General features: G+C 55.4%; 112 protein-coding genes, 2 tRNA genes and 4 pseudogenes (2 of these 118 only partly in view). 38 read left to right on the top strand and 80 right to left on the bottom strand.

Annotated elements, in window-relative coordinates; translation table 11 throughout:
- The 9 genes from CKV99_RS03015 to CKV99_RS02975 all read right to left on the bottom strand — a co-directional run.
- Nucleotides 1-831: the 5' portion of an ABC transporter substrate-binding protein gene (locus tag CKV99_RS03015; RefSeq protein WP_092260317.1), read on the bottom strand. It extends 228 nt beyond the left edge of the window; the window shows 831 of its 1059 coding nt (coding positions 1-831); the start codon lies at nt 829-831; its stop codon lies beyond the left edge, outside the window.
- A gap of 153 nt (nt 832-984) precedes the next feature.
- Nucleotides 985-1599: an ATP-binding cassette domain-containing protein gene (locus CKV99_RS03010; protein ID WP_092260315.1), complete on the bottom strand. Its 615-nt coding sequence runs from the start codon at nt 1597-1599 to the stop codon at nt 985-987.
- Nucleotides 1596-2318, bottom strand: coding sequence for an ATP-binding cassette domain-containing protein (locus CKV99_RS03005; RefSeq protein ID WP_092260313.1), 723 nt, complete (start codon nt 2316-2318; stop codon nt 1596-1598). Before CKV99_RS03005 ends, CKV99_RS03010 begins: the two co-directional genes overlap by 4 nt.
- A 7-nt stretch (nt 2319-2325) precedes the next feature.
- Nucleotides 2326-3174 (bottom strand): ABC transporter permease, encoded by an 849-nt coding sequence (locus CKV99_RS03000; protein WP_092260311.1) that lies wholly within the window; start codon nt 3172-3174, stop codon nt 2326-2328.
- Nucleotides 3134-4168 carry an ABC transporter permease gene (locus tag CKV99_RS02995; protein ID WP_092260309.1) on the bottom strand — a complete coding sequence of 345 codons (1035 nt, stop codon included), beginning with the start codon at nt 4166-4168 and terminating at the stop codon, nt 3134-3136. Before CKV99_RS02995 ends, CKV99_RS03000 begins: the two co-directional genes overlap by 41 nt.
- Nucleotides 4159-5805 (bottom strand): ABC transporter substrate-binding protein, encoded by a 1647-nt coding sequence (locus CKV99_RS02990; RefSeq protein ID WP_092260307.1) that lies wholly within the window; start codon nt 5803-5805, stop codon nt 4159-4161. Before CKV99_RS02990 ends, CKV99_RS02995 begins: the two co-directional genes overlap by 10 nt.
- A gap of 118 nt (nt 5806-5923) precedes the next feature.
- On the bottom strand, nt 5924-6475 hold the full coding sequence (locus tag CKV99_RS02985; RefSeq protein WP_157728370.1) for a DUF4230 domain-containing protein: 552 nt from the start codon (nt 6473-6475) through the stop codon (nt 5924-5926).
- A gap of 274 nt (nt 6476-6749) precedes the next feature.
- Entirely contained in the window at nt 6750-7160 is a 411-nt protein-coding gene (locus CKV99_RS02980; RefSeq protein ID WP_092260303.1) for a hypothetical protein, read from the bottom strand.
- 245 nt (nt 7161-7405) lie between these two features.
- Nucleotides 7406-7606, bottom strand: coding sequence for a hypothetical protein (locus tag CKV99_RS02975; protein WP_092260301.1), 201 nt, complete (start codon nt 7604-7606; stop codon nt 7406-7408).
- A 529-nt stretch (nt 7607-8135) separates the two neighbouring features.
- Here CKV99_RS02975 and CKV99_RS14690 point away from each other — a divergent pair.
- The 4 genes from CKV99_RS14690 (at nt 8136) to CKV99_RS02950 (ending at nt 10766) form a co-directional block, all read left to right on the top strand.
- Nucleotides 8136-8612, top strand: a complete 477-nt coding sequence (locus tag CKV99_RS14690; protein ID WP_231910152.1) for an excalibur calcium-binding domain-containing protein — start codon at nt 8136-8138, stop codon at nt 8610-8612.
- A gap of 275 nt (nt 8613-8887) precedes the next feature.
- The gene (locus CKV99_RS02960) at nt 8888-9103 is read left to right on the top strand and encodes a helix-turn-helix domain-containing protein (protein ID WP_092260390.1); all 216 of its coding nucleotides are present in this window, start codon (nt 8888-8890) and stop codon (nt 9101-9103) included.
- Complete coding sequence (locus CKV99_RS02955; RefSeq protein ID WP_092260298.1) at nt 9100-10266, top strand: type II toxin-antitoxin system HipA family toxin; 1167 nt, start codon at nt 9100-9102, stop codon at nt 10264-10266. The genes CKV99_RS02960 and CKV99_RS02955 overlap by 4 nt, the downstream gene beginning before the upstream one ends.
- 116 nt (nt 10267-10382) lie before the next feature.
- Entirely contained in the window at nt 10383-10766 is a 384-nt protein-coding gene (locus tag CKV99_RS02950; protein ID WP_092260296.1) for a hypothetical protein, read from the top strand.
- 458 nt (nt 10767-11224) lie between these two features.
- Here CKV99_RS02950 and CKV99_RS02945 read toward each other — a convergent pair whose 3' ends face one another.
- The 7 genes from CKV99_RS02945 to CKV99_RS02910 all read right to left on the bottom strand — a co-directional run bounded on the left by CKV99_RS02945 (nt 11225) and on the right by CKV99_RS02910 (nt 17440).
- Complete coding sequence (locus tag CKV99_RS02945) at nt 11225-11557, bottom strand: hypothetical protein (RefSeq protein WP_092260294.1); 333 nt, start codon at nt 11555-11557, stop codon at nt 11225-11227.
- On the bottom strand, nt 11526-11984 hold the full coding sequence (locus CKV99_RS15060) for a sigma factor (protein ID WP_197697206.1): 459 nt from the start codon (nt 11982-11984) through the stop codon (nt 11526-11528). The genes CKV99_RS02945 and CKV99_RS15060 overlap by 32 nt, the downstream gene beginning before the upstream one ends.
- Nucleotides 11985-14195, bottom strand: coding sequence for a TOTE conflict system archaeo-eukaryotic primase domain-containing protein (locus CKV99_RS02935; protein ID WP_092260292.1), 2211 nt, complete (start codon nt 14193-14195; stop codon nt 11985-11987). It lies immediately after the preceding gene.
- A gap of 698 nt (nt 14196-14893) precedes the next feature.
- Nucleotides 14894-15340 carry a hypothetical protein gene (locus tag CKV99_RS02925; protein ID WP_092260288.1) on the bottom strand — a complete coding sequence of 149 codons (447 nt, stop codon included), beginning with the start codon at nt 15338-15340 and terminating at the stop codon, nt 14894-14896.
- Entirely contained in the window at nt 15340-15864 is a 525-nt protein-coding gene (locus CKV99_RS02920) for a helix-turn-helix domain-containing protein (protein ID WP_092260286.1), read from the bottom strand. Before CKV99_RS02920 ends, CKV99_RS02925 begins: the two co-directional genes overlap by 1 nt.
- Before the next feature lie 64 nt (nt 15865-15928).
- A complete protein-coding gene (locus tag CKV99_RS02915; protein WP_092260284.1) occupies nt 15929-16519 on the bottom strand; it encodes a hypothetical protein in 591 nt (196 codons plus the stop codon).
- A 213-nt stretch (nt 16520-16732) separates the two neighbouring features.
- Nucleotides 16733-17440: an LppP/LprE family lipoprotein gene (locus CKV99_RS02910; RefSeq protein WP_157728368.1), complete on the bottom strand. Its 708-nt coding sequence runs from the start codon at nt 17438-17440 to the stop codon at nt 16733-16735.
- A 235-nt stretch (nt 17441-17675) separates the two neighbouring features.
- On the opposite strand from CKV99_RS02910, the gene CKV99_RS02905 reads away from it, so the two are divergent.
- Nucleotides 17676-20099 carry a choice-of-anchor M domain-containing protein gene (locus CKV99_RS02905; protein WP_169872596.1) on the top strand — a complete coding sequence of 808 codons (2424 nt, stop codon included), beginning with the start codon at nt 17676-17678 and terminating at the stop codon, nt 20097-20099.
- Between the two features lie 489 nt (nt 20100-20588).
- On the opposite strand, the gene CKV99_RS14685 is transcribed toward CKV99_RS02905, so the two are convergent.
- Together CKV99_RS14685 and CKV99_RS14680 are read right to left on the bottom strand one after the other, a co-directional pair.
- Nucleotides 20589-20882 (bottom strand): hypothetical protein, encoded by a 294-nt coding sequence (locus CKV99_RS14685; RefSeq protein ID WP_092260278.1) that lies wholly within the window; start codon nt 20880-20882, stop codon nt 20589-20591.
- 421 nt (nt 20883-21303) lie between these two features.
- Entirely contained in the window at nt 21304-21726 is a 423-nt protein-coding gene (locus CKV99_RS14680) for a hypothetical protein (RefSeq protein WP_231910151.1), read from the bottom strand.
- 584 nt (nt 21727-22310) lie between these two features.
- On the opposite strand from CKV99_RS14680, the gene CKV99_RS02885 reads away from it, so the two are divergent.
- Together CKV99_RS02885 and CKV99_RS02875 are read left to right on the top strand one after the other, a co-directional pair.
- Entirely contained in the window at nt 22311-23201 is an 891-nt protein-coding gene (locus CKV99_RS02885) for a hypothetical protein (protein WP_092260274.1), read from the top strand.
- Nucleotides 23202-23822: 621 nt separating this feature from the next.
- Entirely contained in the window at nt 23823-25286 is a 1464-nt protein-coding gene (locus CKV99_RS02875) for an MFS transporter (RefSeq protein ID WP_092260270.1), read from the top strand.
- Nucleotides 25287-26207: 921 nt separating this feature from the next.
- Here the strand turns inward: CKV99_RS02875 and CKV99_RS02865 are convergent.
- A complete protein-coding gene (locus CKV99_RS02865; protein ID WP_092260386.1) occupies nt 26208-27365 on the bottom strand; it encodes an AAA family ATPase in 1158 nt (385 codons plus the stop codon).
- A 287-nt stretch (nt 27366-27652) separates the two neighbouring features.
- Between CKV99_RS02865 and CKV99_RS02860 the strand changes: the two genes are divergently transcribed.
- Both CKV99_RS02860 and CKV99_RS02855 read left to right on the top strand, forming a co-directional pair.
- Nucleotides 27653-27850: a helix-turn-helix domain-containing protein gene (locus tag CKV99_RS02860; protein ID WP_092260384.1), complete on the top strand. Its 198-nt coding sequence runs from the start codon at nt 27653-27655 to the stop codon at nt 27848-27850.
- Nucleotides 27851-28096: 246 nt separating this feature from the next.
- Nucleotides 28097-28375 (top strand): hypothetical protein, encoded by a 279-nt coding sequence (locus CKV99_RS02855; protein ID WP_197697205.1) that lies wholly within the window; start codon nt 28097-28099, stop codon nt 28373-28375.
- A gap of 183 nt (nt 28376-28558) precedes the next feature.
- Here CKV99_RS02855 and CKV99_RS02850 read toward each other — a convergent pair whose 3' ends face one another.
- The 9 genes and pseudogenes from CKV99_RS02850 to CKV99_RS02810 all read right to left on the bottom strand — a co-directional run bounded on the left by CKV99_RS02850 (nt 28559) and on the right by CKV99_RS02810 (nt 36527).
- A complete protein-coding gene (locus tag CKV99_RS02850) occupies nt 28559-29176 on the bottom strand; it encodes an ImmA/IrrE family metallo-endopeptidase (protein WP_092260266.1) in 618 nt (205 codons plus the stop codon).
- Nucleotides 29177-29208: 32 nt separating this feature from the next.
- Nucleotides 29209-30090, bottom strand: a pseudogene (locus CKV99_RS02845) (IS1634 family transposase); the annotation flags it as partial.
- Between the two features lie 36 nt (nt 30091-30126).
- On the bottom strand, nt 30127-31461 hold the full coding sequence (locus CKV99_RS02840; protein ID WP_197697175.1) for an IS256 family transposase: 1335 nt from the start codon (nt 31459-31461) through the stop codon (nt 30127-30129).
- 73 nt (nt 31462-31534) lie between these two features.
- Nucleotides 31535-32314, bottom strand: a pseudogene (locus CKV99_RS15150) (IS1634 family transposase); the annotation flags it as partial.
- 236 nt (nt 32315-32550) lie between these two features.
- Nucleotides 32551-32940, bottom strand: a complete 390-nt coding sequence (locus CKV99_RS02830; RefSeq protein ID WP_092261122.1) for a helix-turn-helix domain-containing protein — start codon at nt 32938-32940, stop codon at nt 32551-32553.
- Nucleotides 32941-33136: 196 nt separating this feature from the next.
- Nucleotides 33137-34939 carry a DUF726 domain-containing protein gene (locus CKV99_RS02825; protein ID WP_092261124.1) on the bottom strand — a complete coding sequence of 601 codons (1803 nt, stop codon included), beginning with the start codon at nt 34937-34939 and terminating at the stop codon, nt 33137-33139.
- A 140-nt stretch (nt 34940-35079) separates the two neighbouring features.
- Nucleotides 35080-35706 (bottom strand): DUF4230 domain-containing protein, encoded by a 627-nt coding sequence (locus CKV99_RS02820; protein ID WP_092261125.1) that lies wholly within the window; start codon nt 35704-35706, stop codon nt 35080-35082.
- Between the two features lie 71 nt (nt 35707-35777).
- The gene (locus tag CKV99_RS02815; RefSeq protein WP_092261127.1) at nt 35778-35969 is read right to left on the bottom strand and encodes a hypothetical protein; all 192 of its coding nucleotides are present in this window, start codon (nt 35967-35969) and stop codon (nt 35778-35780) included.
- Nucleotides 35970-36074: 105 nt separating this feature from the next.
- Entirely contained in the window at nt 36075-36527 is a 453-nt protein-coding gene (locus CKV99_RS02810; RefSeq protein ID WP_092261128.1) for a hypothetical protein, read from the bottom strand.
- 936 nt (nt 36528-37463) lie between these two features.
- On the opposite strand from CKV99_RS02810, the gene CKV99_RS02805 reads away from it, so the two are divergent.
- Nucleotides 37464-38000: an excalibur calcium-binding domain-containing protein gene (locus CKV99_RS02805; protein ID WP_092261130.1), complete on the top strand. Its 537-nt coding sequence runs from the start codon at nt 37464-37466 to the stop codon at nt 37998-38000.
- 219 nt (nt 38001-38219) lie between these two features.
- On the opposite strand, the gene CKV99_RS02800 is transcribed toward CKV99_RS02805, so the two are convergent.
- Nucleotides 38220-38747 (bottom strand): DUF3800 domain-containing protein, encoded by a 528-nt coding sequence (locus CKV99_RS02800; RefSeq protein ID WP_092261139.1) that lies wholly within the window; start codon nt 38745-38747, stop codon nt 38220-38222.
- A gap of 81 nt (nt 38748-38828) precedes the next feature.
- Here CKV99_RS02800 and CKV99_RS02795 point away from each other — a divergent pair, with 81 nt between their 5' ends.
- The 3 genes from CKV99_RS02795 to CKV99_RS02785 all read left to right on the top strand — a co-directional run bounded on the left by CKV99_RS02795 (nt 38829) and on the right by CKV99_RS02785 (nt 40497).
- The gene (locus CKV99_RS02795; protein ID WP_092261131.1) at nt 38829-39146 is read left to right on the top strand and encodes an excalibur calcium-binding domain-containing protein; all 318 of its coding nucleotides are present in this window, start codon (nt 38829-38831) and stop codon (nt 39144-39146) included.
- Between the two features lie 292 nt (nt 39147-39438).
- Nucleotides 39439-39924, top strand: a complete 486-nt coding sequence (locus CKV99_RS02790; RefSeq protein WP_197697204.1) for a helix-turn-helix domain-containing protein — start codon at nt 39439-39441, stop codon at nt 39922-39924.
- Nucleotides 39925-39927: 3 nt separating this feature from the next.
- Nucleotides 39928-40497 carry a PIN domain-containing protein gene (locus tag CKV99_RS02785; RefSeq protein ID WP_092261134.1) on the top strand — a complete coding sequence of 190 codons (570 nt, stop codon included), beginning with the start codon at nt 39928-39930 and terminating at the stop codon, nt 40495-40497.
- Nucleotides 40498-40984: 487 nt separating this feature from the next.
- On the opposite strand, the gene CKV99_RS14460 is transcribed toward CKV99_RS02785, so the two are convergent.
- Nucleotides 40985-41191 (bottom strand): hypothetical protein, encoded by a 207-nt coding sequence (locus CKV99_RS14460; protein WP_092261136.1) that lies wholly within the window; start codon nt 41189-41191, stop codon nt 40985-40987.
- Nucleotides 41192-41489: 298 nt separating this feature from the next.
- Here CKV99_RS14460 and CKV99_RS02775 point away from each other — a divergent pair, with 298 nt between their 5' ends.
- Together CKV99_RS02775 and CKV99_RS02770 are read left to right on the top strand one after the other, a co-directional pair.
- Complete coding sequence (locus CKV99_RS02775) at nt 41490-42659, top strand: nucleotide sugar dehydrogenase (protein ID WP_092261138.1); 1170 nt, start codon at nt 41490-41492, stop codon at nt 42657-42659.
- Between the two features lie 280 nt (nt 42660-42939).
- Nucleotides 42940-43653, top strand: coding sequence for a transposase (locus CKV99_RS02770; protein ID WP_157728361.1), 714 nt, complete (start codon nt 42940-42942; stop codon nt 43651-43653).
- A 3-nt stretch (nt 43654-43656) separates the two neighbouring features.
- Here the strand turns inward: CKV99_RS02770 and CKV99_RS14675 are convergent, their stop codons facing one another.
- Nucleotides 43657-44004 (bottom strand): hypothetical protein, encoded by a 348-nt coding sequence (locus CKV99_RS14675; protein WP_231910150.1) that lies wholly within the window; start codon nt 44002-44004, stop codon nt 43657-43659.
- Here CKV99_RS14675 and CKV99_RS15050 point away from each other — a divergent pair.
- Nucleotides 43942-44448, top strand: a complete 507-nt coding sequence (locus tag CKV99_RS15050) for a transposase (RefSeq protein ID WP_408607557.1) — start codon at nt 43942-43944, stop codon at nt 44446-44448. The two genes, CKV99_RS14675 and CKV99_RS15050, sit on opposite strands and share 63 nt — an antisense overlap.
- 220 nt (nt 44449-44668) lie before the next feature.
- On the opposite strand, the gene CKV99_RS02755 is transcribed toward CKV99_RS15050, so the two are convergent.
- Entirely contained in the window at nt 44669-45499 is an 831-nt protein-coding gene (locus CKV99_RS02755; RefSeq protein WP_157728359.1) for a glycosyltransferase, read from the bottom strand.
- Nucleotides 45500-45690: 191 nt separating this feature from the next.
- On the opposite strand from CKV99_RS02755, the gene CKV99_RS02750 reads away from it, so the two are divergent.
- Complete coding sequence (locus CKV99_RS02750; RefSeq protein ID WP_095114657.1) at nt 45691-46032, top strand: transposase; 342 nt, start codon at nt 45691-45693, stop codon at nt 46030-46032.
- A gap of 114 nt (nt 46033-46146) precedes the next feature.
- Here CKV99_RS02750 and CKV99_RS02745 read toward each other — a convergent pair whose 3' ends face one another.
- From CKV99_RS02745 to CKV99_RS02735, 3 genes and pseudogenes are all read right to left on the bottom strand, one after another.
- A complete protein-coding gene (locus CKV99_RS02745) occupies nt 46147-46842 on the bottom strand; it encodes an IS3 family transposase (protein WP_157728357.1) in 696 nt (231 codons plus the stop codon).
- A 538-nt stretch (nt 46843-47380) separates the two neighbouring features.
- Nucleotides 47381-47503: pseudogene (locus CKV99_RS14670) on the bottom strand (IS3 family transposase); the annotation flags it as partial.
- A 187-nt stretch (nt 47504-47690) separates the two neighbouring features.
- Nucleotides 47691-48014, bottom strand: a complete 324-nt coding sequence (locus CKV99_RS02735) for a hypothetical protein (RefSeq protein ID WP_157728355.1) — start codon at nt 48012-48014, stop codon at nt 47691-47693.
- Between the two features lie 109 nt (nt 48015-48123).
- Here CKV99_RS02735 and CKV99_RS14215 point away from each other — a divergent pair, with 109 nt between their 5' ends.
- The 4 genes from CKV99_RS14215 to CKV99_RS02715 are packed head-to-tail and all read left to right on the top strand — an operon-like array spanning nt 48124 to nt 52518.
- The gene (locus CKV99_RS14215; protein ID WP_143063483.1) at nt 48124-48717 is read left to right on the top strand and encodes a hypothetical protein; all 594 of its coding nucleotides are present in this window, start codon (nt 48124-48126) and stop codon (nt 48715-48717) included.
- Complete coding sequence (locus CKV99_RS02725; protein WP_092260846.1) at nt 48717-50765, top strand: glycosyltransferase family 2 protein; 2049 nt, start codon at nt 48717-48719, stop codon at nt 50763-50765. Before CKV99_RS14215 ends, CKV99_RS02725 begins: the two co-directional genes overlap by 1 nt.
- Before the next feature lie 11 nt (nt 50766-50776).
- Entirely contained in the window at nt 50777-51406 is a 630-nt protein-coding gene (locus tag CKV99_RS02720; protein WP_092260848.1) for a hypothetical protein, read from the top strand.
- Nucleotides 51403-52518, top strand: coding sequence for a glycosyltransferase (locus tag CKV99_RS02715; protein ID WP_092260850.1), 1116 nt, complete (start codon nt 51403-51405; stop codon nt 52516-52518). The genes CKV99_RS02720 and CKV99_RS02715 overlap by 4 nt, the downstream gene beginning before the upstream one ends.
- Nucleotides 52519-52603: 85 nt before the next feature.
- On the opposite strand, the gene CKV99_RS02710 is transcribed toward CKV99_RS02715, so the two are convergent.
- The 7 genes from CKV99_RS02710 to wecC are packed head-to-tail and all read right to left on the bottom strand — an operon-like array spanning nt 52604 to nt 61148.
- Nucleotides 52604-53479 (bottom strand): ABC transporter ATP-binding protein, encoded by an 876-nt coding sequence (locus tag CKV99_RS02710; protein ID WP_157728353.1) that lies wholly within the window; start codon nt 53477-53479, stop codon nt 52604-52606.
- Entirely contained in the window at nt 53463-54407 is a 945-nt protein-coding gene (locus CKV99_RS02705; RefSeq protein ID WP_231910149.1) for an ABC transporter permease, read from the bottom strand. The genes CKV99_RS02710 and CKV99_RS02705 overlap by 17 nt, the downstream gene beginning before the upstream one ends.
- A gap of 15 nt (nt 54408-54422) precedes the next feature.
- On the bottom strand, nt 54423-56516 hold the full coding sequence (locus CKV99_RS02700; protein ID WP_092260856.1) for a glycosyltransferase family 2 protein: 2094 nt from the start codon (nt 56514-56516) through the stop codon (nt 54423-54425).
- Nucleotides 56513-57157 carry a hypothetical protein gene (locus CKV99_RS02695; RefSeq protein WP_092260858.1) on the bottom strand — a complete coding sequence of 215 codons (645 nt, stop codon included), beginning with the start codon at nt 57155-57157 and terminating at the stop codon, nt 56513-56515. Before CKV99_RS02695 ends, CKV99_RS02700 begins: the two co-directional genes overlap by 4 nt.
- The gene (locus CKV99_RS02690; protein WP_092260860.1) at nt 57154-58470 is read right to left on the bottom strand and encodes a glycosyltransferase family 4 protein; all 1317 of its coding nucleotides are present in this window, start codon (nt 58468-58470) and stop codon (nt 57154-57156) included. Before CKV99_RS02690 ends, CKV99_RS02695 begins: the two co-directional genes overlap by 4 nt.
- Nucleotides 58467-59894 (bottom strand): glycosyltransferase, encoded by a 1428-nt coding sequence (locus CKV99_RS02685; RefSeq protein ID WP_092260861.1) that lies wholly within the window; start codon nt 59892-59894, stop codon nt 58467-58469. The genes CKV99_RS02690 and CKV99_RS02685 overlap by 4 nt, the downstream gene beginning before the upstream one ends.
- A gap of 21 nt (nt 59895-59915) precedes the next feature.
- Nucleotides 59916-61148, bottom strand: a complete 1233-nt coding sequence (wecC, locus tag CKV99_RS02680; protein ID WP_092260901.1) for a UDP-N-acetyl-D-mannosamine dehydrogenase — start codon at nt 61146-61148, stop codon at nt 59916-59918.
- Nucleotides 61149-61330: 182 nt separating this feature from the next.
- Here wecC and CKV99_RS02675 point away from each other — a divergent pair, with 182 nt between their 5' ends.
- Entirely contained in the window at nt 61331-62170 is an 840-nt protein-coding gene (locus CKV99_RS02675) for a hypothetical protein (protein ID WP_092260863.1), read from the top strand.
- 46 nt (nt 62171-62216) lie between these two features.
- On the opposite strand, the gene CKV99_RS02670 is transcribed toward CKV99_RS02675, so the two are convergent.
- A tRNA-Ile gene (locus tag CKV99_RS02670) sits at nt 62217-62290 on the bottom strand.
- A 233-nt stretch (nt 62291-62523) separates the two neighbouring features.
- Here CKV99_RS02670 and CKV99_RS02665 point away from each other — a divergent pair.
- Together CKV99_RS02665 and CKV99_RS02660 are read left to right on the top strand one after the other, a co-directional pair.
- A tRNA-Asn gene (locus tag CKV99_RS02665) sits at nt 62524-62596 on the top strand.
- A gap of 55 nt (nt 62597-62651) precedes the next feature.
- On the top strand, nt 62652-63854 hold the full coding sequence (locus tag CKV99_RS02660) for a multidrug effflux MFS transporter (RefSeq protein WP_092260865.1): 1203 nt from the start codon (nt 62652-62654) through the stop codon (nt 63852-63854).
- Here CKV99_RS02660 and wecB read toward each other — a convergent pair.
- Together wecB and CKV99_RS02650 are read right to left on the bottom strand one after the other, a co-directional pair.
- Nucleotides 63851-64984, bottom strand: coding sequence for a non-hydrolyzing UDP-N-acetylglucosamine 2-epimerase (gene wecB, locus CKV99_RS02655; RefSeq protein ID WP_092260903.1), 1134 nt, complete (start codon nt 64982-64984; stop codon nt 63851-63853). The genes CKV99_RS02660 and wecB overlap by 4 nt on opposite strands.
- 167 nt (nt 64985-65151) lie before the next feature.
- Nucleotides 65152-66042, bottom strand: a complete 891-nt coding sequence (locus CKV99_RS02650; RefSeq protein ID WP_231910148.1) for a YwiC-like family protein — start codon at nt 66040-66042, stop codon at nt 65152-65154.
- A 100-nt stretch (nt 66043-66142) separates the two neighbouring features.
- Between CKV99_RS02650 and CKV99_RS02645 the strand changes: the two genes are divergently transcribed.
- On the top strand, nt 66143-66388 hold the full coding sequence (locus tag CKV99_RS02645; protein WP_092260867.1) for a hypothetical protein: 246 nt from the start codon (nt 66143-66145) through the stop codon (nt 66386-66388).
- 16 nt (nt 66389-66404) lie between these two features.
- On the opposite strand, the gene CKV99_RS02640 is transcribed toward CKV99_RS02645, so the two are convergent.
- From CKV99_RS02640 to CKV99_RS02630, 3 genes are all read right to left on the bottom strand, one after another.
- Nucleotides 66405-67364, bottom strand: coding sequence for a Ppx/GppA phosphatase family protein (locus CKV99_RS02640; protein WP_092260869.1), 960 nt, complete (start codon nt 67362-67364; stop codon nt 66405-66407).
- Nucleotides 67361-67930 (bottom strand): DUF501 domain-containing protein, encoded by a 570-nt coding sequence (locus CKV99_RS02635; RefSeq protein ID WP_092260871.1) that lies wholly within the window; start codon nt 67928-67930, stop codon nt 67361-67363. Before CKV99_RS02635 ends, CKV99_RS02640 begins: the two co-directional genes overlap by 4 nt.
- Nucleotides 67931-68031: 101 nt before the next feature.
- Nucleotides 68032-68667 carry an FtsB family cell division protein gene (locus CKV99_RS02630; protein WP_092260873.1) on the bottom strand — a complete coding sequence of 212 codons (636 nt, stop codon included), beginning with the start codon at nt 68665-68667 and terminating at the stop codon, nt 68032-68034.
- Nucleotides 68668-69118: 451 nt separating this feature from the next.
- On the opposite strand from CKV99_RS02630, the gene CKV99_RS02625 reads away from it, so the two are divergent.
- Together CKV99_RS02625 and CKV99_RS02620 are read left to right on the top strand one after the other, a co-directional pair.
- Nucleotides 69119-69796, top strand: coding sequence for a CPBP family glutamic-type intramembrane protease (locus CKV99_RS02625; RefSeq protein WP_157728351.1), 678 nt, complete (start codon nt 69119-69121; stop codon nt 69794-69796).
- A 168-nt stretch (nt 69797-69964) separates the two neighbouring features.
- Nucleotides 69965-70582, top strand: coding sequence for a hypothetical protein (locus CKV99_RS02620; RefSeq protein WP_092260877.1), 618 nt, complete (start codon nt 69965-69967; stop codon nt 70580-70582).
- Nucleotides 70583-70671: 89 nt separating this feature from the next.
- Here the strand turns inward: CKV99_RS02620 and CKV99_RS02615 are convergent, their stop codons facing one another.
- The 5 genes and pseudogenes from CKV99_RS02615 to CKV99_RS02590 form a co-directional block, all read right to left on the bottom strand.
- Nucleotides 70672-71151 (bottom strand): hypothetical protein, encoded by a 480-nt coding sequence (locus CKV99_RS02615; RefSeq protein WP_092260879.1) that lies wholly within the window; start codon nt 71149-71151, stop codon nt 70672-70674.
- Complete coding sequence (locus CKV99_RS02610; protein WP_092260881.1) at nt 71151-72515, bottom strand: AAA family ATPase; 1365 nt, start codon at nt 72513-72515, stop codon at nt 71151-71153. Before CKV99_RS02610 ends, CKV99_RS02615 begins: the two co-directional genes overlap by 1 nt.
- A 55-nt stretch (nt 72516-72570) precedes the next feature.
- A pseudogene (locus CKV99_RS15045) lies at nt 72571-72708 on the bottom strand (DUF3800 domain-containing protein); the annotation flags it as partial.
- A gap of 1039 nt (nt 72709-73747) precedes the next feature.
- A complete protein-coding gene (gene eno / locus CKV99_RS02595; protein ID WP_092260885.1) occupies nt 73748-75025 on the bottom strand; it encodes a phosphopyruvate hydratase in 1278 nt (425 codons plus the stop codon).
- Between the two features lie 109 nt (nt 75026-75134).
- Nucleotides 75135-75941 carry a lytic transglycosylase domain-containing protein gene (locus CKV99_RS02590; RefSeq protein ID WP_092260887.1) on the bottom strand — a complete coding sequence of 269 codons (807 nt, stop codon included), beginning with the start codon at nt 75939-75941 and terminating at the stop codon, nt 75135-75137.
- A gap of 213 nt (nt 75942-76154) precedes the next feature.
- Here CKV99_RS02590 and CKV99_RS02585 point away from each other — a divergent pair, with 213 nt between their 5' ends.
- Nucleotides 76155-76574, top strand: coding sequence for a hypothetical protein (locus CKV99_RS02585; RefSeq protein WP_092260889.1), 420 nt, complete (start codon nt 76155-76157; stop codon nt 76572-76574).
- A 47-nt stretch (nt 76575-76621) separates the two neighbouring features.
- Here the strand turns inward: CKV99_RS02585 and CKV99_RS02580 are convergent, their stop codons facing one another.
- The 3 genes from CKV99_RS02580 to dnaG all read right to left on the bottom strand — a co-directional run bounded on the left by CKV99_RS02580 (nt 76622) and on the right by dnaG (nt 80509).
- Nucleotides 76622-77230, bottom strand: a complete 609-nt coding sequence (locus CKV99_RS02580; RefSeq protein ID WP_231910147.1) for a MazG nucleotide pyrophosphohydrolase domain-containing protein — start codon at nt 77228-77230, stop codon at nt 76622-76624.
- Nucleotides 77231-77385: 155 nt separating this feature from the next.
- Nucleotides 77386-78312, bottom strand: coding sequence for a hypothetical protein (locus tag CKV99_RS02575; RefSeq protein ID WP_157728349.1), 927 nt, complete (start codon nt 78310-78312; stop codon nt 77386-77388).
- Between the two features lie 307 nt (nt 78313-78619).
- On the bottom strand, nt 78620-80509 hold the full coding sequence (dnaG, locus tag CKV99_RS02570; protein WP_092260895.1) for a DNA primase: 1890 nt from the start codon (nt 80507-80509) through the stop codon (nt 78620-78622).
- Nucleotides 80510-80573: 64 nt separating this feature from the next.
- Between dnaG and CKV99_RS02565 the strand changes: the two genes are divergently transcribed.
- Both CKV99_RS02565 and CKV99_RS02560 read left to right on the top strand, forming a co-directional pair.
- Entirely contained in the window at nt 80574-81038 is a 465-nt protein-coding gene (locus tag CKV99_RS02565; RefSeq protein ID WP_092260897.1) for a ribonuclease domain-containing protein, read from the top strand.
- Complete coding sequence (locus CKV99_RS02560; protein WP_092260899.1) at nt 81031-81282, top strand: hypothetical protein; 252 nt, start codon at nt 81031-81033, stop codon at nt 81280-81282. Before CKV99_RS02565 ends, CKV99_RS02560 begins: the two co-directional genes overlap by 8 nt.
- 314 nt (nt 81283-81596) lie before the next feature.
- On the opposite strand, the gene CKV99_RS02555 is transcribed toward CKV99_RS02560, so the two are convergent.
- From CKV99_RS02555 to CKV99_RS02545, 3 genes are all read right to left on the bottom strand, one after another.
- Nucleotides 81597-82931 carry an IS256 family transposase gene (locus CKV99_RS02555; RefSeq protein ID WP_197697175.1) on the bottom strand — a complete coding sequence of 445 codons (1335 nt, stop codon included), beginning with the start codon at nt 82929-82931 and terminating at the stop codon, nt 81597-81599.
- 311 nt (nt 82932-83242) lie between these two features.
- The gene (locus tag CKV99_RS02550; RefSeq protein ID WP_092260700.1) at nt 83243-84865 is read right to left on the bottom strand and encodes a hypothetical protein; all 1623 of its coding nucleotides are present in this window, start codon (nt 84863-84865) and stop codon (nt 83243-83245) included.
- A gap of 140 nt (nt 84866-85005) precedes the next feature.
- Entirely contained in the window at nt 85006-85725 is a 720-nt protein-coding gene (locus CKV99_RS02545; protein ID WP_231910146.1) for a DUF3558 family protein, read from the bottom strand.
- A gap of 1237 nt (nt 85726-86962) precedes the next feature.
- Between CKV99_RS02545 and CKV99_RS02540 the strand changes: the two genes are divergently transcribed.
- From CKV99_RS02540 to CKV99_RS02530, 3 genes are read left to right on the top strand one after another with little or no spacing between them, the layout of a single operon-like run.
- Nucleotides 86963-88753: a carbon starvation CstA family protein gene (locus CKV99_RS02540; RefSeq protein ID WP_092260761.1), complete on the top strand. Its 1791-nt coding sequence runs from the start codon at nt 86963-86965 to the stop codon at nt 88751-88753.
- The gene (locus CKV99_RS02535; RefSeq protein WP_408607549.1) at nt 88731-89012 is read left to right on the top strand and encodes a cory-CC-star protein; all 282 of its coding nucleotides are present in this window, start codon (nt 88731-88733) and stop codon (nt 89010-89012) included. Before CKV99_RS02540 ends, CKV99_RS02535 begins: the two co-directional genes overlap by 23 nt.
- Nucleotides 89003-89968, top strand: a complete 966-nt coding sequence (locus CKV99_RS02530) for an ArsA family ATPase (protein WP_092260759.1) — start codon at nt 89003-89005, stop codon at nt 89966-89968. Before CKV99_RS02535 ends, CKV99_RS02530 begins: the two co-directional genes overlap by 10 nt.
- Nucleotides 89969-90013: 45 nt before the next feature.
- Here CKV99_RS02530 and CKV99_RS02525 read toward each other — a convergent pair whose 3' ends face one another.
- Nucleotides 90014-91285 carry a deoxyguanosinetriphosphate triphosphohydrolase gene (locus tag CKV99_RS02525; protein ID WP_092260757.1) on the bottom strand — a complete coding sequence of 424 codons (1272 nt, stop codon included), beginning with the start codon at nt 91283-91285 and terminating at the stop codon, nt 90014-90016.
- A gap of 74 nt (nt 91286-91359) precedes the next feature.
- Between CKV99_RS02525 and CKV99_RS02520 the strand changes: the two genes are divergently transcribed.
- The gene (locus tag CKV99_RS02520) at nt 91360-93372 is read left to right on the top strand and encodes a TPM domain-containing protein (protein WP_092260767.1); all 2013 of its coding nucleotides are present in this window, start codon (nt 91360-91362) and stop codon (nt 93370-93372) included.
- A 46-nt stretch (nt 93373-93418) separates the two neighbouring features.
- Here CKV99_RS02520 and CKV99_RS02515 read toward each other — a convergent pair whose 3' ends face one another.
- Genes CKV99_RS02515 through CKV99_RS02505 form a run of 3 tightly spaced genes read right to left on the bottom strand, consistent with a single transcriptional unit; the run spans nt 93419 to nt 95816 of the window.
- The gene (locus CKV99_RS02515) at nt 93419-93907 is read right to left on the bottom strand and encodes a hypothetical protein (protein ID WP_092260755.1); all 489 of its coding nucleotides are present in this window, start codon (nt 93905-93907) and stop codon (nt 93419-93421) included.
- 23 nt (nt 93908-93930) lie between these two features.
- Nucleotides 93931-94434 (bottom strand): hypothetical protein, encoded by a 504-nt coding sequence (locus tag CKV99_RS02510; protein ID WP_092260753.1) that lies wholly within the window; start codon nt 94432-94434, stop codon nt 93931-93933.
- Nucleotides 94434-95816: a glycine--tRNA ligase gene (locus CKV99_RS02505; RefSeq protein WP_092260751.1), complete on the bottom strand. Its 1383-nt coding sequence runs from the start codon at nt 95814-95816 to the stop codon at nt 94434-94436. The genes CKV99_RS02510 and CKV99_RS02505 overlap by 1 nt, the downstream gene beginning before the upstream one ends.
- A 344-nt stretch (nt 95817-96160) precedes the next feature.
- On the opposite strand from CKV99_RS02505, the gene CKV99_RS02500 reads away from it, so the two are divergent.
- Nucleotides 96161-96619 (top strand): ArsR/SmtB family transcription factor, encoded by a 459-nt coding sequence (locus CKV99_RS02500; protein ID WP_092260749.1) that lies wholly within the window; start codon nt 96161-96163, stop codon nt 96617-96619.
- 95 nt (nt 96620-96714) lie between these two features.
- Complete coding sequence (locus CKV99_RS02495; RefSeq protein ID WP_092260747.1) at nt 96715-97149, top strand: Fur family transcriptional regulator; 435 nt, start codon at nt 96715-96717, stop codon at nt 97147-97149.
- A gap of 33 nt (nt 97150-97182) precedes the next feature.
- Here CKV99_RS02495 and CKV99_RS02490 read toward each other — a convergent pair whose 3' ends face one another.
- From CKV99_RS02490 to era, 4 genes are all read right to left on the bottom strand, one after another.
- Complete coding sequence (locus tag CKV99_RS02490) at nt 97183-98298, bottom strand: VIT1/CCC1 transporter family protein (protein WP_231910145.1); 1116 nt, start codon at nt 98296-98298, stop codon at nt 97183-97185.
- The gene (locus CKV99_RS02485; RefSeq protein ID WP_408607556.1) at nt 98295-98969 is read right to left on the bottom strand and encodes an isoprenyl transferase; all 675 of its coding nucleotides are present in this window, start codon (nt 98967-98969) and stop codon (nt 98295-98297) included. The genes CKV99_RS02490 and CKV99_RS02485 overlap by 4 nt, the downstream gene beginning before the upstream one ends.
- Before the next feature lie 72 nt (nt 98970-99041).
- Entirely contained in the window at nt 99042-99779 is a 738-nt protein-coding gene (recO, locus tag CKV99_RS02480) for a DNA repair protein RecO (RefSeq protein ID WP_092260743.1), read from the bottom strand.
- 13 nt (nt 99780-99792) lie between these two features.
- A complete protein-coding gene (era, locus tag CKV99_RS02475; protein ID WP_092260741.1) occupies nt 99793-100731 on the bottom strand; it encodes a GTPase Era in 939 nt (312 codons plus the stop codon).
- Nucleotides 100732-100873: 142 nt separating this feature from the next.
- Between era and CKV99_RS02470 the strand changes: the two genes are divergently transcribed.
- The gene (locus CKV99_RS02470; protein ID WP_092260739.1) at nt 100874-101239 is read left to right on the top strand and encodes a hypothetical protein; all 366 of its coding nucleotides are present in this window, start codon (nt 100874-100876) and stop codon (nt 101237-101239) included.
- A 140-nt stretch (nt 101240-101379) separates the two neighbouring features.
- Here the strand turns inward: CKV99_RS02470 and pdxY are convergent, their stop codons facing one another.
- From pdxY to CKV99_RS02420, 10 genes are all read right to left on the bottom strand, one after another.
- On the bottom strand, nt 101380-102231 hold the full coding sequence (gene pdxY, locus CKV99_RS02465) for a pyridoxal kinase PdxY (RefSeq protein ID WP_092260738.1): 852 nt from the start codon (nt 102229-102231) through the stop codon (nt 101380-101382).
- Between the two features lie 257 nt (nt 102232-102488).
- Entirely contained in the window at nt 102489-103802 is a 1314-nt protein-coding gene (locus CKV99_RS02460) for a hemolysin family protein (RefSeq protein WP_169872671.1), read from the bottom strand.
- Between the two features lie 41 nt (nt 103803-103843).
- Entirely contained in the window at nt 103844-104416 is a 573-nt protein-coding gene (gene ybeY, locus CKV99_RS02455; protein WP_092260736.1) for an rRNA maturation RNase YbeY, read from the bottom strand.
- Nucleotides 104413-105384 (bottom strand): PhoH family protein, encoded by a 972-nt coding sequence (locus CKV99_RS02450; protein WP_092260734.1) that lies wholly within the window; start codon nt 105382-105384, stop codon nt 104413-104415. Before CKV99_RS02450 ends, ybeY begins: the two co-directional genes overlap by 4 nt.
- 19 nt (nt 105385-105403) lie before the next feature.
- Nucleotides 105404-106123, bottom strand: a complete 720-nt coding sequence (locus CKV99_RS02445; protein ID WP_092260732.1) for a 16S rRNA (uracil(1498)-N(3))-methyltransferase — start codon at nt 106121-106123, stop codon at nt 105404-105406.
- Nucleotides 106124-107263 (bottom strand): molecular chaperone DnaJ, encoded by a 1140-nt coding sequence (gene dnaJ / locus CKV99_RS02440; protein ID WP_092260730.1) that lies wholly within the window; start codon nt 107261-107263, stop codon nt 106124-106126.
- A gap of 20 nt (nt 107264-107283) precedes the next feature.
- A complete protein-coding gene (gene hrcA, locus CKV99_RS02435) occupies nt 107284-108300 on the bottom strand; it encodes a heat-inducible transcriptional repressor HrcA (RefSeq protein WP_092260728.1) in 1017 nt (338 codons plus the stop codon).
- A 37-nt stretch (nt 108301-108337) separates the two neighbouring features.
- Nucleotides 108338-109453 carry a radical SAM family heme chaperone HemW gene (hemW, locus tag CKV99_RS02430; protein WP_092260726.1) on the bottom strand — a complete coding sequence of 372 codons (1116 nt, stop codon included), beginning with the start codon at nt 109451-109453 and terminating at the stop codon, nt 108338-108340.
- Nucleotides 109454-109781: 328 nt separating this feature from the next.
- Entirely contained in the window at nt 109782-110453 is a 672-nt protein-coding gene (locus CKV99_RS02425; protein ID WP_092260724.1) for a hypothetical protein, read from the bottom strand.
- A 147-nt stretch (nt 110454-110600) separates the two neighbouring features.
- Entirely contained in the window at nt 110601-112445 is a 1845-nt protein-coding gene (locus CKV99_RS02420; protein WP_092260722.1) for an AMP-dependent synthetase/ligase, read from the bottom strand.
- 199 nt (nt 112446-112644) lie between these two features.
- Between CKV99_RS02420 and malQ the strand changes: the two genes are divergently transcribed.
- The gene (gene malQ, locus CKV99_RS02415; RefSeq protein WP_092260763.1) at nt 112645-114783 is read left to right on the top strand and encodes a 4-alpha-glucanotransferase; all 2139 of its coding nucleotides are present in this window, start codon (nt 112645-112647) and stop codon (nt 114781-114783) included.
- Between the two features lie 145 nt (nt 114784-114928).
- Here the strand turns inward: malQ and CKV99_RS14455 are convergent, their stop codons facing one another.
- From CKV99_RS14455 to CKV99_RS02405, 3 genes are all read right to left on the bottom strand, one after another.
- Nucleotides 114929-115069 carry a hypothetical protein gene (locus tag CKV99_RS14455; protein ID WP_092260720.1) on the bottom strand — a complete coding sequence of 47 codons (141 nt, stop codon included), beginning with the start codon at nt 115067-115069 and terminating at the stop codon, nt 114929-114931.
- 88 nt (nt 115070-115157) lie between these two features.
- A complete protein-coding gene (locus CKV99_RS14450; protein WP_169872593.1) occupies nt 115158-115313 on the bottom strand; it encodes a hypothetical protein in 156 nt (51 codons plus the stop codon).
- Nucleotides 115313-115343: the end of a M3 family metallopeptidase gene (locus CKV99_RS02405; protein WP_092260718.1), read on the bottom strand. It continues 2033 nt past the right edge of the window; 31 of the gene's 2064 nt are visible here — the last part of the coding sequence; the start codon falls outside the window, past its right edge; the stop codon is at nt 115313-115315. The genes CKV99_RS14450 and CKV99_RS02405 overlap by 1 nt, the downstream gene beginning before the upstream one ends.

Here is a 115343-nt window from a genome sequence, read left to right as displayed (position 1 = left end):
AGGATTTGCCTCAGCGACGGCCTCCCAGGAAACGGTGGGCCATTCCTCATCGACATCGGCAAAAACGTTGGTCATGCCGAACAGCCCGCCCATCTCGGTCAGGATCGATGGGCCACCGGCCACGTAGGGATCTGACTCATAGGCAGAGTACAGCATCATGAACGTGGTGCCTTCTGGCGCTTGAGTGTCGGATGCGTCTTCCAGCGCCTCGTTTTGCTTCTTGATCAGCGCTTGAGCCTCGTCTTGGCGCCCAAAAATCTGGCCGAGCTCGGTGAAGTCGCGCTCCAGCAGCTCAAACTGGGTCTTACCCTTGTTGTCGCCGTATTCCTGGCATTCGGTGTTGTTGTTGAAGGTGGGCACGCCCAACTGCGCCCATTCTTCGCGGGTGCCGGCACCGGACTCGTCCCAGGACAGTTCGAATGGCGAGTAGATGAAATCCGTGTCGGCTGCGCGCAGCTGTTCGGACGTCGCTGGGTCTTCACTGATCAGTGTGAGCTGCTCGGTTTCATCCTCGTAGCCGGCCGGCGGGTGCGATTTGTAGTGACTGTGGCCGGCGATCTGGTCGGCCGCGCCGAGCATGAGCAGCGTGTCGGTCGCGCCCTGCTCTAGGGTGGTCGCGCGCTGCGGGGCCTGCTCGATGGTGAATTCGGTGCCGCAGTTATCAATGGTCACCGGCTCAAAGTCGCTTGCAGCGGCGGTAGTAGTGTCGCTTGCCGACGACTCTCCCGATCCGCTGGCACCATTGTCGGCGGTCTCACCTCCGCAGGCCACAAGTGTGATGGCGGTGGTTAGCGCGATGGCGCCCAAAGTGGACTTTTGTGCAAGCGACATGGAATCTTCTCCAAATGTTCTAAAGTTCAATTGATCTTCGCCTGATCCTAGTTGGTGCCATGCCTCCAAGCAAACTTCTAGCACGTGCCGGCGCGAAACCTGGCGCAGGACCCTGCCCGCAGCCACCCGTCACCACCGGAGCGACTAGAGTCACTAGCCCAGCTCGTCCAAGGCCACAACCTGGTCGCACACGTGGCGCAGCAGGTCATGGTCGTGCGAGATCACTAACAATCCGAGCTGCCTTCGCTGGACTTCGTCGATAAGCCCTGCCCAAATGTCTGCCTGAAGCAGCGCGTCCATCATGGTGGTGATTTCATCAGCCACCACGTATTTGGTGCGCGGATCTAAAGCGCGTGAGATATTGATGCGTTGCAGCTGGCCGCCCGAGACCTCCAAAGGGTAGCGCTCCAGCCAGTCAGGCTCTACACCCATACGCTCCAAAGTCTCTGCCGAGATACCCCGCACAACTTTGTTCAGGCGCCAGCGGGCATCAATGGCACGCTCAGGGTGCTGCTGAATCAATTGGACAGGCAGGTACGTGCCGTGGTGCAGCGGTTGGCCGTCAACGGTGACCTGACCTGCATCCGGTAGCAATTGCCCGGCCAAAATCTTCGCCAGGGTGGATTTACCGGCACCGCTGTAGCCGTGCAGGCCGACAACCACACCGGGCGGCACCTCCAGATTAATCCCGCACAGGATGGGGCCTGCCCCGGTGGCAGCGCCAGCGCCGGGATACGCGAAACTAATGTCGTGTGCATGCAGGCTCATCGGATTGCTCCCCAGAATTTGTTGGCGGGTTGGGCATCCCACAGGGCTTGGGTATAAGGAGCTAGCTCGCCGGACAGATCGCCGGGCACAGTTTCCACGATCTGACCATCGCGTAGCACAGCAATGCGGTGAGCCACACGCGTGGCAGCCACCATGTCATGAGTGATGAACAAGATAGCGCAGCCCTCGACCGACAGCTGGTTAAAAAACTCCAACACCAGGTCAGTTGTGGCGGGATCCAGGCCAGGGGTTGGCTCGTCAGCGATTAGTAGCCGCGTCAGTTTCGGGTTGACAGTGGCCAGGGTGGCACGCCGCAGCATCCCGCCAGATAGTTCGTGGGGGTACATGTGGGCGACCTCCTCCCCCAACCCAAACCGTGCCAACTGGCGCACTGGGTCCAAGCGGTCCATCGAAATGAACTTACCCATGGTCAAGGTTGGGTCGAAGTGGTTGACACCTTGAGGCACGTACCTCATGGTGTCGGGGTCCACATGAATTTTGCCGCGCACATGCGAGTTAACGGGCAGAAGTCCCAGGATGGCGTCGGCAAGCAAAGACTTACCCCCGCCGGACGCGCCGACAACAGCCAGGATCTCCCCCGGCGCGATGTCCAGACTGACCCCGCGCAAGGGTGTGACGTGGCGGCGCCCCACCAACCCAACGTATTGGTGGAAGGAGACCTCAAGGTCGCGCACAAATAATGCAGATGGTGCAGTCATGTTTCTCCTATTGGTGCCTCGTGGCCGGGGCGAGCAGGCCGCGCAGCAGTTGGCTAGATGCCTCGAGAAGCAACACGAGTACAAGCAGCATCACGATGGGACCTGCGACCAGCCACCACTGCCCGGCAGAGAGGAAGCGCATACCTTCGCTCAAAATGATGCCTAACGACGGGCGTGTGGGGTCGAAGCCAAAACCAAGAAATGTCAGCGAAGACTCGTGCAGGATGGAATGCGGGATCATGTAAACGTAGCCCACCAGGATATGAGGGATCAGCGCCGGCAAAAGGTGGTTGCGCACCACCCAACCACGACTATGGCCGCGGGCGCGTGACATGGCCACATATGGTTCTTCCCGCACCTTCAAGATCTCACCGCGGATTAGCCGTGCCAGCGGCGCCCATTGGGTCAGCCCCACGCCAAGCACCACACCGAGAGTTCCTCCACCAACCGCAAACGAGATCAGCAGGGAGGCCACAATGTGGGGCACGCCCAAGTTCATGTCGACAAGCCAGTTGACCAGCCGATCGGCCCACTTCGGCCCACTAGCAGCCAGGATGCCAAGTACCACAGAGACCAGCGCAGACACCGTGGCGGTGACCGCTGCCACGCGCAGACTTAAAGCCAGCCCTTTGACAGTACGCGCCATCATATCGCGGCCCATCCAGTCTGTGCCGAGCAGGAATTCGCTGTCGGGTGGTAGGTTGCGCTGGCCTGCGGTGGGGCGTATCGACGCCTCAGGGTAGGCAGCCGCCAGGAAGAAAATGAGTGCCACCCAGACAATAGCCAGCACAAGGAACACGGCGAATAGCACGCGGTTATTGAGGGTGCGCCGTGGCTGATACAGGGTCGAACGCATCGCGGTCCTCCTTTACCTGTGCTTGTTTGCTGCTGTGAATGCGTGGCTCCAATGCCACCGCGATGGCGTCTGCCAGCAGGTTTCCCACAAACACCACCATCGAGGTGATCACCACAGCACCCAGCAGCAGCGGGATATCACCATTGAGGCCTGCTTGGGTAATGATGGAGCCCAAGCCGTGATAGGAGAAGACGGTCTCTGCCATCACCGAGCCACCCACCAGGGATGACAGCGTGGTGAACTGCAGCATGATCGCCGGAATAATGGTGTTGCGGATACCTTGGCGCCACACAATCTGACCTGTGGACATCCCGCGGGAACGGGCAAAGCGCACAATGTCAGAGTCCATAAACGCCACCATTGCCTGGCGAGTGTGCAGCGTCACCGAAGAAATACCCACCAGCGCCACAGTGATGGCCGGCATCACTGCATGTTGGAGGCGGTCAGTGAAAGTAACTTCGTCGGAAAGCATGCCCAATGGTTGCGACATCCCCACGGGCACCCAGCCCAAGTACACGCCGAAAATCATGATGAGAACGAGGCCTACCACGAATGTTGGCGTTGAGGTGAGCAGGTAGGTCACCGCGACGATGATCCGGTCGAAGATCCCACCGCGGCGCGCGCCGGCCACCACTCCGAGGCTGTAACCGAGGACGGCAGAAAGCGACCACGCAATCGTCATGAGGATCAGCGAGTTACCCACCGCGTAGGCGAGGATGTCGGCGACATCACGACGGTACATGTAGCTGGTGCCCATGTCACCAGTGATTAACCCACCCAGCCAGCCGAAGTAGCGCTGCCACCACGGTTGGTCCTGCCCCCACAGCGCAGCAATCTGGGCGATCTGCTCATCGCTGATCCCTTGCAGGTCATTGATGTACTCCGCGATGGGGTCCAAGGGCGAAAACTCGACAAGCAGGAATGCCACGAGTGTGACACTCAGCAGCAGCCCTGCCAGCCGAATAATCGTTAGTGCTAGCCGCTTCAGCTCCATTCCTCCACATTGCGGAAGATCTGCAGGCCGTGGCCATGTCCATGGATGAGTTCGCTGCCTAAGTCAACGTCCTCGTTGACTATGAAGAGGTGGTCACGGCGCAGGATCCACGCCATGGAAACATCACCATCAGGGTGTGCGTTGGCACCGGCCTTCTGGCCTTCTTTCCAAAGGTTCAGCGACGCCTCGAAGTCTTCTGCGCGGCGTGCCTGCTCAAAATACTTATCTACTTCCGGGTTGGAGTAGTTCGGCATGTTGTTGTAGCCAGTATCAATCGCGTCGGTGGAGTAAACGTCCCACAATTCCTTAGGCGAGAGTGAGCCCAGAGCGAAAATAACCGCCTTGGTCTTGCCCTCTTCGTAGATGTCATCCCAGGTGACATGTTCTTGCTCAAACTTGATGCCAAATCGTTCGGCCTGCACCGCTAGTACCTCGCCGAGGTCGACGCGGGTCGGGTCAGTAGAGGGCACCATCAGCGGGATGACTGCTTCGGTGCCGTCTTTGTCCACGGTGCCGTCGCCGTTGGTGTCTTCCCATCCGGCGTCCTTCAGGATCTGGGTGGCTTGCTCAACCTGGCCGTCGTCGAAGGAGAAGTCAACTTCCCACGGTAGCTCGTCAGCCACCGACCATGCCGGGTGCCCGTATCCGTTGAGCACCAGCTCGGACAGCTCCTCGCGGTCAAGCCCCACGGTGATCGCTTCGCGGATTGCTGGGTCGGCAGTGATGTCGTTGCCAACTTCCACCTTCTCGCCCACAGTGACACCCGTGTTGCCGGACTCAGTAACAGGAAGAACAACTGCGAACGTATCGACGGATTCGCGCACCTCCAGCTCCATGCCATCAATCTGCTGGTCTGCGTTACTGTGCGAGACCTTCAGTACGTCGACCTCGCCGGCGTTAGCCGCGGCGATGGCGGCTTCTTCGTCTGCCAGTAAGAATGTGAGCTTCTTATAGTGCATCTCCTGCGGGTAGTGCTCGTTGGCTTCCATGATAACCTGCTCGCCGATCTGCTTATCAACGATCTTGTACGGGCCGGAGCCAATGGGGTTATCAGAGTAGTCGGGGCCATAAGCATGCTCCGGAACAATGCCGATCAGTGCGGTCAGCGGCCCAAAAAGCGAGTCTGGCCCGTTGAGCTCGAAGACCACCGTGGTGTCACCTTCGGCGCGGACCTCCTTGACCGTAGAGAGGTCAAAGTTGGTTCCATCCTCGACCAGCATCTCGTAGGTGAACACAACGTCTTCTGCGGTGACGGGCTCGCCGTCAGAAAAAGCGAAGTCAGGGTTGAGTTGGAATGTCCAGGTTGCCCCGTCCACGTCGTAGGATTCCGCGAGGTCGCCGACCAATTCCATGTCATTGGTCCACTTCAGCAGGGAAGAGTGCAGCACCTTGTGCTCATTGTGGGTACCCCAGCCCTTGGCGGGATCAAATTCAGACTCGCCGAAATCTCCGAGTGCGAGGACCAGTTCGTCGTCGGCACGCTCGGTAGTGCTGCCTCCACGCTGGCTGGATGAAGAAGTGGTGCCGTTGGTCGCGTCTGATCCCGCGTCAGTTGTGGTGTCGGAGTCGCTGCAAGCGGTCAGTAGCAGCGAGGCCGAGACGACCACCGCACCCCAGGTCAAGAAACTTTTACGCATGTCTACCCCTTTCTCAGTAAACACTTAAGATCTACCCTAACATTCAATAGAATGATTGACAATTGGGTGACATGACAATTATTGTGCGCTTGACAGCGCCTGCCCGCCGCCTACACCACTACTTCCAACCCACCTTCACGGCGTAGCCGTCCTGCTGGGTGCCCCCAGTCAGTGCCTCCACATGCGAGACCATCAGCATTTTCACGCGATCTTCCGCGCGCTCCAGAAGTCCAGCCTCCACAGCCTTTTGCTCGGCCACGCGTTTTTCTTCGGCAATGAAATTGGAGAAGTCTTGCATTTCTATCTGGTTGAACGGGTTCATTGACTGGTCGTACACAGTTATTGAGTCCGGATCGATTTCAGAACTTGTCACCTTTACCCTCGGCACCGTCACATCGATGGTGGCTGCCTCATCGTCGATACGCACCTCCACCGCCTCAAAATCCTCCACGCCCGCCTTGACCACGCCGGAGTAGGTCAGCAAAAATGAGTTGCCTGTCAGCGGCACGTTGCGCCCGAACAGCACTCGGCCTGCGTTCTCGCGCTTGCCCACGTTGGTGAAGATATATTCCTCAACGGACAACTCGGCGATTTGATCGAACGAGCCTTCCACCGTCGTGCGCGTGACCGACACCTCTTCCTCGCCCTGCGTCGGGTTGACCGTCCACAAAGCGGCGATGATAGCTACGACCAGCAGCGCCGACGCAACAAAAATTCACAGGACCTTGAAAGCTTTTCTCATGCTGGCAGCGTACCGCACTTAGTTGATGAGGCGACCATTGCGCTTTGTATTACACATCGCGCTTAACGACGATTCCCCCTGCCCCACTGTTGCTTCCGCTTCGAAAGGGGTCAACGCGCTTTTCCGCCGACAAATCCGCCCGCCACCCACACAGACCCGTTATTTGTCGACCAAAACTGACGCCACCGGCAAACAGATGCCCCTATCGCACAGCAGCACCCAGGTTTGCAACGCTACCCACCGCATCCGTGATCACGTCGAGCATCCCGAGCAGCTTTGCCAGCAGCGGAGAAAGCGCCACAACTAGTGGCGCAAGCGGGCCGAAGAGGTCGGCGACTACCTCGGAGCTCATCGCCGCAACCTCAGAGGCTTCGTCATCCTTGTCACCTTTATCTAGATCACCGGTTTCTCCCTTAGTCCCGCTACTGGACAAGCTTTCCGAGCTCAGCGACGACAATCGCGCCGCAGAGCCGTCTTCATCTTTGGCAGCCTCCTGGCCAGCAACCTGCGCCCCAGCAGCCTGCCCAGCCGGCTGCGCCCCAGCAACCTGCGCCCCGCCCATGACAAGCGCTGCTGCTGTAGCGACAGAAACCAAAACCCGTTTGACCTTCATGAATGACCTTTCCCTGTTCTCCGGCCTTGATGCCGGTTAATACGGTTTAATACGGTGTACTCCCCCTCTATCGGTTCCGAGACCGTTTCGTTACATAACTGACGTGGCGCACCGGCAGCCAACTTACCTTCGCGCAACTAAAGGCCTCGCCGATCCATGCCCTACCCGCACGTACCTCACCCGAGCGCAGCGAAGACCAACCGTTCCAACAACTCGCCGGTGTCCCACGGGTGTGGGACTGCGGCTCAACTGCCGACCCGATACCTGTATACCTCTACCGCCCCGAAATGATTAACAAAGTTTTCTGCCCTCGCTTCGATGCGTTGGCGTGTTGCTTTGTCAATCACGGGATCCACGTTGCGCAATTCGACGACCAATTCTCGGTGCGGTTCCAAGGTGCCAGTGGGGTCATCGTTGACCACGCGCAGGTGCTTATCGACAACCAACCCCGCCCGCCCATGAACGAAATCCTGGCTTGGACCCTAAACACACCACGTTAATCGCTGTCGACACGGCCCTTGACACACTGAGTTATAACTGTGGTGGTGGCGGCAGACCGTGGAACTTTTTCTCTAATGTGGTCGATACAAGGACGGTAGTTACCTGTGTCTGCCCGCTCTAGCGTGTCGAGATATGCTTCGCGCTGATCATTGAGCATTACAATTTGCCATCCAGCCGCAGTTCAGACGCGGTGTTCGCCCTGGCTGGTGGCCATGCGGGCGTACGTGGCTTCCGCGCGATGCCATCTCGTCGTCCCATCCCTGCAGTTCCAGGGCGATTGTTTGGGTGAAACCGTTGCCGGAAAGCGCCCTACCTGCTTGGAGACGCCGCCTGCGCGACCGAGCGCTCGACGGGGCTCGGTCCTCTACCACACGGGGCTCCCCAGCCCCAGGATTGGTTTCCGCGTGAATCTAGCGATAGTATGTGGAGAGTTAGTTTTCCTAATCAAACTTTTGTCGAAGCATAAGGACTGACATGTCTCATAGACTGCATCCCCAATTCCGTCGCTTTACTACCCTTGCTGCTCTTACCACGGTGGCCATATCTGCCACTGCGTGTGCTGGCAGTCCCGACGATACGGCTGAAGCTTCACTGAACCGCTCGACCACCGTTACCGAAGTGACCACGGCTTTCTCCACGATCACGGTCACTGAGACGGTGACCGCCGAGCCTGCCCCGGCCCCCGAACCAGAGCCAGCACCTGAGCCCGCCCCTGCCCCCGAGGAAAACAATCAGCAGCTCGGGTTCCTCGCCCCACCACCAGCGCCCGCACCGGCACCACCACCAGCGCCCGCCCCAGCTCCTGCACCGCCGGCTGCTCCTGCAGCAGCGTCGGTCTATTACGCGAATTGCAGCGAGGCCCGCGCTGCTGGTGCCGCCCCGATTTACGCTGGCGAGCCCGGCTATAGGAGCAAGCTCGACCGCGATGGTGACGGCGTGGCCTGCGAGTAGCCCCACCAAGGCCAACAACTTCGAAACACCAAATGCAGCACCCTTGATTAGCCTTGAGGCCAGCATTCCAGATAAATACGTGAGCGTTTCAGAAATGGCCATCAAGGCTGTTGTTTCCCCAAAATTCCGAAGTATTATTCGGAATACGGCTTCCGGGTCGGCCGCCGCACCCGAAAAGGGCCAAATCCGAAGGATACTTCGGATTCTTGATCTTCACTTCAGTTATACTGCGGGATAATCCATTAATCCGAAGGATTCTTCCGAAAGGTGTGCTCGTGGCTGAGACGCGTAACGACGTAGCTGTGAATGTTGGCAAGATCATCTACAAAACCCGCAAGACATACAATCTTACCCAGGTGCAACTCTCGGAGCTCGCGGGATTATCGGATAAAACAGTACGCGATATCGAGCATGGGACGGGCTCACCGAGCTTGAACTCGGTACTCACGGTCCTCGATGTCCTTGGGCTCTCTTTTGAGGTGACCTCATGACAGACCTGTCACGACTGCGTTTCATTGACAGCGCGAATGTGTTCAAAGCTGGACGGCTCGCTGCTCAGCTGACCCGAAATGACTCGGGAAGCGTTACTTTCCAATACAAAGAATCCTACAGCGGTCCAGGTGTTGCCACGACACTCCCTCTCGGCGTTGACCGCTCCCCCGCCCCCAACGGGGCGCTGCCGCCTTTCTTCGCGGGTCTGTTACCTGAGGGCCACCGACTATCGGTGTTACAGCGTGCGGTCAAGACTTCCTTGGATGATGAATTTACGCTACTGCTTGCTGTAGGAAATGATCTTCCTGGAGATGTCCAAGTCTTACCAGAAGGCCAGCACCCATCTGATTCTGTTCCGTCTATTGATATTGGTGATCCGAATGTTCGGTTCCGCGATATTGTCGACTTGGTGGATACGGTTGGCATTCCCGGTGTTCAATCGAAGGCCTCCGCATCTATGATTAATGCGTTGGTCACGAGTCGAAACCAACACGCAATTCTCAAAATTGATCCTCCTGAGCATCCACACTTAGTGTTCAACGAGGCGCTCCATCTCACCCACGCCCACAACCTGGGAATTCCAGTTAGTGAAGCAACGATAACACATGACCGCGAATCGATTCCCGGCCTAGTGGTGAAACGATTCGACCGTTGCACAGATGGCTCGACACGGGCGCTTGAAGATGCCACCCAAGTGTTGGATCTTCCTCCAGCACGAAAGTACAACGTCGACGCAGCAGAAGTAGTTAAAGCGCTGGCCGCCAAAACTAAAGCACCGCTTATTGCTACCCGCAACCTGTATCTCCAATTTATCTTTGCGTGGCTAACTGGTAACGGCGACTTGCATGCAAAGAACGTCTCGATCGTGCAAGATGCCACTGGCGACTGGCATATTGCACCAGTCTATGACGTGCCGTGCACCGCGCTGTACGGGGATATGACGTTGGCCTTGCCGGTCGCGGGCCGAACGAAAAACGTCCGCCTACGTCATTGGGATGAGTTCGCAGACGCTATCGGCCTGCCCCATGCTGCAGCTCGAAGCGCTAACACGGTAGCCATGCGCGCTGCTCAGGCCGTGAATCTAGAGACCTTGCCCTTAAGTGGCTCTCCCCTCTACGCCGCCGAACGCGAGCTGCGCCAGCGCCGGAGCCAACTGGAGTAGTGGCATATCACCGGCTCACCGTCCGGCACGCAGCCTAGCTATCTATATGATTCGGGGGCTACACTGGTCCCAACACCATTCATTTCAATTGTCCTATCAAAGGAGACTGGCTTATTATGCCTAGAATCACTATTTCTTTCGGCGCTATCCTTATTATCCTGGGCATTATCGCCTACTTTGCCACCGGAATGGCTAGCTGGACCGCCCTCATCCCGTCAATCCTGGGGGCTGTTATCGCTATTTTCGGTGCCATTGGTATCAAACAACCGAAGATTGGTATCCACATCGCCCTTGTTGTCGCGATCCTCGGGATCCTCGGCACTTTCCGTAGCGTCCTCCAGCTAGGTGAAGTTTTTGCCGGAACTGCGCAACGCCCTGCGGCCGTGATCGTCAGCACCATCACTTTCGTTCTGTTGGTGGTTTATCTGGTGCTTGGCATTCGTTCTTTTATGACCGCGCGCCGGTGGAAGGAAGAAACCGCTGTCGCCGAGTCACGCTAAAGGTTGCGCTAAAGGCTACCTGATTCCAGAGCCGACACGGCACTTCCGCAATTTTAGACTGCGATAGCCGTGCTAGCCGTGCTAGCCGTGCTAGCCGAGGGTATCTTCTCCGTGAATCCTTGGGGTGTGCCTTAACCGCAGCCTCGTGGGGACAATCGGAGTGGTTTACCGGGCCTTAAGGTGCTGAATCTCCACACCTTCACGATATTGTCGTGCACCAGAATTTTGATTCGCGTGCCTAGTTGGAGCACGCCCATGAAATTCGGGAGGAATCCCCCAGCTATTTCGCTTATCGACGACCAGCCGGGGACCCTAACTCCATTATTTAAACCGCCGGGCCCACCCCAGAAAGTGTCAGTGGAACCATCCGCGAATTCCAACATCACTGGTGGACAATAGCCACCATTCTCCTCACGCTCAACAAAGTCCCAGCTCAAAGCGATTGGAAACACACTTACCTAAGTAATGCCGGTACTGCCATCAATGTTCAGCGTACGACCATTTTCAGGAAAGTTAATTTCAAAACGCATTTTCCACAGGCCGGGTGCCACCACTTCTTGACCATCCCGCAGATCGCTGAAGAACACGATAGCGTTATCGCCTGAATTTTCATCATGGAATTCACTGTGGGTCAATCCACCTCCCTGCATCGCGCGCACTTCAAGTTCATGGTAGCCAAAGTGCAATTCCTCGATAGTGCGGGGAACTTCTCGGCCTTCCTCAAACTCAATGCGATAGCGCACTGCGAGTTGACTTTCGTCACCTATGATCGCCTCTGCGCTGATCGTCACCCCGCCTACGTATCGCGTGCATTGATTGGTCTGCCAATAGTGTCCAGCATTTCCATGTCCGACACCCCAAAGCCGAAAACGGTGGCAGACACCCAACGGCGCCGTGGTGTTTATTTCCGACAGGTTGACGCACGGCTAGTTCCTGCTCGTCGAGTGGCACTAGTCGAGCATGTTTGCGCAGATGCTCCTTGCACTTATTGATCGCTACTCGCAGCACCCACGCCTTCTCGTGCTCCTCATCATTAAAACATGGGGTTTTAGTCAACAGGGTTAACAGCGTTTCCTGGGTGAGATCCTCCGCATCGGCACGCGATCCAACATAGGATAGGTTTTCACTACATACATGTTTGAGTCGCCCAAATCCTGACAAATCCTGACAGTCACCAGACCTAATCGCTTCCGTACAACCAATGCGACGCCTAAACACTCACCCTTCCACGACATCCCACCCGATTTTCTTCATCTCCCGGTGTCTGCCTCCCGCCATCCGGTTTAGCATCGGCACTGCCGTATCGACGTAGTCGTACACCACTGCATCTACGTCATCGCGCCTGGTGATGCGACCCGTGTACTGTACTACCAGCCCTTTGAATCTAAATGGAGCGGCCAGAAAAAGCGCATCTAACTGTGGCACATCTAGGCCCTCACCGGCAGTTTTGTTCATCGCGATTAAGCACAACTGCGGTGCTTCTAACTGCTTACGTAACTCAGATCGTTCCGCCGTCGTTTGTGCTCCCGTCATAGTAAGTACGGGGATTTCACTATCGGCGCCACCCGCCAGGGCAGATACTACTGCCTTGTACATTGCGTCTACACCCGCCAACCTGTTCACTAGCACCAGGCAGCACCGCCCTTGGCCGAGCGCTTCTGCCACATCCTGGGCGAGCAGTTCTACCCGAGCAGAATCCTCGGCGATCTCGTTACAGAGTTCTACTAAATCTGCACTTTCGCTGCTAAACGGTGTGCGCCGCACGATCACAGTCCGCTTGCCCACCCCGGTCTCGCGCACCATGTGATGCCGCACGGGCCCGAACTGGAAGTTGATCAGCCGGTCTAGCTTGTCGTAGCGGTAGTTCGTCGCGGTCAACCCCAGCCAATAGCGCGCTTTCACAGAACTCAAAGCCGCTTCCGTCGCCGGCCCGACCGCTCCGTGGCATTCGTCCACAATGATCTGGTCATACTCTGCCAGCAAGCCCGGGCCCGAGCGCGCGAGCGCTTGCTGCGACACAACCTCCACGCCGTCAACACAGTCGAGAAAGGTGTCCAGCCGCGACTCCCACTGTTTCTGCAGCTCTTTCCGGTTCACGACGATCGCCGTGCGCACCTTCCGATTGCCGATCACCGCACACGCCATCACCGTCTTGCCCTGCCCCGGGTCCGCCAGCAGGATCCCCACCGGATCAGCGCACACATCCCGCACTGCCTTCTTCTGCTCTGGCCGCAGCGTCCCGGTGAACTCCACAGCAATTTTCTTGGCCGGCCGCGGCCGCGACACGTTCACCTCATACCCTGCCCGTTCCAATACGTGGACGGCATCGTCGACAAGCCCGCGCGGGAGCACCAACTCATCATCGCGCTCCTCCCACCGCGTAATAATGCGTGGTGTCCCATACGTGGACATTCGTGAGTTTTGCTTGCGGTAGAACTCCGGATTGGGCACGCTGGCCAGCCATTTCAGCTCGGCAGCCACGCTTACTTCACGCGGCACATGCATCCCCTCTGCGACACGGAGGTTCACAGGTCCGCGATGCTCACTCGGTTTCGGTTGCGGGGGTTGATCATCGAGCTTATCGACGACCGCATCTACGTCTGCTACTCCCATCGCTTTGACCTCACGGAGCCGTGCGAATTGCTCCGGATATTCCTGCCACGTGGACGGGTCCACGAACACGGTCGTGCGTTTGGTGTGCCAACTTCCTACGTGTAATGGAAGCGCGATAAGGTTACCTAGCTTGCCTGCTCCTTTGGAGCGCACCGGCAGGGTGTCCTGTGCCGGGAAGAACCGGTCCATGGAGTGCAACCGCACGTGGGGATACTCGTGCGCCACCTCACCCAGCAGCCCGTATCCCAGCTGTCTAGCCAGCCGCGCTGGAACCGGCTGGGTAAAGAAGATCCACACGTGGGCACCGTCACCGCTTCGCGATAACTCCACCAACGGGTCACACCCATACTGTGCCGCCACCTCGGCGTAGGCGGTCGCATCCTCTTTCCAGTCGCCATCATCAAAGTCGCACACCAACACTCGGCAGGTATCGTCTGGAAGCATCACGTAGAGCCCCTTATGCGAGGCTTTCGGATTCCAAATGTGGTCCCGGATCACGTCGCGAGTCAGTGGTAGGAATCGCCGCTGCTGCTGTGGCACGTTGTAGTTTTTCTCTCGCGACGGCGCCCATCCCTTGATCCCCTTCTCTTTGTTCTCCCAGGCGTAGGCGTACACGTCACTGCGGCCGACAAACAGGGACATGTACACGTCCAGGAGAGCTTCTTTGTCACCGGAGGGCGCTTTGTTACTTACTAATTCCTGCTTCTGAACAGGATGTTCTTGGCGTACTGCTAACTCACAGCGGAGAGCAGCGATCTCCTCTGCGAGTAGGTGGCTGAGCTTTTCTAAGCGCTCCAAGCGGTCGGCGAGTTCCATATTCTTCAGCCTAAACACCTACTACGCTGGATTCGAGATTTTTGCGCACAGCTTCACCTGAAGCCAACAGACCTGCGATTTCGGAGCACACCTGAAAATCGCCCACGCTTCCCCACCGATCAGTGGCTTAGGTAGGAAGGTAGCGTTTAATCGTCTGGTAGGAAGCAGATTCAACCCCGACTTCAACCATGGCCCACCGACCAATGACCAATCCAAGCCATCGAGCACTTCAGCTGTCCCCTGAATCTTCGAGCCATTCATCAATGTTCCGAACTCGATAAAAATGGAGCCCATCTTCTCTGCGACTAAGTACCTCACTGCCGAGAACGGAAAGTCCCACTCCCACTAGAGGCCCGAGAGTCGATTCATTCACCTAATCGACAAACCAGACGCTTACCAACGGTGCTGAGTTCTGCCGAGAAAAACGCGGGGAAGCTCGCAGACTGCGAGGCCCACAGGCGGTCGCTGCGTTACTGGCCGAAACCCTCACTGTGCAGCTTTCTCCGATTTTCTTTCTAGGCTGATTCTAATTAGCTGGAAAAGACATTCGCTTAACGACGATCTTCTGCTCCCCGTAGCAAAGACTGTTCTATTTCTTAGTCTGGCGGGAGAAGGACTATACGTCCGCTTATGGGGCGAGCGGATCGCCGGGCATTAGTTTCCAGTATTTAACTTTTATAGCGTCCTAGGCCTTCAATCTATGCCTGATCGCGAATTCCTGCGAGGTGCTCCTGCGAAATCGCAACTGGTGGCTGGTTGATATCTTGCGCTAATCCCAGCAACTTTGCGTTGGCTACTGCAGTGATCTCATCGAGGCGATATCCCATTGCTAAATCGTCGATAGTGCGCTCGTCTACCCCCTCGGCGAGGATTTCTTCGGATAGTTGCCACGCCCCCTGCAGTTCTAACTGGTATTTCGCGGCCCCTTCCACCTCGGTGGCTATATCCAGTTGCACGATAAGGTCACGGTCTTCTTGGATGAACCTCCGCAATTCGATCTCTGATTTCACCTGTCGCGTAGTTTCGCTCTCTGCGTCCGGAGTACCCACACTGTCCACGCTAGATTCATTCATCCCCTCCGCGATGTTCTCAGCGTAGATCTTACGCACAGACCACCGAGCGAAACCTGTCCTGCTGTCGACCATTACCGACCCCTTGTCACATCAACGAGGTCTTGTCCAACCACCATCACGCCTTTCGCCTGTGTAGCCTGGGCATAATAGCCTCGCTTGTGGCTTACAGGGCCGAACTGCTCCTCAAAATGCACGGTGCTCTTTTTCACTTTCTGTGAGGCCTTGTCAGATAAACGCTCGTGTCCGTCGCCTTTCATGCGACGCTCTCGAAGACTTTCCCGTGCAATCGCCTTGAACTTTTCGGCTTCCTCACGCTCGGCCTGAATGGAGGTGTCAAAAACAACATGTCCTATAAAGGCGCCAATGGCTTCGGCGTAGCGCCTAATCGATTCCATTGTGTGGTTCTTCGAGTGGTCCCCCGTCGTGGATTCTAAGCGGGCGATGACACTGCGATCCACGCCCATCTTCTGAGCCACACTTTCTTGCGTCATATTCTTACATTTCCGCAGAGCAGTGAGGTGGTTAAGAAGATTGATGTCGGAGCTCGCGAGGTCCACGCCGAGGCGCAGTGTGGGATCAAGTTCCAGCTTGGCCATGGTGTTTTCTTCCTTTTAGTAACTAAATTAATCATAGCGACGCGCCGTGCATTATATTACACATTTAATTGCTTAGCTGCACATTTTGTTGATCTGGGGTGGGAGGGAAAGTCCACGGCCGATAGGCACGACCATTGTCAGCGCACCAGTTTTTCGCGGCCTCCATTGCGTTGATCATCTGCGCGGTCTGGGCCTTGTCAGTCCGCGCGTTGTCGACGCTTCCATCACGCTTGTAGTAAATCCGCTTCTCCGAAAACTGGGTCACAAGCATTCGATGGGCTGGCTCCCCTGAAACATCGGCGATATCGAAGTAGTAGAGGCGGTAATGGCGAGGGTTCCGCTGAGAGCTACTTTGACGTTGGCTAAGCGAGCTTTGAATTTCTCGGATTTCTCCCATCCATGGCGGGTGATCTACCTGCTGTGCAGCATCGAAACCACTGGGAGCTTCCATGGCTTTTTGGTCTTGGCGAGTAATTGGATGATACCCCTCTCGGTTCCACTGCTTCATATTCGCGTAAATCCAGTTAAATGCGACCGCATCCCGGTTCCGCAGTGCGAGAAAGTTCTGAAGGGCATCGTCTGCCCATTCCCACCGTTCGAGATCGTCAAAAGCCGGATCTCCAGGGATGAGAATATGCGGTTTTGCGGAAAACATAAACTCCTCTCCGAGGCCAGAATTCCCCTCCGACGACCTGTCTTCGTTATCTTGCGACCACTTGTTTAGCTCTCATCGTAACCGGGGTATTGATGAGCAGGAATTTGCAACCAGAAAGGATAGGGCACCGAAGATCTAGTCGCTTATCGACGAGCACTCCGCGGGCGCTTGATCGTCCCGGGCATCTGCGCTACCACCAATACGTTGCTAGATTTAGACGCCGCTGACATCTAGTTGGATCCCGGCCTCGTTGGCCACCAAGGGCAGAGTGTTGTCGACGTTTTCCAAAGTGCCCTCGCCTGTAAGAGCGAAGCGGGCTGAGCCTGGCAGCGTATTTCCGGCAGCACGCGGCCCGTCCAAGACTTGGTAGGAGACCTCCACGGAACCATCCTCGTGGGGTGTCACTGCTGTCACTTGCTCCTGCATGAGTGGTGCCGGCTGAGAAATGGGCCGCCCCTGATGAAAGAACACCACACCTTGGCGCAACGAGTTGCCAGGGCCCACGCCACCGGCAATGACAGACCAACTCAACGGTGCACACGGATCGAAAGCATCCTGGGTGATACTGAATGTGAATTGGTGCCCGCCGGAATCAATGATCGGTAGAGAAGAAATACTGGCCAGCGGATTGGCTGCCGAAGGGTCGCAGGCTTCAGTGGGAGTTGTTGCTCCAACCGGTGAATGTGCTTTGTCTGTGGTCTGTGTGGGCGGCAGTGAGACAAAAGAACTAGGGGCTGCAGAACTGGGTTCCTTAGAACTAGATCCCTGCTGGTGGCTAAGGCCTTCCTCCACCGAGTTTTCTTCAGCTGGGTTTTCTTTCGCTGAGTCTTCGAGAACCGGGCTATCAGTGCTTGCGTTGCAGCCCGCCAAAAGCACTGCACCAGAGACAGTCAGTGCGATGAGCACACGGCGTTTTTTCACAACGATGTCCTTCCTTTCGTCGGAGCATGGCACTGTTTTCCGAATTTCAGTCAGCCGCCGGGGAGAGCGGGATGCGTCGTCGGCAAGCGCACTGGCGCTCAGACAATAGTGTAACGGCTCCGTGGGGTGCTTCCGAGCCCGACAAAATATTGAAAAACATTGTCAAAAGTGTGATAGTTGGAGACGGAAGTCTTGCCAAATGTTGGAAAACTGTCAGAAAGGTACCCCGATACACATGAAGAGGACATGGCTTGTTGGGCTGGTCTCAGCGTTAGCATTGATCAGCCCAACGGTAAGCCCCGTAGGAAGCCCGCTAGCACACGCCGGCCCAGACGACGGAAAAATAGTGGGCACCGAACAGCACATTGACGCCCCCAAAGCATTCTGGGAGGACAACAACTTCAACCTAGAAATCCTCGAAGGTGTCGATCTTCAAGAGGGTGTGCTCTGGGTCGGTAAAACCGAGGATCCCCAGTATTATCAGTACACCCTGCCGGATGAAGGCTTTTTCGATGACTTCGGCGCACCTGGCCAGACGTACTACATGGCACCGCAAAGCGCTTTCATGTTTAACTACCCAATCTGGTGGGGCTATGGTGCAGACACAGGCATACCGACTGAGTCTTTCCGCCATGGCATCGGCGCCTTGGACTTGCTTAGTGTTGAAGGCCCCGGCCAGGTGGAGATGTTCTTCGACCAAGGCCGCCAATTCGGCCCCAAGCGCCAGTTGGGCTCAGGAGACAAGTCCCCACATACGGTGCCCATTGTGAAGGGTACCCACGAACACGCTGCCACCATCTTTACCAAACCGGGGCGCTACGTGCTGGAATACCAAGCCAGCGCGCGCACAGTGGATGGTGAACTGATCCAGTCTGAGCCACAAGATCTGGTAGTGCAAGTCGGCGGTCAACGCCCGAAGGATACGGCCACGCCGAGCCTGCAGCAGCGCTATGATGCCGCCGATAGCGGCGATGCCGCAGCGGCTGGTTACACCTTCTCCGTCGGCCCCGCCGAGGCAGGGAAGAACCTCAGCACCATCTCCTTTAAGGCCGGCAATGGCGCAAACGGCACGTTGACAGTGCTTATCGACGGCTACTTCCTCACCGACCTTGACGTTGTTGACGGGCAGACAGAATGGGATGAGCTCCTCGGGCCAGTCGATTCTCGCCTGCAAGCGGTATTCACCCCGGCAGCGGGGGAAGGCCCGCGGTGGATCTCACCAGAGCTCAGCTACACCGAAGGTGGTAGTGCGCAAGTTTCCTCAGCAGAATCAGCCGAATCCTGGAATGACCGCACCGGTTTTTCGTGGCGCAGCAACTGGAACCTGCCAACTGCTATTTCCACGCCGGAATTTACGGTCACCGCACAACACGTGGCTGGTCGACCAGTGGAGGCTGGTGAGTATGCGAATCCAGATATGGTGAAGATCACTCTGCAGGCTGATCCGCGCTTGCGTGGCTTCATACATGGCGGATTTTATACTGACCCGGATGATGAAAACCCGACGTCTACGATCGAAGGAACCATCGAAGGCGGCAAAGTAGAGCTCTACGGCAACACCTACGACTGGTTAAACGGCACCCAGGTGCGCTTCACTATCACCCCGCACCCAACCATTGATGAGCATGCCACCACCGTAGTACTGACCGATAACTACGAATATGGGAAGAATTTTGAAGGAACCGCCACCTTCGAAACACCCGATTCAGCGGTAGTGCCGCCGGAAATTAGCAAGCCGGAGGGGCCGGACGCGGGGCCAGGCGATGACGGTGCCCAGCAAACGATCCTGCTGGATAAAGGGCACGTAGACATCCTCGCTTTGCAAGAAGACGGCCAGCTTGTTGCCCGCCTCAAAGACGATACTGGGCTTCATGCAAACCAAACGGTGCAGCGGCCGCTAGACCAAGTGGTACTAGTGGTGCGCGACAACGCGTTACAGCAGCGCACCGAGCAGCTGTCCGATGCTAGATTCGATTTCATGGGCGAGGTAGGGCAGATGTTCTACTACCTACCTGAGGCGCAGGACCGAGGAATCATCTGGCCCGGCTACAACACCACGGGCATCAACTACGACGATGTGGATGGGCACGTCACCCTCACTCTCACGCCGCGCACCGTTCCCGAAGGGGCCACCTGGGGAATGTTCAAAGGCAGCGGGCACAACCTGGAGATTCTTACGGATTCTACAGTTGATGACCACAGCATTGAGATTGGCTACCCCGCCCATACTCACGTCAGCTGGGCATTTAGCACACCCGGTGAGTATGTTTTCGATCTAACGTACAGCCTGACCACAAAAGATGGCGAAGTGCTTACATCTGAGCCGGAAGCACTGACCTTTGCCATCGGCAACGCTGCCGCTGCTCAAGCAGGGGCTGAGGTGGAAAACCCTCCAGTAGACCATGAGAAAGACACACCTAGTGATCTACCCCTGCCACCAAAAGGGCAAAGTAATGGTGAGGGCGAGGACCCGAATGCTGATCAGAACACTGGAGAACCTGAAGACAAAAAGGAGAGCAGTACTACGGATCTGATTGGCTCCGCGCACAATTTCTGGAACAGGTATCAGCCATTGTTACTGGTGCTGGTTGGTTTCTTCGGAGGAGTCAGTGCGCTGTGGAGTGTCCTTCCGCTGGTAAAAGCTTTCTTCCAGAATTAGCTGACTACCCTCGGTTCGCGCCTGCCGTACCTTCGGACGACTACACGATAGATCTGATGGGGAAGGACTCCGATCTCACCCCTGATAAGTGGTTCGGATATCGTGTAGTCAGTTCGAACTTTTCATGGTGGGTGCCCTCTGATCGGCGCAGTATTTACCCGCGTAATCCGGCATCGCACGCCCGGATGTGACACCCCAGACGCTTTCCGACGAACACCTCTGAGTCAAGTGAAATGTGTAAGGTCTTCTGTAACGAGGAGGCCGTGAAAGCTCGTAACGGGGCGATCGCAACTATCTAACATCTCTAGCCTGTTTTGTGTAAAAAATGGGACTCAAGGTTCCACCTCGTTGAAAGAGCCCCTGGGCTCTTCGCTTGAGAGCGATATGCGGGGTGGTCACTTTTCCCAGTATCGTGCGTGGCCTTGGTTGAACAGATCGAATTCAGTCCAGTGTGTAGTTCCCTTTAGCTGTTTCTAGTGTTCAGAATCGTCAACTTCCAGTCGCCGGAACAACGACCAAGAGTAGTAGTCTGCTATTTGACCGTTGAGATCCTGCGTAACTGGGTGAAAGAGCACCAGGTTCGTCACGCAGCGGGCACATCACAGGTCGTTCATCGGCCTCAAACAACTCTCGCCGTATTAGCCCATCGCTCCGTTGCCGGATATCATTCATTTCATCGACGAGCTCGGCGATCGCTTCTTTAAACTCATCAAGGCTGTAAAACTGTTGCTGGTCGAAATGCCCCAGGATCTGGGAGTACACGGTTTGTACGGCGCGTTCCACCGCCAGTAATCTGTCCCACGCGAGCAGTTCGTCGGCTGCATCGCGCAGGCTTTCTCATTGTTGCTTATCGACGATCGCCTCCGCCCACTCCACGAACCGCCCCACGACCTCGCGAGTGTCCGCCGTGGGCTACTCGGGCAAGTTGTCCGCGTTAGTAATCGGAAGCGGGCATTCAACGGGGGCGAAAGGGACTGCGTTTAAACGATTCGGGCGCGTTTCAGCCATACCCCATTATGCACAACAAGTACGGCGAGAGCACCAAAATCCGTTAAAGTCTGGCAACGCGTGTGCTGTGCGTCGCTTGACGACGATCACCAGGCTCGCCTTATCAAGAAGAAGCCGTTGACCCTGATTCTTGTTGAAGCAGGTTGGTGGTTACGTGCCTCGAATTCAGCTTATCTCACATGTGAATGTTTCAAGGTTAAATACCCTTTTGCCCATTCTTTGGGAATGCGGTCGAATAAATCATTTCTGTCTTCATTGAAGAGGCTTCCGTCTGAAACTCATGGAGCAGTTCTTCTCCCGAGGTGGATCGGTAGAAGGCTGCATAAGGGTCAAGATAGGAGGCTAAGGTTCTAAAGCGCACTCCTTCTTTCCTTAAAGCGTCAGCAGCTAATGTTGCTAGATAGTTGCGTTCGATCTTATTAGCCGCGAGGTCAGCAACTGTCCGTTCCACAGAAGTTACCGGAAGCCCATCAATACTTACTACGTCTTCTGGCGGTAGATTCCGGTTGCTGTAAATCCTGGTGTCCTCCTGGCTGGTTTGTTTTCTTTTTACGGCGGAAAACGAATGCTTTTTGGGGGATGAGATCACCGATATGATGGAGGCTAGCTGCAGACTCATGCGATACGACAATGAGTGCAGTGCCCTCTCGCCGCTCATCGGGGTATAAACCTGGATCAAGTGCCACCCACGCCGAGCAGATGTCTACAAATGGCCCATGTCGCGAGGAGGGCAGGAGGTACACGCCGCGTCGAGCGCGCTGAAGCACTCCCTCTTCGGCTAAGCGCCCCAACTGTAGGCGGGTAATACCTTCACGCCCTGCTTGCGCTGTGGTGATAATTCCCTACTGATCCGAAGCCAGTGATTCAAGCGCTTCGAGAACCTCCGCTTTTTCATCTACATCACCTCACACTTAGTTTGCATCACTGTTCACTTCATTTGTATCACCCGTATTGATACAAACGAAGCGATTATGCGAGCGCTGACGCCCCCTTGCAGGTTTCCCAGTATCGTTTGCTGACAATTCTAGACGCTTGGTGGCGGAGGCAATTTTTGCAATTCCACTAGGAAGTCGTCCTGCGGACAGCTACTGAAAACAAATTAAACCGGGGATGGTGCTTGGCACGACCCCATTAACTTGCAAAATCAACTGATAGTAGGGTTGGGCAAGAAAGTACGTATCCACGCCGACGAAGGGGCGAATCTTGAACGATAAGCAGATTCAAAAACGCCGACCAAAAGTGTTAAGCAATGCGCGTAATCGATTTGAAGAAGTCAAAGATGTCCTCCCTAATTTGTCGGATCTTGAGCCGGAGGAGGCCGCTAAAAGACTTTTCTTCGAACTCGCCTCTCTCCGCGCAGTTCGGATCGACCGCGAACACTTCCTCCGTACGGAACTGCATAAAGCTGGCATCGGGGAACAGCAGATTGCAGAGTCTCTTGCAACTACTCCGGTTCAAGCCGGAATATCAGCGAAGATTTTAGAAAAGATCGCGCAATCGTCGATCCGTTTTGAAACCAACAGGTCCTCAGCGGCGTCGTTTCTTTTTGGTCTTCCTGGTGGAGTAGCCCTCTTAGCTACCGTCCCAGTAGACACTGCCCAATATTTTGTGCATGCTCTGCGAATAATGCAGAAACTCGCCTATGTGAACGGATGGCAGGATTTCTTTGAAGATTCCCGTTCCATCGACGATGAGACTCTAGCTGAGATCGGTTTACTGATCGGAGTCATGATGGGCATAGGGGGTGCCAACGTGGGCCTCAATCGGTTCCTCACGAGTGTTGCCGCCCCAGAAGTTCAAAAGCGGGTTGCACGACAAGCCTTGACAAAAACCGCCTGGTACCCCACTTTGAAAAGGGTCCTTCGCACGATCGGCATTAGGGTAACCAGAGATAGTGTAGGGAAGGCCGTGGGTAAGGCCGTCCCAGTGGTTGGCGGTGTTGTTTCCGCCAGCGTTACATTTATTGCTCTTCGGACCCAGTCCGATCGGCTGCGCAAGACGCTTCGCAAAGTCGCTCCCCCAGGAGTAGACGCACCAGAGTATTTAAAGGCACTTAACCAGTCCGATGAATCCCAGCAAGGCACCACCAGGTGAAAACCAACCATGAGGGCAAACTATCCCCCACACTCAGAGTTGGAAGCCATCCTAAGCACGCGTATCGACGATTCCACTATCGAGTTCTGTGTAACTTCAGGACCCCCTCGCATATCTAGTTAAGGAATCCGGGATGCTCGATTTTTCGTCGACATCCTCAATAGTGGCGTTACCTCGCATTAAGTATCGGGAATGCGAGCGTTTAAGGTTTTCAAGCGAATCCGAGCAGATGTATGCAACTTCCTCGTGGGGGCCGGTGTGCTGCATTTCAAGGGCCATCCGCCACTCTAGTGCCAAGTGCGGGTTAGTGAAGCGTCGAACGTGCGCTTCACCAGATTTGCGGTGATAGGTGATCAAGAAATCTTCCATCGTTTCGCTCTTTTCTGGGCTCTTTTACCCCACTCTATGCTCCACCCCAGCAGGGAAGTAGAAACGTGCTCTCCTAATTAAACCTGGAGTAATTTTCCCGCCTGTTTCCCTACCAAAATAAGTTTTTTATGAGAAAATAAGTCCATAGCTTAACACCGTTCTGTAAGCAGAAGGCATAAGGCTTGACTCTGCCGTCTTGTTGATTAACCCGTCACCGACGTTAACTAGGAGCGATTTCCGATAGGAGATGCCATGTCTAATCAAACTACTCGCTCCTATGTGGGAACGAAGTCTGACCTTTTCGCTCTAGTCCTTGCCGTACTGACCTTTTGGATGTTTGGCCAATCCATGCTGAATGTTGGCCTCACCGTGGGCACTGACCTAGGCATGTCTTCCGAGCTGACCAACCTTGCTGTCTCAATGGGTTCACTCGTGTGCGGCATGCTGATTGTGATGTGGGGGTCACTGGGTGATACACACGGACGCCTGAAAATGGTGCGCATTGGTAGCTTGCTCAATATTGTGGGGAGTTTACTGATCGCCTTTGCGGCGGGTGCGCCGGGCGGCGTGATGGTACTGCTTGGTCGGGTTTTGCACGGACTAGCCGGTGGCGCGATCACTCCTGCCGCACTCGCACTAGTAAATTCTTACTGGCACGGTGATCAGCGTAGTCGAGCCATTTCTATCGTTTCCATGGGCACTTTCGGTGGGATGGCGTTGTCTTCCATCGTGGGTGGTTTAATCGCTGGCAGCCCACTGACGTGGCGTGGCATCTTCGTAATTTCGGCGCTGCTTTCAGTAGTGGTGATTGTCATGCTCCGCAACACGCCCGATGTGGCCCCGCTGGCAGATTCGGGCAAGAAGCTCGACCTCGTAGGCATTATCTGCCTCGCTGTAGCAATGCTCTCTCTGCAATTCTTCATCACCCTGGGCTCGGCGTTGGGCTGGACTTCTCCTATTACACTCGGCCTGCTTGCGCTGTTCATTGTTGTCACCGTTGTATTCATCCGCCACGAGTTAAAGGCCCAAGATCCTCTCATTGACTTTTCGGTGTTTAGCAACCGCACGTTTACTGGTGCCATAACGGCGAACTTCTTGGTCACTACCTCCGCTGGCATGATCACGATTGCTCTGTGGGTCATGCAGGCCTCCGGCAAAGGCTATGACGCCACTAGGGCCTCCCTGCTCACCATCGGGTATGCGATCTGTGTGTTGGCCTTTATGACCACCGGCGAGCGACTCATGAAGTCTCTGGGCTACCGAACTCCCATGTTGATCGGTTCTTCACTAGTGGTGCTCTCAGTGCTCATGCTGATGTTTACCAACCTCCTGGAGAAGCAGTATGTGATCATTGCAGTGGTTGCGTTTTCGATCTACGGCATCGGCTTGGCACTATTCGCCACTCCTGCGACGACGGCAGCTCTCAACTCCCTGCCACAGGATATCGTGGGTGCTGGCTCGGGCATTTTTAAGATGGCTTCCTCCTTGGGATCTGCGCTCGGTCTGGCTATCGCCTCAACGGTGTTTTCCGCCTTTTCTCAACGCGGTTCCGGTTCCGAAATCGTGGGCCGCATCATTGAATACACTGGTGAGCAGTCGAATGTGGCAGTCCGCGAGGCCGGAACAATGTCTCTATCTACCTTATTAATTGGAGCGATCATCGCGGTTATTGCGATTCGGCTCCTCCTCCCCTCGCACAAACAGCAACAGTCCTGATGCTGTCAGGTGATTTCCTGGATGCCCAAGGCGACTTTAAGCCCGTCGTCTGCGAGCACAATGTTCCTTCGGTTGCCGCTACACCAGTGTGAACCAGTCGGTCCCGATGTGTCCGCGTGCAAGAAGCAATGGAATCTTGGCTCGGTCCGTGTCGGCCCACCCGATGGCTTGTCGACGATAACTCGCCCCACTTCTGCCTGAGGCTGTGTGTCGCAGTGCCCCCAGTGCCACGGTGGACCACTACCACCCTCAGGATAGCGAGTGCTTCGACAATTGTGGTTATGACGCAATTGGCCCCAGACTTTCGCGGTACTGGAGGGATTCATAACGCCTCAGTGGCCTAGATCTCTCGGAGTCGTTGGACAGCCCGGTTCAGGCTAGGGCTAACTGATGCAGCGGTCTTGATGTTCCAGCTTTGCTCTGCGAACTCTATAAGTCTGTCCGCAAAAAGTGGACCCATTCTATGGTCATCCGTGACCATATCGTCGCGGATATCCTTTGGGGAATGTTTCCGGCAGAGTTCGAGCAGAAGTCCCTTTGGGTGGGGGATCTTTTCTGGTTGTTTCGGAATTCTATCTTTTGGAATACGAAAATAGTCAGCGCAACTTTGAGCGTCTGATAAGAGCCATCCCTCGGTCATTGAGTGGACCACACGGAATATAAAATTCGCAGATCCATTCGACGGTGGATCAAATCTTTCGCGAAGCGTGACCGGGCACTGATTGTCAGAATCTCTCAAGATCAGCCATCCTACATCGGTGTATTGTTGGGCGGCACTATGGTAGCCGGAAATTTTTTGGTCTAAGTTCGCCACACCCCGTTTGTTTATCGTGGTGACCGAGATCGTGCCCACAATATTCGAGCAACCTTTTGCGACTCCACTATCTGAACGGCCTTCTGTCACATAGTTGAAAATCATTATTACCTGCTGAACTGAATAAGGGGCCGCAGCTCAATAGGATCGATTAGGCGTTCAACTACATCAGAGTTTGTTAGGCCCGGCGCAGCTAGCAAGGCTTGTGCTTCTGGATTGTCAATCTGGCCGAGGAGCGAAGCAGTAGTACTTTCATCGCCAACCTTTAAGACTAGAACCTCGTTCGGGTGGATACCTTCGTCGTCGAGCAAGTCGGGCGAATGCGTTGTCATAACTACTTGCATAGTAGTGCCCCGTTGCGCGGTTGCCAGCATAGAAGGAAGTACGCGGACAATCGCTGCATTAAGCGAGATTTCTGGTTCTTCTAACAGAAGCAGACCAGAAGTAGTGGATTTGGAGATAACCGCCCAGAGCAACCCGATCAATCTCAAAGTACCATCCGAAAAAGCAGCCTCGTTTTGGTGTGTAGGGCTTTTGCGCCAATTTTTAAAACCTGCGATCAAATGAGGTTGACCAGAAGGATCTGTCTCAAGCTTCAAAGTTTCAAAATCCGGTACAGCAGCGGTCAGGGCGGTCTGAATCTTATCTAACCAAGCATTGCGGGTCTTCTCGGGCGTAGCGTTGATTGCGGCCAAGAATCCTGAACCGTACGGATCGTCAGATTTCGGCCCCTTGTTAGCTTGTCTGATCGCCTGTGGCGAAATGTGGAAATAGCTGATGGAGGCGAAAAAGTCTGCAATAGGCCGAAACGCTCTATTAGAGGCGATCTGTTCAAGATGAGTTTGGGTGAGAAGTTCAGGATCGCTTTCGTCCTCTGTTTGAGGACGATTAAGTATGACTTGACCATCCCTTTTGACCTTCTCTTCACTTACAATTGGCCGATGATTTCCCGCCTGTTCCGACCTAAAAGTCAAGAGGTAACTCCATTGGTGGTCATGATCTTCCAGGTCGACCTGAATCGTGACAGCACCATGGTTGGTATTCCTCGCATTCAGGTTTCGCACAGCGCTCCAACCACCTCGCTCCTCCAACGCCGACGCTAGACCACCACCGGGTTTAGCAACATCGGCCAGGAATCTGAAAATGTCGAGGAAATTTGATTTTCCCGAGGCGTTGGGGCCGACGACGAAAAGGCGATTACCCAGCTCCGCTTCAATAGAGCTGAAGTTGCGCCAGTTAGTTGCATTAATGCGTTTAATTCTCATGTCAGCCTTCACTGCACTTCAAGAGCCTAGAGTGGACTCGGGTCATAATTAGGTGAGGTAAGTAGTTAAATTGTTAACGCTTAGCCTGTTAAGGCACTATTTTAGCATCGCTGCAGCTTGCAGCGGATCGGGTGAACCGACACCAGCACCCAGCCGTTGCGCGATTGGTAGTTGACCGGTAGTTGACCACCGGCCCCAGTTTTCCTGACACCTACACCAGCTATGGTTCCGCTCTTGCCCGCCCACTCCACGCCCACGAATCCGAAGTATCGTTCCGAGGTGTGCCCATGACAGAGACGCGTAACGACGTAGCCGTGAACATTGGCAAGGTGATTTACCAAATCCGCAAAGGGTACAACCTCACCCAAGTTCAGCTCTCAGAACTCGCTGGATTATCAGACAAGACAGTCCGCGATATCGAGCACGGGACAGGCACACCAAGTTTGAATTCGGGACTCGCGGTTCTCAATGTTCTTGGGCTCTGATTTGAGGTAACCGCATAATGGACCTGTCACGACTACCTTTCATGTCAACGCGAATGTGTTCAAAGTGTGACAGCTCGCGGTCAACCTGACCCGAGAAGATTCGGGAAGGGTTACTTTCCGCCACAAGGAAGACTGCTTCAACGGCCCACCCCCAGCCACGCACCTTAGGCATCTAAATGATTCAGTGGCTACACTGATCCCCACATTCCCGTTAATGCCGATTGCCCTATCAAAGGAGACCGGCTTATGCCTAGGATCACTATTTCTTTCGGAGTTATCCTCATTACTCTCGGCATTGTCGCATATTTTGCCACCGGAATGGTCAGCTGGACCACCCTCATCCCGTCAACCTTGGGGGCTGTCATCGCTATTTTTGGTGCCATTGGTATCAAGCAACCTAAGGTCGGCATCCACATAGCACTTGTTGTCGCGATTCTCGGGGTCCTCGGCACCCTCCGAAGCGTCCTCCAGCTAGGGGCAGTTTTTTGCAGGGACAGCGGAACGCCCAGCAGCCGTCGTCGTTAGCGCAATCACTTTCGTTCTGTTGCCGATTTATCTTGTGCTGGGCTCGTGTACCCGTAGTTCCTCGTAAACCTGTGGCGGAAAGTAGCACTCCTGGCCATGAAATAACCGTTCCAGCACGTCGAGTACTCCTGCCTGAGCTGCGTGCGACAGTGGCCCAGTGTCGATGACGAAAACACCCATTAATTAAATACCAAGTGCTTCGTTAATTGTTTTAAGTTGCGCCCGGCTACGCTTTCGTGGCGTCCGCTTCGGAAGGTGTGTCTCGTCAACCAAGTTGAGCAACGAATCCAGAGCGGCCCCCGTGGTGATCCTGCGGTCTTGGAAAGCCTTAAGCACTGCCACTTTATAGACTTGGGGTATTTCAGGCACGTCACGGACCAGTGGCAGTTCAATCCCGAGAACTTCAAAATCGCCCTTGGTGGGAGTGTCTTGCGCTAGTGCTTCACGACGATCAGCCGCTAATAAGTCCAAGTGTTGCAGGTGAAGGAGTGTGGACGACCAACTCGTGCCACACTCCGCCGAAATGAAGATCGCTGTGTCTCTTTCTGTGTATTTCCGGCGCGCTTCGCGCCATCGACGTGCTAGAAAACTTCGTGGCATCAGCAAGTACGCGGCGAAGGAATTAACCATCTGTTCTTGGCTTCCACCGTGGTCACAGGTGGAATATGGGTCGCCGAATAACCAATGCCCAAGTTCATGGGCAAGAGTAAACCTCGCCCTGGAGTTCGTCGTATTGCTATTGACAAGGGCCACCGCAGGGCCGCGCTCTTGCTCGTCTTCTCCCGTGTCTATCTCAACCATTGAGCCGTCGAACCTGACTTACACAATTGGGTTTAGTCCCCCGGTTTGTGTTGGGTGAGGGTGTTGATTAGTTGTTGGTCTTTTGGTGTTATTGCGGGTGGGATGGTTATGCGGGTGTTGTTGATTTCGATTGTGCTGTGGCGGTAGGTGCTGAGGCGTTGGACTAGTTTCGGGGCGGTGGTGTTGGTGGTCAGGTAGATGTGTTTTGACAGGGCTAGGGCGGCGAAGACAACGGTGATGTGTGCGGTGATAGCGGTTTCGGTGTGGTGATACATTGGGCGCGCATCAAGGTCTGTTTTCGCCATTCGAAAGGCCTGCTCGATGTGGTAGAGCTGGTGATAAAACCCGATGATCTGACTGCCGTCTACCTGTTGGGCATCGATACTGGTGACATAGCCTTTCCATCCTGCTAAACCCCGGGCTTGAGCAAAGGTTTGTCCGTTGATGACAAACTGCCCGTTTTTCTTGGCCACAAATCTCGGTAGGCGTGCTGAGCGTTTCTTGGTGGCTATCTCGTGTGCTTTCTGGCGTTGTTTATCTAGCGAGCTGATGTCGTAGCGGTAGCGTTTGGCACTAAACCCGATCACCGCACGTCGCTGTATAGCCTGTGTACCTGTTCCCATTGTTTTGGTGGTTTCAACGATGGCACCATCATGAGCATCGATACTGTCCTCGTCATCGGGATCAAGTGTGATGTCGTAGGGCGCTTTTTTCAGTCGGTCAGCAACAATGTAGTCAATACCCTCGGCATCAAGTGCATCTAGGTTTTTTGCTGATAGCATCGCCGCGTCAGCAACAACGACGACACCAACAAGATCATGGGCTTGGATATAGGCGTTGATCATCGGGATCAATGTTGTTGTTTCGGCTGTTTTACCGTGAAAAAATTCCACGTGAAGCGGGAACCCTTCCAGATGAGGGTGTCAAGTTGTTTGTGTGTGGGGTTGATTTTATAGGTAGTTTTGGAAGCGGTCGGGGTAGGCTACGGACATTTGGTTGATGGCTTGTTTCCACCCTGCCACGCGTGCACCTTCTATGAGGCGTCCGGCTGTGGCAGCAACCTTTTTGCCTTCTTTGGCTCGTTTGGCGGCACGGCGATCTTCGATATTGCAGATCATCAACCACAGCGTCTTGACTGCGGATTCATCGTTAGTGAACTGCACCCTATTACGGGTGGCTTTACGTAGTTGATTGTTAAACGATTCAATCGAATTCGTCGTGTAGATCACCTTCCTCGCTGCTGGCGGGAACTGTAGAAACGGTATAAACCGATCCCACGCATCGCGCCACACTTTCACTGATTGCGGATATTTCTGCCCCAGCTCAGTTGCAGCAAAGTGTTCTAACGCTTGCGCTGCCTGGTCCTCATCAGCAGCGGTGTAGATCTGCTTTAAAGCCGCTGATACTGCTTTACGGTCCCCGTACGCAACCCACCGGTTGGCTGCCCTGATCAGGTGGACGATACAGGTTTGAACCATCGAGTTCGGCCAGGTCGCTTCGACTGCTTCTGGCAGGCCTTTCAACCCATCACAGCACACGATGAAAACGTCTTTAACACCCCGGTTAGCCAGGTGGGAACAGACCTGTGCCCAGAACGAGGCTCCTTCTTCTTTGGCAATCCAAATACCCAGGATGTGCTTAATACCGTCCATATCCACCCCGATAGCCAGATAAGCAGACTTGTTGACCACTCGCCCACCATCACGGACTTTGATACGCAGTGCATCGAGGAACACCACGGGGTAGAACTCATCTAGCTGGCGGCTTTGCCACTGCAGTACTTCGTCGAGCACTGCATCAGTAACCGCAGAGATCGTCTCATGCGACACATCGATCTTCAAGGCTGTGGCTAGGTGGTGTTGGATATCACGGATGGTCATCCCACCGGCATACAAACTAACGATCATGTCATCGACATCGGTCAGGCGACGTACTCCTTTAGGCACCATCGTCGGAACAAACGTCCCCTGCCGATCACGGGGCACATCAATGGTGACAGGCCCATAGTTAGAATCCACGGTCTTTGGATAGCTGCCATTGCGGTGGTTATCAGCCCGAGCAGCGTTTTTGGCTGCCCTGTCACCAGACTGATAGCCGAGGTGGACATCCATTTCCGCCTGCAATGCTGCCGATAGCGAGGCTTGCAGCATGCCCCTGACCAGTTCATTGGCATCCGTAGTAGAGGTTGCAAGCTCCTTGATGATTTTAGCTACCTCAGGATTGGCAAGCAGTTTCTCCTCAATAGCATCAATCCGAGCTTTATCCTCTGGATCACGTCGCGTCATAGTCGTCATTGTGGTTCATCTCCTCATGCAGGATCGGTATCCCACACACAAACCATCTGACACCATCTTCCAGATCAGTAATCAGGCCGACCACGATCTGAGGATCAACACGGCGTTCTTTGCTCATCCCAACTTTGCGTAGCTCGTCTTCTTTCGGTGTCTCAAAATACAAGGTGGTCACGTCATATAACACCATTGTCACCTGATGACGTGAACGCACATAACGATGACATGCAGCACCAATACGAGCCCGATAATCATTTTTAACAGCACGTTTTAGTGTGTTGTACCAGGTATTAACATGCCGGGAAGGCTGACCAAGACCTGTCAGTACCCGCCCTACCTGGGCTTTTGAGGTTGGCTCAACAATCCGGGCAATAACCATCGCCTGAAACGAGGGATCATCAATCCCGAAATCCAACACATCCCACACCCGCGCAAGCACCTGCCACAACACTTTATTCGCAGTATCAACCACCCGAGCCTGCCCATCCCGACTACCCGATAACCGATCACCAGCACCCGAATCCTGGGCAGCATGCACCGACTCGGTGTGTGTCTGAACCGCACCAAGATCAAGTTCCTGCTGATCAACACTGTCATCACGGTGACGATAATCAGCAAAATCATCCATCACCGGGATACGCCGATCATCACCTACACCTTCAAGCGGCAACGATAACTGCTGGCCACGGCCTAAAAAAGACTCCGCAGCTAAATACAACACCGCCAACTGCCCATCATCATGAGCAGACCCAAAATGCTTAATCACCTCAGTACGCCCACCAACTTTTCGTACTACTTGCACACTCACCGCCCCCGAAGCAGTACGAGCACACTTAATAGACGCCACCCGCTAACCCTATCACCCCAATTAGTCCCCCAACACCCACCCAACAAAAAACAAACCCCAAGGTCAAACCAAAATCACACCCCTAGAACACATGTTCTTGTGGAAGTCAGGTCGAAGGGCGAGTTTGTGGATGCTAGCGCGAACGGGAGCATTCCAAACGATTCACACAGTGCCCCGAGATCATCTAACGGCCCCTGTCCTAGGCCCGCAGCTTCGCGGACACGTTGGGAAAGTAGTTATGTGTCATCGTGCGTTCTCGGAAAGTCATAGACCGTGCGTCGCCTCGCACGGATTACCCCGATGTCCACGAGCCTGGACACGATGAAGACAATTTTTTCCAAGGCCACGTTGAAGTCTGTGCTTCCTTTTGAGTGCAAGGTGGCTCGCCTGCTTGCCACCACTGGAGGGGTGTTGCGCAAGAACCATCCAATAGGTAAGTCAAGTGCTTCAGTGATAGCTGACAGCTCTACCGCTTTAACGTGGCGTTTGCCATTCTCAATTCGCGAAATATCGGTGCGGTTAAGCGATACCTGATTTGCTAACCATTGTTGCTCTTTACCGCGCAGTTCTCTGGCTTCTCGGATGCGCGCCACGATCACCTCTGTCATATCCGACATTTCTCCCATATGTGCGATATTCGCACATTCGCGAGTTTACGTTTGGCATTAACCCCGAATGTGGCGCCAGGGCACAGCCACAACAGCGCAATCACCCTTCCGATGTACCGTACAGAGCCTGAATGCGGATAGTGCCTCAAACAAATGAGCGTGTGACCTGCCATCGGTCGTAGCGCCCGTACTGCCCACGCCTTGTGTCCCAGTTTTACCGAATATTCTCTAACCTCACCTTGCGGAAGTACCCGTCGTGGGAATCAACTTCTCCAGACACGTCCTTGTTTACTACAGGTCCCGCGTCTACTCCCTCAATCCCAACAAGGCCGGCAGCTTTGATCAAACCAGCATGAGCACCACGGAATGCCATCTTCAACACCTGGTCGTTCCGTGAGTGGTAGTTGATCACCGGAGCCCCCAATTTCCCTAATCCAACAGCGCTCCTGCCCGTTCCGAATGCGGCCCCCAGCAGGTGCACACCGTGAACAAGGTTCGGGCCCACGCCAGCTATTCCCAGTTCTTCAGTAGCCCGGGCCATTAACCGCCCGCCGAGGCTATGCCCCACGAGAACGAACCCCTCCTCTGCGTCGGTGCGAGCTATCAAAGCTGCAATTGTCTTTCCTGCTTGTTCGCTTCTATTGATGGCAGTTGTCCATGGGTTAGTCAAGATTGAGGCTGCAAACTGAATTCCTGCCACAGGATTTAGCTGCTTTGCTGCCAACTTTGTAGCTTGCTTAGCGACAGTGACGAACAGTCGCTTTCCCTGAGCCGTAGCCAGGTTAGATAGTCCAAAGGCGGTCAATGCGCGAAGCTCCTTCGCGCCCCAAGTAACGCGATAGATTGGTGAATCTGGATACGCCGTATCAATCAGAGCGACCCAATCATCGGTTTCTTCTGTCTTCTCGGTGAGCCAGCCGCTCGCATAAACCACCGTCGGCCCCGAGCCTCCTCGGATCTTCCTGATCCCAAATGACTTATCGTCACGCGTATATGCCCCTACTACCCGGTTTCCTGTAGCTCCTCCGACCGCAGTACCCGTCATCGCGATCACAAGTTTTCCGCCCGCCATTCCCAATCCACCAGCGGTTTTCGCTCCTCCGGCAATCAAGGCAAGACCGTAATTCTGCGCCACCACACCCGAATACCCGGCAACGGCACCAATAGCCCCACCAATCGCCGGTGCCGCAGCCGCAAAGAAAGGTGTTAGCAATAACCCCGCACCTACTACCCCCGCGCCGACCTTAGTCACCAGCGACATGTTCTTTGCCCGGGGTTCCCAGATCTTCTTCCAATCGCTAAGTTCAGCAATACGCTCATGCTGTCGGTCGAAGTCGGGCATAGAGTTGTCATGTTCGGCGCACCAAGCGCCTGCATCAGCTGGCCCCAGGCTGCGCAGCGCAAAATGCTCGCAACCAGGTAATCGACAACGTCTGGTTGCTCCACCACAGTTGCTGCAGCTGTATGACGGCACCCAGGTCTTTGGTGTTGCTATCTTCTTGTGCACAGAGAACACGCAGCAAACTGAGCACCACCCCTGCTTATCGCCTTCTTCGTCAAATCCGAAGGCTAATAGTTCGGCATACCCCTGCAGTGTCTTTTTCGCGTTCTTAACGCTCTTGTCGAGTTCTTTTCGCTTCTTCCTTCGCTGCCGTTCCTCTTTCTTGCGTGCCTTTTCCTCTTGCTTTCCTCCGCAGTCCCCCTCATCCACGACATTGTCTGCCTCCCCATCCGCGACATCGTCGGCGTCCTCATCGGCGCGAACCGCTAGGGCGATGTCATCCCACTCGTCTACGTCGAGCTCCTCATCTGGGCGCTGCGCCATAAGGGTCCGGTTTGCGTAGTCGAGCATGCACGCCTGAATCATAGGGTTGGAAGTTATGTTCGCAGCCCCTCGGTATTTCGGTTCACCGAGGCGTGTGTCCCAGTCCAACTCAATTTTCGACAGATCTGGGAACTCCACAGTGACAATAATCCGAGAGAGATCCACTTCTCGGAATGTGACTTCCGCAGCCATTATGCCTCCTAAATCTATATGCCGCGGGCAAACGTCCGCCCCCACAGTGCAAATCCTTTGCTCACCACATTCAAGCTGTTAAATTGGAGTTACGACGAGCCGGTTACCGGAGCGTTTTGTGAGTCGCCGCGCCAGCGCCCCTATTTCCAGTTCACCACCACGGCGTAGTCCTCTTGCTCTGTGCCTTCTGCCAAGGCCTCAACATGGGCGATCATGAGTTGCTCCACGCGCTTCTCTGCCCTATCGAGTAGTCCTGCTTCTATCGCTTGGTCTTGCGCAACGCGTTTTTCCTCGGCGATGAATTGGGTGAAATCTTGGATTTCCACCTGGTTGAAGGGGTTCATGGATTGGTCGTATACCACAATTGAGTCTGGATCGATTTCCGCGGAAGTAACTTGCACCGCAGGGACAGTAAGGGTGACCCGACCCGCCGGGTTGTCAATGTCCACGTCGATGGCTTCAAAGTCCGCAACTCCGGCTTTTACCACACCGGAGTATGTGAGCAGATATGAATTGCCGGTTAGTGGCACGTTTCGCCCGAATAGGGACCGGCCCGGATCTTCGCGTTTGCCCACGTTGGTGTAGTTGTACTCTTCAACCGATAACTCGGCTATTTCCTCGAACTCAACTTCCACCGTGCTCCGCGTAACAACCGGTTCTTGCTCGCCTTCCTCTGCGCGAGTCCCAAGCCAATATGCCACCAAGACCGCCCCTACAATCAACAGAATGACAAAGACCGTACGTACAATCCAGCGAACTTTACCCATGATCGCAGCTTACATTACGGTACTTTTCAGGCTAAGTTGACCCAGCAAATACCCGAAACACACCGCCAGCCCTAATCACCGCGCTGCAGATCAATCGCCCCGAAGTATCCATGATGGTCTGATACAACACCAGAGCAATCCACCTGCTCTACTGCGGCATCAGATTCCTTAAAGCCCGCCAGACCAGCCGGTTGGGCGCCAAAGTTTGCTATTGGATACAGGTGGCGCAGGATGTCGTCGTGAAGCGAGAAGTAGTTGAACACTTTCCCCTTTACCGCGCTGGCCAGGAGTGCGTGCCCGGATTGCGCTGGCAACGCAGCGGCCAGTAGGTGAACAGCCGTCGGTTGCTTTCCGGTATCTGCCGACCCTTAAGCGATAGCAACTTCAGCCATCACGGCGGCACCGAAGCTATGCCCCACCAGAACAACGCCGTGCTCAAAGTGGGTACTCGTGAGAATATTGGCCAGGGTCCAGCCTGCTTGAACAGCCCACGTCTGGGCATCGTGCCACTCAGTGTTCGTCACTCCAGGCACCCATGACACCGGGGCGGCCGGCCCAAACAGGCGCTCCTGGGATTTTTGAACAGCTGCAAGGCCGTTTCTCTTGGCCAATTCTTTGGAGACTCGCTTGAAAGGCTGCGCCGCCCAGCGGAGCCGATAGACCGGCGAGTGCGGATACTGCGTATCGATCAGTTGCTGCCATGCCCGCTTATCATTACCGTCCGCAGTTACCCCGCCGGCATAAATGACGGGTATGCCAGGCCCAGCACGCTTCTTCTCAATGTGAAAGGTCCGGTCCTTCAGCAGGTAGGCGGTGGCCACCCGTTGACCAACAGCCCCGCTAGCTTACGCACCGACGGTGGTGGCTAACCCTTTTCCGCCGGTGATCCCAAGCCCGCAAGCATCCTCAGTTCCACCGTCTAGTAAGGCCACGCCGAGGTGCTGTACCACGTACTGCGGCATGCTCACAACCTGGTGCAGCGCACTGACTAGTGAGCATTCCGCACGCGATGCAGTAAAATGCCGGTTCCCACAACCGTGGTACGTCGAGCTTTAAGTGCATGGAATGCTTCAAACATGCAGAGCACCACGCGTGGCGTTGTTCGCCTCTTTCATTGGTGCCGGATTGCAAAACTCGAGCAAAGTCCACGAGGGCATATTGGGCCGCATCAGCGGTGGCACGCAGGGTTTTCATTGCCTCTGCGCCCCGGCCTGCTTCCGAGAGCGCTGCTTCGATCAGGTTGTTTTTGAGGAAGTGAAGGTTGGCATAAACGGTACGGCTGATCTTGGCGTGGGTAGGCGAAGTCGCGTAGCTCTTCGCCCAGGCTGGGCCATTCCATCTCTACTGTGAAGCCGTCTTTCAAGGCAAGAATTGCGGCCACTCCATGATCGCCTTGGAGGCGCAAGAAGATATCTAACGAGTTTCGGAGTAGAACCACGCGTTTCCCCCCTTTGGTCAATCAGCTGTGCTGAAAGTGCGCCACACTTTCACGCTTACTGTCAGGACAGCGGCTTTTTCTAGCAGGTGCAGGGGGATAGCCACAACCGCCAACACTTTTCCCTCAACCTATTTTGGTTGCGGTGTGCCTCCTCCCGTGTTCAAGGCACGCTTAACGACGACTCCTTGACCAGCGACCACACAGGGGTGCGGCCAAAACTACCCCCACAAGTGTTGATAATCCAGCTTTTCACAATAGTTGTGGAGCTTTTCGGCCAATACCCCACTTTTCCTTGCCGCATAAAGTAAACATAATTGTTATGCGTTCAAAACTAATCGCAGTTGCCACCGCTTTGGCCGTCGCAACTTCTCCCACCTTTGTCGCCCATGCCGAAACTGATCCCGCAACAGAAATCCAGGTTCAGGCAGGGGCAGAAAACCAAACCCGTGAGGATGAGGGTTCTGTTGAGTCCAGCTCGGAAAGTTCTGAAGAATCCCTTTCTTCTGGGTCTTCCCTGTCTTCTACAGACGACAGTGGATCAAGCAGTCCGGGCCTTTGGATCGGGCTGGTTGCGGTTGCAGGGGTTGTCGCAGCAGCTGCCGGCGGGGCGTATTGGGCAATCCAGGAGCACCTCATACCTAACCCTCTGCCCGGTATCATTCCTGGTCCGGCACCAGCACCTGCACCGGCCCCACAGCCAGCACCACAGCCAGCACCCAGCCCATCAACCACATATAAAAACTGCACGGATGTGTGGAACCGCCTTGGCCGCCCAATCTATGCAGGCGAGGCTGGCTACAATCACCGCCTTGACCGCGACAAAGACGGCGTGGGCTGCGAATACGACCCGCGCTAGTCTCCTACTTTTCTAAGTACCAGCACACGTGACCTCGCGGGCATCCTGTTCACAGGGTGCCCGCTTTTCTCTTCTACCTGTTTCCCGCGCGGCGTAGTGCCTCATGTCAAGATGAGCGCGAAATGATCACCCACATTCAATCTGTTAGATTGGAGTTACGACGAGCCGGTTACCGGAGCGTTGTCGCCTGGAGCCGCGTAGGCTCCAGAGCTTTTTATCCTAGGGAAGCCATTTACGTTGGTGCACAACCGCAGACCCAAGAGCTTTGACTAGTCGTTTCGTCACCTTTCTCCCAGCTTTGCTCCCACCTGTTTCCTCACGATAGCGGCGAAGTATGTAAGCCGACATATCAGCGGCCTGGACGCCTCTACTGCTTCGAGAGTCAACGAACTCAATATCCCCGCCAACGCAGAGGAATTTTTGGCTGCGATAGACCGGGGTATTGACGCGCGTGAATGCCTTTACTCCCTCGTCAAAATCGTTCTGCTGTGGAACTATGTCGACGTTGACGTTACCCATCTCGCTGGTACCGGAGCAGTACTCACTGACGCGTTCGAGCATGCACCTCAGCGTAATCTCGTGTGGGCTGTCTGGGTATCTATAGCGCACGTTGAGTCGTTTCACATCAACTCGTACGAGATATACTATAGTGCCCGAATTTTGAGTCACGTGTATCACTTTCTGGTTGATGCTCGCACAGGCACCAAAGTTCCCTCTCAGACTTTCCCAGTCATTCAATCCATTCATGAGAGCGTACTCGTGAAATTCGGACGGTGTCTTCCTAAATTCCATCACCTTGCTACCCTTGCTTCTCTTTCCGCCACAGCTATGACGACCGCAGCCCGCGCGGAAAGCCCAGGCAATACCGCGCAAGCAACACTTGAAGGTACGGCGACCGTCACCCAGGTGACCACAACCACGGTTAGTTCAACCACCACGGTCACAGAATCTCTGCCTGCTGTCATTGTCACAGAGACCGTGACCGTTGAGCCTGCTACCGCCCCGGCAGCCGCGCCTGCGCCTGAAGATGTGTACTTCGCGAATTGTAGCGAGGCAAGAGCAGCTGGCACCGCCCCGATCTATGTCGGCGAACTTGGGTACAGGAGCAAAATGGATCGCGACGGCGATGGCCTCGCCTGCGAATAGCCACGCCAGCTTGCGCCCGCGCCCGGGGCGTTGCATGCTTGCCGACGCGCAACCCACGATCCAGCTACCGAAACCCAATTTCCGTCACAGCACGCCTCCGTTCCGGAGCCAAATCCGCCTCGCCACTAGGACTGCCGAAAGCGCTCTGGCCGGCCCCGGTGCCCTACCACCACCCCATTTCACCCGACTCCAACAATCCTTAAGAACTACCCCGGATCACACTCTGATCCTAGCTAAAATTTCTACCCCGCGGGGTATTGCGATTATTTCGATTAATTGAGAATATTGATCTATGGAAACCACCGAAAGCACTCGACCTAGAACCGATAAAAGTCAAATGGTAATCCCTCCAGGCAGCTCTGACCTTGAAGAATTGATTGACTTCTCAAAATTTCTTTCAAATGCAGGCGCTGAAGCCATGCTTCTCGGCCCAGATGGCCAGCAGGTCTCGCTTCCCCGGGAGGTTTTTGAAACCCTAGTGAAGGTCGCCGACGCAATGGCCAGAAATCAAGCGGTGGCGCTTACTCCTGTAGATCACAAACTTACCACCCAGCAGGCAGCAGATTTCCTGGGTTTTTCTCGTCCAACGCTGATCAAGATGTTGGAGAATGGGTCGATCCCTTATGAGAAAATGCCGAATTCTCGCCATCGGCGAATTCTTCTCACGGATCTGCTCGCATTCCAGGAAGATCACCGCCGAAAACAGCATGAGATCCTCGACTTCCTGACCGCAGATGCAGAAGACGCCGGTCTTTATGCAACTGATTCGGAGGATTAGATCTTGTCAGGGTTTCGTGTTGTTCTTGATGCTTGTGTCTTGTTTCCGATCGTCCAAACGGATCTACTTCTTAGTTTGGCGGTAGAAAGGCTTTTCGTCCCTTTATGGAGCGAGCGGATTGCAGAGGAAGTAATCCGTAATTTAGAAAAGAAAGGTATCCTTCCACGCAGCAGGTCGATCACTCGTTTTTCTGCGATGAATCAGGCATTTCCAGATGCTTTAGTCACTAACTGGGAGGACTTGGAAAAGGGTATCCAAGGGCTTCCTGACGATGATGATCGTCACGTTGTCGCGGCGGCGATTGAGGGAAACGCCTCTGCAATTGTGACAGAGAATACTGCTGACTTCCCTGCGACCGCCCTTGCTCACCATGGATTGCACGCAAAGAACTTTGACGAATTCTTGCTTGATGTTCTTGATATCTCACAAGACACGGTCATCACTGTGATTCACCAGATGAGCGCCCGCAGGAGAAAACCACCGATAACGCCCAAACAACTTGTCAAATCGTTTCAACCTTTTGCGCCCGGTTTTTCCACGGCAGTCATATCAGCGATGGACTCCGCTCCATAGAAAGGAGAATTACGCAACCGCTATAGCCCAAACTATCCAACTCCCAAGCCTCATTCGACCCCGGATCCATAGCATCAGGAACTTCCCATACAGGCATGAGCCTTAAAAGGTTTCTAGGAATCTGACTATTCCATCCAATGTCTGTTCTACCAAGCTGCGCCATTAAGGAATGGGTTATACACGAAGGCGCGACGGGCCGACTAAGCCCACCAGCCACGATTACCATCACACCAAGAGAAAGTTGCAATCTAAAGTTGACAGTAGCGTCGTCCACAAACTAAAAGATCCTTGCCATGCCACCGAATATGAGCACCTGAGAGTGAGACGCTTGGCTTGTCACTCCAGAAAACCGGCGAAGAAAAAAGATGAAAGCAGTCCGAGCAGTGAAGCTCTACCATTTCAAAGATCTGCGATTCTGCCGTATCTAAATTGAGTTCAACAATGCTCCGGAAATCCAGGTGGTGTACCAAGTCACCGTTTTCCATAGTCAGGAGAAGGTTCGCAACAACTCTATCCCCTCGTCAAGGGTCTTGAGGCAAAAGTAGACGTTGTTCACCTTCAGCTCGTAATCTCCGCTGTGCATCGCCTGATTAGCATGCCGACGCGCCTGATTAAATTTCTTCCAAAGGTCAGTAGCGATTTCTCCCTCAAGATCCTTGAGATTCTCATTGAGATTGATATGCGTCGGTGACACACCGAGAACATGCGTATAAATGATAGGAACGGGGGTTTTGAAGTGGTGTGGTGATGGTTGTGAAGCACCGCAGTGATAGTTGTGATGTGGGGGTAGTTGTCACTGCGGTGGCGGGGGTGGGCCTTACTGTGGTAAGCGCATGTTTGGCCCGTCGAGGTTGATGATTTCAGCGTTGCCGATTATTCGGTTCATCAGTGATTCGGCGACGACTTCTCGTTAATGCCGTTCAGCGAACTGAGCTCGGGTATTGTTTTCCTAACGTAGCTAGTTACACATTAAAATTATTAAGGAGGCGATCGTGAAAATCGCTGTATTTGGTTTGGGATATGTCGGCCTCTCAATCGGGGTACTTCTTGCGCAGCACAACACAGTGCATGCCGTAGATATTAATCAGCTACGCGTTGATTCCCTGAACAACGGTATTTCTCCTATCGGGGATGATGACATCTCCGTTTTTCTAACGACCAAATCTTTGGATCTAAGCGCTACTACTGATGCTGTAACAGCGCTCGATGGTGCAAAGTTCGCCGTCATCGCCACACCTACTGACTACGATGACGAAACTGATTTTTTCGATACTGCTTCTGTTGAATCAGTCCTTCACCAAATCCAGGAGATCTCCCCTTCAACCATCGCCGTCATCAAATCGACAGTCCCGGTTGGTTTCACCCAGCGCATGTCAGAGAAGTTTCCTGAACTCACTATTGTTTTCAGTCCGGAGTTCCTCCGTGAAGGTAAAGCTCTTCACGATAATCTCTATCCGACACGCATCATAGCAGCAGCTAACGACTACAAACGAGCTAAAGACTTCGCTGATCTTCTTCTGCAGTCCTGCCTCACTCCGGAGGTCCCGGTCCTCATTACTAACACTACAGAGGCAGAAGCAATCAAACTTTTCAGTAACACTTATCTGGCCATGCGAGTTGCCTATTTCAACGAGTTGGATACCTTCGCATCAGCTCACGGGCTTAACTCAAAGCAGATCATTGACGGGGTTAGTTTGGATCCTCGCATAGGCGACCACTATAACAACCCTAGCTTTGGCTATGGCGGGTACTGTTTGCCGAAAGATACTAAACAGTTGTTGGCTAATTATCGAGGGATTCCGCAAACAATGATCAGCGCCGTGGTGGAATCAAACCAACTCCGCATGACCAGTATTGCAAACGACATCGCGTCGAGCAGCCCTAAAGTTGTAGGTATCTATCGGCTCACTATGAAGTCAGGCTCAGACAACTTCCGCTCTTCTTCAATCCAAGGCGTTATGCAACGATTGCACGATCGTGGCATTGAATTAATCATCTACGAACCTGAGATCAGTCAAACTACCTTTTCTGGGCACAAAGTAGAAAATGATCTCAACCGCTTCTTTGAGCGTTCTTCCATTATCTTGTCCAACCGCTGGTCAGATGATCTTGAACCTGTAAAGGAAAAGGTATACTCCCGGGATCTCTACCGTCGAGATTAAAGATCGAATGGCAAAGAGTAGCCGGGACCACTGGCTTGGTCTGGTTTCTAACCCGGATTTTTCATGGGGGGGTTAGGGTGTTAGAGCCGAAAATGTAGGCGGGTGAGCTTTCTGACCGGGTATGATTTGAAGTTACGACACTAAAATCATCAAGCAGAAAGGTTCACCCTTATGGTGAAAACCACTTATCGCATTGGGTCGGATAGCAACAACGTTATTTCGTCTGCCGGGGGGTTGTTAGTAAGTGAGATGTGTGCTTTGACCAGGATTGATGAGTGTATTGACGCTGAATTTGTTGATCAACCTCCGTGGCGTCACCACTTTTGTTGGTACCTCCTTGGTCACGATGGCTCACGCCTTGTGTTTAGGTGGCGATGACATCAAAGACTGTCAATTGGTTGCCCCGACCACCAGGGCAGACAACACTCGTGGTCTGTCTGTTGCCACGATGTATCGCAAACTCAAAGCTGTCGGGGATGATGAGGCCGCCAGCACGCGGTTAAACACAGCGATTGCTCGGGCTCGTCACCGAGTGTGGGCACAGCTAGAAGACTGTAATCCCGCGTGTGTGGCCAGTATCGATAACCCCATGGTTGTTGATATTGATGCCACGTTAATTGCGGTGCATTCCGATAAAGAGCAGGCCAGAGCCAACCGCGGTAACTATGGATACCATCCCCTGGTAGCAGCAGTTGATTACGGGGATCAACTCGGCGGGGAAATCCTGCGCATTATGTGCCGGGCCGGAAACGCTGGCGCAAACACCGCAACAGATCACATCACCATGCTCAGCTCCATCCTTGACGCGGTAGGACATAGTCATGGCGATGGCACCCCGTGGGGCAAACGCCTGGCTATCCGGGTGGATGGAGCAGGAGGAACGAAACAATTCTTACAGCATCTTCACGACCAAAAACTGGGGTTTATCGTGGGTTTACCCACCACACACGCCATTGTTGCCCTGACCCACGATCTCACGCAATCCGGTGTCTAACCACTACGACCAGTCTCTGAAATCACCGCTGATGCCATCACCACACTCTTCGACACCACCAACCACACCACCAAGGGGTCGGATCCCACCACTACCAGCACCACAAACACCACGCAGGACAGTGCTGATAGCGATGGTCAGGCCAGCGCACCAGCCGGGATCATTGATGCGTTGTGCTTGCTGCTTAATAACGATCATCTTCCCGATGAATACATTGCCGATATCACCCCGCTGCTGAAGCTTGGTGGGTATAACACTCGCCTGGCCACAGACGATTACCCACCAGATATGCGTGTGATCATGCGGGTATCCTACCCACAGTCCGGGGCTCGTCCCACGACCTTGGATCATAAAGGCCGACGCCTTCAAATCTGTGGCACCAACCTGGACTTAACACCAGCAGAACGTGACCGATTGTACTACCAACGCGCCAGATGCGAACAACGCATCAGTGAAGCTAAAGAACTCTCACTGACCTCCATGCCATCAGCATCCTTTGCGATCAACACCATATGGGCACACGTAGTAGGCCTAGCCCATAGTCTTTTGTCCTGGATCAAACTGCTCAGTTTCCACCACGCCACCACCAGCACCAACCCCACCGACCCACACTGGCATAACATCTGGTCATGGCAACCGAAAACACTCCGGGCCAGAGTCCTGAGTACCGCAGCCAGTATCAGCACACACGCTAGGACAATAACCATCAGATTTGATACCTACAACCGCTACACCAACCTACTCAAACGTATCCTTGCAATCATCAGAAACCACGCCCAACCCCCATCACGCTAAACCTCACCACACCGGGCACACACCACCAACACGCACGACACGAAGACCCTAACCGCAACACACCACACGGACAGACCCCAAAACCACCCAAGGTTGTTGGGGACCTAGCCAACCCCACACCACCAACACCACACCCTAACCCCCAATGAAAAATCCGGGCTAGGACCACGCCAGTGACCCCGTAGCGTAACTCATTTAGAGTCTGACGCAGATGTTCTTCTTATGTATTTCCGTTCTCAAGGTACATTTTAGAGTGGGGGAACAGAATGTCGAGACTTATCTCTTTATCTAATTCTGGGTACCGCTTCAAGCTGTCCTTAAGCGCTGTCAGATCGGCACCTGCATCCGTACCTACAGTGGTGTCCTGCTCTAAAGTCATGAGCCTGATATAACTCACGTACCGGCCATCTAAAATGAGAGGAGCATGTGTATCTACCGAAGTGTGACTGTTGTATTTGGGACCTTTAAAAGATATCCCCTTCCTTACTTCACATACTGATGTAAGGCCTATAGCGATCTTTGGCCAGTATGCCTCTCTGACATTCGTGATTCCTCCATCCCAAACGGCCACGACGCCTCGCGGGAAACTTACCACCATACCGACGTTATGGGGATGAATGTACTCTGACATCCGATCGAAAAATGTCTTAGAGACGATATCGTCATCGTCGAGTCGGTATTTTCCATAAACACCATTGCCGTTAAGAACTTCGGCCGCAATACTGTCCGGACTCATGGGAGTCTCGCCTACTTCGAGTGGGTCAAGAATGATGAAATCGTACTTTGTAGCTGACTCTTCCAAGAAAACACGATACTTTCCTGGAAGCTGTGTGGAGTAACTTATTATATGCTTTAACTCAAGCTTTCGCGCAGTATCAGCGAGAGTTGGTAACGTTTGCTCTATAAAAATAGTATTTCGATCCTCGAGACGCTTCTCTGAAAATAAATAATCCTTGTATTGTTGGTATGAGCTAAAAGCGTCTCCACGGCTTACACGCCAAGCTTTAGAATCAGGGGCTAGTATGCTGTAGCGAGTCTGTCCGACGATCATTGTTAAGCCTTCCTTTACATAGGCCATGGAGTGGTCTGGTTTTTAGGGCCACTTAACTTAAGCAGCTTATAACCATTGTTTCCTGTATTCCTCTGACGGGATGAACCCTAATGCCGAATGAGGTTGATATATACTGGCGTGCCATGATTCTGGTGGACAGTGAAACTCACTGATCTGGAAGGTGAGTGATCATGCCTCGTCAATATTCTGAGCAGTTCCGTCAGCAATGTGTTGACGCTGTTGTTGTGTTAGGTAAGACCCGGGCTGAGGTCGCTGTCGAGTATGACATCGCTACCTCGACCTTGGGTCGCTGGGTCGCCCAACAGCAAGGCACCGCTGGTACCGGTTCAGGCAGTCATCGCCGTAAGGCTGACCCGAACTTGGATGACCCTGCCGAAATGGCCAAACGTATCGCTGAGCTGGAACGAGAAAACGAGTTTTTAAAAAAAGCGTACTACCTTGCTTCGCCAAGGAGCACTAGCCCCGGAAATCTATCCGGTGATCTACCACTTTGGGCAAGCAAGGCGCCGTAAACCCACGGTTTCCGGTGACCATGATGCCCAGACTGCTTGAGGTATCGACCTCCGGGTACTACGCATGGCGTGCCAGGCTGGACTGAATCGGCCTGGGTTTTTGAGAGAGGCGTGTTAGGCAGCCTCGAGGGCTGATAGTTGAAAGTGGTTGGTGTATTTCTCGGCTGGTGGGATATTCCCGATCGACGAATGCAACCTGTGCGTATTGTACCAGTGGACCCAGTCGATGGTAGAGGTTTCTACATCCTGAATGTTTCGCCAGGTCGCAGCATCAAAATCAATCAATTCAGACTTGTAAAGCCCGATAGCTGACTCCATTAGCCCATTATCGTATGCATCACCAACGGTACCGATCGAACCGTCCATCCCGTGACGGAGCAGAAGTTCTCGCAGATCACTCGAGGTGTATTGAGAACCTGCGTCAGAATGGTGGATGACCCCAGCGGACTGGAAGGACGGATCCTGGCGTTTTCGTATCGCCAGTGCCTGTTCTAAGGCACGTGTGACCAGGGTATTATTCCGGATGCTATCGACCACAACACCCAAGATTTCGCGGGTGTAGACATCCTCAACGAAGCTGGCATACACCCAGCCCTGGGAGGTGTAGACATAAGTGAAGTCCGCCACCCACCACTGGTTCGGGTGTGTGGCATCCTTCCACGCGCGTTTAATCCGGTCTGCGAAACGTGGATCGCCGTTGTTGCGCACAGTCGTGCACCGGGTCTTTTTACGCAGCACACCCGTGATTCCCACAATGTTCATCAACCGTTGCACCTGGTCACGCCCGATATCCCACCTGAGTTGGGTCATTTTAGTACGACAGTTTAGGTAGTTTTCGAGGAATTCTTGGATATTAGCTGGATTTGATGTTTCAGCTTGCATTGTTTGGCCTGCGACCTTGATGGTGCAGCTGTGATATTTCTTGAGAGTTCGCACGATTCGTTTCAGCAATAGGCCGGAGATGTGTTATCCGCACAGGATTATGCGCGTTACCTGTTGTGCCCACATCAACTCCAAGACCAGCACGATCAAGTGCCAGTTGGGTTTGCTCACCGTCAGTAACACACTGCGCCTTTGTTTTAGCACCGCGACATCATCGTCATTGTGTGCTTATTCATTGTTGTGACCACGCACGGGTTTACGATACCGATATCCCTACACGGTTTTGGACAGCTATAGCACTAGAGGCATTGGTAAACATACGGGTCTTCGGTGACATAGTTAACAGCTTAAACCTACCCCCATGAATACCCTCTTAGTACGACATTTCGCACTAATCCGACGTAAACCTGCCGGTCACAATGTCAATATGATTTACCACACCCCAAAATGAGCCAAGTCAGGTTTTACGCAGCACACCCGTGATTCCCACAATGTTCATCAACCGTTGCACCTGGTCACGCCCGATATCCCAGCCTGAGCGTCTGGCGGCATGCCACAGTTTGCGTCTGCCGTAGACGCGCCTGTTCTTTTTCCACAGGTCATACAACCTGTTGGCGGCATAGGCGTCTTCAAGATCGGCGTGAGTCGGACCGAAGCCACGGTCACGATACCGGTAGTAGGTTGCAGGACAAATGTTGTATTCATGCTCATTAAGCACCTGTCTCATCCGCCCGGGTGGAATACAGGTGCCGAGTGATGGTGGAGAAACTCCACAATCACTTTAGTTTGCGCTCGCACTCCGCCTGGGCGAAAAAAGCTGATGCCAGCTTCAAGATCTCGTTAGCTTCTTTCAGCTGGGCTTTTTCTTTGCGCAGCTTCTTCAACTCGGCATCTTTATCGGCCTCGCTGACCTCTATCGCTTCTTCATTGTCGTGTTCGGCCTTGCGTGTCCAGTTACGCAGAGTGGATGCCTTGATTCCTGTTTTGGCTTCGACATCACGAATCGCGGCCGCCTTCGATGGCGCCCCATCGGAAAGGATATCGAAGTACATCCTCACTGCACGCTCGCGGGTTTCCTGATCATAAGGGCTGATAGCCATGGTGTAACCTCCTTGGGTACATCATGCCCTCTCACAAACCCAGTCCGCTTCCTTAGTTGAGGTAGGAACTAAACCCAGGACGCTTCAACTTGATGTAGCATTCAAATGAATGATAGTTGAAACCACAAAGGACAGAGATCTTATGCCCTCACAGGAAGCCGGGAAAGACATATACGAAAAAGTCCGACGACGAGTCCAAAATTCACTAGAGCCACGCCGCTTGCAGCCTTTGAATAACAAACTTCAGGCTATACCTACCCCACGGGCGACTGTGCCAGCACACAGGGACCAATCAATCAAAGGGTTCGACTTTACCTGGCTTATTCCAACCTCAGAAATAGTATTCACAATGTTCACCGGCCCCTCTCCCACTAAAGATAAAGACTACCTAATAACACTGGAAGAGGTAGCAAACGTAGAACTCGGAAGCAACCCCTTAAGCAAAAGGTGGGTATATTCCGAAAGTCTTCAACGAATATACTGCTACATTCCCGGAACCAGTGCGGATTCCGGCGTCGATTTGCCGGTATTGAAGCTCCCGAAACCAACTGACGCTCTCTCAATCAAAGTTCACTTCTGGAACGCACAGAAAAGCACATTGGATGAAACGGCAGTATTCAAGGGTATAACTGCCGAAGCAACCTCAGCGTTAGACACGGCTGGCACCAGATCTCTCATCCAGATTGAAAAGAAAGTTTGGTAATGGAACTCACTATAATCATCGGCTTTCGGGATTGGGGACTTGAAAGATTAGAGCTTTCTCTAAAGTCACTCAAGAACTGCATTAAAGACCTAGAGGCTGAAATTATCGTTTCAGATTTCGGCTCAGCTGATACGGAATCAGTTCAGTCTGTGTGCGAACGAATGGACGTAGTTCACCATTTCACTCAAGCGGATCACTGGTCAAGGTCAAAAGCGATCAATAGCGCGTTTGAGATCTCTAAAGGAAGAATTATCGCGATGACCGATGCCGATATGCTATTTACTCCCGATACATTTCAGCACATAGTTACCGCAATCGAGAGCAACCCAAACAGCGCTGTCGCAGTTCAATGCCGAGACTTACCACAAGAGCTAGATGCCTCTGGAATTCGAGAAAACTTTGGAAACTGGTCCTTTATCGAAAGTAAAGCCCACTTACGCCCAAGATGGGGGATGGGCGGCCTATTCGCAGTACGGAGAGAGCTGTTTAGCCTTCTCCGCGGCCTGGACGAAAGAATGCACACTTACGGTGGCGAGGATCTAGACTTTGCAAAACGCGCCCAGGACGCTGGCAATCGCATTGTTTGGCTCGAGAACTCCGATGTACGAATGTACCATATTTGGCACCCCTCATCTCGAGCTGTTGCAAGTGTCTCTCCTGCCGGATCTCAGGCAATCGCCGAGAACAAAAAGCTTTTGGAACGCGATCCCACAATAATTAGAAACACCACTGGAAAAGTTTATTTCCGTGATCCCGAGCATCCCATTGTTAGTGTTGTGATAGCTAGTCGCAATCGAGGGGATCTCATAGCAGAATCAATCTACTCCGCCTTAGCTCAAACGGTTCTGGATTTAGAGGTAATTGTTGTAAATGACGGATCCGACGACAATACGCCTGAGGTAGTACTTTCTATCGATGATCCGCGCCTTCGCTTGATCAATATCGAACCATCGGGAATTTCCAAAGCGAGGAATACGGGCACCCAAAACGCCCGTGGTCATTTCATCGCCGTCCTTGATGATGACGACCTTATGCCCATCAATCGCCTGGAACGGAGTCTACGTGCCATCCAAAAGGGCTATCAAGCAAGTTACGGTTCATTCGTTAACTTCACACCAGACACGCGGGAGTTTGGATTAAACGTATCGAAATTGGGTTTTGGGGAATCAACTATCTCCGGAAACGGAGATGCTCCCGGACATTCGACTTGGTTGGTTCCTCGTAAATTGATGGAACTCGTGCCTTACGATGAAACTTTGACCTCTGCAGTTGACAATAACGTGGCGATTCGACTCGCAGCTTTGGGCATAAAATGGAAGCATACCGAGCGTGTACTCCTGATGCGGCGGCTACACGATCGTCAAATCTCCGAGCACGATGGTGACAACCAAAAGAAAGCTGCAAAATCTGCACAATTCTGGTTTGAGTCAATTTCCGATCGAGAGACGCGCAAGGTCTCCAAGGCTAGCTATAAGAATATAAAGTGGCCCAACCTTCCCGAGAAAACTGATATGTTTAGTCACGTTGGCGCCTGGCTGCCAGACGAATTAGTGATCCGTGATGTCTTCTACACTGGGGAGTTGGGCTCAGCGCATTGCTATTTAAATTCAAGTGGGAAGCTTCAAGGCAAGGTGACGTTATACCAAAACGGCGAGGCTAAATTCGAATCAGGATACCTTAGTGCGGTTACCTGGAAAGACATGGCTTTAATGCGCCGAAACGGCTTGCAGTTCCAAGTCGCCCGCCATTACTGGAACGATGGGGTACGTAAAGGCGTTAATCCCGTCGATATACGGTCAAGTTTGCGCCAAGCAGTTTTAGAACACTGCCATGTCAAATGGGAAGGGCACACCTTCCGGGTCAGTGAAGGTGCCGCTGCGAGCTCGACAAATCTTCTCATTCTTGAAATTCTGCTCGAAGTTCGAGGCCTGCAGGATGAAGCAATTTTCTTGACGGAGACTGAAGCGCCTTCCGGTTTGATAGCTCCTCAGGCAGCACCTGATAAAAACGAACTCCCAGCAAATGAAAGTCTAATTCGTTTCAGTTAGGAGGACAAGGTATGCAGTTCGAATTTCAAGAGAACGGTCGTGGTGTCTTAATAATTCAGCCTACAGCTGGAGGTAGATGGGACGCTACACCAATCTTCAACCAGTTCTTGATTGACTATGTTCCGATTCACCGCCATCCAGATAGAGATGCAGTTGTGCTCACACTCCTGTTCGGGGACTACTGCGCTGGGACATTGCAATTTCCTTCTAGAATCAACGCGGTAACTGCTGCTGCGATAACACGCTACTGTTCACCTGCGGCAGTCTTCATTGGCGATGTCGATGACGGCCCCAAACCAATTTTGAATGGAATTACAAGACTACGAGTACGCAAATCCAACCAACCTCTCGTCCGAGAAGATCTTGATCAAAGTGACCGTGAGCTCGTTTTGTTTCCTCGCTCGCAACACCTTGGAAGGATGAATTGGCTCCGAGGGATGAGCGTTAGCGCTAATGCTGAGTTATTGGATATGGAAGGCCCGGAACGAGCAATGCTTGCTGCGGCGGTTCTAGTAGCCCAAGATTTCGAATCAGCCTCTATCGAGTTAACCTCGGCGTACCCGAATCACGTTTTTTGGGGCAAGGCTGCGGATCTACTATCTTCGGTTGGATTGGGTTTGACGATAAGGGGGCTTAAATGACCAAGATTCTCTTGTGTACCGCGACCGATGCGGAATGGGGCGGACTCCACGAAAATGTCGCAGCTTTTTCGAAAGCATTAATACAAAATGGTAACCAAGTAGTTGCCCTGGCTCGGCATGGAAATTTTTCTGAAGTACTCTCATCAATAGGAGTGACCGTCGTCCCAACAGACTGGGCGAATGACCTGGTCGAATCTTCCGACTCCGTCAAAAGAGACCACCCCGACATCGACTTAATTTATGCTACCCCCATCAAGTCGAGACGAGCCGCACTGATGCTCCGCCATGATTTGAACGCACCGTTGGTAATGGCATTTCACGGCCATTACGCCGATGAGGTAGGTCGATGGAAAGGAGAAGTCGATCGTTTCATTGCAGTGGCTCCCGCAATTGAGCAACTTCTCACTGGATATGCTTTGGTTCCTTCCTGGAAAACACACACTATTTACAACGGGGTTTCCGATCATCTATTCGAGTTAGAACCTCTTTCCTTAGAAGACAGGATCAGCGAAGGACGTGCTCGCATAGTCATGGCTAGCCGTCTAGAGCCTGATAAAATCCAACAACAAGACGCGATCTTCAAATTAATCGGGTCTCTACCCAAGACGGCATCTGGTAAGGAGTTAGAATGGGAGGTCGTTGTACTCGGTGATGGCTCCCACAGACATGCTTTTGAAAACACTGCAAGAGAATTTACACGCGATATTCCACACATTTACTTCGATTTCAGGGGCTGGGTTGAGCCGAGCATCGTTGAAGATGAAATGCGAAACGCTGTTTTGACAATCGGCGCGGGACGAACCGCTATCAAATCTATAGCTATAGGTACCCCTGTTTTTGCAGTGGGAAAGTTTGACGCTGTCGGGCTTCAATGGAATGAGAATTTGGATACCGGAGTTTGGTGTAATTTCGGGGATTATCCCCTACCTCAGGACTCTCCCCGCACACAAGCATTTGCAACTCAATCTACAGTTAAGGCCCTGAGTGACCCGCAGCTCTTCTTAAACATTGTGCACCACGCTCGAGCTAGAATCCGAGGAACGCACTCCCAATCGCTGGTTGATAGGCAAACTCTCGGTGCACTCACTCCCTATATTCGAGGGCCCCTCTAGCAGTTGGGCGGTCGCCGAAGTGAAATCTTCAGACCGCCCAAACACCCTCCCAACAATCCATTAGCAGGACCTTTTGAAGACATTATTATTGAGGCTTTGCATTATCAAACACCACGAAAGGTGGTGTGTAGTTGGCGCGGACTTCATCTAGGAATTCGTAGGCGGGGCCTTTATCGTCCTTGCCCATTCTGCGGGCCCACTCATGATAGAGCGGACAAACATCGTCGGTGGTGCCATCGGCAATGATTTTCCCACGATAAATCCAAATCGAGCGAGAACACAGCTTTTCTACGGTACCGATAGAGTGAGAAACCAAAAAGAGGTTACCGGCTTTATCCAGCAGTTTTTGCATCCGCTCTTCTGCTTTTGCCCCAAATGCTGCATCACCAGTGGATAGGGCTTCGTCGATAAGCAAAATCTCCGGCTCAATCGCAGTAGAAATGGCAAACCCAAGACGTGCCGTCATACCGGAAGAATAAGTAGCCATGGGGCGATGGATCGCCTCGCCAAGTTCAGTCCATTCGGAGATGATAGGGATCTGAGCCTTAGCTTCAGTAGGTGACATACCTACAGCGAGGCAGCCAAGATAGATATTCTGCTCACCACTCAAGTCACGCTGCAAAGCCGGTGTAACGCCCAAAAGAGTGGGCTGCGAGCGGACAAAAACCTGACCACTAGTGACGGCTTCGCCACCAGAAATCATACGCAACAGAGTAGATTTTCCAGAACCATTCAACCCAATAATGCCCACTGAATCACCGGCACGGGCCACCAAAGACACATCGTGCAAAGCATTCACCACAGTCTTTTTACCCACATGAGAAATAGCGGCCGCATCAGTGGACTGACTGCCAGAAATCACATACCGCTTAGAAACGTTCTGGACTGCCACGGTGGCATCAGAAATATACTCAAACCGTGGGATTGCCTCCGGATTTGCTGAATTAGGCGAACCTGACATAGCGTTCCTCCGCCCTCCAGAAGTAAATAAAACCAACGGCGAATGTGCCAAAAGACCAGGCACAAAGAACGAGCCACGTAGAAAGAGTGGGCACCGTAGCGTAGATGGTTGCATCACGGATAGCGGTAAGTAGCTGATACGCCGGATTCAGCGACATTGCTGTGTAGATGATCGGATCAGAGGCGAAGCGTTCCACTGAATACATCACCCCAGAAAGGAAAAACCACGCCTGGGTACCCACCCGAATCAGCGCCTGCAAATCTGGAATGACCGCAGTGGCGCGTGCAGCCAGAAACATCAAACCAGCACCAAAAAGGTGTAACAAAAAATAAAGAGGGATTACCAACATCAAAGTCCAACTGGGGGGCATGTGATACTGCGCCAGCAATGCCAACACAATGGCCACTAGTGCTGGCACCAAATTATCAATGCAGGCTCGGATCGATTGTGACAACACCAATGATGCGCGGGGAAACTGAAATGCCGTGATCATGCCCTTGGAGGCTTTAATCAGCCCACTGCCCTGCCCCACTAAACCTGTAAGCATGCGCATGAAGATAATTCCCAAAACGAGAAACCCGACAAAATTATCAACACCGCGCGACGTTTTAAGGAGAAAACCAAAAAGGAAACCGTACAGTGCAACGTCGAGAAGCGGATTGACCACCAGCCAAAACCGCCACAACCGGTAGTTTTTAGTTGATTTGAGCGCCTTAGACCGCGCATCCGCCCAGATGAAGTGTCGCCGATCCCATGACTGTTTGATATAGTCCGGCAACCGTGGCCGCGAAGTCACTGGATCGAGTTCGCTCGCCTCAACAATCAGCACTACTCCCGAATGATTCACAACCGCTTCATTTAGGGCTTTAATGTTTTCTTCACGTAAACGATGCCTGCCTGGCCGACCCATCTCAGCTCCTTTCTCCACTTCTGCTACACAAGCCTAACGCTGTGCTCCGGCAATCTCGTGCAGCGTAGCCCGGATAGACTCCGCTTCACCTACCGTAGAACGATAAGCGGTACTCAGCTGTGATAACGGCGATCCAGGCTCGACAATCGACCAGATATCCGAACCACCCCCCAGATAGTCCGCATACTTTGACGGGAGAAAAGGATTCTTACTGAACGACGAACCACTGGTGGTACTATCTTCCACCACTAAAACATCATAAGTGCCCGCCTTGCGCAAAAACTCCAGATATGGCACGAAAGGTCGCACTTCTACTGTGCCTTCCAGCCCTTGGCGCGCAACCGCCTCCGCGAGACCTTCACCATTATTGCAGTAAATAGTCAGGCTAAGCCTGGACCGTGTAGCAGGTGGAAGTTGAGCAATCTCCTCCACCAAGTGCCCAATACTGCGGTTTTCATAAAAGTTACCAAAGTAGGCCAGGCTGCGAACATTGGTTGTGTGGTTGTAGCCCAAGGGTTGTTGTTTGTCATGCTGACTCTCAGCACGGTAAAACTCACTGGACAACACCGGATGGGCAGATATTTCAGCCTTTGAACGCACCTGCTGAGCAAGTTCCTCCGGGTAACTCTCTAGCATGACCTCCATCTGATTCTCGTTTGTAAACAGCACCTTATCGGCTAACGCAAAGGTGCAGTATTCCACAAGATCAAAGTGGGTCTCTATTGGAAGGCGCGCAAAATTAGTTGTGGAAAGCACATCGTGCAATCGGCGGGTCACTTCGCCATTGCTCAGTGGACCTGCGCGGTGACTACCCACCGAGTCAAACCGAAGCGGATCCGAAAACTCAGCCACCCACTGTAACTCCGGGCACTGTGATTTAATCAAAGCACCTGCGGCTAACGAGCCAGACCACATCGCCCGGGTGTACACGGTGGAATACCTCCGGCCAGACCTCATCCACTTCTTGGCGGTTTTTTCTGCCTGCTCGGCAAATTCAGAGATTAACGGCCAATTGGCAAAACTTGCGGGGCGATTAATCCTTTCATGGCGCAGCACCCACGGATCCACAATGGCCCAAGTGGAACGATCAGTCCCGCGCACTGCATCCATATTCGCAGAAATCACGTCTACATGGCGCTGCGCTGTAGCAATCCTTTTTGCCACCACATTCGCTGCAGTATCAGAATACGGTGGAAAACAATACGAGATAACAAGGGTATCAGTAGTTTTTGGCTGGACCAGCGACCACTCCAAGCCGGTGAGTTCGCGAACTGCTGCCTCGGTAGCCACCTGAGCGTAGACCTCCGAATGTCCATTGAGATATTTCACCACAAAGTTGAATTGTGACCGCACCAGCGGCAAGGCACTACCAGTACCCGGCGCGCTGTCTTCGGTACGGCGCAGTGCGGCGATCACATCCAGACGCTGGCGCACATTAAAGTCAAAACTTTCGGGCTTGCGGGAGACTGAATCGTCGCGCAAGATTCTTCGGTAAGATGCCCGAGTGTTTTTGGGGGCTACCACTGCCTCAATAGTGCCTGGATACAGCAGGTGGGAGAAGAACACCACATCTTCACCACTTGCGAGGTGCTCTGGGTAGCGTACACCTTCCAGCAGTGCGCGGGGCACAATCTTTGCCGCGTTGAAGCCTAGAGCCCATGCAATGGAGGAAATATGCACTGTTTTTCCGCTCAACATGCTAATGCGGGCACCAAGGGATGAAGGCAGTTCCTCTCCTTCGAGGGTTTCATCCCTCATAGGCATCAGCACAATGTAGTCAGGTCCGCTAAGCTCATAGCCCACCTGAAGAAACTCCGGGGAAAGATAATCATCATCATCGACAAATGTGATGTGGCTGTGGCGAGCCAGATTCAGCCCAATATTGCGGGCTTGTCCCGCCCCAGCACCTAGGTACCGTACGATTCGCAAGGGAAGTGCCGGATACTCGTTTTCCAGTGTGTGACGCAGCTGGTCAAAGTTATCAATCTCACCGTTAACCACCACGATCACATCAATAAACGCCCTATCAATCGTCTGGGCTGCTAGCGAGTCGAGGGCCCGACGAATGCGCAGGTCACCGCGGAAGTTAGGCACAATGATGCTGATTCCAGGGGTGGGGGTATTCATCGCAGCTTCTCCAATAATTTGTACACGTAAGCAACCACTGTAGGCGGTAAGTAGGGCCTAATGGGTTTAGCTATAGCCATTAATCGGGATAAAAGCGCAGCTGCAGCAGAGCCACGCAGCGCTCGACGGCTTTGCGAAGTATCCTCGGAGGGTGGCACGGCGGGTGAGCGTTCCAGCGCTGATAAGGCGCTACTGCTCAGCGCGATCCCAGCTGCAAGTCCCTGGCGGAACAAGGTCCACGCCTCGGCGTGCGCTACGGTGGTCGCGCTACTAACCGGAGCACTCATCGTCAGACGCAACCAGCCGGAAGACGTTTCGCATGACACAAGGTGCAAATCACTGAGCTGGGCTACGGCGCCATCAATAATGCTAAGCGCAGTGGTATTCACCCAATATTCGATGGTAGTTGGGAATAGTGAATGCTGCTCACCCAAAATCTCAAGAACCTGTGCAACCTGTAAGGCTGTAAGATTCACTAAGATGACAGTATCCCACTGTCCATGACGCACCTGCTCAGGAGAAGTGGCAAAGGTGGCGCCGCTGCTAATTTCCTCTAGCTCAACCGGCGTGACAGTATCTGCAAGAATAATAAGGCTGCCAACCCCATAACGTGCTGGCCTACTGCGGTCTGCGTTGATCATTGCTGCGCAGCGCTCCTCTCCACAATCTCAAGCAATTGACGCGGCGCTACATACTCCCTCTGCTCAATAACCCACTGTCGCCCAGCATCACTGACAGCAAGTCGCTGGGAATCAGCTGCTAGTTGTTGCCACAGGGCAGCCAAAGCGTGTGGGTCTTCTGGCGCGATCACGCTACCGGCGTCTAGCTGACGGATCAAATCAGCGGCTTCACTCTGCACCACGCCAGAGATATGCAGCCCTACTGTAAACAGCTCATATATTTTTGACGGGATAGCAAAGCGCAGTGCATCCCAATCCGTGAGATGCACCAGCGCTGTATCGGCCCACGAGTAGTATTCCACTAGCTGGTCTGGGGTGGTGCTGTGCTCAACGCGCAGTGGAAAATTAACTGTTGGGGCGATATCGCGAATATCCGTCCAGGAGGCACCATCGCCAACAATGGCAAACTCAATATCTACTCCGGCGTTCTTCGCCAAACGGGCTGCTTCGATAGCGTTGTGAAGTTTCTGGGCCCGTCCCACCGTTCCCGCATACAGTACTCGCAGAGACCGTGGCGCCCGCCCCTTGTCGACTATCTTGGTGGATTCCTTTCGATAGCTAGTGCCTTCCGGGAACACATTGCGCACCGTGGTAACCCGCCGCAGCTGCCCAGCGGTTGTGGTCTTGCGCTCCCCGTGAAGTTGTTCTTCAAGCAACTTGGAAGTAGTGATTATGCCAGAGGCGTGACCTAACACCTTGTTGAGGGATTGCTCAGTCACACAGGTTAATGTTTGAAAGGCACCTTTGGATAAGACTTTTTCCCGCAGGGAAGATTTTCCCGTGCCCGTATTCCAATCATTGCTCTCACGAAAAAGCGCCGGCCAGGCATCACGCAGATCGATAATATACGGCACCTTGTACTTCACTGCTGCGAGCCAGGTCACTGATGCTGTGGGCAGCGCCGGGACTGTACCAATAATCAGATCCGGGTGATAGTCACGCAGTGCAGGAGTTTTGCCAAACACCGCAACAAGCATCGCAGCAGCCACCGAAGCCTGGTTAAAAATTCGTTTGGTCAACGACCTTCCAGAGGGAAAGAAACCACAGCGCACGATCCTCTCACCGAGTGGGCCTACCTCATATTTTTTCGCTGCACGAAAACCCTGCTGATCAAACCACTGCGTAGTAGATAGCTTGCGCTTATAGTGGGGTGGTGGCGTAATCACTGTCACCTCGTGGCCCGCCTGTTGGAGAATATCAGTAAGCCATTGCCAACGGCGCTGTGGCACCCCATTTTCCGGGTACCAATACTGGGAAAGCACTAAGATTTTCATGATTGTGGCCACCACCTTTGCCTAGTCACCCATGGCGTGATCGCTTGGGCGCGGGTTGTTCCCACCAACGGCGTAACCAGTTTCGCTACCCGGGGCAGCACACCTGTCTCAACATGGTAAGCAACTTGAGCAAGAACATCCTTTGCTTGCTTCTGGGAATCCTTCAATCCATTAAAACGGCCAGGTTCAATCAGGTGTACTTCTTCCCCGTCGTGTACCACGCGGAGCTTAGATACCGCCACCTCGCGTGCAGTATCCTGCAGCGCTAGCAGGCGAAGCGCCCGAACCTTTTCACCATCAGCAAGGAAAATACTGGTCAGAGTAGAAAACTCCCCTCCGGGAATAGTGACATACTGGAAGTGCCCGATGCGCGGATTAGGGGAACGCCCCACACCGGCGACATCATCCCCAACGCTTTTGAACCGCCCATCTTCCCCCTCAATAAGGTAAGCCACCGCGCATGTCCTAGGTTGAATACCCTCAGGGGCTGTCCCCTCAATAAAAAGGGTTACCCCCGAAGTATTCCCGGTAAATTCCAGGTGGAGGCCCTCGCCAAGTGTGTCGTCGATAAGCACGTCTGTGGCGCTGGGAGCTTGGCTGATGGCCTGTGAAACCGTAGGAAACTGTCGCCGCAGCCTAGCAAGATGATCAAAAAGCGGGAATTTATCCAGGTTCTTGACCATCTGAAGCTCTTTGGACTGATCCCCGTAGCGCAACACATTATCTTGATCGAGGTGGTTAAGGCGGAAATAGCTCAGCTCACGGGAATCAATAATCACCGGTCCATAGCGATCACTCAGATCATGAGGGCCTTCATTGGGGGAGGTCACCGAGCCGTCGTCGTTAAGCTTGCACACCGATAGTAACCCCATCGAATGCATCGGAACATGCGCTTGGCGCAGGTTAAACAGGTTCTTACCGGAATAGATGGATTCGATACCAGCAGGCAGGCTCACCACCATGCCCACGAATCTGGGATCAACGTAACGCTGCATCATGGTGAAATAGCTTTGGCTCAAAATATCGTCATCATCCAGGCGATACTTGGCAAACACCTCACCGGGGCCGATCTCTTGCGCAGCTACCGTGGCGGGATTCAGCGGCGCTGCCCCGTCAGGAACCTCATCGAGCCGCACAAGAGGATACTTCTCCGCAGTGCTATGCAACGATTGCTTAAACTTCTCTGGCAAGGAGGCAGAGTAAGACACAACGTGGATCACGCGGTGCCCTTGCGCGGCTGCAGCCAGTGCGGGAACCGACAGCTGAGTAAACACCCAATCGCGGAACTCTAATCGGTCGGGGTGGAAAAGATAGTTCCGGTAATCCTCCACCGAACGATTCTCACCTAAACTGGACGCGCGCCACGCTGGGGAATCGGGCGAAAACAAGCTATAACGGGTGTGACCTACAAACAAGCAGCTCATCAACAATGGCTCCTTTCCGGGCTAACCACGCCACAACCCTTTAGTATCAATCACATGCTTCCCTGCTAGCAGCGCGGGATCCACAGCGCGAAATTCCTTATGGTCCACCAGTAGCAACACAATATCGGCTGCGGCAATGCCACTGGCAACATCCTGTTTTCTCACATTGGGGCGAGCAGCCAAGAACGCGGGAAGCTCGGTGACGTTCGGCTCAACCACACGAATATCTAGGCCCGGGTGGCGCAACACCAGCTCACTGACAATATTCAGCGATGGAGATTCGCGTAAATCATCGATATCATTTTTAAAGGCAATACCCAAGGCAGTCACCACAGCATCCGGCTGCTGCTTTAATAGAGCCTCAACTTTCGCCAATACATATTTAGGTTTGTCATCATTAACTTCACGTGCGGTGCGGATCAAGCGCGCATTCTCTGGGTCGGCAGAAACAATGAACCACGGGTCAACAGCAATGCAGTGACCTCCCACACCAGGGCCAGGCTGCAGAATATTGACTCGAGGATGATGATTAGCCAACTCAATGAGCTCCCACACATCAATATCTAAACCATCACAAATCTGCGACAACTCATTTGCGAAAGCAATATTGACATCGCGAAAGGAATTTTCCGTCAGCTTTGCCATTTCTGCTGTTTGCGCATTAGTGTGCAGGAGCTCTGCGGTGCAGAAAGCACCATAAAGCTGTGCGGCAGCCTTGGTCGACGTCGGGTTGAGGCCACCGATAATACGGTTATTGCTTTCCATTTCCTCCATGATTTTCCCAGGCAACACACGCTCTGGGCAGTGCGCCACATAAATCGCGTTGGCGGCATGCTCATCAAGGGAAAGATCTGGGCGCTTGTCGACGAGAAACTGCGCCAACCTTTCAGTGGTTCCCGGCGGAGCTGTGGATTCCAAAACGACAAGGGCACCGGGTCGCAGAAAGGGGGCAACCGCTTCAGCAGCTTCTTTGATGTAACGTATGTCAACCTTATGTTCTTCAGAGAAGGGGGTGGGAACGCAAATAATATAAGCATCTGCTTCCACATGAGTCGTTTGCGCAATGAGTCGCCCCGAAGCCGTGACGTTACCTAAAAGTTGGTCAAAACCAGGCTCATAAAAAGGCACCACTCCACGATTAATGCAGGCCACAGTGCTATCGTTGGTATCTACACCAACCACGCTGATGCCTTTGGAGGCGATGAAGGCTGCGGTAGGAAGACCAATGTACCCCAGGCCGATAACGCTCACCATGCTCTGAACATGAAAAGACTCAGGTGCGCGCTTCAAGGCTCCCTCGGAGGTAATTTCCTGCTGGTTCACCGTATTTTCGCCTTCCTATAAAATGTGCTTGCATTAGTTTACCCGGCAACGTACGGTTTCCCACAGCGCGAAGGGGCATACTAAGGCTGGTGTCGCCGACTAGGATGCTATCTATGCCAATTGTCAGAAACTATTCGCGTTATGGGGATATCACAATTTTCCATCGAGGCCTCGACGAGTTTCTCACCGCCCCCGTGATTGCTGGGTGTCATAGCATCTCCTATGGCGACTATCTCCTGGATCTCCGAGTTGTCGATCGGGGTTCTGCCACCACCATCGTATGTTTTCACGCCGCCATCAACCCTGAACAAACTACCCTTCCCATCTTCGTTGGGGCTCAAATTACCGAATTCTCTGGGGCTAACGTTATATACGTTTCTGAGCCAGCACTGGATTATGGAGTAAATATAGGCTGGTATGCAGGAGACAACCAGCGCAGAGTGCAATCCGACCTTGTGCGCGTATTTTCACACGCAATCGACGCCTTGGACTCAAAGCATCTTATCTTTTACGGATCCTCCGCCGGGGGTTTTGCTGCCCTGTTCTATTCACACCGCTTCTCTGGCTCTTTAGCAATTGTTGCCAACCCGCAGACCAATATCGTTCACTACCACGAAGAACAAGTACGGCACTATGTGGATACCTGCTGGGAAGGCGTCGTACCGCCACAATCGACAGCAGTGTTCAATGTCGCTGAGCTATATTCGGGCGGCTTCCCCAACCACGTGGCCTATCTGCAAAATAAACACGATGACTTTCATCTTGAGCATCATTTCACCCCCTGGCAGAAAGCATGTGCCTCCTGGCACGGAACGCATTGGAAAGCACTGATAGGCGATTGGGGTGATGGCCACTCCGCTCCCCCACAAGTACTCCTGCAGGGGACCCTGGCGTATGCAGCTGAAGCTGCTGGTGATTGGGATAGTTTCCTTACTGACCCTGAATTCAGCTAGCAGCATCGAGGATGGGGCCAGCGGAGTTGTGGGGCCAGCGGAGTTGTGGGGCCAGCGGGGCTCGAACCCGCGACCAATGGATTATGAGTCCACTGCTCTAACCGACTGAGCTATAGCCCCTCCCACGTTTTCACGCTGCCAAGCAGTATAACTGCCTACCACACAAGAGTAAGAATCGGACCACACCTTAACGCATTCACAAGGCTGCGGGACCCCATCTACGCGGATACAGAGACGCCGATCCCACCTATTACGAAGCCATCTTTATCGCTTTGAAGTGGCGATTTGTAATCAATCCTCGCTTCAGGCTAGAGTAACTATTCGTTGCACAGAGCACGATAGCAACAAACTATTCCCCTATAGCTCAGTTGGCAGAGCATTCGACTGTTAATCGAAAGGTCACTGGTTCGAGCCCAGTTGGGGGAGCAAATCACCCGGAGCGGAAACGCTTCGGGTTTTTCATACTGCTAAGGTCCGCCTCATGAACAAGCAAGCGCAAAGCATCCCCACCCCCATCCTGCTCACACTTGCGCTGTGCAGCGGCTTCTCCCCTTTCGCGATTGACACCTACATTGCGGGACTTCCCGAAATTACTGAAGATCTGCAAACTACCGCCTCATTGACGCAGGCCACTCTCACAGGCTTCCTGTTAGCCCTTGGGCTGACGCAACTGGTTGTTGGGCCGTGGTCAGACCAATTTGGCCGACGCAAGCTAATGCTCGTCGGCTTGTTCGGGGCAACAGTGGCATCGGTGGCGTGTGCTCTCGCACCAAATATTTGGGTGCTGATAATCGCCCGGATTCTCCAAGGCGGTTTCGGTGCAGCAGGCGTTGTCCTCGCACGCGCCGCTGTGGGCGATCTCGGCCAAGGAATAGGCGTGGCAAAAGCCTTCGCGATGTTGATGTCCATCCAGTCCTTAGCGCCCCTTGTCGCACCGATCGTAGGTGGTCTCATGATCCCTTCCCTGGGTTGGCGCAGCGTGTTCTGGTTCTTGGCAGCACTAGCCGCCATCATGTTTGTCAGCGTGTTCTTCCTCGTCCCCGAAACACTACCGGAAAGTGAACGCAGTTCCGGGGGCGTGAAAGCGTCGTTACGCGACATCCGAGTGCTGTTGAACAACCCAACATATGTGGCACCGCTTACCGTGTTTGTTGCCACGTTCGCGGTAATGTTCGCCTACATCGCGGCCTCTCCTTTCGTCCTTCAGCGCATCGGATCCTTGGGGCAGGTGGCTTACTCGGTAGTATTCACCGTCAACGCACTAGGACTATTCCTCATGAACCTGGTGAGCCGAGCGCTGGTACCGAAAGTGGGGCCGGTTCGCTTAACACAAGGAGGTGTCGTACTCTCCGTAGTCTCCGTCGTGTGGCTGGGGCTTGGAGTAATCGCGTTCGATACCGCTTCCTGGGCGATGATTCCAGGTTTCTTCGGTGTTGTCACTGCGGCCGGAATCATCTTGCCAAACGCCTCGGCTCTCTGCATTGAAGCCTCTGCTGACCGCCGTGGCGCAGGCTCTGCATTAATGGGAGCCGTCCAATTCAGCTTCGCCGCGATCATCGCTCCACTGACAGGTATCGGCGACGGCACTACGGCCGTGCCCATGCTCATCGTGATGGCGGTAGGTGCAGTGGCCCAGACGGTATTCCTGCGCAGTCTCATAGCACGGCACAGGGTGTTATCCTAGATCTCTGGCGAAAACTCACCGATGCGTTCACCAATGCCAACCAACTGGGCAATTGCAGCAATCGAGCGTGCTGCAGCCTGCCCGTCGCCATACGGGTTCACCGCATTCGCCATGGCTTTATAGGCAGCTTCCTGGTCAAGCAGGTTGGATGCTTCCGCCACAATGAGCTGACGGTTCGTTCCTACCAGCTTCACGGTGCCTGCCACTACTGCCTCAGGGCGCTCAGTATTCTCGCGCATGACCAAGACTGGCTTGCCCAGCGCTGGCGCCTCCTCCTGCACGCCGCCAGAATCAGTCAGCACAAGGTGGGAGTTCTTCATCAGGGACGTGAACTGGTCATACGGCAGAGGATCCGTGATAGTGACGTTAGCCAGTTCTTCCACCTCAGGCAGCACCGCATTACGCACCTTCGGGTTGAGGTGCAATGGGAGCACAAACTGGTGGTCCTGGTACTTCTTCGCCAAATCCTGGACAGCACCACCAATCTCAGCCATCGCATCGAGATTTTCGCGGCGGTGGGTTGTCACAAGCACGATGCGCTGGCCCCCATCGACAACCTCTTGCAAGCTCTGATCATCAAACTTCACGTCCCAGGTGGTAGCCTTGAGCAGCGCATCGATCACGGTGTTACCCGTCACCACGATGTCCTTGGAGCGGAAGTTCTCCTTACGCAGGTTCTCGCGCGCCTCCGGCGTGGGGGCCAAATGCAGGCTTGCCACCTGCCCAATAAGGCGGCGGTTCGCCTCTTCCGGAAACGGCGAATGGATATTGCCCGTACGCAAGCCTGCCTCGAGATGGACAACGCGTACACCACGATTGAATCCGGCAAGCGCGGCAACCATCGCAGTCGAGGTATCGCCTTGAGCGATGATCACATCTGGATCATCTTTCTCAATCACCTTGTCCAGGCCGATCAAGGCACGAGACACCAACTCGTTAAGGCTCTGTCCATCCTTCATCAACGCTAGATCATGGTCCGGTGTAATGCCGAACATCGAGTTCACCTGCTCCAGCATCTCCCGGTGCTGGCCGGTGGAGACGGCGATTGATTCAAAACGATCATCCCTTTGCAAGCGGGCGATAACTGGCGCAACCTTAATGGCCTCGGGGCGAGTGCCATAAACGGCCATAACCTTAGTCTTCACTGAGGACACGGGAGCTCCTATGCGCTAGCAATGCAATTCAGTTGATATTACAACTAACATACACCGCCGACACAACACGCGCCACACCAAGCTACACATCTTCGCTACCTAATAGGAAGAAATTCTTTAAGCGGCGCAACTAAAACAAGCACCTATACAAACGCGGCAAGCACGCCCACACACGCGACGAGAAGCAGCGGAACCTCAGCCATACCCACATCTCTAGCCGTCCAAGAGCGCCCCGAAGCCACAGAGCGCGGCAACCACCACGCACGAAACAGGGCCATCACCATGGTGGCCAATATAAACAACGTGGCCACCACACCCGGCTGGCCCCACACCACCACCAGCACCACTACACCCAACGCCACAGCGTGGTAAATCACCGAAAACCAATACATCTTCGCGTTACCCCGCTCGCGAATCATGGTCTTCACCATAGGGATCGTGCCAGAGAAGTAAAGAGCCAAGAAGATAGCAGCACCCCAGGCCGCCGGTGCAATATTACCGATGGTGGTGCCCTCACCACTCATGCTCAGCACCGGCACAAGAAGGGCAGAAGCGATAGTCGTCGATACGCCCGAGACCATCGAGCGCGCCCTCCCTTGCAGTGTTTCCCACACCGCGATAGCTACCAGTGGCCCAAAGAACACAGCCCACCACACCAACTGCGGCTGGGCCACCAGCGCCACGACGATGCCGACCAGGGAAACAGAACCATAAACAACCACCGGAGGGGCATACTGCTTCTTCCTACCCCGGGTACGCGCCTTCGCCACCAAACCAAAAGCAAAAAATGCACAATAGCCGAAGAACCAGGCCACCAGGACGGCAGGTACAGCAACAAGGCGGTGCCAGGAAAGGTCGTCGGCACGCACCATGGCGCTGATCGCAGCGACCGTACCCAACACGGCCGGGGAAATCAGCATCGCCCACGCGCCATGCTGGTTAGGCACCCATGGGCTAATACCACGCCTCCGCTTCTTGCCCCTGGGGCGGGAATTGCGGGCACTGGGGCTGGTGTTAGCTTCGGTAATACTCACACAGGTCACTCCTTGACGGGCACGGCCACCGTTGAATCAAACTTTCGGATGATTCACCTCACTTTAACAGCAGCAGGGCCAATGTCTGTATCATGGCAGCATGATTCAATTCGTCGTCGGAGCAGCTGCCGGTTACGTGCTCGGCACGAAAGCAGGCCGCAAGCGCTACCACCAAATCAAAGAGGCCACCGCCAAAGCCGTCAACTCGCCGGTGACCAAACAGGTGGTGCGCTCCACCCGCAAAGCCCTCGCAGACCGCCTGGACCCCAACCCGCGCATGAAGGAAGTCAAAAACCTGCGCAAGGGCAAAGGTGGCGACCAAATCCTCGAACCAGACGAGGACTGACGCTCGTAAACTCGCGTCAGGCGGATAGCTGCTCTGAAAGCTGGGCCACGATCCCGTCGAGAATGTCTTTCTCACTGATCACGAACCGGCCCACCCCGGTCAGCTCCTCAATCCGGCTCATAATCTCCTCAACGATCACACTGCCAGACCCAATCACATCCGCCCTGCCCGGATGAATCACCGGGTGCGCCGCACGCGCATCCGAAGGTGTTGCTACCAGCTGGCGAGTAATCAGCCGCAGTGCTTGGAAATTGAGCTGGCTCATATGGATCTCACGCGGATCATACTCCTCAAGCCCCTGGGCCAGCGCAGAAATCGTCGTAAAGGTGCCAGCACACCCCACAAACGTGCGCGCCTTCGCAAAAGGCACCAGTGTGGTGGTTTCGTCGAGACGCTCATGAATATAATCGCGAGCAATGTCCTGCTCACTATCCGTCGGCGGGTCCGTGAGCATCATCCGCTCCGTTAAGCGCACACAGCCCATCTGCGTGGAATGTGCTCCCAAGATTTCGCCGTCGTGCGTGCCGACGATAAACTCCGTGGAACCCCCACCCAAATCGATCACGCAAAACGGGCCCTGCTCAGCCGGGATGTCATAGGTGGCGCCGCGGAATGACAGAGCTGCCTCCTCTTGTCCACTGATCACCTCAGCCTGGGCTCCTGGCTGAATACGTCCGAGCAGGTCTGCAGTCATATCGAAGAACTCGTCGCGGTTCGAGGCATCGCGCGTCGCACTCGTAGCCACCATGCGCACCGTGCGAACATTCTCAAACTCCATCAAGTTGACATAACGCTCCAGCGCCCGGCGGGTGCGTTCAAGGGCTTCGGGGTGGAACTCGCCGGTAGCATCCACACCCTGGCCTAAGCGGACGATCTCCATCTCACGAGCGATCTCCTTATGAGTATCTCCGGAGACGTCGCTGATCAACAAACGCAGCGAGTTAGTCCCGCAATCCACGGCTGCAACGCGGGTCATAGCAGCTCCTCCCCCGTGGTGAGTTTGGTGTGCTCGTTAACGGCCTGGGTAATGCCCAGCTGGTCTGCGGTAGGCCAGTCCTGCGGAATGGCTGTGCCACGCAGCTCTGGGGTGTGGTCAGCGGCCAGCGCTACTGCTTCAGTGCCCAAACGGAAATGGTCCGGGCCTTCTGCCAGGGCGTAGGCGATCAACACGTGCAAGCACTTCACCCGGTCTGGCATCCCACCGCCGGAAAAATCAGTGCCTAAGTCCTCGAGCTTGTTGCGCTCAGCAAGGTAGTGCTGATGGGCAGCCAAGTAATCGCTAGCAAGCGCTGCATCAGTGGAAAGGCGGGCCTCCATCCACTTCATCACTTGTGCTACCTCCAGCCGAGATGCCTCGGCCGTTAGGCGTGGGTCCGTAAGGTAATACAAGGTAGGAAATGGGGTGCCGTCCGGCAGCTGCGGCGCCGTTTTCACCACCGCTGGTTGGCCATCCGGGGTGCGATAAGAAATCTCCACCACCCCGCGAGCCGGGCGGCCCAGCTGCTCTTTAATAATGTCTAGATCTGCTTGCGCGACAGTCATGCCCGTAATCGTACACAGCCAGCACTGCGGCGAATACTGAGGCGAGCACTGGTACTTACCGTGACCAGCTCGTGGAGCTAGAGCTTCTCGGCTGGGGCTTCTTACGGTTGCGCCGACGTCCGCGGGATCTCACTCTGGGGTGCGGCAGGGGCATCGTCGATAAGCGAACTCGGATCCGCCAACGAATCCCACGCCACCTCGGCCCACGGGCGCGCAGGAGGGGCCGCACTTTCACGCTCGGTGGTGACGGCCTGGTCCTTATCCATACGCGGGTCAATGATGCGCCACGCCGTCTCACCAGGCTCCATCATGCCCAGGCGGCGGCGGGCCTCCTGCTTGATGTAGTCCTCATTGCTGTACTTGTTGATGTTATCGACTAGGTCATTGCGCTGCTGCTGCTTCGCAGCGATGGACTCGTTGAGGCGGTTGATCTCGCTGCGACCCTCGTAATAGGTGCGCATGGGTACCGCGATGGCGATCAGCACCACAAGCAGCACAGCGATGATCACGGCGATACCGATATAGTCGCCTTTCATGGACAGGCGGTTGGTGCGCTTGCTCTTGCGCTCGGCTTGCTGGGCCTTGCGGCGGGCATCACGGCTGGCCACCGGCACCTGGGTAGGTGTGTGGCGCGGGCGCTGGATGCGCGGGGTGCGCCCGCTGCCCTGGCTGCGCGGGGTATTCTCGCCGCGCTCTCCGCGCTCTCCGCGCTCTCCGCGTGATACTGATGTGGTCATAGTGAAAGTTTAGTGTACGCGTGCAAGGAGAGTTTCTGGTGTTCGGCGCGCACGGGGCGGGATAGGAGTTGGCGATCAGGCCAGGTACCGATAAAAGCTAGAAACCAAGGGCGTAAGGCCTACGGGATTTAGGTGGATCCCTCTCGATTCGGAGTTCAATCTGCACGCAACCGATCAAGAAACCTGCGACCCCATTGGTAATATGTCGATTTTCAGCGGAAAAATCGACATATTGAGCGGATGTGTCGATTCGGTGTACATATCGTGGCCTAAGCAATCCCTGAGCAATTTGCCTAGGATTTTCACCCGCCGTAAGATCAAGCCGACTATGGTTCTGAGACTACCTGCACTATTAAGAAGAACGCGCCGTTTGCTCTGGCCCCGACAAACAGACCGGCGGCTGCCCCACACCGCAATGACCTGGGGCGATCTCTGCACCCTCACAGGGATCATGTTCGGGCCAGCCATCGCCAGCTCTAGCTACAGCCTTCTTAGCTCACAAGACTCGATCGCGCCCACCGTGCCGGAATTCACAGCCCAGGACAATTGGCGAGCCCTCGGACTCCAGTCCCTCCAACTCGCAGGCGCAACCGCATATATCAGCCTGCGCAAAATCGACCTGCTCCCGTGGAACCTGCGCCCCACCTTGCGCGGCACCGCTATCGGGCTCGGCCTGTTCGCAGCGTGCGGAGTGCTTTTCGACGCCGCCTACACCGCTTATGGGCTGTTCACAAAATGCGAGGAAACCCACATTGAAGGTGCCGCCAAAGACGATGATGCAAGCGAGACGGCGGCGTCGATAAGCGTCTCCCCCTCGCTGATTGCCTATGCAATCCTCAACGGCTTCTATGAAGAGTTCTTCTTCCTTGTTCTCTGCCTGTCTTTGCCCACCAAAAGCACACGACTGCTCTACCTATATTCGGTGGTTGCGAGAACGGCCTTCCACACCTACCAAGGTTTATTTAACGCGGCGTTGATCGGAGCTGGCCTGGGGACTGTTTTTTACCTGGCTGCTGTGAGGTGCCCGGGCCAGCGGATTTATCCTTTTGTGCTTGCCCATGTGCTTGGAGATATCTTTGGTGTGGGAATCTACACGCTCCTGTTTCCGCAGGACAGCGGAAACCCCTAGGGGCGATCGGCAATGCATGATTGCTGACGCTTAGCGACTCGAGAGCCCGCCTTCATGGGTTCTGAAATTGTTTTAATTTTTTCTCAGACCCCTGTAACTTTTATCAGGTTTTTTATCGTCGACGGCACGGGCAATAGGCCCACCAGAAAACCGTACGAAAGGAAAACCATGAAACGCAACCTCCTCACCGGACTCGCAGCAGCAACCCTCACGCTAGGCCTGGTCAGCGCACCGGCTGCATTTGCCTACGAGCCAGGCACAGAACCCATCACCGAAGAAGAAATTGAGCAGGGACACTCTGAGATCTCCTTCGAATCTTCCGACGGCGCATATATTCTCCCAGAACAAACCCTAGAGTTCACAGCAGATTCGGTAGCTGAAGGTATCACAATCCGCAACGCATATGTTGAGCTTGAACCAGGTTTTACAAGCGCACAATGGACTATCAAGCGCTCTGTTAACGAAGAAGACCTGCCAGTACTGACCATCACTGCGCCGAAAGCACCTGAAGACCAGTTTGGCGAAACCCAAGAGTACGGCGAATACACCGTCCAAGTACGCACCTCCAACTGGAACAGTTACTCCTTTACCATCAACTTCGCACCAGAGTTGCCGGAGGTAGAGGAGCCAGAAAAGCCAGGCGAAGAGCCAGACTCCGCGGACGGACTCAGCAGTAATATAAGCGATGCCCTCCAGAGTAGCCAGGGCAGCCAGGGCAGCTCGGGCAGCAGCATCATAGATATCCTGAAGGACTTCTTCCAGAAGCTGCTCAACATCTTCCGCTAGCACGAAAAGCACCATGGCTTAAGAAACAAAACTGCGAAACCGCCTGGTCCGCCAGCAAGTGTGGCCCGGCGGGCCCGACCCCACTCGACCTATGTACGAGCATCAAGGCCATGGTCAAGCGTCCACACTTCCACTTCTCCCGGGATATCTTTCCTGGCAAAAATGTCCTTTTCGGTTAAAATACACAAATCCCCCGCTCCGACCTGCTGAACAGCCAGCTCAACATAACTCGAACCAGAAGATGCACCAGCCAGAAAAAGTTTGAGGAAATCCTTATCCCAATCGAAATCATGCAATAGCCACGGAGTTTTTCCGTCCACGACCTGTTGCAGGATAGCGCGGAATTTTTCCGCTATTTCCCGACGCATCTTTCCGTCAGGAAGGTGCGCTATGTGGTTTCCCGTCTCGATCACTGCAGTAATAGGAAGTATGAACTGTGCACCCTGTTGCCGATACAGCTTAAAGTCCTCGTTGACCTCTGCTCGGTCTTGATTCTTTCCAGGAACATTAAGAAGGTTGGTCAGAATGGAAGTATCGATGAACAAAATTGGAGGCTTGTTAACCGTCATTAGATACCCAGGAGTTCATCTAGTGCCGAATAATCTTGATTAGCAAGTGATTCGTCGATAAGCGTGCCTGCGGTAGCCGCCTCACCTAAGCTGCCCTGAGCGACTGCGGGAACATAGTTATCGAGCTCAACAAGCGGTTTGATCCTACTCCAGCCTGTTTCTGGATCGCGATATACCACGACCACGCTCCGATTTAATTCACCATCAATAGCATCAAGCAGCGCAGGCGAATGAGTGGTCAACAACATCCGCGTGCCTAAAGTCTCGTGGCTATCTCTCACCAGATCTAAAAGCAGACCAGTCTGAGATGGGTGCAAGCCGTTTTCAATTTCTTCAATGACAACGTGAGCAACCGGTTGATGCTTCTGTTCCCGATCGCTAGCCCCCTCAATAGAAAGCTGACTAGGGGGCAACTGTAGAGCGGTAGCAATAGCAATCAGACGCAATAAGCCATCGCTCATCTCTCTGGCAGGTGTACGCTGCGCGGAGCTATCGACGGCATTAACTCGCCTGCATAGCTTTTCCTGAAGGGCAATCATCACGTCCTGCAAATCAGATTCAACAAAATCGATCCCCACGACGGTTTCATCGGCCACTTCCTTCACTAATGACTCAATCTTGTTGAAAGCCTCTGGATCTTCTTCACGCATTTCCTTCAACGCAGCAGAAACGTTCTCGCCCGAACGACGAAGATCAACATCATATTCAGGGACAAATTCACGCATCAAATGTGGAACAGGATCTAGGTGAAATACCGACCGTAAGGCCATCCGCACCAGATTAACAGCGTCAAGCACGGACCTTTCAGCCCGGTTCTTGCCCGGGACATGCAATGGAATCTGGGTTAAAACCAACTTCGAATCCCTCATCATCTCAGAGGGGTTGCGCCCTTCCTTGCCGTTATAGATCTGAACATCGATGCCTACCTTCTGGCCAGAAGCTGGGTTCGTTTTATAAAGCGTAGCCCCAATCTCTCGTTTTCCGCTTTTTACCGCCGTACCCGGGCCTGTCAACTCTTCCGAAATAACCCGAAGATAATCATCAACGGCAATTTCGACATCAAAATTAAAATGGTCATCCCCAACAACAACCGTGCACCCTAACGCAAAAGAAGTCTCACCGTGTGGCGCACACCCGCTGGAGCGTCCCCGCACCGGCTTTCTTTGACTGCTACGCCCATCAAGCGAATCTGTTAGCTCATCGCCCTCCGCAAGTCGAGCCAAAACATCCAAAGCATCGAACGCGTTAGATTTTCCCGAGCTATTACGTCCAATGAGAAATGCCACGGGATCGAGAGGAAGAACCTCGTTGCGAAAAGATTTAAACGATGTCAGACGCAGTTCAGTGATTACGGGAGAAACCACAATCTCCTCCTTAAATTCGTTCCCACTCTATCAAATCTCCACTCTACAAATCGGCGACCCATTTGTACTTGGAGTTTTCGATGAACTGCCGGTCAATTGCCCTGGTTAGAAAAGCAACCACCCAGTCCGCGAACTGAACGTTGGACGACAATTGACTGTCGATGTGCATAGGTGGTTCAACAATCGAACGCATCCTTCAGGGATGACAAAAACCCTCAAGCCCTATCGTCCGCTAGGAATACGAGGAGGCCCCCTCGCGAACGAGGGGGCCTCTTGGAAAATGGGCAACGATGCGCCCTGCACAATGCAGACTACCACGAACCCTACAGTGATGTCGATTCCGCTGGAATATTCTAACAATTTAAAGTCTACTAAGAATATGGAATTTGATTTACGCAGTGCCGTTTTCGATCAAGGATCTCCGGCGAGAAACGGACAATACCTAGCCCATGCCAACGGTAATAAGTTTCTGGCAGCATCCTTATATGAGTGGAACGCAGAATTATCAGCCAGTTTCTCAAAAGACCTCGCGTTTGTGGAAGTCAGCCTCAGGCAGAAGATCGACACAGCACTAAGAGAGTGGAATAGACAGGGTGAACCAGGCGCCACGTGGCGCTGGATCGATCGCCCACGTGGAGACCTAGCTGCTCTGGATCCCCAGCGATAAGCGACGATACTTAGACAGAAGTGCTAGAAGAGCCCGGAGTAAACGAGCCCCCTCCCACCCCCGTAAAAATTCCGCAATCTCTCACGATGACCTTGTAGCCCAGATGACATTTGGTGACTGGAAACAGTTTCTCCCTCACACAAAGCCCGTCTCAAGTTCTGCTCCCGATTATCAAACAGAATTACAGAGGGAACAAAACCTTAGCCGCATCCGACACGAACTCTGGGACGCAAACATTCGAGACTCATTCCCCAACTTACAGGCCGATCCGAACGGACGCGGAGTCTATGACAGAGTAGACCGGATTCATGCTTTAAGAAACCGAGTCGCTCACGCTGAACACTTACTAACCGTCAATATCCCAGCACGATATAACGATATGGTTCAATTGCTCAACGCTATGGCCCCGCAACTTCGAGATCATTTCGAAGCAATCAGTACCACTCCACGGCTAAGCAACCTTCGACCACCAACCCCATAGAGAAACCGCCTGGGCCACACCCACAAGTGGGGCCCAGGCGGTCGTCGAAAAGCGCGCGTACTAAAGGCTGAAGATCCGAGAAGCTTAAGCCTTGAAACGTGGGAACGCCGAAGCACCAGCGTAGACAGCAGCCTCGCCAAGCTCCTGCTCAATGCGCAGCAACTGGTTGTACTTCGCCACACGCTCAGAACGCGCAGGCGCACCAGTCTTAATCTGGCCACAACCCCACGCCACAGCCAGATCCGCAATCGTGGTGTCCTCAGTCTCACCCGAACGGTGCGACATCATGCAGCGGTAACCATTGCGGTGGGCCATATCAACCGCGTCGAAAGTCTCGGTGAGAGTACCGATCTGGTTCACCTTCACCAGCAAAGCGTTCGCAGCCTTCTTCTCAATACCCTTTGCCAGGCGCTCAGGGTTGGTGACGAAGAAGTCGTCGCCGACGAGCTGAACCTTATCGCCCAGCTTCTCAGTGATGGTGACGTAGCCGTCCCAGTCATCCTCGTCCAATGGGTCCTCGATGGAGACGATCGGATAGTCGTCGACAAGCTCCTCGTAGACCTTGATCATCTCATCAGGGCTGAGCTGGCCGCCCTCGAAGTGGTACTTGCCGTCCTTGTAGAACTCAGAAGAAGCAACATCGAGTGCAAGAGCCACGTCCTTGCCTGGCTCAAAACCTGCCTTCTTGATGGCCTCCACGATCAAGTCCAAAGCCTCGCGGGTGGAGTCAACAGAAGGAGCGAAACCGCCCTCGTCGCCCAGACCAGTAGACAGGCCACGATCCGAGATCACCTTCTTCAGGTTGTGGTAGACCTCCGCACCCATGCGCAGCGCCTCAGAGAAAGACTCCGCACCAAGTGGGGCGATCATGAACTCCTGCACATCAACACCAGAGTCAGCATGCTCGCCACCGTTAACAATGTTCATCATCGGAACAGGCAGGATATGGGCAGTAGGGCCACCCAAGTAGCGGTAAAGAGGCAGGCCGGCGGACTCCGCCGCAGCCTTTGCCACTGCCATGGACACACCAAGGATGGCGTTAGCACCCAGGCGGGACTTGTTGTCAGTGCCGTCAAGAGCGATCATTGCCTGGTCGATGGCGCGCTGGTCATCAGCCTCGAAACCGGCAATCTCATCAGCGATTTCCTCGTTGACGTTCTCCACAGCCTTCTGGACACCCTTGCCCAGGTAACGGTCGCCGCCGTCGCGTAGCTCGTGGGCCTCGTGAGCGCCGGTCGATGCGCCGGATGGGACGCCAGCCAGGCCGGATGCGCCGTCGTCAAGCACGACACCAGCTTCAACGGTGGGGTTACCGCGGGAGTCCATGATCTCGCGTGCAAATGCATGAATAATGTCAGCCACTGAATTGTCTCCTCAAAGACTAGAAAAATGTTTTCCGTAAGCAATTGTTCCAGAAAACCGCGCCCGGTGGGTGCCTAGCGCCCATTTTAACCGAATGGTGTGATTATTATTACCGGATCGCGGGCTGCGGGATCGCATACGCGGCCGCAGCGTCACGAACCTTCACCGCATAATCGTTGGAATGGTTATAAGACAAGACGGCCTGCTGCCAGTCCTCCGGCACCGACAAGTCCCGCCCACCGGCACACAACAGGTTCGCAGCAGACAACGCAGCATCATCGATCTGCTGCGGCTCCGGCACACCATTGCCATTAGCATCACGGCCATACTTACTGAAAGACTCCGGAATAAACTGCATTGGGCCCACCGCACGGTCATACACAGTATCCCCATCAAGGAGGCCACCGTCAGTATCACGGATCTCTGCAAAACCAGGAGAACCATCCAACGCCGGCCCAATAATAGGAGGCGTTGCATAACCATTGGCGTCGAGACGCCCGCGCGTAAAAGCATCACCGGTATAAGTACCGTGGCGCGTTTCCACCCAACCAATACCCGCCAGCGTGTTCCACCGCAGATTGCACTGCGGCCACGCATCCTGCGCAATCAGCGCAGCATTGCCATAGGCACGGATCGCCTGCGGATCCACATTAGTAGCATCCGCGATCGGGGCAGCCCAGTCTGCCAGAAAATCTGCAGTACGGCCGGGGCCATGCACGTCGATAGGCGGAGGAGGAGTAGCAGCCTGCGGCGGGACATTGTCAGGCACAGGCTGCCACGAGCGCACCGTCGCCCCCGGCTGCAGCGTGGACAGAGCCCAACCCACCAGCGCTACCACCAGCACAATCGCCAAGACGACAGCGGTAATACCGGCGCAGCCGCAGCCCGCCGACACCCGCTTCGTCCGATCAGTCATGAGGGCTGATCATACCGGTTAGAACGCGCATCTAATAACCCTGAAAGCTTCAGCCACCACATCCCCAGCCACCTACCACCAAGTTGGCAGCGCACCGTACTCCACCGCCACACATTCCTGCTAAGGATTATGTCTGAAAGACCACAATAGTCACTTACCTTACTGTATGCTGGCGGTCAACCAATCCCATAACCCAAACAGGAGGACACCCTGATGGCAATCACAATCCGTATCGCAGCTGTAACCGCAGCAACCGCCCTCACAATCGGCCTGGCCGCACCCGCCAGCGCACAAACCAACGTGCTCAGCCTCATCAACACCATCAACAGTGGCATCGAAACAGTAGACTGTGGCACCCTCGAAGCCGGCCTGCGCGGCGTTGGGCTTATCGACGACAACACCACCCGCAGCGAACTAGTCAAGGACCTCAACAACCTAGTCGGTGACGACGCCTCCATCAAACTCATCTCCGCCCCCACCATCAACACCGTCGGCGACCGCGCACTCGAATGCAAAATCGTCAAAGCTGACCCAGTAACCCCAGTTGACCAGGCCATCGCGTTCTCCTCGCACATGTCCTCCCAGGTGGGCCTGCCAGAAATCCGCAACCTGCTGCCAGTACTCGGTCTCTAAAAATCCTGCACCCACTCAAGCCCCCGAGAACCTTCCCCTCAGGGGCTTTACTCTTTCTGCTTCGCCTCCTGCCACAACCGGTCCTGAGTCTCCTCATCCACAATGCCTGTAGAACCATCAAAGAAATACGGCGAACGCGAACGCATCTTATTAGTGAAGGACTCCGCCACATCACCAAAATCAAAAGCGCCTCGCCGTGAAGCAATCTCCGCGTGAAACAGCACCTGCAAAAGCACATCGCCTAGCTCATTGCACAGTTGATCGTCGTTAAGCCCCTGCTCGACAGCCTCGCAGAATTCCTGCGCCTCCTCGCGCAAATACGGCAGGAGCGACTCATGCGTCTGCGCGATCTCCCACGCACCACGATTGCGGGCGATACGCATCGTCTCCACAGCCTGCTGCACCTTATCCTGCCTACTGGGCACCTCAATGAGCGCCTCGCCACGCTGCCTCCGCTTGAGCACCTCCGGGGCCTGCGCATCCGTAGTCAGCAGCGTGCCCCAACCCGTCACCGAATCGCGCGCAGGTAGATCCGCCAACACCCACCGCACCGACACCGGCACCTCACCCGTGCAAGTTATCGGCGACTCCAGGCTGGAGACCACCCCCATCGGGATCTGGTCGGGCCACCGGGGATCTAACAAAATAACCGTCATGAACAACATCATATGCCTAAGCTGATTGGGAACCCGGCTTAGATGTAGAGCTTAGATTTTTTGAAGCAGTATCTCCTCGTGCGGTCGATGAATCTTCTCAAAACCGGGGTTTTTGACCCACTTTTGCGGGATTCATCGACCGGAATATGAGGTGACTATAATTGCACAGACCGAGCAGGCGGCTGAGAAGGCTCAGGATACATGTGCACCGCTTTCTCAACCATCTTCGTGAAGGTGCAACTCCCACTACCATTGAGCCTCATGTCCTGCCACTTCCCTCTCCTGATCACAAAACCACAATTCTGGATCAAATGCTCACGTATCCGCTCCTGCACCACAGTCTCCACAGGATCCCTGCCATAGACCATGGTGTACTTAGACCTGCCGTCAAGCTCCAACACCAAAAAACCATTAATCAAAATGTCGGCGTAATAGGTAATCGGGTACCCTCCCCCATCCCAGATCACAATCTTGACCTCATACTCAATGCTATGAATCCACGGATACTTGCCGGACAGCAAACGATACCGCCCAACTGACTCCAATGGACTACGCGTTGTCGGTTCACTCATTGCAATCATCTCCCGCAGCCCAGGAACACCGGTGTGAGAAGGCAGTTCCTTAAGAAGTTCCAACAAGTGCTCCTCCGTGAACCTCGGATCCTTTGCCCGCAGCATGTCAATGACAACCAGCGAATCAAGATCACCATATAACTTCTGAATATGCAGCAGCATGTGGATGGGAGGTACAAGCCGGAAACCGTGCACCGTTGAAATTTCACTCGACCTAACGTTTCCAGTGGTATAACGCCTTCTATACTTCCACCGCCCACGAGCTGGTGCGCTGACGTTATTGGGATGAATGAGATCTAAATAAGAGAGTGGAGAGAAAGTCTTGAGCCCGCGGATCCGCGCGGCAGCCAAGCCTGTGATTGAAGCAGAACGAATGCCGGCATGGTTGGCACGGATAAATTGCTCCTCAGGCAGGCTCAAGGTTCCGTCAGGGTTTCCAAAGATGGGTTTGGATAGAAGGTCGTTTAACTGGGCTTGTGTATTTATTGCTGTAGCTGTTTTTGAGTTCATACTCTCAGGATGACGCACTTTTACAGATCCCGAGGAGGAGAAATAAAATCTGTGGATAACTTAGAGTTATCCACAGCCCAAGTGCTCATTGCCGCCAGGTTGCGGTCGATGGATCCTGCAAAAGGTGGCCTAAAACCCTGGTTTTGAGAAGATTCATCGACCGGGACCGGGTGAGGGCTGGAGAGCTAGGCTGGAGGGCTAGGCAAGGGCTGGAGGGCTAGGCAAAGGCTGGAGAGCTAGGCAAGGGCTGGAGAGCTAGGCAAGGGCTGGAGAGCTAGGCAAGGGCTGGAGAGCTGGGGCAGCATCATCAGTTTCTGAAAGCCCGGTCATTGAGCTCGCGGCGGGCCTGCTCCAGAGCAACCAAGTCAGAGAACAGGGAGTTGTAGGCCACCGCATCATCAGAGGGGCGCATACGCTGCAGCTGGGACTTCAGCTGAGCAATCTGATCTCCCACCCGGGCCTCTTGCAGCCTGGAAAGCACAGAGTCTGCATAAATTTCGAGGTCATCGGCGTGGATGGGCTCTACTGCCAGCTCACTGACAAAGTTGCGGCCGGCCAAATCAAACATCTCACCTGTAACAGAAGCAAGCCAACCAGGCCCACCCTCGCCAGCATTTGAGGTACCACCTGCCCTACCAATAGCCTCCCTCACCTGTGAGTATGCACTATTAGAAAAAGCATCCGGGTTGATGCCATCAAAATAGTCACCTGCTAACGAGGGATACTGCAAAGCTAGCTTCAACGCCTCGCGCTGTGGCCACAGCACACTGTCTTCGGGGTCAGGCGCCACCAAGGAGGCTGGTTCAACCCCAGCAGGCTCTTCTGCAGCCTGGCGCAGAATCACCCGCTCGCGCTTCTTCGTGGGGTTCTTAGCTTCCTGGCGCACCTGGGCGAGCACTTCCACCGGATCCCACCCCACCCAGCCAGCAAGCTGGCGGGCATACTCGGCCTGCAACGCAGCATCTCTAATACCAGCAACAACAGGCACAGTTCTCCTGATCGCCTGCAACCTAGATTCCGCAGTATCCAAAGAATAAGCAGACAGCAGCGAGGTGATCACAAACTCAAACATGGGTACGCGAGAGGCAACCAAATCTCTTACAGCGGCATCGCCCCGCTCCAACCGCAAATCACACGGGTCCATCCCGTCAGGGGCCACAGCCACAAAAGATTGACCAGTAAATTGCTGATCGCCCTCAAACGCACGCATCGCGGCCTTCTGGCCAGCTTCATCACCATCAAAAGTGTAAATCAGCTCGCCACGGAAGTAATCGTCGTCAAGCATGAGCCTGCGGATCATCGACAGGTGATCTGCACCAAAAGCCGTGCCACAGGATGCCACAGCTGTAGTCACGCCGGCAGCGTACATCGCCATCACATCCGTGTATCCCTCAACCACCACAGTCTGGTGCTGGGCCGCAATGCTTTTCTTAGCCAGATCCAGGCCGAACAGCACCTTCGACTTGTTGTACAACATGGTGTCCGAAGTGTTCATGTACTTGCCCATTTTGTCGTCATCAAACAACTTGCGCGCACCAAAACCGATCACGTTGCCGGCCATGTCTTTAATCGGCCACAGCAAACGGCGGTGAAACTTGTCAATGGGCCCGCGCCGACCCATCGAGGACAGGCCGGCGTCGACAAGCTCCTTCGCCTCAAACCCCTTACGCAACAAGTGCTTAGTCAGCGTGTCCCAGCCGCCGGGCGCGTAGCCGCATTCGAAGGTGTAGATGATGTCCTGGCCGAAGCCGCGTCTGAGCAGGAAATCGCGGGCGGGCGCGGCATCCGGGGTTTCCAGCTGCTCGCGGTAAAACTCGTGGGTGGCCTTATTCGCGGCGATCAGGCGGGCGCGGGTGCCGGGCTTCACGTCGCGGGCACCGGTGGATCCGCCCTGGTAATTGATGTGATAGCCGATGGTCTCAGCAACAGACTCCACGGCCTCAGGGAAAGTGAGGTGCTCCATCTCCATCAAAAAGGAGAAGACGTCGCCGCCTTTGCCGGTAGAAAAGCAATGGTAGTAGCCGCGCGCGGGGCGCACGTGAAACGACGGTGTCTTCTCATCTTTAAACGGGGAAAGGCCCTTCATCGAGTCATGCCCCGCCGGTTTAAGCTGGACATATTCGCCCACAATCTCCTCAATGTGGGCACGCTCACGGATCGCCTCAATATCTGAATCCGGAATTCTGCCCTTTGCCATGGGCTTCATCCTATACCAGGGCGCTAATTCGTAATTGGGCAGATCACTTGGCACAATATTGACCATGTCTGACCCACAGTCTGACCCACAGCCCAACCAGAACCGGAGGACGAACAAGGCGATCCCCACCCTGGTCGCCGGTGCTATCATCGTCGCCGCAGGGATTTTTGGCATTGATCTCGCGCAGAACGACGCCCCGAGCCAGCAGGAGCAGCAGGGCCAGCCCAACGCGGAAACCGCCTGCCCGGTCGCCGACTTGCCTGCCGAAGCCGCAGACACCATCGAGGACATTTACCACGGCGGCCCGTTTGAATACCCGGACAATGACGGCAAGCACTTCGGCAACTATGAGGGCCGCCTGCCCGACCAGCACTCACATTATTATCGCGAGTACACAGTGGAAACGCCTGGTTTAGATCATCGTGGGGCGCGGCGTATCGTCACCGGCGGAGACTCTGCTGACAACCCCGAGGTGTTCTACTACACCGATGACCACTATGAGACGTTCTGCGAGGTCAACGATGCATAACCGCCGCTTCAACCCGGTGCTGGTCACCAGCCCTGTACGCTCGCGCGATGACCTCTACACGGCACTGGCCAATGTCCTATACCCGGCCTGCCGCCCCGCGCCCACGAATTTGGACGGGCTTGCGGACATGTTGCGGGAGTCCCGCGTCCGTCGGGTCATCGCTTCGCACTGGGAGCTTAACGACGATGACACCCGCCAGCTTTCCCGCGTCTTCAAAGATATGGGTGTGGAGCTGATGCGGTAGGGTGACCAAGATGGCACTGTGGGTTGCGTCGCCCAATCGCAGCTGTAGTAGGTTCGTGCTGCGTTAATGATGGCATTGGTATCAATCGGATACATAATCATCTCTTTCTTGTAGAAACTGATACCGGTAAGTCGCAGTGCTTCTGTCGGCAAGATAGTTCCCGCTGCCAGCTCATTGATCACTGGATTGAAGAGAGTTTCGTCGATACGCAGCCGGCGATTGTAACGAAAATCGCCACCCGATTCCTTGTCTTTTGATAGGGCCCGTAGCCGCGCTGCCTGAGGGTGTCAAGTTGTTTGTGTGTGGGGTTGATTTTATAGGTAGTTTTGGAAGCGGTCGGGGTAGGCTACGGACATTTGGTTGATGGCTTGTTTCCACCCTGCCACGCGTGCACCTTCTATGAGGCGTCCGGCTGTGGCAGCAACCTTTTTGCCTTCTTTGGCTCGTTTGGCGGCACGGCGATCTTCGATATTGCAGATCATCAACCACAGCGTCTTGACTGCGGATTCATCGTTAGTGAACTGCACCCTATTACGGGTGGCTTTACGTAGTTGATTGTTAAACGATTCAATCGAATTCGTCGTGTAGATCACCTTCCTCGCTGCTGGCGGGAACTGTAGAAACGGTATAAACCGATCCCACGCATCGCGCCACACTTTCACTGATTGCGGATATTTCTGCCCCAGCTCAGTTGCAGCAAAGTGTTCTAACGCTTGCGCTGCCTGGTCCTCATCAGCAGCGGTGTAGATCTGCTTTAAAGCCGCTGATACTGCTTTACGGTCCCCGTACGCAACCCACCGGTTGGCTGCCCTGATCAGGTGGACGATACAGGTTTGAACCATCGAGTTCGGCCAGGTCGCTTCGACTGCTTCTGGCAGGCCTTTCAACCCATCACAGCACACGATGAAAACGTCTTTAACACCCCGGTTAGCCAGGTGGGAACAGACCTGTGCCCAGAACGAGGCTCCTTCTTCTTTGGCAATCCAAATACCCAGGATGTGCTTAATACCGTCCATATCCACCCCGATAGCCAGATAAGCAGACTTGTTGACCACTCGCCCACCATCACGGACTTTGATACGCAGTGCATCGAGGAACACCACGGGGTAGAACTCATCTAGCTGGCGGCTTTGCCACTGCAGTACTTCGTCGAGCACTGCATCAGTAACCGCAGAGATCGTCTCATGCGACACATCGATCTTCAAGGCTGTGGCTAGGTGGTGTTGGATATCACGGATGGTCATCCCACCGGCATACAAACTAACGATCATGTCATCGACATCGGTCAGGCGACGTACTCCTTTAGGCACCATCGTCGGAACAAACGTCCCCTGCCGATCACGGGGCACATCAATGGTGACAGGCCCATAGTTAGAATCCACGGTCTTTGGATAGCTGCCATTGCGGTGGTTATCAGCCCGAGCAGCGTTTTTGGCTGCCCTGTCACCAGACTGATAGCCGAGGTGGACATCCATTTCCGCCTGCAATGCTGCCGATAGCGAGGCTTGCAGCATGCCCCTGACCAGTTCATTGGCATCCGTAGTAGAGGTTGCAAGCTCCTTGATGATTTTAGCTACCTCAGGATTGGCAAGCAGTTTCTCCTCAATAGCATCAATCCGAGCTTTATCCTCTGGATCACGTCGCGTCATAGTCGTCATTGTGGTTCATCTCCTCATGCAGGATCGGTATCCCACACACAAACCATCTGACACCATCCGCTGCCTCATCAGCGTATACGTCCTTAAAAACTTTCAAACTTATAAAGCAGCTGATTCTGTCAGCACCCCGAACACTGGCCCCACCAGACAACGTTCAAAAATACACAACATAAGCCACACATCGACGCTATCACCGACCGCCAACTTAGTCCGCCAAAACAGCCATACACAACAGTAAACACCCAAGTCAACAAGACTGAAACCGAAAACCCACAAAACCGTTGTAAAAGTCAGGCTTATTGCTAGCGGTCGTTGCGGGGTTCACGCACCCAGGCCCCGATCACACCCGGGATCACTTCGGGGCCTTCACCTAGCAAAGCTTTGAGATTGCCTTTACGCTCGACCGCACTGGTTTTGATACCACGCACAGAACTCGACTTCACACCCTGCTGGCCCGTACCCCTACCTGCGGCTCTACCTGCACCTGCACCCATCATCCCACCGATAGGTGCACCACCACGACCATGACTTCCCACACCAGTAGTCGCACCAGCACCTGAACCAGCACCAGGGCCTGCACCAACACCAGGGCTAGGACCAGCGCCCACACCAGACCCAAGACCTGGCCGAGACCCTACACCAGAACCACCGGCACCACCCGTGCCACCAGCACCACGCCCGGAAAGCCCCACACCCCCGCCAACACCAGAACCACCACGGTTGCCCGAACCATAGCCAACACCACCCAACGCAGCACCCCTGCCAACAGCACCCCTGCCAACAGCACCACTAGCGCCAGTGCCAGCACCAGCACCCACCCCAGCACCACCAGTTCCTACGCCCCCAACCATGCCTGACCCAACCGTGCCTGACCCAACCACAAACCCTGGAGTCGATCCCACAGTCCCCACCGGATTCACACTCGGCGACAGCGAAGGACCACCCACCGACGCCGTGCTCGTCGGCACAGCACCAGCAACAAGCGCATCCAAATCATCCCGACCCACACGCACAAACTCTTGGGCCAACTCATACGGATTACGCATCCTCGCCTGCTCTACCATCCCCACCTGCTCCATCGCCTCCTGAACTACCGCTGGAAACGGCAAATCCTGCCACATACTCAACCCCACACCCGGATCACCACCACGAAAAGCCCCACCACCACTGCCTGCCGACACCCCCGAAGGATCTAACGCCGACGGCAACAACTGCGTAATCGACGGAATCGACGGCGGCAACGCAGCCGCCACCGTCGCCGGATACGACGCCAAAAACGCCCGCTCAAACACACCAGCCACATCCGGACGCGTCGCCAACAAGATTCCATACGCCTTTGCAGCCATCACCACCTGCTGACCCAACGCAAAACTCCCCGTCCCCAAATTCGTCGTCGCAGCCCCCATCGTCAAGGTATTAGCACCAAACACCGAACCCGCCGACTGAAGAGCCCGCACAGCCCCCATAGCATTAGCAATCGCCTCAGTATCAGACGAACTATCCAAATCCGCCAACACACCATCAAGACACTCAACAGCATCCGACACCTTCGCCGACAACGCCAACCACTGACCCGTCATCGACTCCGGCACCCCAAAATTCGTCGCAGCATACTGCGAAGCCAACACAGACAAACTACCCACACCAGCAACAACCGGGACGGTCATCACAAACGCAGCAGTCTCAGTATCAACCACATCAGCACCATGATCCCTCGTAAAAAAATCAAAACCACCAGAAGCAGGCAACCCCACCGCATCAATCAACTGACCAATACGAGTATCCGCATTAACCACATCCGCCACATTCTGACGCAACTGGGCGGCAATATTAGCAAACCGATCCGCAAACGCCCTCTGCGACTCCACCCCATTAACCCTCAACACCCCACCATGCGCCTCCCCCACCTCACACAACCCCGACACGCTGGTAAAAATTGGTGATGCCACCATCAAGTCCTGCAGAGAGTTGTTTCCAAGAGACGTCGCTGGCTCCGCTAGTTTGGTGATAGCGGCAGCAACATCCCCTAAAACAAGATTGAGATTATTTCCCCCGACTGATATTTCTAACTCCTTGCTAAATTTTCCAAAGTTTGAATTGCATTTTTACAGTGATCGTCTTGACTTTTCTTCGTGTACACGTCAAGTGAGAACGCGATGAGGTGGCCGCGCTTTGTAGACACTGCAGCGCTGCAATTTGCTTCTTCGACTCCGCTTTCGACATAGAGGAACATTCCTGGAACTATTTTCGAAACGTTGTCTAAGTAAATGCCGTTCTTCTCAGAGATCTCTTGCCTGTCGACCAAATTCCCTGCCAGGATAATGTCAAACTCTCCTCCCTCATCCGCTGGAAGTAAGACACAAGAGAGAATTGATCCATTGGCTAGCGGAGTGGTGACCCCGTCGGTCTTAAATCCTGCAGCGGCGAACTCTTCAGCCGAAATCTCCTGGCACGGATCAAACACATCCGGATAAACCTCAAGAGGATCAAAAGGCCCAATCTCCAACGTGCCCGAATCAAAATGAAACGCCCCCACCGCCTCACCCGGCGCAACCGAACCAGCCTGCCCCCCAGCACCCTCCGGAACACTTGACCCACCTGACTCAGCCCCGGCGGGTTCGTCTCCACCAGCCCCAACAGCAGGACCAACCGGCACCAACCCCACATCAGACGCAGCACACGACGACAACAATGCAGCAACCACAACTACCCCCACCACTGCCACAAAACGAGCCCAACAAACCATAGTCTCCCCCAAGTACAATGAACCGGCAACAACAATCATGACACACCACACAACACCCCGCAGAACTTACCACAGCAACATCCTGCGAAGGTGATCGTCGCTAAGCGAAAACGTGAAGTTAGAGGCCGTCGATACTAACGATGCACTCACGGAAAATACCCTGCGGATGGTTAGTATCCGCGCCCACGAAGCCTCGGCCGGAAATCCAGGCCGAGGAGCCGGAAATCCCCCGGCCCCACACCCTGACTTCCACAAATTCGCTTAGCCCGTCGACGTGAAACATCTTAACGCTGCGATCATCGTTTCACAGTCTGGAGATAACTGTGGTGGAATCTCATGACGTTGTCCAGCGATCTCGATAATCGCATGGCGGTGACTATTAAAGAAGTTTCGTCGATACCCTCATAGGGCCCGTAGCCACGCTGCCTCATCAGCGTATACGTCCTTAAAAATTTTCAAACTTATAAAGCAGCTGATTCTGTCAGTACCCCGAACACTGGCCCCACCAGATAGCGCTCGAGAATACTCAACATAAGCCACACATCGACGCTATCACCGACCGCCAACTTAGTCCGCCAAAACAGCCATACACCGCACAACAGTAAACACCCAAGTCAACAAGACTGAAACCGAAAACCCACAAAACCGTTGTAAAAGCCAGGCTTATTGCTAGCTCTCCAGCTCTCACCCGATCCCGGTCGATGAATCTTCTCAAAACCAGGTTTTTAGACCGCCTTTTCCAGGATCCATCGACCGCACCGTTTGGGCGGCAATTTGCACTGGGCTGCGAACAGCTCTAAGTCCTGACTTCCACAAGTTCGCTTAGTCCATCGGCGTGAAATTCCTTAATGATGCGATTATTGGTTCTGGAGATACCGGTGGTGGGATCTCGTGGCGTTGTCCAGCGATCTCTATGATTGCATAGCAGTGGCTATTTAGCTGCTTAATTAGTTTTGGGGCAATGGCGTAGGTGAGATAGATATGCCCCAGGATTATTAAAGCAGCAAGGACCACGGTCAGATGTGCTCGGAAACTAACTAGTGGAAGTCAGGGGCAGCTCCGCTGCGCAGGTCACGCTCTGAACAGCACCCCGGCTAAACAACACCCCGGCTAAACAACACCCCGGCTGAACAGCGCCCCGGCCCTACGCGGGTGCACCCGCTATCAGGTCATTTTCAACAAAATAAGAGCAAAATAAGAGTATGACCTTTACAACTGTGGGATACTGTGGCACGTTCCTTGTGTAAGCATTTCTGATCACAGTGGAGACGCAACCATGAATTCACTTGTCCTAGTCCTCATCGGGCTGACCATGATGATCGGTGGATACCTGTTGTATTCCCGCTTCTTGGGCTCGAAAGTCTACCAGCTGTCTGACAATTATAAGACTCCTGCCCACACCATGGAAGATGGCGTGGACTACGTGCCCACTAACAAGTACGTTCTGTGGGGCCACCACTTCACCTCGGTTGCCGGTGCGGCCCCGATCGTGGGCCCGGCGGTGGCTGTGATCTGGGGTTGGTTCCCCGCGTTCTTGTGGGTCACACTCGGCACCGTGTTTTTCGCTGGCATGCATGACTTTGGGGCACTGTGGGCTTCGCAGCGCCACCGCGGGCAGTCGATTGGTACGCTTTCGGGGCGCTATATCGGTACCCGTGGCCGAAACCTATTTCTAGTGGTTATCTTCTTGCTGCTGCTCATGGTGAACGCGGCGTTCGCCGTGGTGATCTCTAACCTGCTGATCGCCAGCCCCTCTGCGGTGATCCCCACGTGGGGTGCCATCCTTGTTGCGCTGCTGATCGGTCAGGCGATCTACCGCTTCAAGTGGAATCTGGTGATCGTGTCTGTTGTGGGCGTGATTGCTCTTTACAGCCTGATCATTCTCGGCGACATGTACCCGCTAGCCTTGCCTGAGACTGTCATGGGCATCCCGGCGCGTGGTGTCTGGATCATCATCTTATTCGTCTACGCGTTCATCGCCTCGACGCTGCCGGTCTGGGTGCTCCTGCAGCCACGCGACTACATCAATGGTCTGCAGCTATTTGTGGGCTTGATCATTTTGTACTCGTCCTTCTTCATTATCCGCCCCGAAGTTGTGGCACCAGCGTTTAACCAGGACGTTCCTGAGGGTACTCCGTCTATATTCCCGCTGCTGTTTGTGACTATTGCCTGTGGCGCCATCTCGGGTTTCCACGGCATCGTGTCATCAGGTACTTCTGCAAAGCAGCTGAATAAAGAGACGGACGCCCGGTTCGTGGGCTACTTCGGTGCGGTCGGTGAGGGTCTGCTTGCTCTGGGCGCCATCGTGGCTACTACATCTGGGTTCCGCACCCTGGCAGATTGGGAGGCAATCTATAGCGAATGGAACGCCGGTGGTGTGAGTGCCTTCGTCGAAGGCGGTGGCGATCTAATGAACCAGGGCTTGGGCATTCCGACGTCTTTGTCCGCCACCATCCTGGCCACCATGGCCGTGCTGTTCGCGGCTACTACGATGGATTCGGGTGTGCGTCTGCAGCGCATGGTGGTCTCTGAGATCGCTGACATCATGGGGGTGAAGATCTCCGGGCTTGTGGCCACGATCATCGCGGTGGGTGCCGGCCTGGGTCTGACCTTCTCCACAGGTGCGGACGGTTCCGGCGGCATGCTCATTTGGCCTTTGTTCGGCACGACCAACCAGCTGATGGCTGGTCTTACGTTGTCCATCCTGGTGGTTATTCTTACCCAGCTGCGCCGCCCGACGCTTCCGGTGGCGATCCCGTTGGTGTTTGTGACCGTCATGTCCTTGTGGGCGGCAATTTTGCAGCTTGGCACCCTGTGGGAGGGCCGCAACTGGTTGCTGCTGGTCATTGACGCCATCATCGTCGTGTGTGCGATCTGGGTGATCGTGGAGGCCTTCACCGCCATCAGCCGCGCTCGCAAACAGCCCCCGGTCGAGTGGGCTGACGACGAGCTGGTCCCTGGGCAGCGCCAGGCCGAGAGCACCTCCGCCGGCGCTATTACTGCCGATTCCACTGGCTCCACCCGCCTGGACACACGGGATCCTGATGGCACCGGGCGCACTGAATAAGCTGCGCAATACCCTGCGCGCCTTCTCGGACGGGCTGAACGAGGTGTATCATGCGCCCTACCGCGCCGCGTTCGCCCGCTCCCAGCAGGAGGAGGATGACCTCTTCCTCATGCTGGTCGCCTCCGAAGCGCTGGGCATCCCCAACCCCGCCACCTACTACACCCTCGAGTTGCTGCCGCTGGTCTACGAGGACTTCCATTCGTGGCATACTCGGATGGGCATGGAGCGTTCACCGTTGGAGAATTTCTCATGCTGCTAACCACTGCACCTGTGATGTTTTTCGGCGGTAAAGGTGGGGTGGGCAAAACCACCCTGGTGGCAGCGACGGCAGTGGCGCTGAGTCGCGCGTCGGCACGCGTGCTCTTGGTTTCCACAGACCCGGCGCACAACCTGGGCCATATTTGGGCTACGCCGCTTTCCGACGCCCCCACTCGCGTCGCCGAACGCCTCGATGTAGTGGAGATTGACCCCGAGCGCACCACCACAGCCCACATTGAGGGCGTGCGCACCACCATGCGCCGCATGATGGCCGAGCGCCTCTACCCCGAGGTAGATAAGCACCTTGAGCTGGCTCGTCAGTCGCCGGGCATGCATGAGGCGGCGTTTCTGGAGCGTTTGGCCACGCTTATCGACGAATCCCTTAGCGACTATGACCACATTATTGTGGACACCGCCCCTTCGGGGCATACCTCCCGGCTGCTTGCCCTGCCCGAGGTGATGGCCGCGTATACCGATGGGCTGCTGGCCAGGCGGGAGAAGTCAGAAAAGTTTGGCAGTTTGGTCCGTGGCATGAGTGCAGCTGATTCGGTGGCCTCGACTCGCACGGACCCGCTGGAGCGGCGTAACCAGCAGATTCGTGCGACGTTGCTGGCTAGGCGCCGGCGTTTCGAGACTCTGCGTGGCGTGCTCACTGATCCGGAACAGTGTGTGTTTCATATTGTGCTTACCGCCGAGCGCCTGCCTGTGCTGGAGACGGTGGAGTTCCACCAGGAACTGACCAGCCACGGCATCACCGTGGCGGGTTTGGTGGTGAACAGGCGCGCCCCAGCTGGTGACGGCGAGTTTCTTCAAGCGCGGCGCGCCATTGAAGATTCCGCTCTGTCGCTTCTAGGTGAGCACCTCCCTGACATTAGCACCGTGCATATCCCGTGGCTTGCCAGCGAGGTGGGAACCCGCAGCGCTCTTGAGCACATCGCTGACGTCCTAGCTGGCTAGCACTTCTGCGCTAGCCGTGCTAGCCGTGCTAGCCGTCCTAGCTGGCTAGCCGAAGAAACCAGACAGCCCGCTGGAGCGTTTAGCCAGGCGTTCCAGGCGGGATTCCGTCATCGAGGCGATCTGATCCACGATGACCCGTGCCCGCTGTTGGTCAGTCTCGGCCTCAACCCACCACTGGTGGTACACCGTGTCCAACGATCCTGGCGCACCAGCAGTGAGGTAGTCGTGGACCCGGTTGATGCGCTCGCGTTGGCGGTCCTGGCGCGCCTGGTGTGCCTTCTGGTCCATCACGTATAGCACAGCAATGGTTTTGAGCAAGGTGACTTCGGCGTTGGCCTCGGCAGGAATGATAAGATCGCCGTGCATGCGCCCCAGTGTGTCCTGCCCAGATTCCAGGGTGGCGGTGGTCACGGCACCCACATAGCGGCCCACAAGTTCGCTGGTGAGTTTTTTGAGTGCCACCCAGCTGCCCAAGGTGTAGTCATAGTCGGCGGCATCAGCCACAATCTGCAGTCCACGCAAACGGTCCGCCGCCTCCAACAGCTCCTCGGCGGTACCACCAAAAGCTGCCGCACCCTTGTCCGCTAATTGCGCCAGCTCCACCAAGTCCCACAGCACTTTGAGTGTGACACGCCCTGAGATGATGCCGTCTTCCACGTCGTGGACCGAATAGGCGATGTCGTCGGAAAAGTCCATCACTTGGGCTTCTAGCGCAGCACGACGATCAGTGTGGCCTTTGCGGATCCACTCCAAAATGTGCGCGTCCTCGTCATAGGCAGAATATTTTTTATTACGCGAACCATCCGGGTTAGTCGCCGCCCACGGGTACTTACAGGCAGCATCTAACGCTGCCCTGGTGAGGTTGAGTCCGAAAGAGTGGTCGTCGTAAAGCACCTTCGGCTCTAAACGGGTAAGAATGCGCAGAGTCTGCGCGTTGCCCTCGAAGCCGCCGGCATCCGCAGCTAAAGCGTTCAGCGCTTTCTCGCCATTGTGGCCATACGGCGGGTGGCCGATATCGTGAGTAAGCCCCGCCATATCGCACAGGTCCGGGTCCAGGCCAAGACCAGCACCGATACCGCGGGCGATCTGGCCCACCTCCAAGGAGTGGGTCAGCCGGGTGCGCGGGGTATCACCATCGCGCGGGCCCACCACCTGCGTTTTATCGGCTAACCGGCGAAGCGCCGCGCTATGAAGCACACGGGCCCGGTCGCGAGAAAACACGCTGCGGTGATCGGCCTCGGTGTCCTCGAACAGCGAGCCCTTCTCCCCTTCTGGGGCCATGCGTGCAGCGTCGGCGGCAGAGTACTGATAGGTCATAGCAATGCCTTAGTTTAGCTGGGAATTTGCCGGGATCTAGGCAGACACAGCGGGCAGTGGGTAACCTTGTTGCCATGATCGCGCGTAATTATCAAGCACTGTTAGCGGCCCCACTGCTCGGTGGTGCCATTGCTCTCGCCGCAGCACCGGCCGCGTGTGCGCTGGCAGGTCCGGCAGGGGCGTCGTCGATAAGCGTGCTGGCGCAGACCTCACCGGGGCAGTTCTCCGCGCCGGTCACCGACATGGTGGGTATTCTCAATGGCTCGGAAATCAACGAGATCGAGACGGCGATCCGCGACCTGCAGATCCAGAAACAGCTCAACGTGTTTGTGGTCTACGTTCCCGACTTCGGTGGGCAGGATCCCACCGAGTGGGCCAAGGCTGCCGTTGGGGCCAATGGTGGCGGCAATACTGCGGTGATTGCCATTGCGCCGGAAATCCGCCAATACGGAATGTGGACCGGTGGGCAATGGACCGACGCGCAAAACAACGCCATGAACGACGCCATGTATGGCGAACTGGTGGCCAGCAATTTTGCGCAAGCACCGCTAGCCGCGATTAATGCGGTGTCATCCGGTGGTGGCGACGGCGATAATGCTGCCTGGCTGCTCGCCGGCGGTGGCGCCGCCGTTGCCGCCGGTGGTGGCATCTGGGCATACTCGCGGCGCAAAAACAAGAAAGAATCCGCGGCGATACTCGAGGACTCCAAGGCGATCGACCCTTCCGACACGCGCCGGCTTACGCAGCTGCCCACGCACACCCTGGAGCAGCTCGCCCATGAAACACTGGTGAGCGTGGATGAGTCCATCCGCCTAGGCCAGGAGGAGCTGAAGGTGGCCTCCGCCGAGTTCGGGGCTGATCGCGTCCGCCCATTTACCGCGGCGATGAACCGCGCGACCTCCGAAATGCAGCGCGCATTTGAGATTCAGAAGCGCCTGAACGACGCCATCCCCGAGACCGAGCCGGAAAAGCGCGCCATGTTGGTGGACATCATTTCCTCCGCCGGCCAGGCCGATCAGGAACTGGACAGGCAGTCCGGCGAGTTCTCCGAAATGCGCAACCTGCTGATCACCGCGCCGGATACCATCAACAAGATCACCCAGCGCACCGTGGACCTGCGCGCACGCATCGAGCCGGCACGTACTGTGCTCGCGGAGTTGCAGTCCAAATACTCCGACGAAATGCTGGACTCCATTTCCGACAACGTTGAACTGGCCATGGGCGCACTAAACGAAGCCGAGCAGAACCTCGACCGGGCCCGCGCGCTCGAGTCGCGCCCGGCCGGCCAGCAGGGAGCACTTATCGACGTCATCCGCACCGCCGAGCACTCCATCGAGGTGGCTGACAACATGCTTAGTGCTATCGAGCACGCCGATATAAATATCCAGACCGCAAAAGCCAACCTGCCATCGCTTATCGACGAAGTGGCCAGCGAAATCGAAGAAACCCGCCAACTAGAGGGAGCAACTGCCACAGGTGCGCGGGTCGATGTGCAGCGTCTGGGTGAGGTACGTCGGCGTGCTTCTGAAGCGCTAGAACAGGCGCGTACGCTGGCGGGTTCTGATCCGCTGCGTGCCTACACCGACCTCACGCACGTTGACGCCGAGTTGGACGAGGCCATCGCCGACGCCAAAGGTGTGGCGCAGGATCAACAGCGACTGCTGGGTATTTTCGACCAGCAGATCAACGCTGCGGCCGCCCAGATCCAGGGTGCCGAAGACTTGATCGGTTCCTACGGGCGCATCATAGGCTCCGAGGCCCGCACCTTGTTGGCCCAGGCCCAGCGCGAACACGCCCAGGCGCTCAACCTTCGAGTGTCTGATACTCGCCAGGCTGTTGACTTGGCACGACAAGCAACCGAGACTGCGCGCCGTGCCGCTCGGGCTGCGAAGAACAATATCAACCAGCACCGTCAACGACAGGTCGCATCTACCTTTGGTGACGTAGCCCAGGGCATCATCATTGGCTCGATGCTTTCCGGTGGCCGCGGTGGTGGCTTCGGCGGCGGTGGAGGTGGCTTCGGCGGCGGTGGAGGCGGCTTCGGTGGAGGCGGCTTCGGTGGCCGAGGCTCCGGCGGCTCGTTCTAGGCCTGTTTGTTCTAGGCCTGTTTGTTCTAGGCCTATCCGTCCACCGCTAGATCAGCGTGCGGCGCACAGGCGAATCCACGAGCACCAACCCCCAGGTGAGGAACACGAGGTCCAGGGTGGGGACGTCGTCGATGGCGGGCCCATCAATCACCTCGACCATCCCAGAGATCAGCGGTTGGGTGCGCGCCACCACGTCACCAGCAGCGTCCAAGATTTCGCGCTCTTTGCTCCACCAGCGCACGCGGTTTAAGGAGTAGGGCCGGTCGTCGCAACACCCGGCGAGCTGCCCCACGGTGAATCCTTGTTGAGTGATGGTGTACAGGGTGCCGTCGTCGGCGGTGGCGCGCACCGTGAAGTGGCGTGGGCCGGGGGTGTACTCAACCAGCAGCCTTTTGCGGCCCATGATCAGCACGTCGGAACGCACGTGGGCGATAAGAACGGAGTTGGCGTCGAAAAGCTCATTGCCGCGCCACACCCATTTGCCCTCGCCACCACCGGTGAAGATGCCAGCTTTGTTTGGTCTCGTTACGTCCACACGCCACCCCCTTTTCTGCCCTCTTAAATGAAGAACACCAGCACTGCCACGATGGACAGCAGCACCAGCGTGGCGATCAGCGCCTTGGAGGTGCCCATGGTTTTGTTTTCCAGGGCCAATCGGGAGACCCATGCCAGTGCAACCACATCGGTCAGAGGCAAGTCGGTCTCACCCTCAAATTCGAGGTTAGCCATGCGCACACCATGGTTTTTGCCCGAGAACTGCGCTACTTTCTCGCCACGAGCATCGTCAATGATCCAGTCAGAGCCGTCCTCGTTGATCATCAGGTAGTCACGCCCGTCAACAACTACGGGGACCTCCTTGTTGCGCTTCCAGGCACCCGAGCGCATCAGCTCCACACCGTCGACACGCGCAACAGCCCCGCTGACTGGGGTGGCGGCAAGATCCCAGCGGACGCCGTCGACACGCGCGGAATCAGAAGAGAACTCAGCCAATACCTCAGGCCCAGCCTCCGCTAAAAGCCGCGGGTTGTCGCGGTCGGTGCGGTCCCAAGAAACCCAGTGCATTAGCAACCCACCAATCGCTGAGCCAGGTAGCCTTCCAGCTCTGCCAGTAAAACACGCTCCTGTTCCATGCTGTCGCGTTCGCGCACGGTCACGGAGGCGTCGTCAAGCGTGTCAAAGTCGTACGTCACGCAGAATGGGGTGCCGATCTCATCCTGGCGGCGGTAGCGGCGACCAATGGCACCGGAGGTGTCAAAGTCAACGTTCCAGTAGGCACGCAGCTGATCAGCTAGCTCCGCAGCGGGTTCGGACAGCTCCGGCTTCTTCGACAGCGGCAGCACAGCAACCTTCACCGGCGCCAGGCGGCGGTCCAGCTTCAGCACAACGCGCTTGTCGACGCCACCCTTGGCGTTCGGCGCCTCATCCTCGTGGTATGCATCAATTAGAAACGCCATGAGTGCGCGGCCCAGGCCAGCTGCGGGCTCAATGGTATACGGTATCCAACGTTCCTCGGTGTCTTGCTCGTAGTAGCTCAATTCCTCACCGCTGCCCTCAGAGTGAACGCGCAGGTCATAGTCGGTGCGGTTGGCAATGCCTTCAAGCTCACCCCACTTGGATCCAGCAAAGTTGTAGGCGTATTCAATGTCGACGGTGCGCTTGGAGTAGTGCGACAGTTTTTCCTCTGGGTGTTCGTAGAGGCGCAGGTTCTCTGGGTTGATACCCAGGTCGATATACCACTGGTGGCGGTTGTCAATCCAGTACTGGTGCCACTGTTCATCAGTGCCGGGCTTGACAAAGAATTCCATCTCCATCTGCTCGAACTCGCGGGTGCGGAAGATGAAGTTGCCGGGGGTGATCTCGTTGCGGAAAGACTTACCAATGTTGGCGATGCCAAACGGCGGCTTCAGGCGCGCCGAAGTCATCACATTCTTGAAGTTCACAAAGATGCCCTGAGCGGTTTCGGGGCGCATGTAGTGCAGGCCCTCTTCGTCATTGACCGGGCCGAGAAAGGTCTTCATGAGGCCGGAGAACTCGCGCGGTTCGGTCCATTTGCCTGGCTGGCCGGTTTCTGGATCATTGATGTCTGCCAGGCCGTTGGCTGGTGGGTGTCCATGCTTTTCTTCATAAGCTTCCAGCAGGTGATCTGCGCGGTAGCGCTTGTTGGTGTGTAGAGATTCCACCAGTGGGTCAGTAAAAACTTCGACGTGGCCGGAGGTTTCCCACACTTGGCGTGGGAGGATGATCGAGGTGTCAACGCCGACAACATCGGCACGCGACTGCACCATGTGGCGCCACCACTGGCGCTTGATATTTTCTTTCAGTTCGACACCCAGCGGCCCGTAGTCCCACGCGGAGCGTGTACCCCCGTAAATTTCACCGGCGGGGTACACCAGCCCACGGCGCTTAGCAAGATTAACCACGGTATCGATCACGGACACAGCCATGGAAAACGGTTCTCCTCTGGTAGGGGGATTAAAACTTTTCCCTAGTGTAGCGCGGTCGCTGTGTGGCTTCAGCCCGCCCCCCGGTTTCGGTTCATCGTTACGGTCTTTGGCATACGGGCATGGCCGACGCTTATCGACGAGAAAACGGCCGAAAAGCACCCCTAGTGTCAATATTTTGGACAGTCGTTTATTATGGGGCTAAAGGATATTCCGGAGTCTAATTACAACGCTGGCATTGCCTGCCGAGACCTTGATTTCCGCGTATATCTTTCTATGCTGGTATTAAAAGCAGCAGTGCAACCTCCCCTTCACACAGAGGTTGCACTGAAGGAAGGGAGTCGGCTATGGGCAAGGAGAAGCCGGTCGCGATGGGTGAGATTGAGTACGCCAACAACGTTATTAGCGCGCTCGACTCACCGCTGCGGATGTCCATCCTGCTGCTCCTGCATGAACGTGACCACGTAGTTCATGAACTCGTGGACGCGCTGCAAAAATCCCAGCCACTTATCAGCCAGCACCTGCGTGTACTGAAAAATTCAGGCCTAGTTCAATCGACCCGTTCTGGGCGCGAAGTTGTTTATAGCTTGACAGTGGCCGAAACCATTGATCTGATCCACGAAGCGGAGAAGGTGGGTAAGGCTGCTCGGTTCAATGACGAGTTGGCGAGGCGTCGTGAAGCGAAAGAGCGCAATTCTGATGGGGGCGCTACAATCGGAGCGGCTGCAATAGTAGGAATTCCCACCGACACGCTGCCTGACGTTGACCCAGGATTGGCCCCCCAAACCCCCGCCCCTAACAGGTAAAGCGATCATTTCTGCGGGTAACCTGGTAAAATCTCACAGTGTTAAATAGTATTACAATACTGTTTTGAATACTGTTCAGGCACACAAGGAGATTTATGTCGCCCCGAGACACCGTCCCTAAGTTAGGCGCACGCAACACCCGACAGCGCACAGCCGTGGTTAACTGTCTACGCGACATCGACCGCTTCGCCTCCGCAAAAGCAATTCACCGCGAACTGGAAAACCGCGACGAAAAGGTCGGCCTTACTACTGTCTACCGCACGCTCCAATCCTTGGCAGAGATCGATGCTGTCGATGTGCTGCAGATGGCCAGCGGTGAAGCGCTGTACCGCCACTGCCTGACCGACGATCATCACCACCACTTGGTGTGCGGTGTTTGTGGCACCACGGTAGAGATTGAAGGTGGCCCCGTAGAGAAGTGGGCCGAGGACACCGCCGCCACACACGGTTTTACACTGACCGGCCACGATGCTGAAATCTTCGGCACATGCCCAGATTGTCAGAACAAAAAGGAGAAGGTACACAGCTAAGCGCCCGGTTTCCGTAGCGTGAGCCCGCGAACGCTACGCTAGCACCGCGCCGAATACCACGCCTAGAACGTAGGTGATTGCTGCTGCGCCCAGGCCGATGAGCAGCTGGCGGCTTGCGCGCGACAACGGGGGCTTGCCTGAGAGCACTCCAGTGACACCACCAGTAAACAGCAGCGCCAACGACACCAAAACTAAAGCGACCACCGCGCCAACAACCGGCGATGCCCCAAAGATAAACGGGATCAACGGGATGAATGCACCGGTGCTGAAGAATAAGAACGACGAAGCAGCCGCCGCCCACGCACTGCCCGCACCGTGATATGCCGTGTCCTCCAAATCGTCGAACTGTGCGCCCTGCAGTGCAGCCACGTAGTGGGCGGCGGCGCGCTGTTCCGCCTCCTGCTCTGAATACCCGCGCGCGCGGTACACCAAGGCTAGCTCGTTTTCGTTGACATCCAGGTTGGGCAACATGTCGCGCGCAGCGGGGTCTGGTGTGGAGGCCTCCAGCAATTCATTCTGGCTTTTCACCGACACATATTCGCCGGCCGCCATCGACAGCGCACCAGCCAGCAGGCCAGAAATTCCCGTGAGCAGAATAAAGTTCGACGAGACCCCAGAGCCCATCACGCCGATCACCAGCGCCACATTGGATACCAGCCCATCGTTGGCGCCGAACACAGCGGCACGGAAGTTGCCGCTCATGCGCTCGCGGCCTTTTTGCGCCAACGCGCGCACCACCTCGGCGTGCATGGCCTCATCAGCGGCGATCTGGTCGGAGGCATCCACGTCATCCAGATACGGCGAGCGTTGTTCTGCCGACTGCATCAGCGCCAGCGCAAACACCGAGCCGAAATTGCGCGCCATAAACGCCATGAACCGGGTGGATAAGTCAGGCGACTGAGGCATACCCACATAGTCGCCAAGCTTCTCGCGCCAAAATTGTTCGTGGCGGGATTCAGCATCAGCCACGCGCTGCAGAATCTCGCGTTCTTCACCGTCGCGCTTGCGTGCCAGCTCACGGTAGACGGCGGCCTCTGCACGCTCGTTGGCCAGGTAGCGTCGCCAGCGTTTGATCTGGGCTTTCGTCGGTTCGCTTGCCGACGAATCCTGCTGCGCCTGGTGCTCCAACTCGTTGTCGCTCTCGGTCACTTCGTTCCTCCGAAACGGCGGTCACGGCGCGCATACTCCAGTACTGCGTCATACATGTCTTGCGGCGTGAAATCAGGAAACAGTTTGTCCTGATACACCATCTCAGCATAGGCGGACTGCCACAACAGGTAGTTGGAGGTGCGCTGCTCCCCCGACGGCCGCAGAAACAAATCCACATCTGGCATGTCGGGGCGGTACAGGAACTGGGAAAACGTGTCCTCATTGAGCTGTTCTCTACGCAGATTACCGGCGCGAGCTTCGTCGATAAGCGTGCGTGCGGCGTCGACAAGCTCTGCCCTCCCGCCATAGTTAACACACATGGCTAGTGTCATTGCCGTGTTGTGGCGTGTCAGCTCCTCAGCGGCTTCAAGTTCGCGGATCACGCTGCGCCACAGCCGGGGCCGGCGACCAACCCACACGATGCGCACATTTTTCTCGTGCAGAATATCACGTTGGCGGCGCAGCACATCGCGCGAAAAGCCCATCAGGAAGCGGACTTCCTCGGCGGCGCGGCGCCAGTTCTCCGTGGAAAAAGCATAAGCGGACAGCCACTCAACTTCGCCCAGAGCCAAGCATGCGTCGACGCAGTCCATCAGCACAGCCTCGCCACGCTTATGGCCTTCGGTGCGTGGCATGCCTTGGTTCTGGGCCCAACGGCCGTTACCGTCCATCACCAGCGCGATGTGCTTGGGAATGAACTCTGCGGGAATCTCTGGAGGGGGTGTAACAGTCACCCCAACAGTCTAGGCCTGCTCCATGATTTTCAGCGACTTCACACCCTGTTCCGCATGCCACTGCAGATGCGCGCTAGTCATGCGGTGCACTTGCGCTGCAATCGTGCCTGTCGCGACCTGCAGCGCCGCCGCCACGTGAGAATGCTGCAGCAGCCACATCACGTGCAACGATTCCGGATCAATCTCGGCAGAACCCTGGGGCCGGCAATTATTGCACACCGCCCCACCAATAGCCGCGTGAAAAGCACGGTGCGGCCCCGGCTTTTGACAGTTCGCGCAATCAAACAGGCTTAAGCCCCAACCCGCGTTGTCTGTTGCGCGCAAAATGAACTTATCGACGACCAAACTGGGGTGCTGCGCCTTTTGAAGCTCGCCGAAACTAGCAGTGACCTCGTCGAAAAGAAAGGGGTCCTCGTGGTCTGCATACGACAACTTTTCGGCCGACTCCAAGATGGCGCACCCAGCGGCATACTTATCGAAGTCATCAATAATGCCAGACCCGAAGTAGGCCACGGTGTCGGCGCCAGTGATCGTCGATAAGCTCCTGCCCGGATACAACTGCACATCAATATCGACGAACGGCTGCAGGCGCGACCCGAAACGGCTCTTGGCGCGGCGCACACCTTTAGCCACCGCACGCACCAGCCCGTGGTGGCGGGTGAGCAACACGATCACGCGGTCGGCCTCGGCGAAGTCGTAGGTGCGCACGACGACGGCGCGGTCCCGGTACGACTGCCTCGATGCCATGTACAACCCCAGCCTAAAAACCCAGCCTACCCAGGCTTTTCGGGTCTGACTGCCAGTTTTTCAAAATCTTAATCCGCAGGTCAAGGTGCACGTTACGGCCCAGCAGCTTCATGATCTCCTTCCGCGCTCGCTGTACAAGACCACGGAACCGGCGCCCATCTTTGCCCTCAATGATGCGCTTCTGGCCCGGGCGTTCCAGGTACAAGATCGCATGGATGACCAACTTATCGGGGTTATCTTCGTCCGGAAGCATCTCGTCGATCTCCACGGCCACCGAGTGCGGCAACTCATCGCGCAGACCAGACAGAGCGGCCTCGCGAATCAGCTCAGAGATACGCGTTTCGGTGTCCTCATCAGTGACGTGGTCGGTTGGGTAGAAACGCGGGCCCTCTTCAAGGTGATTAGTGATCACATCAAGCAACACGTCCAGCTGAGTCTCCGTGGCAGCAGACACCGGGACCACGTCAACGGGGGTGTCGTCGTTACGCGCGGCCGCGCCCTCGGTGAGCATCGCATGTAACTCCAGCAGCTGCGCGCCCACCTGGTCCTTATCTAACTTTGTCACCACGCCGATGATCGGGGTGTTTGGCGCAACCTTCTGGACGTTATCGACGATCCAGCGGTCACCCGGGCCAATTTTCTCATCGGCGGGAATAGTCAGACAAATTAAGTCCACATCAGCATAAGTATCCTGCACCACCTCATTAAGGCGCTCACCCAGCAGCGTACGCGGACGGTGCAAACCGGGAGTATCCACCAGAATGATTTGCGCGTCCTCCCTGTTCACGATGCCCCTGATGGGCCTGCGGGTCGTTTCAGGTTGATCGGCGGTAATCGCAATTTTCTGGCCCACCAAAGCGTTGGTCAGCGTCGACTTTCCCGTATTTGGGCGGCCGACGAAACTCACAAAACCGGACTTAAAACCTTCAGGCGTATCCGTGAACATATCCATGGTGCCCAAGTTTAGCTTTCAGGTCTAGGTTTGGGGTGCGACATAACTAGTATTGCCACGGCCTGTTCTGCTGATTGATGCTGCGCTGAGGTTGCTTCCACGTTGCATTGCGGTACCTGGGAGGATAGTTAATAATTCAGCTATGTCTATTTCTTTGATTCGCCGCAGCATTGCCGCCATGATGGCCCCCGTGCTTGCTACTACCTTCACTTTCGCTGCCGTGTCCCCTGCCGCAGCACAAACCAATACTGACGAGTCCTCCGAGCGTTTATATGAGTCTCCGCTGTCCTCCGACGAAAACGGTGACCCGACCACAAGCTCCAAGATTTTCGGCCTGCTCGGCCTCACTGCCTTGTCGTGGGGCGCGATCCCGCTCATCTGGGGTTATTTGCACAATAACAACCAGGCTGCCGGAGGCGCGATGAGCGCACTTCCTCTGCTCGGCATGTTAGCTATTGCCCCACCAGCGATGGCATCATCCATGGTTGAAGACGGCTCGAGCAGCTAGGTCCACCGGTCGATGAATCCTGAAAAACAGGGCCAAAAAATAGCTATTTTGCAGGATCCATCGACCGGATCTACTGCACATGCTTCTAAGCGGGAGCGCGACGTGACCACCAGCTCCAGCCCTCACAGCAGCGATCGTCATCAGATCTCGCGGACCTCAAACTGTAAGCGTGGATGGGCGTAAGTATCTTGCGCCTCAACCAGCAGCAGCTCACGCGCACCCTTCTGATGGGTCAGCTCAAGCAGGTCAAACACACTCGACGCGGTCTTCGCTAACGCGTCAGCCGCGTCACCCGACTCAAGATAATGGCCCGTAAACAGCGCCGCGGTGACATCACCGGAGCCATTACGCTTAAACGGCAGGTAGGGCGTTTCGACGATCCACTGACCCTGCTCATTCACTACAAGCATCTCGATGGTGTCTGGGTCCCGGTCTGGGCGCAACACCGAGGTGACCAGCACGGTGTGTGGGCCCATGTCGCGGGCAGCCTCTACCGCCGCGAGAGTGGAATCGAGGTCGCTGGCCTCATGATTAGTCAGGTAACCCAGCTCAAACTGGTTGGGCGTAATGATGTCAGCCACCGGCACAACCTTGTCACGCAGCAGTGGCGGAATACTGTCCGAAACATGGCAGCCACTCTTCGCGTTGCCCATCACCGGGTCACAGGCATAAACCGCGTTCGGATTCGCCTCCCTGATCTGGGCGACAGCGTTGATGATCACGTCAGCAATGTCATCACCGCCTTGGTAGCCGGACAGCACAGCATCAATCTCTCCAAACACGCCGCGCTCGCCGACACCACGGATAACTTCAGCGACATCGCTGGCCGGAATCATCGGCCCACCCCACTGGCCGTATCCGGTGTGGTTGGAATAGTTCACCGTGTACACGGGCCACACTTCATGCCCCATGCGCTGCAGGGGGAAGACGGCCGCTGAGTTACCCACGTGCCCATATGCAACTGCGGATTGAATAGAAAGAATATTTTTCATGTTGATTAGTGTGCTCCCTCTCGCGGGCAGACCGCAATAACGGTCCCATTTTAATTCACCAGATACGGTCCAACGGCGCTCGATCTCATTCAAAGGGGTTAGGCCTGCGGTTAGGCCTGCGGTTGTTAAGCCCCTCACACCCCTAAAATGTTGGAACAGGGGCTCCGCCGAACGATTTCTGTCATTTTGCTCCCTATTCCAGCATTTGAGGTTTGACAGTTTGGGAGCAAGCTGCGGGGGACCGGCCGCCTGGGCTGCTACTCATCGCGCTGCTCGCCGGAACGCTCCTCGCCCTCATTGCCCAGATCCCCGGCGCGCACCGGCACGTCGATAAGCACACTGCGCACCTTCATGCGTCCGCGGCGGTCGCGGCCACCTTCGGCGGTAAAACGCACTCCATCGAATTCGACGTGAGAGCCAGGTAGTGGGACACGGCCCAAGCCGTAAGAAATCAGGCCGGCCACCGTTTCTACGGAGTCGCTGGTTTCCTCGTCGAAATCGATCTCAAATTCTAGCTGCTGGTTGAGGTGATCAGCCAAGTCATCCAGCGACAAGCGTGCCACAGCCCGGAACTGGCGTTCGCCCACCGCCTCGATCGGTGCGACCTCACCTTCGTCGTACTCGTCGGTGATCTCACCCACAATCTCCTCGAGGATGTCTTCCATGGTGACCAGCCCTGCGATGCCACCGTATTCGTCGACAAGCATGGCGATGTGCATGTTGTCCCGCTGCATTTCGTGCAACAACTCATCCAACGGTTTGGACTCGGGCACGAACTTCGCGTCACGCACCACGTCGCTAACAGGTACGCCACGGCCACCGTCGGTGCGGTGGTATGTCTCGGCCACGATGTCTTTGAGGTACGCCACGCCAACGATGTCATCCACGTTGTCACCAATAATGGGGACACGGGAGTGGCCGGAGCGGATCATCAAATTAGTGGCCTGGCCGGCACTTTTGTCGGCTTCAAGCCAGATCATTTCGGGGCGTGGCACCATCACGTTCTTGGCGTAAGTGCTGGCCAGATCGAAAATGTTTTGGATCATGCGGTGCTCGGTCACCTCGACGATGCCATGCTCCTGAGCGATGTCGACCATCTCGCGCAGCTCAACCTCGGTGGCGTAGGGGCCATCGCGGAAACCGTGGCCGGGGCTGACCAGGTTACCTAACCAGATCAACAGCTTGGACAAAGGCCCAAGCACACGGTTGATCAGGGACAAAACACGTGCGGAGCTCAGTGATACTGAGTACGGGTTGCGCCTACCTACCGTGCGGGAAAACACGCCGACGATGCCGAAGGTCACAACCGATACCGCCGTGATCGCACCCACGATCGCCCACGCGTCCGATTCGATGATGTCCATCGCCGCCATCGCCGTAAACACGGCTGCGGTGGTGTCTAGGATGACCTTGATCATCACCAACAAGTTGATGTGGTCGGCTCGCCGATTGACCACACGCATCAATGCGGGCGCGCCGTTGACCTCGTCTTTGACCATGTTTTCCACGCGCGCACGCGAGATGGAGCTGACCGCAGATTCGACGGTGCCCACTAAGCCGGAAACCAGCATCGCAATAAGCGCCACGATGCCGTAGGTGACCCATACCTCCACTAGTTTTCACCACGCTTTTCGACGATCCGGTCAAGCTCTTCACGGTCTGCAGCCGAAGGAAAGGCGTGTTTGCCTGTTGGCTTGGGTTGGTATTCCACTCCGCGGGAGTGCACTGAGTCGTACCAGTCGGCCAGGATTTCGTTCTGTAGGGCGAACATTTCGCGTTCTTCGTCGGGTGTTTGGTGGTCGTAGCCCAGCAGGTGCAATGTGCCGTGAACTGTGAGCAGTGCCAACTCGTGGCCCAGCGGGTGGCCGGCTGCTTGCGCCTGCTTGTCGTCGTATTCCGGGCATAGGATGATGTCGCCTAGCATGGCGGCACCCTGCGGGGATGCGTCGGGCCGTCCTCCACCGGGGGTGAGTTCATCCATGGGAAAGCTCATCACGTCGGTAGGGCCGGGCAGGTCCATCCAGCGTTCGTGCATATCGGCCATGGTGTCGGAGTCAACGAGGGTGATGGTGGCCTCGGTGTCAGGGTGGACGTCCATGGCGGCGAGTGCGAAGGAGCACACGTCGACAAGCATCTCTTCGTTGACACCGTCGTAGCCTGATTCATTGAGAACTTCGATGCTCATTCCTTCTCCTTTTGATCCCAACGGTCATACGCGTTGACAATGCGGCCTACCAACGCGTGGCGTACTACGTCGCCAGAGCTCAGCTCAGCGAAGTAAATGTCGTCCACATCCTTTAAAATCTTGCGCACCAGTCGCAGCCCAGAGATCTGGCCTTTCGGCAGGTCCACCTGGGAAATATCACCGGTGACTACCATCTTGGTGCCAAAACCCAGGCGGGTCAGGAACATTTTCATTTGCGCTGGCGTAGTGTTCTGTGCCTCATCGAGGATCACAAAAGCGTCGTTGAGCGTGCGTCCGCGCATGTATGCAAGCGGGGCCACTTCGATGATGCCGGCTTCCATGAGCTTCGGGATCATCTCCGGGTCCAGCATGTCCCGCAGCGCGTCGTAAAGCGGGCGCAGGTAGGGGTCAATCTTGTCGTTCAAGGTGCCGGGGAGAAAGCCCAGCTTCTCCCCTGCTTCCACGGCGGGACGGGTCAAAATGATGCGCTTGACTTGCTTCGCCTGTAGTGCCTGTACAGCTTTGGCCATTGCCAGGTAGGTTTTACCGGAACCGGCGGGCCCAATGCCGAAGACGATCGTGTTTTCATCGATGGCGTCCACGTATTTTTTCTGGCCTGCGGTCTTGGGGCGAATCACTTTGCCCCGGCGCGCCACAATCTCCGAGCCCAGGATATCGGCGACCGATTCCGCCTCGTCTGTGGCAGTGATATCCACTGCGTTGGCCACGGCATCCGGCGAGATAGTAACCCCCCGGCGCGCCATTGATTCCAGTTCGTGCAGCACGCGCACCCCGCGTGCGACGAGTTGTTCTGGCCCTCGCAGGTGTACGGTGTTGCCGCGTGCGAATAGGTCGATGCCTAACTGGTTGTTGAGCGTGCGCAAGTTGTCGTCGGTGGTCCCGTACACGGCGTGTGCGTACGCGGAGTCCAGCTCCACCGAATGGGAAATCACCTGATGTTGAGGCATGTGCCCGATCCTACCTGCGTTAGTTCCAGCGCCCGCTGAGTACCCCGATGGCTGCCAGCCCGATTGCCGCCGCCGTTGCTGTACGCAGCACCTCCGGGCCGAGTTTTACTGGCGTTGCCCCGAGCAGTTCCAGCTCGTCGTCGCCGATTCCGCCTTCTGGGCCCACGACGAGATAAATCTCGTCGACGGTAGCAAAGTCATCTGCGATATCCCGGATTGATGTGGTTGCGTCTTCATGCAGCACGTACGCTCGCTTGTCGACGAGCACCTCTTTCAGCTGGTTTGTTGTCATCGGTGTGTGGATCTCGGGCACATAGGTTCTGCGTGACTGCTTCGCAGCCTGGCGTGCGGTGTTGCGCCATTTCTCCACGTTTTTGTCCACTTTTGCCCCTTGCCAGCGGGCGATGGTGCGGTGTGAGATCCATGGGATGATGGCGTCTGCACCTGCCTGGGTAGCTAGGTCTACGGCGAGTTCCGCCCGTTCTGATTTGGGGATGGCTTGAACCACGGTCACGCGCGGGCTTGGGGGTTCGGTTTCGCCCTGCTCTACCACTGTGCCGGTGAGCATGTCTGTGCCGGTGGTGGCGGTTACTTCGACGCGCGCCCAGGCTCCGTGCCCGTCCGTCAGGATGATCTGCTGGCCTGGTGTGATGCGTTTGACGGTGACGGCGTGCTTGCCCTCGGGGCCGGCGAGTTGGCCGGAGCCCGGAGCGTCGGTGAAGAAGTACGGCAGCGACATTTAGCGCTTGAACCTGTCACGCAGGCGGGAGAAGAACCCGGAGTCTTCGTCTTCGGTTTCTACCTGTGAGTAGTCGTTGTCGCGGCGACGGCGCAGGTCCTCCAGCGCAGCCCGGCCCTTGTCGTCGAGGTCGGTGGGGATGGTGACCTGGACGTGGGCGACTAGGTTGCCGCGGCCTGCGGCGCGCAGGTGTGGCATACCTTCGCCCTCCAGCAGGATCTGGGCTCCGGGTTGGGTTCCGGCGTCGATATGCACTTCGAAGTTCTCGCCTGCCAAGTCGGTGCACTTCACAGCAGTGCCTAGGGCGGCGTCGAGCATCGGCACGCGCAGGTTCATGTGCAAATTGTCGCCCTCGCGCACAAACACGGGGTGGCGCTGGGTGGTGATCTCTACGTAGAGGTCACCGGCGGGTCCGCCACCGTGGCCTACTTCGCCCTGGTCCGCCATGCGGATGCGCATGCCGTCGGCAATGCCCGCGGGCACGTTGACGATCAGGTCGCGGCGCTCTCGCACACGGCCCTGTCCGTCACACTTGGTACATGGGTCCGGGATGATCTCGCCGAAACCGGCGCACTTGGGGCAGTCCATGGTGGTCATCACATTGCCCAAGAAAGAGCGTTGGACTTCTTGCACGCTGCCGGAGCCCTGACAGTTGTCACACGTCACGGGCTTCGCCTTGGATTCTGATCCGGTGCCGGTGCAGTTGTTGCACACCACGGCGGTGTCTACCGTGACTTCTTTCTTCACACCTTTGAACGCTTCTTCCAGGGTGATCGTGGTGCGCAACAACGCGTCCGAGCCTGGTTGCACGCGTGAGCGAGGTCCACGCTGTCCACCAGCAGCTCCACCGAAGAACGCTTCGAAGATGTCGCCGAAGCCGCCTCCACCGAAACCGCCGTGACCGCCGGGTGCGCCTTGGCTTTGCTCCATGGGGTCTCCACCCATGTCCACGATGCGGCGCTTCTGCGGATCCAGCAGCACCTCTTGTGCGATGGAGATTTCGCGGAACCGTTCTTCGGCCTCGGCAGTGTCGTTGACGTCCGGGTGGTATTTGCGGGCCAGCTTGCGGTACGCCTTTTTGATGTCTTGGTCGGAGGCGTTTTTGTCCACCCCGAGGATCCCGTAGTAGTCACGAGCCACAGTTAGTCAATGTCCTTTCGTTATTCGCCATCCAGCACGCGGGAAATATAGCGCGCGACAGCAGCAACCTTTTGAATGGTACCGGGATAGTCCATGTGGGTGGGACCCAGGACCCCAAGTCCGCCCAACGTTTCACCGTCGCTGCCATATCCTGCGGTGATCACTGACGCTTCTTGCAGGCCCTCGTTCGCGTTTTCCCGCCCGATGCGCACCTGTACCCCACCTAGATCAGGCACGTTGGCCAGCAGTTTGAGCACCACCACTTGTTCTTCGAGTGCGTCGATCACGTCGTGGAGCCCGCGCGGCATGTGCGTAAGGTTCGCGGCACCGGCGATGATCAGGCGGTCGCTGGGCTTTTCGACGAGCGTCTCAATCAGTGTTGTTGCTGCCCGCATCACGTGGTCTGCTACCTCTGGGGGCGCAGCAACTGCGAGTTGGGCAAGGGAGGCGGAGGCGTCGGCAAGCGTTTTGCCCTCGAGCGCCTGGTTAAGCATGTCGCGCATTGCGTGCACGGCAGCCTCGTCAATATCGCGGGATAACTCCACGTTGCGCTGGTCCACGCGCCCGGTGTCCGTGATCAACACCAGCAGGAGCCGACGCGGAGTGAGCGCAACGACTTCGCAGTGTTTGACCCGCGACACAGTCAGTGTGGGTAGCTGCACCATCGCAGCCTGGCGCGTGATTTGCGCCAGTAATTGCACGGAGCGTCGCAGCACGTCTTCTAGGTCGACGCCACGTTCGATGAATTCGACGATGGCGCGTTTCTCCGGCGCGCTGAGTGGTTTGACCTCGTGGAGTGAGTCCACAAACGCGCGGTAGCCTTTTTCCGTGGGCAGGCGCCCCGAACTTGCATGCTGCTGTTGGATCAGGCCTTGTTCCTCGAGCACCGCCATGTCATTGCGGATGGTCGCACTAGACACCTGCAGGTTATGCCGATCTACCAGCGCTTTCGATCCGACGGGTTCTTGCAGCGCGATGTAGTCGGCCACGATGGCGCGCAGTACCGCTTGCCTGCGCCTCTCCGTCGCACTCGCCATAAGTTAGCACTCTCCTTCACTGACTGCTAACCCTACATTACTCCGCCGCAAGGATGTCTGTCACAATCCCATCCGCCAGCAAACGGCCAGTTTTCGTCACCCGGATTCGCTTATCGACGATCAACCGACCCGCCGCCTCATGCCCGCGAACAACGGGAAGAGCTGCTTGACCTACCCACTCCACAGGGATTCCCTCCTTGAGCCGCAAACCCAACATGACCTGCTCCATATGGTGCTCATCTGCTGTGATTATTTCGCGGTCCGCAATGGGCAGGCGGGCGTCGTTAAGCTCCTGCGCATAGCGCTCGGGCCGCTTCACGTTAAAAAACCGCGTGCTGCCGATGTAGCTGTGCGCACCCGGGCCCGCACCCCACCAGCGCCCGCCACGCCAATAGAGGAGGTTGTGCTGGCACTCACCGCCCGGCTTTGCCCAGTTAGATACCTCATACCAATCGAAGCCTTCAACCTCAAGGGTGTGTGCGATCAGCTCGTAACGGTCAGCGAACGTGTCCTCACTGGGCGCTGGCAGCTCACCGCGGCGGACCTTGCGTGCCATTGCGGTGCCATCTTCCACGATGAGACTGTACGCGCTAACGTGATCGGGTTCGGCGCTGAGGAGATGATCCAAGGTGAGCTTGACGTCATCCTCAGTCTCAGTAGGCGTGCCATAGATCATGTCCAAATTCACGTGCTGAAAACCTGCCTGCCTGGCCTCACGTGCGGCGGCTACTGCGCGGCCCGGGGTGTGCGTGCGGTCTAAGACTTTCAGAATTGGGGTTGCGGCCGACTGCATCCCCAAGGAAATGCGTGTGAACCCCGCCTCGCTCAGGCCCGCGAAAAACTCTGGGCTAGTGCTTTCAGGATTCGACTCCGTAGTCACCTCGGCGCCTGGTGCCAACCCGAACGTGTTGCGGACTGCCTGCAGAATGCGTGCCAGGCCGGCGTGGCCCAACAAGCTGGGCGTACCGCCTCCAATAAACACCGTCTGGGCCTGTTGCGCCACCTGCTCTGCGGCCAGCTCTAACTCCTTTTCCAACGCATCGAGATACTGGGCGTACGAGCTCTTTGTCTCATGCGGGGTGTAGGTGTTGAAATCGCAGTACCCGCACCGGGTTGCGCAGAACGGCACATGAATATAGACCCCAAAAGACATGCTGCCAGTGTAGGTGCGCGCGCAGCTCAGCCCCAACCGCCCCCGACAACCTCCAACTACCAAGAAGCTGAGGGGATGCACCTTGCGGGTCTGCGGGCGGTTATTTATTCGGCCTTGGCGAGGTTTTCTCGGTGCGGGGGCTGGCTTTTAGAGTTCGCATTCCTGGGTTCGCATTCCTGAGTTCGACATCTACACGTTTGCAAATCTTTACCAATAAGATTTGTGCAGGTAGAGGAGATTTGTCGCGTTAATTGAAAATCAAAGTGCGAACTTGAAGGGATCCCACAGGCGAAAAAGAACACAGGGGGCTAACACGAGCTAACAGGAGCTAAGCCCCGCGGCGGGAACGCTTCGCTGCAACCTTCGCCACGATAGCGTCGATACGCGCACGCTCAACCAAAAACGCCGGCGGATTGGAACCACGCATAGCGCGGGTAAAGGCCGGGTGGTCTCCAGCGACGGTTTGCAACCAACCAGTCACGGCAAGAACCACGATGTCGTCGATACGCGAATACAGGTGCGGGAGGGAGACAACGCCGAGCTCGCGGGCAACCATATCGGTCTGCTCCAAAACAAACTCGACAACCTCGCCTAAGTGCTGCACCACCAAGTCAGTGCGCGATTCCAGGGCGGCGTGGATGGCGTCGACACGCAACAACGCGGCACCAATAGGGAATAAGTCCTCAAGGCCAGCGGCGTCCAACAACTCGGGCTCGGGGATCTTCTCCTCGTCGGACGCTGAGGCAGATAGGATGCCGGCACGCACACCACTAGTCAGTGCCTGACGCAGACCGATGAGTTCGCCGACAATGCGGCGGGAGTCGGCACGGGCGTCATCGATGATCTCGTCGAATTCAGCAAGGCAGTCGGTGACCAGCTCAGGGTCATAATCAGCAATTGCTTCGGCGAGGTGCTCGATGTAGTCAGCCACTTCATCGCCGATGTTGTAGATCTCTTGGGTCAGTTCGCGGTGACGCAATTGTGCTGCGATTTTCTGCACCGTGCAGACCCCTTTCTAAATGTGAGAACAAAGAGCAAGAAGCATTCAAGTAAAGGTTGAGAGTTTGACTTCCGCAATGTGACTTTAGGCCACGCGCACGCCCCCGCATGGCAGGCGCGCCGAAGCAAATTCCAAGCGGGCGAACAGTTAGCGGGCATACAGCTTGTCGATCTCCTCGGCAAAACGCTGAAACACCACGTTACGCTTGACCTTCAATGTTGGGGTCAACTCATTTTCATTCTCGGACAAGTCACGGTCCAAAATCCAAAACTTCTTGATCTGCTCGGCGTGACTAACCGTCGCGTTAACCATATTCACCGCGTCTTGCACACCTGCCCGCAAAGCAGGGTCTGTAACAAAGTCCTTCAACTCACGGTTTTCCGGAATATTGTGGGTAGCCTTCCAACGGGCCAGCTCGTCCGGGTCCAGCGTGACCAACACCCCCACGAATGGCTTGCCGTCACCGACCACCAGCGCTTGGGAAATCAACGGGTCTTGGCGCATGATCTCCTCCATCGGCTGCGGCGAAATATTCTTCCCACCAGCGGTCACAATGAGATCCTTCTTGCGGCCGGTGATGGTAATAAACCCGTTCTCGTCGATTTCGCCTAAGTCACCGGTGTTAAACCACCCGTCGACAAGATCCTTCTGTGTGGCCTCGGGGTTGTTGTAGTAGCCCTCGAAAACACCATCACCCTTGATCATCACTTCGCCCTCGTCGCTTAAGCGCGCAGCGTAGCCAGCAATGGGCTTGCCGACGGAACCAATTTTGGTCTCTTCCCCAAAGTTGACAGCTGCGGCCGCAGTAGTCTCCGTCAAACCGTAACCTTCATAGGCGGGCACACCGATACCACGGAAGAAATGACCCAGCTCAGCACTCATGGCAGAACCACCGGTGATGCAGTACTCCACCTGGCCACCCAGCGCATCTTTGATCTTGGAGTACACCAGTTTGTCGGCCACCTTGCGGCGCAGCTCCAGCGCGCGCGACGGGCCTTCCGGGGTGTCTAATGCCCGCGAATACTCCACCGCGGTTTTCTCCGCAGTCCGGAAAATGCCCGCTTTAACCGGGCCACCGTCAGCGGCCTTGTTATAGGCGGCGTTGCGCACCTTCTCAAACACGCGCGGCACCCCCAGAACCACGTGTGGGCGGGAGCGCTGCAACTCCATGGTCAGCGTGGAGGTGTCAGACCAGTGCGATTGAGTAGCCCCGCCAATAGTCAGGGCCAAAGCCACAGCCCGCGCCAGCACATGCGCCAACGGCAGGTAAGTAACCACGCGCGCACCTGGACGCGCAATCGCACCGATATCGTGGGTGAGCAAAGCACGGACCTGGTGAATCCAGTTCTTGTGGGTGAGGAAGCAGCCCTTCGGCTGGCCAGTGGTTCCAGAGGTATACACCAAGGAGGCCAGGTCTGCGTGGCGGATGCCGGCAATGCGCTCCTCAACCACGTGATCTTCCACGTTGCGCCCCTCAAACTTCAACGTTTCCACCGCCGCAGAGTTAATTTCCAACACGCGCCGCAGCTTGGTTGGTGAGCCGGTCAGCGGCGCGACCCCTTCGTCGTTAAGCAACACGTTAGACAGCGAATCAGTATGCTCGCGGGATTCCGTCACCGCGAGCACGGCGCCAGAATCTTCGATGATCCAGTGGATTTGCGTATCAGACGACGAGGGATAAATAGGCACACTAGCAGCACCGGCGGCCCAAATAGCGAAGTCAAGTAAAGACCACTCGTAGCGGGTAGCCGACAAGATCACCACGCGATCACCGGCCTCAACGCCGAGCGCGATCAGTCCCTTGGCTGTCTCGATCACTTCGGCTAAGAACTCACCAGCTGTCACGTTTACCCAGTCATAGTTGCGGGGGCGGGTAAACAGCACCAGGTGCGGGTTGGAGCGCGCCAGCCCCATCATCGCTGACAGGCAGTTATCGCTTTCTGCCAAGGTAAAAGGTGCTTCGGTTGCGAAGATGTCGCTGGAGGTAGTCATAGGCGGGCCGTCTACTTTCTTCTTATTTCTACTTTTGAAAAGATCATTTTGTATGCACCAACAGTAGCGGTAGTGTCCCTGTGAATCGGGTAAGAAACGCTTTTTGGCTCCGCAAATACCTCTTCAGTTAACTCCCGATTAGGCTTTTTTAATACCGTTAGACCAACATTGGTGCGATTTCTTTGGCAAGATGGGGCGTGTGATTAATGTTGATCTGCTGAACACTCTTGCCAGCACATATGGCTTGTCCACGAGCTATACGGGCTCTGACGGCAACCAAGTGATCCCCCCTGCGGAAACGACGGTGAAGTTACTGCGCGCAATCGGCGTGTCCTTGTCAGACAATCCTTCTGACGACGAATTGAATGATGCGCTCGAGCGCCACCGCCTGCGAGAAGCCTCCCGCCCCTTACCAACCAGCGTGGTTGCGGTGGAAGGTGTGGAGAAGCAGTTCAATGTCCACGTGCACCACGGCGCCCCGGCACATGTGTGGATTGAGTTAGAAGACGGTTCCTCCCGCGATGCGTACCAGGACGAGAACTGGACCGAACCCGTCGAGGTCGACGGCGTGACCTGGGGTGAGGCCACATTCCACATTCCAGGCGACCTACCCCAGGGTTGGCACAAGCTGCACCTGGAGTCGGGCGAGCAACGCCACGAGACTTCGCTGATCATTACACCAGAACGCTTATCGACGACCGACCGTTTCGTTGGCCAGCCCGTATACGGGGTGATGGCCCAATTGTATTCCGTGCGCTCGGAAAAATCGTGGGGCATGGGCGACTTCGTCGACTTGGGCCACCTGGCAGAGATCATCGCCGGCCAGGGTGCCGACTTCTTGCTCATCAACCCGGTACACGCCGGCGAACCTTTCCCACCAGTAGAAGATTCGCCCTACTTGCCGACGACACGCCGCTACGTCAACCCCATCTACATCCGGGTGGAAGACGTCCCCGAATTTGGTGCCCTTGACGCCGATGTTACGCAGCAGATTGGTGAGCTGGCGGCGTCGTTACGCACCGCGAACCGGTCTGCCGACTTCATCGAGCGCAACCCTATTTACGAGGCGAAACTGGCGGCACTGCGCGAAGCATTCTTTACCGAATTCACTAAGCCACGGGTGGCCCAGTTCGAGGCGTTTATTGAAGAGCAGGGCCAGGGGCTGAAGGATTTTGCCGAATGGTGTGCGCGCCGCGAACTGGAGCATGGTGCAGACGAGCACCGCTACACCAACGACGACGATGAACTTGTCGAGCTGCAGCGTTTCTATATGTGGTTGCAGTTCATCGCCGATGAGCAGCTGGCGTCCGCCCAACAGCGAGCACTGGATGCCGGCATGAAGATCGGCATCATGACTGACCTGGCAGTAGGCGTGCACCCCGGTGGCGCAGATGCCACAAACCTGGCACACGTGCTGGTCCAAGACGCGTCGGTAGGGGCCCCGCCAGACAACTACAACCACCATGGTCAAGACTGGTCCCAGCCACCATGGAACCCTGTGCGCCTGGCAGAAGCAGGCTACACCCCGTGGCGAAACCTACTGGCCACCGTCCTGCGCAACTCGGGTGGCATCCGCGTGGACCACGTGCTGGGCCTGTTCCGGCTGTTCTGGATGCCACGCATGGAATCACCCGCAACCGGCATGTACATGAACTATGACCACGAGGCAATGCTGGGCGTGCTCGCTTTAGAGGCCGAACGCGCCGGAGCTGTTGTTGTAGGCGAAGACTTGGGCACCTTCGAGCCGTGGGTGCAGGATGTGTTAGCCGACCGTGGTGTCATGGGCACTTCAGTGTTGTGGTTCGAAGGCTCACCATCCCAACCAGGCCCGCGCCTGCAGCACGAGTACCGTGAGCTGGCACTATCCAGCGTGGGCACGCATGACCTGCCACCAACCGCAGGCTACCTGGCCGGCGCGCATAATGACCTGCGCGCAGAGCTAAATCTGCTGGATGTTCCAGTAGAGGAAGTCGACGCGGAAGATGCGCAGTGGCAAGGCGAAGTACTCGACACAGCACGGCAGACTGGTGTGTTCGAGGGGACCAAGCTAGCAGACATTGAGTTTTCCGAGCGCCCGCGCGGTGAGCGGGGTGATGTGGACGACCTACTGGTAGGGCTGAACAAGTTCATCGCTGGGACCCCATCAGCACTGACCTGCACCAACCTGGTGGACATGGTGGGAGACCGCCGCATCCAGAACCAGCCGGGCACTAACCGCGAGCAATACCAAAACTGGTGTGTGCCGCTGACTGATGGCAAGGGCAAGGCCGTCTTGCTGGAGGATCTGGAAGACATGGAGCTGTTCCACCGGGTTGCAGACGCCTCCAAGCGCCCTTAGCAGCTGCAGTGCTGCAGTTTTGCAGTGCTCTACCTGTCCTGCGGTCGATGAATCCGGGAATTTGACCCCTTTTCCGGGCGATTTTCAAGGATTCATCGACCGCTTCACTTTAGAGCTGAGTTTAGAGCACACTTTAGAGCAGAGTTCAGAGCAGGCCGATTAGCCCGGCGACGATCACAAGGGCCAGCAGCAACCACAGTGACTGCGTCACGCGTGACTGAGGGTACTTGCGACGTGCTTTCGGCAGCTTTTGGTCCTGCTTACGCAGATTTTCAGGGTTGGCCATAGTTGATTACCTTAGTTCTTTTCGCGGCTTCTGCCGAATAGGGTCACTCGGCTTACCCGGAGAAACACAGCAGGACACAGCAGGAGACTCAGCCGGACACGCGCCGGAAAACGTGGGCGACCCAGTCCACCCCGCGGATCAGCACCACCGCCCCAATACCTGCTAGGGGCATCAGCACCGCAAGCAGCACAGGCACCTGCACCCACAAACTGGCTTGGGTGAGCCAAGGCACTACCTGATCCATTACACTTCCGCACCTTCAAGTCCGCGACGT

It is taken from the genome of Corynebacterium cystitidis (assembly GCF_900187295.1).
In the GTDB taxonomy this organism is placed as follows: domain Bacteria; phylum Actinomycetota; class Actinomycetes; order Mycobacteriales; family Mycobacteriaceae; genus Corynebacterium; species Corynebacterium cystitidis.
This window is presented reverse-complemented; position numbering and strand designations above follow the sequence as displayed.

Coding starts and splice junctions, on each gene's coding strand:
- CKV99_RS03010 (WP_092260315.1), bottom strand. CDS start 1,599: ATGAGCCTGCATGCACACGACATTAGTTTCGCGTATCCCGGCGCTGGC.
- CKV99_RS03005 (WP_092260313.1), bottom strand. CDS start 2,318: ATGACTGCACCATCTGCATTATTTGTGCGCGACCTTGAGGTCTCCTTC.
- CKV99_RS03000 (WP_092260311.1), bottom strand. CDS start 3,174: ATGCGTTCGACCCTGTATCAGCCACGGCGCACCCTCAATAACCGCGTG.
- CKV99_RS02995 (WP_092260309.1), bottom strand. CDS start 4,168: ATGGAGCTGAAGCGGCTAGCACTAACGATTATTCGGCTGGCAGGGCTG.
- CKV99_RS02990 (WP_092260307.1), bottom strand. CDS start 5,805: ATGCGTAAAAGTTTCTTGACCTGGGGTGCGGTGGTCGTCTCGGCCTCG.
- CKV99_RS02980 (WP_092260303.1), bottom strand. CDS start 7,160: ATGAAGGTCAAACGGGTTTTGGTTTCTGTCGCTACAGCAGCAGCGCTT.
- CKV99_RS14690 (WP_231910152.1), top strand. CDS start 8,136: ATGTCTCATAGACTGCATCCCCAATTCCGTCGCTTTACTACCCTTGCT.
- CKV99_RS02955 (WP_092260298.1), top strand. CDS start 9,100: ATGACAGACCTGTCACGACTGCGTTTCATTGACAGCGCGAATGTGTTC.
- CKV99_RS02950 (WP_092260296.1), top strand. CDS start 10,383: ATGCCTAGAATCACTATTTCTTTCGGCGCTATCCTTATTATCCTGGGC.
- CKV99_RS02935 (WP_092260292.1), bottom strand. CDS start 14,195: ATGGAACTCGCCGACCGCTTGGAGCGCTTAGAAAAGCTCAGCCACCTA.
- CKV99_RS02925 (WP_092260288.1), bottom strand. CDS start 15,340: ATGGTCGACAGCAGGACAGGTTTCGCTCGGTGGTCTGTGCGTAAGATC.
- CKV99_RS02920 (WP_092260286.1), bottom strand. CDS start 15,864: ATGGCCAAGCTGGAACTTGATCCCACACTGCGCCTCGGCGTGGACCTC.
- CKV99_RS02915 (WP_092260284.1), bottom strand. CDS start 16,519: ATGTTTTCCGCAAAACCGCATATTCTCATCCCTGGAGATCCGGCTTTT.
- CKV99_RS02905 (WP_169872596.1), top strand. CDS start 17,676: ATGAAGAGGACATGGCTTGTTGGGCTGGTCTCAGCGTTAGCATTGATC.
- CKV99_RS14680 (WP_231910151.1), bottom strand. CDS start 21,726: ATGAGTCTGCAGCTAGCCTCCATCATATCGGTGATCTCATCCCCCAAA.
- CKV99_RS02875 (WP_092260270.1), top strand. CDS start 23,823: ATGTCTAATCAAACTACTCGCTCCTATGTGGGAACGAAGTCTGACCTT.
- CKV99_RS02865 (WP_092260386.1), bottom strand. CDS start 27,365: ATGAGAATTAAACGCATTAATGCAACTAACTGGCGCAACTTCAGCTCT.
- CKV99_RS02860 (WP_092260384.1), top strand. CDS start 27,653: ATGACAGAGACGCGTAACGACGTAGCCGTGAACATTGGCAAGGTGATT.
- CKV99_RS02855 (WP_197697205.1), top strand. CDS start 28,097: ATGCCTAGGATCACTATTTCTTTCGGAGTTATCCTCATTACTCTCGGC.
- CKV99_RS02850 (WP_092260266.1), bottom strand. CDS start 29,176: ATGGTTGAGATAGACACGGGAGAAGACGAGCAAGAGCGCGGCCCTGCG.
- CKV99_RS02840 (WP_197697175.1), bottom strand. CDS start 31,461: ATGACGCGACGTGATCCAGAGGATAAAGCTCGGATTGATGCTATTGAG.
- CKV99_RS02830 (WP_092261122.1), bottom strand. CDS start 32,940: ATGGGAGAAATGTCGGATATGACAGAGGTGATCGTGGCGCGCATCCGA.
- CKV99_RS02825 (WP_092261124.1), bottom strand. CDS start 34,939: ATGGCTGCGGAAGTCACATTCCGAGAAGTGGATCTCTCTCGGATTATT.
- CKV99_RS02820 (WP_092261125.1), bottom strand. CDS start 35,706: ATGGGTAAAGTTCGCTGGATTGTACGTACGGTCTTTGTCATTCTGTTG.
- CKV99_RS02805 (WP_092261130.1), top strand. CDS start 37,464: ATGCGTTCAAAACTAATCGCAGTTGCCACCGCTTTGGCCGTCGCAACT.
- CKV99_RS02800 (WP_092261139.1), bottom strand. CDS start 38,747: ATGAATGGATTGAATGACTGGGAAAGTCTGAGAGGGAACTTTGGTGCC.
- CKV99_RS02795 (WP_092261131.1), top strand. CDS start 38,829: ATGACGACCGCAGCCCGCGCGGAAAGCCCAGGCAATACCGCGCAAGCA.
- CKV99_RS02790 (WP_197697204.1), top strand. CDS start 39,439: ATGGAAACCACCGAAAGCACTCGACCTAGAACCGATAAAAGTCAAATG.
- CKV99_RS15050 (WP_408607557.1), top strand. CDS start 43,942: ATGCGTGTGATCATGCGGGTATCCTACCCACAGTCCGGGGCTCGTCCC.
- CKV99_RS14675 (WP_231910150.1), bottom strand. CDS start 44,004: ATGATCCAAGGTCGTGGGACGAGCCCCGGACTGTGGGTAGGATACCCG.
- CKV99_RS02755 (WP_157728359.1), bottom strand. CDS start 45,499: ATGATCGTCGGACAGACTCGCTACAGCATACTAGCCCCTGATTCTAAA.
- CKV99_RS02750 (WP_095114657.1), top strand. CDS start 45,691: ATGCCTCGTCAATATTCTGAGCAGTTCCGTCAGCAATGTGTTGACGCT.
- CKV99_RS02745 (WP_157728357.1), bottom strand. CDS start 46,842: ATGACCCAACTCAGGTGGGATATCGGGCGTGACCAGGTGCAACGGTTG.
- CKV99_RS02735 (WP_157728355.1), bottom strand. CDS start 48,014: ATGGCTATCAGCCCTTATGATCAGGAAACCCGCGAGCGTGCAGTGAGG.
- CKV99_RS14215 (WP_143063483.1), top strand. CDS start 48,124: ATGATAGTTGAAACCACAAAGGACAGAGATCTTATGCCCTCACAGGAA.
- CKV99_RS02725 (WP_092260846.1), top strand. CDS start 48,717: ATGGAACTCACTATAATCATCGGCTTTCGGGATTGGGGACTTGAAAGA.
- CKV99_RS02720 (WP_092260848.1), top strand. CDS start 50,777: ATGCAGTTCGAATTTCAAGAGAACGGTCGTGGTGTCTTAATAATTCAG.
- CKV99_RS02715 (WP_092260850.1), top strand. CDS start 51,403: ATGACCAAGATTCTCTTGTGTACCGCGACCGATGCGGAATGGGGCGGA.
- CKV99_RS02710 (WP_157728353.1), bottom strand. CDS start 53,479: ATGTCAGGTTCGCCTAATTCAGCAAATCCGGAGGCAATCCCACGGTTT.
- CKV99_RS02700 (WP_092260856.1), bottom strand. CDS start 56,516: ATGAATACCCCCACCCCTGGAATCAGCATCATTGTGCCTAACTTCCGC.
- CKV99_RS02695 (WP_092260858.1), bottom strand. CDS start 57,157: ATGATCAACGCAGACCGCAGTAGGCCAGCACGTTATGGGGTTGGCAGC.
- CKV99_RS02690 (WP_092260860.1), bottom strand. CDS start 58,470: ATGAAAATCTTAGTGCTTTCCCAGTATTGGTACCCGGAAAATGGGGTG.
- CKV99_RS02685 (WP_092260861.1), bottom strand. CDS start 59,894: ATGAGCTGCTTGTTTGTAGGTCACACCCGTTATAGCTTGTTTTCGCCC.
- wecC (WP_092260901.1), bottom strand. CDS start 61,148: ATGGTGAGCGTTATCGGCCTGGGGTACATTGGTCTTCCTACCGCAGCC.
- CKV99_RS02675 (WP_092260863.1), top strand. CDS start 61,331: ATGCCAATTGTCAGAAACTATTCGCGTTATGGGGATATCACAATTTTC.
- CKV99_RS02660 (WP_092260865.1), top strand. CDS start 62,652: ATGAACAAGCAAGCGCAAAGCATCCCCACCCCCATCCTGCTCACACTT.
- wecB (WP_092260903.1), bottom strand. CDS start 64,984: ATGGCCGTTTATGGCACTCGCCCCGAGGCCATTAAGGTTGCGCCAGTT.
- CKV99_RS02645 (WP_092260867.1), top strand. CDS start 66,143: ATGATTCAATTCGTCGTCGGAGCAGCTGCCGGTTACGTGCTCGGCACG.
- CKV99_RS02640 (WP_092260869.1), bottom strand. CDS start 67,364: ATGACCCGCGTTGCAGCCGTGGATTGCGGGACTAACTCGCTGCGTTTG.
- CKV99_RS02635 (WP_092260871.1), bottom strand. CDS start 67,930: ATGACTGTCGCGCAAGCAGATCTAGACATTATTAAAGAGCAGCTGGGC.
- CKV99_RS02630 (WP_092260873.1), bottom strand. CDS start 68,667: ATGACCACATCAGTATCACGCGGAGAGCGCGGAGAGCGCGGAGAGCGC.
- CKV99_RS02625 (WP_157728351.1), top strand. CDS start 69,119: ATGTTCGGGCCAGCCATCGCCAGCTCTAGCTACAGCCTTCTTAGCTCA.
- CKV99_RS02620 (WP_092260877.1), top strand. CDS start 69,965: ATGAAACGCAACCTCCTCACCGGACTCGCAGCAGCAACCCTCACGCTA.
- CKV99_RS02615 (WP_092260879.1), bottom strand. CDS start 71,151: ATGACGGTTAACAAGCCTCCAATTTTGTTCATCGATACTTCCATTCTG.
- CKV99_RS02590 (WP_092260887.1), bottom strand. CDS start 75,941: ATGACTGATCGGACGAAGCGGGTGTCGGCGGGCTGCGGCTGCGCCGGT.
- CKV99_RS02585 (WP_092260889.1), top strand. CDS start 76,155: ATGGCAATCACAATCCGTATCGCAGCTGTAACCGCAGCAACCGCCCTC.
- CKV99_RS02580 (WP_231910147.1), bottom strand. CDS start 77,230: ATGACGGTTATTTTGTTAGATCCCCGGTGGCCCGACCAGATCCCGATG.
- CKV99_RS02575 (WP_157728349.1), bottom strand. CDS start 78,312: ATGAACTCAAAAACAGCTACAGCAATAAATACACAAGCCCAGTTAAAC.
- dnaG (WP_092260895.1), bottom strand. CDS start 80,509: ATGGCAAAGGGCAGAATTCCGGATTCAGATATTGAGGCGATCCGTGAG.
- CKV99_RS02565 (WP_092260897.1), top strand. CDS start 80,574: ATGTCTGACCCACAGTCTGACCCACAGCCCAACCAGAACCGGAGGACG.
- CKV99_RS02560 (WP_092260899.1), top strand. CDS start 81,031: ATGCATAACCGCCGCTTCAACCCGGTGCTGGTCACCAGCCCTGTACGC.
- CKV99_RS02555 (WP_197697175.1), bottom strand. CDS start 82,931: ATGACGCGACGTGATCCAGAGGATAAAGCTCGGATTGATGCTATTGAG.
- CKV99_RS02545 (WP_231910146.1), bottom strand. CDS start 85,725: ATGATTGTTGTTGCCGGTTCATTGTACTTGGGGGAGACTATGGTTTGT.
- CKV99_RS02540 (WP_092260761.1), top strand. CDS start 86,963: ATGAATTCACTTGTCCTAGTCCTCATCGGGCTGACCATGATGATCGGT.
- CKV99_RS02535 (WP_408607549.1), top strand. CDS start 88,731: ATGGCACCGGGCGCACTGAATAAGCTGCGCAATACCCTGCGCGCCTTC.
- CKV99_RS02530 (WP_092260759.1), top strand. CDS start 89,003: ATGCTGCTAACCACTGCACCTGTGATGTTTTTCGGCGGTAAAGGTGGG.
- CKV99_RS02525 (WP_092260757.1), bottom strand. CDS start 91,285: ATGACCTATCAGTACTCTGCCGCCGACGCTGCACGCATGGCCCCAGAA.
- CKV99_RS02520 (WP_092260767.1), top strand. CDS start 91,360: ATGATCGCGCGTAATTATCAAGCACTGTTAGCGGCCCCACTGCTCGGT.
- CKV99_RS02510 (WP_092260753.1), bottom strand. CDS start 94,434: ATGCACTGGGTTTCTTGGGACCGCACCGACCGCGACAACCCGCGGCTT.
- CKV99_RS02505 (WP_092260751.1), bottom strand. CDS start 95,816: ATGGCTGTGTCCGTGATCGATACCGTGGTTAATCTTGCTAAGCGCCGT.
- CKV99_RS02500 (WP_092260749.1), top strand. CDS start 96,161: ATGGGCAAGGAGAAGCCGGTCGCGATGGGTGAGATTGAGTACGCCAAC.
- CKV99_RS02495 (WP_092260747.1), top strand. CDS start 96,715: ATGTCGCCCCGAGACACCGTCCCTAAGTTAGGCGCACGCAACACCCGA.
- CKV99_RS02485 (WP_408607556.1), bottom strand. CDS start 98,969: ATGGACGGTAACGGCCGTTGGGCCCAGAACCAAGGCATGCCACGCACC.
- recO (WP_092260743.1), bottom strand. CDS start 99,779: ATGGCATCGAGGCAGTCGTACCGGGACCGCGCCGTCGTCGTGCGCACC.
- era (WP_092260741.1), bottom strand. CDS start 100,731: ATGGATATGTTCACGGATACGCCTGAAGGTTTTAAGTCCGGTTTTGTG.
- CKV99_RS02470 (WP_092260739.1), top strand. CDS start 100,874: ATGTCTATTTCTTTGATTCGCCGCAGCATTGCCGCCATGATGGCCCCC.
- pdxY (WP_092260738.1), bottom strand. CDS start 102,231: ATGAAAAATATTCTTTCTATTCAATCCGCAGTTGCATATGGGCACGTG.
- CKV99_RS02460 (WP_169872671.1), bottom strand. CDS start 103,802: ATGCTGGTTTCCGGCTTAGTGGGCACCGTCGAATCTGCGGTCAGCTCC.
- ybeY (WP_092260736.1), bottom strand. CDS start 104,416: ATGAGCATCGAAGTTCTCAATGAATCAGGCTACGACGGTGTCAACGAA.
- CKV99_RS02450 (WP_092260734.1), bottom strand. CDS start 105,384: ATGCCTCAACATCAGGTGATTTCCCATTCGGTGGAGCTGGACTCCGCG.
- CKV99_RS02445 (WP_092260732.1), bottom strand. CDS start 106,123: ATGTCGCTGCCGTACTTCTTCACCGACGCTCCGGGCTCCGGCCAACTC.
- hrcA (WP_092260728.1), bottom strand. CDS start 108,300: ATGGCGAGTGCGACGGAGAGGCGCAGGCAAGCGGTACTGCGCGCCATC.
- hemW (WP_092260726.1), bottom strand. CDS start 109,453: ATGTCTTTTGGGGTCTATATTCATGTGCCGTTCTGCGCAACCCGGTGC.
- CKV99_RS02420 (WP_092260722.1), bottom strand. CDS start 112,445: ATGACTACCTCCAGCGACATCTTCGCAACCGAAGCACCTTTTACCTTG.
- CKV99_RS14455 (WP_092260720.1), bottom strand. CDS start 115,069: ATGGCCAACCCTGAAAATCTGCGTAAGCAGGACCAAAAGCTGCCGAAA.
- CKV99_RS14450 (WP_169872593.1), bottom strand. CDS start 115,313: ATGGATCAGGTAGTGCCTTGGCTCACCCAAGCCAGTTTGTGGGTGCAG.